The organism is Limnovirga soli, from assembly GCF_013106755.1.
Taxonomy (GTDB): domain Bacteria; phylum Bacteroidota; class Bacteroidia; order Chitinophagales; family Chitinophagaceae; genus Limnovirga; species Limnovirga soli.
The window spans coordinates 1-115343 of the sequence record NZ_WHPF01000002.1 but is presented as its reverse complement, the minus strand read 5'-3'; the positions used below and the strand labels follow the sequence as shown (position 1 = coordinate 115343).

Sequence of the window (115343 nt, the reverse complement as noted above, 5' to 3'; positions counted from 1 at the left end):
GGTCTGCGTTTCATTATCCACTCCCGTATTTTTAATGAGGAAGAACTACCGCAACTAACCGAGGTGATAGATTGTGGAGATTAAGTACTAATAGCCAGAGTAAAGCACTTTATTCAACTTTACTTGCGTCGCACTCTTGTACGTTCTGGGCTGTGGGCAGCTTAAAATAATGGGCATAATGGAAACTGTATTTATTGTAGGCAAACTAAATTCTTGCATACAACCAATTGGCAAAATCTGCTATAGAATAAAACAATTCATCCGGCTCAAGCGCTAATAATTTTTCTGGCTCTGCTGTGCCTGCCCAGGCAGCTGCAACTACTGGTATACCTACTTTTCTACTGGCAATAATATCGCTGGGGGCATCACCCACATAAATAATTTGTTCTTTGGGTATTGGTGACAATAATTGGGTAATTTTCTCAATACCTGCAGGTTTGCAAGGGCCTGCGGCATTTCCTGTTTCAATAAATTCAAAATAATGGGTTAGTGCAAATTGTTGCAAAGAAATGGCAGTGCTATATTTTCCTTTACCAGTAACCATGGCTATGCGTATTGGCCTTGATTGCAGGGTAGATAAAATTGTTGGTATCCCCTCAAAAGCTGTAGGGCACAGGGTATGCATTTCTTCATACAAACGTAAATAATCTGCAATACCTTTTTCATAATGTTGCGGTGCCAATGCCATGATGGTACCTTCTTCTGATGGCCCAAATGTGGCCATAATTTCCTCATCGCTGAGAGTATGTTGTACAAGTGGTTCTACTGCCTGCCTGAAAGCTGCCACACAAAGTGGCAATGTATTGGCAATGGTTCCATCCAAATCAAAAATAACCGCTTTTATTGTTTGCATAAATTTCTGAGTACTTTATTGATTTACTTCTATTGCGTTTTTGTTTATACCCAGCATGTTTTATCTGGTATGAAATTATCATTTTAAATTGCCTTAAAACGTTTGTATAATTTCAAAAATATCCAACTCCTTTTTTTGAATAATTCGATTTATTAATTCTTTTGTTCCTCCAATAAAAGTAAATGGCAAATCGTAATCGGACACAATAATCCATTCCTTACAATCTGGATAAATTACAGAAGGGGTATTTTTAATATCTGTTTTATTTGGAAGGTCACCAAATGTAGTAATAAGGCCGCGATAGATGATATCAGTTTCAATTTTTACTGTTTTTATCAATTCAAAATAACAGTTAATCAACAAGTCTCCATAAAGATTTTTAATCTCACTTAAAATATATTGCAGTGCCTCAGTTTCGCAATCCCCTGAACCTGGGAACCAAAAATAATCTGGCCATGGTTTTAACAAGAGTTCTTTATTAATTTCAATATGGGTTTTATAGGCTGTACTTAACTCAAAATTTTTTTTATTTAAGCTAAAAAACGCTTGCCATGTAAGGCTTTTGAAATCATTGTCATCCATTTCATACTCTGCAATTACAACTCCTGCATCAACTTTTTCTTTGGCATCCCAATTTATCCAAAAAGGATGAAGCACTATCGCATATGCTTCAAAAATTTGAGGAACACAGGTAAATAAAAAATAGCTGAAAGCATTATCATCAGTGGGTTTTATTGCACCATATTGCAATTGATTCTTGAATTGGGATGCAATCCAATCAGGTAATAAATTACTGGTTCTTTTCATTAATCCGCATTGATATTAGTATCATATGTTTTGCTAATATAGGTTTTAAATTGGGAATATATGCTCTTTACACCAAGCAGTAATGCACACAAAAAAACACCGCAAAAGCGGTGTTTTTTTATAAGAAACCCTGAGTTAATAACGGCTTTTTTTGAACATGGCCCCGAACCCTGCAGTGTGCGACGCAAGTGACGATGCCATTTGCTATTGCGCTGGGCTCAAAACTTGTACTATTGCATGCCCTGCATAGCATCCTGTGTACCAGAGCTATTCATGTTTTTACGTTTGAATAAATTCACATCCATTTTGCCAAAACGGTAGGAGAAATTTAAACGAAACATTTGTGGGTCGCGAATACGGTTATAGTTTTGAATAAAGTATTCGCTTTGAGAAAACTGGTTGGTATAACGTGTTTTAAAGATATCATTTACACTAAGTGATACGGAAGCCACATCGTTTTTAAGAAAGGTTTTTTTGATGGCAATATCCATACCCCAATACGCTTTTATATACCCCTGAGAAGCACTTTGTGCCTGACCAAAACCCGGAGGTCCGCCCATACCACCGCCACCTGTATTGGCAGGTAAATTAGATTTTGACTGGTAAATGGCGGTTAACTGCATGGTAAACTTAGCAGGCAGTTTAAAGTTACTGTTGAACTTGCCAAACCAGCTCCACAAAGCATCCTGTGAGGTACCGTTGATATTATCGGTGTTAATTTTTGAGTTGTAAATATTTACGTTGGTAGAAATATCCCACCACTTAGTTAAGTAGTTGGTGGAAGTTAATTCTGCACCCGCTGCATAACTTGAATTGGCGTTTATATAGGTATTCACCAAAATATCGCTTCCGGTTAAAGGATCCGTTTCCTGATTTAAATAACGGGTAATTAAATTTGTTTTATGCCTGTAATAAACTGAAGCTAAAAAGGTGTTATTGCCTTTAAAGGTTTTGAGGTAAGACATTTCGTAAGACTGGGTAAATTCCGGTACCAGATCGGGGTTGCCTTTGGTAATATTCAGCTTATCAGTATAATCAATAAATGGAATGGTTTGGAAAAAGTTAGGTCTGTTAATACGTCTGGTATAACTTACCTGTAACTCCTGTTTATTTTTTAACTTCTGGCTTAAGAATACAGATGGAAATAAACTAATAGGGTAATTATTACTAAACTTTACGCCTGTATTGGTAAGTGTGCCATCGTAATTAGAACTCTCAGCCCGTAAACCTAGTTTATAGCCAAAGTCTTTAATAGAACTGGATACAGTTGCATAGGCCGCATACACATTATCTGTGTTTTTGTAATTGCTGGTGGCAGAAGGTACTAATACATACTCATCTGCAGTTTTGTCAAAAACATAATTGTATTGGTTATTGGTACGGCTGCGTATCGCTACACGTGCACCTGTTTCCAATTTTGCATTTTTGGCAAATGGCTTTGTATAATCTGTTTGAAAAGTAAAGTTTTTATCGCTGCCATCTCCAAGTACTTTTTGTAAATCGGTACCCACAATTGTACCATGTGTAGTGGTTAAATAATTGGTGGTATACAAAGAATTGTTTACGTTTTTACCGCCAAAATAGTTGATATCAGCAGTTAACTCCTCCCCGGTTTTGGTAAACAATTGTTTCATGCCAAACACCAGCCCTTTACCATCAAACTGGCGGTGACCAGTAGTTAACCTTTCGCTGTAAGTAGAAATTTTACCACTGTTAAATAAACTATCAGAGGTAATATCAATAATTTCATTAGGATCAAACTCACCATGTACCCTTATACCTGATAATGATAAGGTGGTTTTATTGGTTATAAAATAATCCAGGCCAAGTTTACCAAACATAAAGCCGCCCTTGGTTTTATTAAAGTTATCCTGTGTAACCGAAGTTTCTGGTGTATCTAATAAATTCACCCTGTCTGTTGTACCATAAGTGCGGCCGCGGTTTTGGTTAAACATCATACTGGCAGACAGGTTTAGTTTTCCCTGACGTACACTAAAATCACCACCACCATTCATGGCGCCCCATTTATCAACCCCCACCCTCACATTACCATTATAACCGGTTTTGCGGTTTTTCTTCAGCACAATATTTAAAATACCTGCGCCACCGCCAGATGCATCGTATTTGGCTGATGGATTGGTAATTACCTCTACACTTTCAATTGCATCGGCGGGAATTTGTTCCAATGTAAGTGTTGTAGGCCTGCCATCAATAAAAATGGTAGGACTGCTATTACGAATTGAAACATTACCATCAATATCTACATTCACCGATGGTACATTGCGCATCACATCCAATGCTGTTCCACCTGCACTTACAATATTCTTTTCTACGTTAAATACTTTTTTATCAATATCCAAACGCATTAAAGGCGTTGTAGATTTAACGGTAACACCTGCAAGTTCTTTAGCATCGCTTTTTAATTTAATTTTTCCAAGGTCTTTTTCTGCTAAGGACATTCCTCCCATCATGGCAGACATATCACCACCTGCAGGAGGCCCACCGGCTGGTTTTGCAGCCGTAGGGTCCATTTTAGGCATAAAGGAAATAGTTTGGTCTAAGGCTAAATAACCGGTAGCGGTAATTTTCATTTTAAGCATACCAAACATGGGTAATTCTTCAAAATTAAATTCCCCATTGGCCTTGGTAATAAATGCTTTAAGCAATACATCTTTTTTCTTTTTAGCAACACTGTCATATTTATTTTGAAGTAACACTACAGATACATCAGCAATAGGCTTGCCTGCAGTATCTACAATTTTACCAAATACATGGCCCATGTTAGGAATAGCTTTGGCATTAGCGCCTCCCGGCATACCGGGAAATTGTGCATTTACGGTAAAAGCGGTTAACACCGTAAAAAGGAAAAAGAATAATTGTTTCATTACTATTTATATAATTTCTGTAAAACTAATACCTGAAAAATTATAATTATAACAAATGAGACAAGCAGAAAAAATTCTGCGACGAAAGAAAGAATATAGTTATAAGTGGTAAATCAAAAAATGAAACAACACTTTAATTGAAAATTCACGATTAATGCAATACAAACAGGTACACTTATATTATTACCAAATTTTATTAACCCTGCTAAAACCCTTATGCAGCTTTGCTTGCGTCGCACTCTTGTACTATAACAATACTATGCAGCAATTAACAATAACCAATAATAAAACAACTATCACAACATCATTCAAATAAGAATACTTAAAGCCAACGCACAAAAAACCCTCTGTAAAAACAGAAGGCCTAAACGGCCTTTTATTGCCGCTTATGAGACTATTTTATAGCTCTTAATTATTGCTGCAAAACTAATTACGAAAATATGTAACCAGGTATAAAAGCGATGAAACTGGAAAATGTTGAGACTTTTTTTACACAATCGAAAATTATAAATCAAATCAGTACCCTAAACTGTGTTACGGCCGGTTAAAAAAGTTAATGCATCACGGTAACTTTCGCCAACGGGCAATTCCAGATCATGAATAAAAACAGTATTTTTCATTACTGCAGTTATGCTTGCAGAGGAAACGATATAGGATTTGTGAATACGAATAAAATCAGTTTTTGGCAATTGGTCTTCCATACTCTTCATACTCATCCTGGTAATTACAGGTTTTGCCGGAGGTACCAGATGTATTTTAATATAGTCCTTTAAACCTTCAATCCAGGTAATATCAGCAAAAACAACTTTTACCAGTTTGTATTCTACATTTACAAAAAAATAATCTGGCTTTACTTCGGCTGTAACGGTTTCTTTACCTTTTTGTTTTAATTGAAAAATATCCCATGCTTTATTGCAACCCTTTATAAAACGTTCCAGAGAAACAGGCTTTACCATATAATCTGTAACATCCAGGTTAAAGCCCTGCAAAGCATATTTTTCGTAAGCTGTAATTAAAATAAACATGGGCTTTACAGCCAGACTTTGTATAAACTGTAAACCAGTTAGCCCTGGCATTTGGATATCAAGAAAAACAAGGTCAATTTCCTGTTCCTGTAATATTTTCATGGCTTCCAATGGATTGCTGCAGGATGCAACTAATTGCAGGTAGGGTACTTTACTTATATTATCCTCAAGTAATTCCAGGGCAAGCGGTTCATCGTCTATGGCCATACATCTAAGCATCAATGTAAATTTAATTGAAGTGAAATGGTAAACCAACCATCATTTTTATTGATAAGCAAAGTATGATTTTTGCCATATAATAAACTTAGCCGTCTTTCCACATTGGTTAATCCAATACCTGAAGTTTTATCTTTCTCCTCCTCAGCAGACGGGTTGAATTTATTGCGAACAGTAAAATACAACATATCGTTTTTGGCCCTTAACTCAATATCTATTTGGGCATTCTCTACTAAACCTGTACCATGTTTAAAGGCGTTTTCTACAAATGGTATAAGCAGCATAGGTTCAATATCGTAGGTGCCATCCAATTCTTTTAAGGAGGCATTAACGCAAACCTTATTACCAAATCGCTGTTGCTGCAAATCAATATAGCTTTGAAGGTACTCGGTTTCTTTTTCCAATGGTACCATGTCTTCATCAGTTTCGTACAACATATAGCGCATTAAAGAAGAAAGCTTGATTAAGGAAGGTTCCAGCTGATCAGATTGCTTCCGGGCTAATGCTACCATATTATTTAATACATTAAACATGAAATGCGGACTTACCTGAGACCGAAGAAATAAAAGCTCTGTTTTTAAATTTTCATTTTCCTTATCCTGCATCAACTTATCGGATTGTATCTTGTCGAGTATCATTCGGTATGCAGTACTACCCGCCAAAATAAACAAATAAGGAAAAGTATTATAAACAAAGAAATTGGGAATGCTGTAGGGGGAATGTCTTACCAGTAAATTAAAAAAAATATTGTTTATAACTGATATAACAAACAATAGCAGCAATTGTAGTATAATATAAACCCAGTATTTATGCTTGGTGAGGAATCGGGGGAAAAGTACCAGGGAATTAAGGTAAAAAAAACCTATCCAGATACAGCTTGTTACCATGTAAAACATAATAAACCCATCGTTTGGCGGAGGCTTATGCGGATCGTTACTGGAAGTGCGCATAAGAAATGGTAGCGTAAATATAACTGCCCAGGTGATTGTATGCAGCAATACAACTACCCACTTTTTATTGTACCATACAGGTTTCATAACACCAAAGTAATGAGATTTTTTATTTTTTAGTCGGCATTTTAAAACATTGCGACCAACACCTGATTATCATATACCAATAGTGGCCAGATATTAATTTTTGTATATAAGTGGTATGCTTTAGCAGCTGCATATTGTACTGAACGTACAAGAGTGCGACGCAAGTAAAGCTGCATACAGGTACCAATGCCGGGTATAAAACAAAAAACCTCCCGCAAAAGCAGGAGGTTTAAATAGATGCTATTGGTAATTTAACCTAAATAGGCTTTTAATGCATTGCTATAACGTGCTTTTTGTAAGCGCTTAATAGCTCTTTCTTTAATTTGACGAATACGTTCTTTGGTAAGATCGTATTTCATACCAATTTGCTCGATGGTAACGCCATTTTCGCCATCTAGTCCAAAATAGGCATTTACAATTTCTGCTTCGCGTGGGCTTAATGATTTTAATACCCTGCGAATTTCTTCACGTAATGAGTCTTTCATCACATCGTCATCGGTATCATCACCACCTTCCAGCAAATCACCCATGGCTACATCTTCTGCTTCGTGCACAGGTGCATCCAGCGAAGTATGACGGGTATTACTTTGGAAAATGTTGTTGATTTCGGTTTCGCTCATTTCCAGAATGTCTGCCAGTTCCTCGGTAGATGGTTCCCGCTCATGCTCCTGTTCAAATGCCATATAGGCTTTATTGGCTTTGTTGTAGGTACCAATTTTGTTTTGAGGTAAGCGAACCAATCTGCCTTGTTCGGCCAATGCCTGTAAAATGGACTGGCGAATCCACCATACAGCGTAAGAAATAAATTTGAAGCCCTTTGTCTCATCAAAGCGTTGTGCCGCCTTAATAAGGCCGAGATTTCCCTCGTTGATAAGATCACTTAGGCTAAGACCCTGATGTTGGTACTGCTTGGCAACAGATACCACAAAACGTAAATTGGCTTGCACCAATTTGTCAAGCGCTCTTTGATCACCCATTTTGATACGCTGTGCCAGTGTTGTTTCCTCTTCGGGAGTGATCATTGGAATTTTTGAAATTTCCTGCAGATACTTTTCTACGGCTTGCGAGTCACGATTAGTGATCTGTGTAGCGATTTTGAGTTGCCTCATATTGGATAATTACTATTTACTTGTTATTAAGACAGATTTTTGGTTGAAACAAATACAAACTAATTGTTATTCTTTATAAAAATAAAAATTAGCTGGCAAAAGTACTAATTTTTCTGCTAAGGATTTAAGAATTGTGTAAAAATGACGCTTTGATGGTAATAAGTGTTATTTATACACTACATTTTATACTCTATTTCTTATTTAAACGGCTGTTTAACAAGTAGTTAATGCCAATTTGATTTTCAAAATTGCCCATAAAAACCACAATTCCTATGCAGCAGGCATTAACAATTCTTAGTCTATTCTGCTTAATTGTATAATTTTACGGCTATGAATGTGATGTATGGACATACCTCAACAAACCCGTTTGAAGAAGAAGATATTGCGGTATTAACAGAAGTACAGCTTCCGTATAACCTTATTGTTTGGAATGATGAGGTAAATACTTTTGATCATGTAATTGAAACGCTGATTGAAGTATGCGACCATACACCAGAACAGGCAGAACAGTGTACCCTTATCATTCATTTTAAAGGTAAATGCGCTGTAAAAAATGGTGATTACCAAACTTTAAAGCCTTTAAGGGAAGCCATTTCTGAAAGAGGTATTGGCGCCACTATAGAACAATCCAAGTAATTTAATTTGCCCTCCGATTAAAGATAAACATGGCAATCCATATTTTAACAGAGCAGTTATGGTTCCCCCCGGTGGAAGATGCTGAAGAGGATGGGTTGTTGGCTGTAGGAGGCAACCTTTCCAAAGAACGCTTATTACTGGCTTATAAAAGTGGTATTTTCCCCTGGTTTGAAGAGAAAGTTCCTTTGTGGTGGTGCCCCGATCCCAGGTTTGTTTTATACCCTAAGCACCTTAAAGTAAGCAAAAGCATGCAGCAATTGTTTAAAAAGCAGGCTTTCGATTTTCGGATTAATACTGCATTTTCAGCAGTAATTCAACATTGTAAATCTACATTGAGACCGGGCCAATATGGCACCTGGATTACCAACGAGGTGGAAAATGCATACAATAACCTACACAAAGCTGGCTATGCGCATAGTGCCGAAGTTTGGCAAAATAACCAGTTGGTGGGTGGCTTATATGGTATAAAAATGGGTAAGGTTTTTTTTGGTGAAAGTATGTTTAGCCTGGTAAGCAATGCCAGCAAATACGCATTTATTAGCTATGTAAATCAATTGGTTACTGAAGGTATAGCATTAATAGATTGCCAGATATATACACCTCACCTGGAAAGTTTGGGGGCTACTATGATTAGCCGGGATTATTTTATGCTCTTATTGGATAAATACATGGTGTAAGCCGGCTGTAGATAATTATGGCATCGCCGCTTGCCACGCTCGGTTCAGGGTTCCGGGTATATGGCAGCATGTAGCACCATTTATGTTATTACCAAAACTGCTGCTTTATCATCCTGACGTACAAGTGTGCGACGCAAGTAAAACCGATGTAGCATCCGTAGCCGGGCTAATACCCTATTTACAACCTTCTTTTCTGCGGGTATCAATCAGATATTGAATTTTCCAGCTGCCATTTATTTTTACCAATTGATAAGAATCTACCCCGCAATGGCTAAACTGGCCTTTATAATAGAACTGATAGGGTGTCCAGGCAATAGCCAGATTACAATCAATTTTTATAAGATCAAAAGTTATACGCTCATCTGCAGCATCTTTGGGTAGCTGACTAATTGTTTTTGCAAAATCTTTAACTGATTCGTTTTCAATAGTTACATTCCCATTTTTCACTGCCACACCTTGCAAAATGGCACTATCCGCAAAGCATTGCATCAAAGTATTACCATCACCAGCTTTCATTGCAGCAAACATAGTATTGATAACTGCTTTTACCGATTCTTCGTCGGATTGTGCTTTTGATATTACTGAGAATACCAGCATAAACGAGCATAAGCAAATAACAATTTTTGGCATACCTTAATTTTTATTGAAATTAATTAGTTTAAATACAGTATCACAACCGCTTATAAAAAAAGCCGCTAAATAAATGTAGCGGCTTTTAAGTACATAAAAATAAATTATCGCATATAGCCCAAAATTTTAAGCATGCTTTGTGCAGTTTGCTCTTTGGCATATACCCAATCTACCAGTTTGCCGGTTTTGTCGTGGCCAACTATAATATGTTGAGGAGATGGTATAAGACAGTGTTTAATACCGCCATACCCACTAATCTGATCCTGGTAAGCACCCGTATGAAAGAAACCTACATAAAGCGTTTCCTTGTCGTTGGCAGTGGAGTAACCATTGGGCTGTTGACCGTTTAACCCTCCGGACTCTGTGGTTAATTTTGGCAAAAACACCTCATTTATATGTTCTTCAGAATCGTAATAATCATGGCTATCACAGGTAATGCCTCCCAGCACCACCCGTTGGTATTCATTCCCCCACTTATTTATGGGCAGCATCAGGAACTTTTCGCCAATTCCCCATGTATCGGGCAGGGTGGTAATAAATGATGAATCAATCATATACCATATTTCCCTGTCGTTCTGTACTTTTTGGCCAATTACACTGTAAATATGGGCCATGCTCTCCCCTACGGTAAAGCTGCCAAATTCAGTATAAATATTGGGCATAGGTACATTGGCTCTTTTACATCCCTTCTTTATATTACCAACAATTTCATTAATCATAAACTGGTAATCGTATTCAAAACCCAGTGAATGTTTAATGGGGAAACCACCGCCAATATTGATAGAATCCAGCTCTGGACAAATCTTTTTTAACTGGCAGTAGAGGTTAATAATTTTATTTAATTCACTCCAGTAATAAATATCATCCTTAATACCCTTATTAAGAAAAATATGCAGCATTTTTAGCTGAAACTTATGTTCAAAACCTTCAATTTGGTCTACATAAAACTCCAGTATATCTTTTGCCCTGATACCTAAGCGGGAGGTATAAAAAGGAAAGTTGGGTTCTTCTTCTGCTGCAATACGGATACCTAATTTAAAAGGGTGTTTAACACTTCTTTTATATGCTTCCAGTTCCTGAATATTATCCAGAATAGGAATAACGTTTTTAAAGCCGGTATTAATCAGTTTTGCAATGCGGGAGGTATAGCTTTTTTGCTTGTAGCCATTACAAATGATAAATGTATCTTTTGTAATCTTACGGCGCTGGTACAGTTTATTAATTATTTCAATATCGTAAGCATAAGAGGTTTCCAGATGAATCTCATGCTTTAATGCCTCTTCTACTATGAAAGAGAAATGTGAGCTTTTAGTACAGTAACAATAAAAATATTTACCCTCATACTTATGTTTCTTAAAAGCATTGGCAAACATGGTCTTGGCCTTATTAATTTGCTTACCAATTTTGGGCAAATAAGTAAGCTTCATGGGAGTACCATATTTCTCAATCAGATCTTTTAAATTCAGGTCGTTGAATTCAAGGTATCCATTGTCTCCCAAATCAAAACCATCCTGGGGGAAGTGAAATGTTTGTTTCACCAGACCGGTATAGGTATTATTCATTCTTTACGAAGGCATTTTTTGAATAAAAAAATTTTTGCAAAAGTAGCTTATTGCAATAATAATAGCAGAAAAAAAAGAAGCTGTGCAGCTTTCTATAGAAAATAATATAATTCCTTAACCTTCAACCATTACTGAGGGCGGAATAATGCTTTCAAACATTGTTGCCACTGGCTTAAACATCTGCTATAAGACATAAAAAAAAAGAGCCGGACACATTGTATCCGGCTCTTTTTGCAATAAAAACTTCAACTATTTAACTGAATTAACCAATGCAGTAAAGCTGGTAGGCTCATTCATAGCCAAATCAGCAAGCATTTTACGGTTAACTTCAATACCTTTTTTGTTTAGTTTATCAATAAACTCGCTATAAGTCATTCCTTCATTTCTTACAGCAGCGTTAATACGTGCAATCCACAACTGGCGGTATTCACGTTTTTTCAACTTACGGCCAACATAGCTGTAAGTCATACCTTTTTCTACAATATTCTTGGCAACGGTATAAACGTTTTTACGTTTACCATAATAACCTTTGGCCTGGTTAAGTATCTTTTTTCTTCTGGCCCTTGATGCTACGGCATTTTTTGAACGAGGCATAGTTAATTTTTTTAAATTCCGGTATGGGTGGCGTTTACTACCTTTTCCGAAATGATTTGTAAATTAATGTTAATCAATTCTTTCAGGAAAGTGGTTTATTTCAAACGTAATAAACGCATTACAAAATCCTTATTTGGCGCTGCAACGCTGCCTTTAATACGCATGGCACGTTTACGCTTTTTAGATTTTTTGGTAAGAATGTGACGTTTAAATGCTTTCTGAAAGGTGATTTCTCCTGTTCCTGTCACCTTAAAACGCTTCTTGGCGCTTGAGTTTGTTTTAACTTTTGGCATTATATAATCTGTTTAAGATTACTCCCTACTGGCGGCACTGCACTGGCAGCACACTTGATTAGGCCTTGTGGGAAAATTGGGCGGCAAAAGTAAGGGTTTAAATAATAACAACCAAACGCATATTTCAAATTATAAAAGGCGGTAGGGTAACCAGCTATATAGCCTTTGGCATCGGCGCTTGCCACGCACGGTTTATCGTTCCTTTTTCATAGCGGCATTTTATTGCCTATTCCTATTGTAAATTCGAATGCCCACTGCCCTGGTGCAGCACACTTAGCTGCATTACTGTTGCAATACTCACCGCCCTTTGTTTGGCCAAATTTGCTTTTTCCCCTTCAAATAATTCATCTACTGTTTGGGTAAATAACATTAGCCATTTGGCAAAATGATCCTGATTTAATGGCGATTTTTTATGTAACTGATTATGGGGTGTCATTGGATTTCCATTATAGCTGCCGGTAAAAAACAGCACGTTCTCCCAAAAATCATACATTACGGGCAGGTGTTTTTCCCAATTTATTTCTACCACTTCTAAAAACAAATAACCAATAACGGCATCCTTTTTTACTTTTTGATAAAAACTGTTTACCAATACAATAATATCTTCCCTGTTCTCAATATCTTTTTTCATAGTAATATTTTATACCTAAACCATAAAGCCCTTTTAAAAATATTGCCCAATAGCATTACTGCAGTACAAGAGTGCGACGCAAGTAAAGCTTAATCCGCGTACCAAGGCCAGGTTCATAAAAAAAGCCGGCATTAATAACCGGCTTAAGATAATTTATGTTTACCAGGTTCTTTCCAAATCCCAGGCTTCAAATTCTTTAGCTACCGCGGTTAAAAACGATGCACCTAAGCTACCATCTACTATACGATGATCATAACTTAGCGACAGGTACATCATATGCCTGATGCCAATGGTATCACCCTGTTCTGTTTCAATAACCACGGGCCTTTTCTTTATAGCACCTACAGCCATAATTGCCACCTGCGGCTGATTGATAATAGGCGTACCCATTAAACTGCCAAAGGTACCTACATTGGTAAGTGTGAAAGTGCCGCCATTGGTATCATCTGGTTTTAGCTTGTTATTACGGGCACTTTCGGCAAGACTGTTTACTGATTTACTTAAACCTACCAGGTTTAAATAATCGGCATTGCGTATTACAGGCACAATAAGATTTCCACTTGGCAAAGCAGTTGCCATGCCAATATTGATATCTTTTTTAATAATAATCCTATCCCCATCCAATGAACTATTAATCAGCGGGAAACGCTTAATAACCCTAGTAAGACAATCAATAAATATGGGGGTAAACGTTATTTTGGTATTCTCTCTTTTTTCAAATTCCTTTTTCACTTTTTCCCTCCACAATACCATATTGGTAACATCTGCTTCGGCAAAACTGGTAACATGCGGACTAGTTTGCTTGCTATCTACCATATGTTTGGCAATCAGCTTACGCATACGATCCATTTCAATAATCTCTACATTGCTGCCTGTATAATCCGTAAGTGGTTTTACCGAAGGAGCAGGTGCTGTAGCCGGAGCAATTACAGGGGCTTCTGTTTTTGGTAATTCTGCGATTGGCGCATCCGCTACAGCCACCACTACTGGTGCAATAATTGGTTGCTTTCCAGCTTTTTTATCTTCAATATATTGTAAAATATCCCTTTTAGTTACACGCCCTTCGTTGCCTGTACCCGGCATATTTTCCAGTTCAGACATACTTATGCCTTCACTATTGGCAATATTTAAAACCAGTGGAGAGTAAAACCGGTTGCCATTTGATGGGCCAGCATTTACCACGGTTTCTACCGGCACATATGGCAAAGCTTCAGCAGCTGCGGCAGCAGCTACTTCAACAACAGTACTTTCAGTTATAACAGCAGCAGAGGCTGTTTCAATACGGGCAATAGCAGCACCAACAGGTACCACATCATTTACATTAAACAAAACTTCCTGTAATGTACCGGCATAGGTGCTGGGCACTTCACTGTCTACTTTATCAGTAGCAATTTCCAAAATAGTTTCGTCCAACTTCACCGCATCACCCGGTTTTTTATGCCATTTTAAAATGGTGGCTTCCATAATACTTTCACCAAGTTTGGGCATTATCAGGTCAACAAGAGCCATGCTGATTTACATTTTATGATTAATAAACCTCTTCAACAATCCGGGATATATGTTTGCCCGGCAAATCCTATAAATTGAACACCGCTTGCGTCGCACTCTTGTGCGCTATAACACTGTGCAGCCAACACAGTAAAGCATTTAAAGTTACTTATAACAAATGGCAGCAATTTTTTAGATGCCAAAGGTAATAAATCAGGCCGTATCATTTTTAAGAATGAATAACCTTAAAAGATTCAGCGCATTTATTGCCGTTAATTCAATATTTCGCTCCCTGCTAAAACGGAAATGCAATTTTTTGGTTTCAACATGCCATTTATTTCCCACTGCCACCCAAACGGTACCAACAGGTTTTTCTTCAGTGCCACCATCGGGACCCATAATACCAGAAACTGCTATACCATAATCGGTTTGCATTAAATTTAGTGCACCCTGCAGCATTTCTATCACTGTTTGTTCGCTTACGGCACCATTTATTTCAAGTGTATTGCTGTTAACTTTTAATACATTTTGTTTTACGGTATTATCATAACTCACCACCGATCCTTTAAAATAGGCCGATGCACCTGGCAACGCCGTTATTAAATGGGCAATATACCCACCCGTGCAGCTTTCAGCAGTGGTAACCGATTTACCCTTTGCCTTTAATAATCGCCCTACAATCTCGTTCATGGCAATATCTTCATCGGCAGCAACAAATTCCTGAACTAACATTTTCAAGGCGGTAAATTGCTGTTCCAATAATGCATCTACCGTTTGCCTCTCTGCTCCATGAGCAGTTAAACGCAGCCTAACCATGCCATAATTGGGTAAATAGGCCAGCTTTACATTTTCGGGTAACACTTCCTCAAACGATTGTATCATATCTGCCAGGTAGGACTCTCCTACCCCAACAGTCAGCAAAGTGCTGTGGCCAATATAAGGCAGCTTAAACCGCTCTTTTAAAAGGGAAAAAATATGATCCGACATCAAGCCCTTCATTTCATGTGGTACGCCGGGTAAACTAAAAAAAAGTTTACCATTTTTCTCAAACTGCATACCGGGTGCTGTGCCTCTTTCATTTTTTAGCACGGTACAAACATCGGGTACTTCGGCCTGTTTTTTATTTCTATCCAGCAAGGGCATGGGGCGCTTAAACACGTGTTCAAATAAATAAGTTACATGTTCCAGCGTAGGCAAATCCATTACCATGGTACCCCCAAAATATGTACACAATAAAGGTTTGGTAATATCGTCGGCAGTTGGGCCAAGTCCACCAGTGATGAAAATAATATCTGAACGTAAAGCTTCCTCATCCAATGCCTGCCAAATATCCTCCCAAACATCTCCTACGGCAATTCTATGCTGCACCCAAACACCAATCTTATTCAATTCCTGCGCCATCCAGGCGCTATTGGTATCAATTACCTGTCCAATCAATAACTCATCTCCAATCGTAATAATGGATGCTGTAATTTTTGTCATATATACAAAGGGCATTTAAACAGTAGGCAAGCTGCTTTAAAACATTGGCTTTTTGCTGTGGTTGCCTTACTTATTTTTGTGCAAGGTAATTGATGAATATGAAAAGAATAAGTACGTTTTTTTTGTTTTGCGGTATAATTACGGCAAAAGCACAAACCATACCGCAGCAGTTGGCCAATGCCATCCAAAAAATGGAGCAACATCCGCAGTTTGCGCATGCTACTATTAGCCTGTACGTGGTGGAAAGCAATACCAATAAAATAATTTACGCCCATAACGAGCAAACCGGTCTGGCACCTGCCAGCACCCAAAAAATATTCACTTCCATAGCGGCCTATGAGCTATTGGGCAAGGGTTATGCCTATAATACCCCGGTAAGTTTTACGGGCAATATCAACAATGGGGTATTGCATGGCAACCTTATGCTAAAAGGCATGGGCGACCCAACCCTGGGTAGCTGGCGTTACCCGCAAACCAACAGGGAAGCTATCGTTGCATTAATAAAAACCTATTTAGCCAGGCAAAATATTCGCCAGATAGATGGTGATATTATCATAAGCAATGGCAGCTTTGCCTACCAGCCCTTACCAGGCGGCTGGATATGGGACGATATTGGTAATTATTATGGTGCCGGTAGCTATGGCTTTAACTGGAACGAAAACCAATACGATCTTTTGTTACAACCCGGCAAAAAGGTGGGCGATGTCGTTGCCATTACAGGTACAAATCCTGCGGTGGCAAATTTTACGATCAACAACCATTTAAGTACAGGTAAAGCCGGCAGCGGCGATCATGGGTATATATATCTTGCGCCCTATACCAATACTGGTTTTGTTACCGGTACTGTACCAGCAGGTGTTGTGCAATTTACCCTATCCGGCGCCTTGCCCAATCCGGCTTTGCAGGCGGGTAATGAATTAAAGGAATACTTTATAGCCCATAATATGCCAATTACCGGCAATGTGCAGGTAGTAAATAGTACCGACTCAACAGGCCCCAATATTGGTTATTTAACCTCCCCCCGGTTGGATAGTATGATGTACTTCTTCCTCCAAAAAAGCATCAATCTCTATGGCGAAGCCTTTATTAAAACCATGGCCGCCCAACAAACGGGTGAAGGCTCAACCGAAAACGGCGTTAAGCTATTACAAAATTTCTGGCAGGCCCGGGGTATAGATGCTTATGCCCTGCATATGCAGGATGGCTGTGGGTTATCGCCGCAAAACAGGGTTACCACTTATGCCATGGTAAGTGCCATGCAATATGCCCGCAACAAGGATTGGTTTAATAGCTTTTATGCCGCACTACCCTTGTATAACGGCACCAAAATGAAGAGTGGTACCATTGGCGGGGCCAAGGCATTTACCGGTTATCAAACGGCAAAGAATGGTACGGTGTATACTTTTGCTTTTATCATTAATAATTATAATGATGCGGCAGGATCTGTTGTGCCCCAAATGTTTAAGGTGCTGGATATACTAAAGTAAACCCCGACTACTCCTTTATTGGTTTGTAAAAAAAGGTACCAGTTTTTCTTTCATGGCAGGTGGAATAACTGTTTTTCTGCGGGTTTGTGCATCCAGATAATATAATACTACACGGCCTGCCGCCAGTAATTTGCCTTCCTCATTATATACATCCTGAAAAAACTCGCAGCGGTGGTCTTCGGGCAATTCGCGGAGGGTGGTTTTTACGGTAAGCAGGTCATCATAAGTTGCCGGGCGAAGGTATTTTATATGCAATTCTACCACGGGCATTATTACACCCGCCGTTTCCATATCCTTATACGAATATCCCAGCTGGCGTATGCTTTCTACCCTGCCCACTTCAAAATATTGAGCGTAATTACCATAATATACCACATTCATCTGGTCGGTTTCGGCGTAGCGTACACGTATTTGCGTTGTAGATTCGTACATATTGTTTTCTGCTTTGTAATGCCAACGAAGATAAAAGTAAATAGCTGTAAAATGTAGCTACCATTTGTTGGCCGGGCAAAGAATATGCATGGGGCTTTTCTTGCGTCGCACTCTTGTGCTTTCTGTAATGCAATTCAGCTTTTATTGATGGGGAGATTAAAGCGAAGGGCGGTTGGTCAGGCGACCAACAGCGTCGCAGCAATACCCATGTTGGGCGTTCGTTTTTAGTCACCAACTTCCTTTAAAGGAAAGAAAGTAAATTCTTGTTTATCAGTAATATAGAGAAATTCATGGTGCTTTTTATTTAACTTAGTTGGTTTAAAGTCGATTAAATACCATGAGTTAGGCTTAAGTATTCTTGGATATACGTCAAATATTTGTTGATATGAATTGTCACTTTTATTCCTTTCTGAAACTGTCCCGATGTATTTATACTCTTTGATGCTAATATCAAATAGCCCCCATATTGAATCGTTTATCCATTCATAGCCTTTATTTGGTTTGTCGAAAAAAAGTAAGTTGCTTAATTTTTCACTCTGAGCAAAGTCTGATTTTCTTCGCAAAACAAAACTCTCTTTTAGAGAAAAAATACGTGGAAGTTTATTTTCAGAAAAACTGTCCACTTTAAGCTCGTCAATTTGAATCCCGTTTTCAATATTGAAAGAGGTTTCCAAGAAGTTGTTTGTCATTATAACCTTATAATTATTTTTCGATTTACAGGAAGGTGTAAAAAGAATAATGATCGAGACTGTTATAATTAAAGTATTTTTCATATAAAATGACGCCCAACTCAAAAATAGGCAAAAGTCTTTCTATTCAAACCCAAATCCCCATTATCCACTTCCTAAAAACTCCACTAACTACTACCGTAAAACGGGTGCAACGGAATATGCATTGGGCTTTGCTTGCGTCACACTATTGTACTGTTGGATTATGAATTGGGCTTTTATTGTTGCTTAGATTAAAGCGTACGATATTGGTCAGGCGACCAATATCGGCGAGCAATGTTGCCAATGCGCATATTAGCCGCACACATTTCTACCAGAGCTTTCCGTCGTACATTTTCTTGTTATCAAAATCCCAGTCCATGAAAAAGCCAGCTTTCAAATTTTTATGTTTTGTTTTGATTTCTTCTCTGGTTACTTTGGGAATATTTATTGATAAGTCGAACCGTTCTAAACTTGTCATTTTTAAAATGCTTTCGTATGAATTGTCAATTACTGAAGCTGATGACAAGTCTAGATGTTTTAATTTATTTAAAGTCTCAAATGGTTTTAAGCTTTTAAGCCTTAAATTTCTTGATGCAAATGTGTCGCCACAAAGCTCAAGTCCAATCAACTGTGTCATATTGCCTAATATTTCATAGTTCTCAATTTTAAAGCAATTGTCAATTGATAAAATCGTCAGCATTTTTAATGACAGTAAAGGGGAAATATCTTTAAGTCGGCTGAACGAGCATATTTTCAAATTTTTAAGCTTTGTTAAGGATTTAATATTGGAAATATCTTCAACATTTGAAGTCCAAAACATAAGCCTTTCCAGGTTTTTCATTTTGCAAATTGCGTCAAAGAAATCTTGCTTCACTCTGTGTCTTACTGAAAGTACTTTGATATTGTCAAGCGTTGGCAAAAGTTGTATCCATTTATCTTCAATCTCTTGCCGTTGTTTTTGTGTCTTGCCAGGCAAATCCATTGCTAAAGTTACAATTTGTAATTCGGTTGTGTTGGAGACAGCATCGGTTATTTCTTGTACGTTTAAATAATTGGGTTCTGTTCCCTTACCTTGATAGAATTGATGAAGTTTGTAACGGTCAGTCATAATGTTGGGGATAACGGGCCTTGGCTTGGCGTTCAGTGTGGGGTAGAAAGTTCTACTGCTCAAATTTAGTACAAAAGTTCATCGAAAGTACAATTGCTGAACCTAGTACCAAAGCCACACTGACGTCAAGCCGCTGTTAGCGGTTCGTTGTTTATTTCTTAAGTCAATTCAATAACGATTTTAATCTTATAATTTTTTTCAACAAGTCAATAGGTAAAGCCTTGTCGTGAGGAAAATGTAAACTGTCCTTAGCTTTTTTTGCTCTATAGACTAAAATTTCATCTTCTATTTCTGTCAGCCCATAAACAGGATAAAAGCCAATATGTTTTTTGTACGCAGCAAAGTATAAATGATATTTACCAACTTTATAAGCTGGCATTTTATAGCGAATACTTTCTTCGGTGTCTGCTAATACTTCAAAAAATAGTTCTCGCATAATTTTAAGTCTTGATTGAATTTCAGGCTCAAACCGTGATATATAATTTTCAACTTCGTTCATTGTTCTTTATTTCTGGTCTTTAATAATATAAGTCCAAGTACCGCCTAACGTCAATTTTGGTTTTTTACTAAATATTTTCCCGTGTCGTTTTAATTCAACTGTGTCCTTGTTGTCAATAATAAAAACTTGTCCATAAGTTGGGGCTGATGCAAGAAAACGACTTTCAATTGTCGCACTATAATTTGCCTTTAAATTGAATGAGTATGTCATAGCTATTGTGTCCCAAGATAATCGTGGAACTACAAAAGGATGCTGATAATTCTCAGCCTTATTCAAATCATAAGTTTTTATTGAATCCCGAATTCCAAAACTATATTGAATATCTCCTGGAAATTTAAAATTGGCTGGATAGATAACTTTTATTCTTTTTTCAGTTTCTGTCTTGTTAGTTATTGCAAGCCCAATACCCGGGTCGCAAGAAGTAAAGCTAATTGCTATAAGAACAAATAATAGGATTGTCTTTTTTGCCATTTTGAAGGATGTTATTTAGGCTTGCCGCTACCCCAAAAATAGCCAAAAGTCTTTCTATTCAAACCAAATCCTCATTATCCACTTCCCTAAAAGCTCCATTAACTACTACCGTACAATTGCTCATGAACCATCGGTACACACAGGCACATGAAGGATAACGGTCAGACGGCTTTGAGCCGTCAGACCGATATTGCCATCTTCGCTTTGCCGATCATTGTTACTTCAGAGGAAGTGTGCGACGCAACACCGATGCCCAAATAACCTCCTGCCCGGCTCATAAAACTCCCGCCACTACCAACAGCAATTTACCATGCCAAGCACAAAAACTTAATAATTTCAACCGCAGCAAGGCCCCAAACAGCCTTTAGCCATAAAGAAGCCCCAAAACCGTCAAACTGGCTCCATTTGGTGCTTCGGGAGCTCCTTTTAGTGCTTTTGAAGCCCCTTTTCTGTCTTCTTGTCATCAATTTTAGTCTTCCGGAGCCCCACTCAGGTGCTTTTAGCGCCTTTTTTTGGCTTCGGGAAACGCTGCCCAAACTGCTAAAGCAGCTTTTTTTGGTTTGGGAGCCCCTTTTTTATCTGTTGCCCTTGCAAGGGCAGCTTTGCCTTAAGATGGCAGAAAAAAAATTTTAGCCCGTTTTTTTACAAATAAAAAAGCATTTGTACATTAGAAATACAATTAATCTTTCAACCAAAAACAAAACTACTATGTCAAAAAATCCCCCAATCCGAAACTACAACTTTACCGATGCAGACCTTAAACAAAGAGTTGACAGCCTTATCCTTAGTATTACACGCGACATTACAGACTTTAACAAACGTGGCGTAATCACCGCAACCCTGGATGCGCTTGCTGCTAAAAACGAAGCATTTGACAATTTACCCACCGACGAGGAATTGCTTGGCCAAAAAACTACCGCCACCGAAAACAAAGATGCCGCCGCCACCGTACTTAAAGCGCAAATACGCTCAATAAGAGGCATGGCAGACGATAAATTTAATGGCAAAGGCATTTACCGCAGTTTTGGCTTTGAAGGCATGGACGAAATGACCGACAACGATTTGCATCGCCTTGGCAAACGTGTATTTAGGGTGGGCACCGCCCAACAGGCAGCCATGCAGGCAAATGGCCTTACGGCAGAGGTACTTAACGCATTAAAAGATGCCACTGCTACATTCGACAACCTGATAGATGTACAGGACGATGCCATAAAAACACGGGATATTGCCGCCGAAACAAGGATTAATGCCGGCAACGAACTGTTTGCCGAATTCAGCCGACTGTGCAATATTGGCAAAAGCCTTTACCAGGATACAGACGAAGCCAAGTACAACGATTATGTAATAGACAGCAGTCCGGCGACGCCACCTACGCCACCACCACCCACTAATTAAAATAAAAAAGCCCTGCGAATAGCGGGGTTTTTTGTAGCCAATCTGTATATCTTTTTTTAGCTTTTCTTGCGTCGCACTCTTGTGCTTTCTGTAATGCTATGCAGCTTTTATGGGTGGGTAGATAAAAGTGAGGGAGGTTGGTTAGGGGGCTAAAGGTGGGGGGAAATAAAACGTTGAGCATATGTTCGTCGCCCCGCCATATTGCCAAACCGCCTGTTCTGTGAAGTTCTATTTCGGAACCTTTTGTCCATTCGAGTTAAATATGGCACAAGGATAGATTAAGCCGTATTCTTTATTGTCATTAAAATCAGAACGTTTAAAATTTAATGCAGTCAAATTGTCCATAATGTACAACAACACTGTATTGTCAGGCAAAAGAAACCAAATGGAACTGCTGTTGGTTGCATCGTTTATTTCAAAAAAGATTGCCTTTTCAATATAACTTTTGTCAAACCTGTAGTTGCATCCGCAGTCATTCTGCTGTGATGTTTTAATTGATTGGTCTATGTCGAACGTCATTTTAATATTATTTTTCTCAGACCACCTTAAACTTTCTACCCACTTGTCGTGCCTTGCCCAAGTTGTTGGGTTTTTGTTTACACTTTCAATATTATAATCGTTAATTCCTTTGTTGTTAAAATAGTAAATGTCAAGCCTAGATGTTGGATTTGCTTTTAAATAATCTGATATAAATTTTACGGATTGAATTCTGTTTACATAGTTGGTGTAATCATTTTTTATGCTGTCTCTGGAATAAATTGTGTTGCCGTATTTTGAAGCTAAAAAGACAAGACTTACATTGTCATACATTAAATTGTTTTTCAACACAATCTTCATTGTCTTAGGTTCATCCCATATATATCTGCCTCTTCCGTAAACTTCTTCAAATGAAACAACGCTAAAATCGCTTTTCAATTCGTTAATTTCATTCTGGTACGAATATGCCGATAACTTATACAAAGAAGCCATATTATTGTCAATAATCTTGTTAACCAAATATTTTTGCAACTTTTCTCCTTTGAGGGGTGCCTTTAATTTTTCTTTGGTTGAAAGAATGTCTTTGAGTTTTGTTTCAATATTAAAATTATAGAGTGTGTCGCCTGATTGATTTAACCAAGGCATTTTATAACCCCAAACATACTTTCTTGATTTTATTTCATTCGAGATTATCCCATTGTTATAGAATTTGATTAGGTATTCATTTTTATATCTGTGGTGCATTGTATAACCTTGACCACTTAATAGTAAGTCGTTTAGTTCTTCATTGTAGAAAGACAAATCTGTAAGTTTCTTAAAAATGAATTCTTTTTGTTGCTCATTCCAATCAATTCTATTTCTGTCCGAATAGAGACTAAGTAAATTTGCAGGATTGCTTTTTATCCAATTAGTGTCAAGCTCATATTTTGCTAGAGAATTATTTGTGTTACCTGGGTTTGTCAACTCGTTGAGCAACTCAAGAATTTTTGATTTAGCTATTCTGTCATCATTTAAGAAATACTTTTTGCCGTCAAGAATAATTGGGAAGTTGTCTGTGTGGTAAATATTGTCGCTGTCAGAGAAGTTATTAACGTAAGTATTGATGGTAATGACAACACTGTCAGGCGGTGTCTGTCCAACTGCTGAAAGAGAGGTCAATAATAGTATGATTGTTAGAATTCGCAAGTTCTCAAAGAATTACACTCAATTCAAATATATGCGAAAATTGCCATTAAAAGTAGCGTATATATACCCCTAAAAGCTGCATATACGCAAGTGCAATAACTACCCAAGGTAATTGCTGCATTACTTGTTATAGCAAAAGATTGCGACGCAAGGGAAGTTGAATAATTGTATGTATTTTGATTAATTACTGCTTGCAATAGATTCGAAAACTGCCTTTCTGAAATCCTCATTATTTTTTATTTGAAGTAAAAATAAATTCATTTCGTGTTGCCAACATGGTTCTTTAAGACCCATAATAACTTTGCCAACGGTAGTTTTTTTGATCAGGCATCCCTGAGTATCTATCACTTCTGAAGAATCATTTTTCAAAAGCTCTTTTATTTGTTCCAATTGATCACTTTTATTCAGATATAAACCCATGTAAGAAAATACGCGTATAGCTCCATGTCCATTTTTTGCTAACCCAACCATTTCGTCATTGGTGATTATTGAAAAAAGGCAAGTGACTCGATAAAATTGAATTGAATAAACTGGAATAATTGATGCAGAATAAATTGAAACAGAGGGGTCGTGAGCTATTTGTTGAATTAGGTAATTAACTGTATCAGACCGGCTATTTAAGTGAATATTGTCCTGCGCTCTTAACAATAGTGTTATGCAACAAAACATTATGGTTATTGTGTATTTCATTTTGGAAATATCTGAGTCTTATAACGCACAACGTTTTGCGGCCTTGCGTCCGTTTTTTTGCTAAGTCCAAGTTATGCATTTGAGCGTTACTGCGCAAAAAAATGGCGCAAGACCGCTGTTACCACGTCGTTTTTTGTCCGCAGTTAGCTTGCCGAGGTCCATTTTTGAAAGTGTCCGCAATTTAGTTGTCGTTTGGTCGATTTACGATTTCATACTTCGTATATCGAAATACTCTTGATTTGTCGGGCCACTCGTAAGATGAAAAATCTTTTGGAAAGCCTTTTGATTTGTAAAACTGTCCTGTGAATTTAACGACAGTCATATTGAATGAAATAGAGTCGGCTAACTTTAAAGAGTCGTTTGCGGGCTCTATAAAAATACTTAAGTCAGCAAGAGTGTCACCAGAGTCATGATATTTTCTAATGTCGTCCAATGTTGCCCAATTTGCACAGTCGCAACCCCAAGCTATATAAGAAAGTTCAATTGTCTGAGTTTTTTCGTCCAAGTGATTTGTCGAACACGAAACCAAACTAATTGTCAAAACTAATGTCAGGATGAGTCTCATGGTGGTCAAAATGGGTGGTAACTCAAATATATGCGAAACTTGCCTATAAAAGTAACGTATATATACCCCAATCAGCTACATATACGCAAGTTCAATAAAAACCCAAGGTAATAGCTGCAAGGCCGTTGGTCAGGCGCTCAACCGCGGGGGTGGATTTTTTAATAGATAAATTAGGTCTATGAAAATGTCATCATTATTGGTTTTCAAAATTATTTTATAATGAAGATTTTTTTCATCAAGATATTTAATTGAAATGGAATATGAAGAATCGAGAATTGAATGGGAATTGAATTTATAGGATATTACTGAATTTGTATTAGTAGAAAAGAAATTCGGTTTGCCCTCCAGGAAATTTTGTTGATATTGAATATTAATTGATCCATTTTCAATCAGGATTTTTTGAATGTAATTATCCGTTTTAAAATAAAAAATGAGAGATAAAATTAAAACCATAATTAATAATAAAGTAAGCATAGGAAAAATCGAATCATCTTTATGGAGTATAAATTGTAAACCACCCCAAAACAAAGTGTATGTAATGGGGTATGAAAATTTGTCTTTTAATATGTATTTGGTCATTTTTTTCAAATTAAGCCTTGTTTATTTGTGTAAATACTGTTGTATCCTTCGCTGATTTTGCACCCTACTAGCAGGGCTTTATGCAGGCTGGGTAATAGAATTCAGTCTGCCGAAAACCGCTACTGATTGAAAATATACAATTGAGTTTAAGAACTAAAGTTGAGATTCATTTTCCTGAACGAACCGCAGCTTGGATTTGCAATTAGCTGATATTGCATTGTCATACACAACATGCACAAAACCAAATGTTAGCTATCGTTTTTTTCTAGATGTCGTTTAAAAATCCATTTCACTCTTGATGAATTGTTTGGCAAGTGGTCTGTACAAAAGTTGCCTTCGCAAAATCCCAGTGTCCAGCCTGATGGCAATTTATAATAATAACCCCAGCCTGGCTCTTTAGTCAAATCTTCTTGAATGTTTTTTGGCAGTTCAGAAAACTTTGTTCCAACTTTATAACCTTCGGATGTCTGAAAGGCTTTGTCATTGGTGGCCAAATAAATTGTGTCGTTGCCACTTGTTACTAAGTCAAATTTGCAATCATTAATTTTTATAGTCGTGTATGGCGACATTTGTCCGCTTGATACCAAAGTCATTTTGCCAAGTGAAATGTTTGGCAGGGTGTCAAGCGCAAATTTAGTCTTGTTGATTTTAGCTGTGTCAGTTTTTCTTTTAGTGTCTAAATATATAGTCCTTGAAATTTCTGCCTTTGAAGTGTCTACCGACAGCGTTTTACCTTGTCCAGCGTCATTGCAAGAGCAAACTAAAAATATCAGAGTAGCAAATAGAACGAATAGTCTCATAAAATGTAAGCTAACGTTTTGCAGCTTGGCGAAGAAGCGGATTTCGAAGCACCAGACTGTCTGCCAGCACTGAACTTGATTCACAGCACAGAGCTTCATTTAAGCACTGAACCCGCTTTTTTGCCAAACGCCTGTTAGCGGTTCGGCTTTTATTTGTCGAATAGTTTTTCAAGTCCATTCACCCTGTTTTTAGTCAGCAAGTCAACAATTTCGTTTTGTAACCTAATTATTTCAAACTTTTCTAAATTATTTTGTTCAATAGAATTGTCTAGTTTTATAAATGTGCTTTTCAGAGTGTCAATTAAGTTGTCATCATTTACGTTTGCAGTTAATAGTTTTGTTTTTGCTTTTTGGAAGATTTCACGTCCTTCTTTAAGTGTCATATGGTTTGGTCCGCTTTCATTATTCTCTTCAAAGTCATCTATTCCATCGTCTTCCCAAAAACATATCGCACAAATGTCAAACGAATCCCTTTCGTCCAAAGTCAAGTAACCACAAACAGGACAAGAGTTCTTTAAAATGTCTTCGCTCTTAAGATCAGTTCTTTGTCTGCCGATTTTTAATGCAAAGTTTTTCTGAAAAAAGTCTCTTCGCTGATTGAAATTGTCGATATACTTTTCTTTGTCTTTCATTTCTGGGTTGTCTCTTAAGCTGACCGCTAACTCAAATATATACGAAACTTGCCAATAAAAGTAGCGTAAATATACCCCCTATTTACTGGATATACGCAAGCGCAATAACTACCCAAAGTAATAGCTGCATTACTTGTTACAGTACATGAGTGCGACGCAAGAGAAGTTGAATAATGAATAAATGCATGGCTAATACCGCCTGTCCAACTTGCATAAAACCCCATGCTACAGGCCGTTTGCAGTATTGCACTTTGCCTATACCTGTTTGAGATGCCAACCTGTAAATGGTTTTACTGTTGCGCAGTTTGGCCCGCCATCTTTGCCAGTTCCGGGAACAATTGCCTGCAGTATTGAATTGCCAGATAATGCATCTATATCTTTCCAGCTAATTCCAGATAAAGGAACTTTAAGTCGCCGGGACCAAATTGTGTCAAATTGGCCAGCAGTTTTTCCAATGTCAATGTATACAAATTTGCTATCTGCAGGGCCCTGAACAAAACTCCCTGCGAATTTTGGAAAGGCATCTATTGATTTATCACCTTTTACCTTGACTGAAAACGTAAAAGACAAATCATTGGATGTAGCCATTTGCTTTTGAATTGTTTCGTAATTGCTGCCAGATCCCTTTTGCAAACCAAAAACTACTTTTGGCGTGGGCTTGATAAGCATTATTTGGAGTGTTATTTCTGAGTCCATCGTTTTGTAAATGAAGTTTATTTAATTGGTATAATGTTTTTGGGCCTGGTGTTCGGGTGGTTTTTGGTGCACAAAACATGCTGCCGCACTGAATTTGAATGAAAGTATACAACCCCAGGTTTGCACTTCACCTCGCCTGACGCAAAAACCGTGATAGCGGGTTGTTGTTTTTCTTCGCTTATGTTTACATGCTATCTATTTGTATGTCTCCCGCTCTAAATGACCATTCCATATGTTTGTCAAGGTCTTGCCTTAACAGCATATTCAATTGTGCTGTATGGTGTTGGGTATGTCTCATATTGTAAAGTAAAATCTCTAAAATAGGATAATTCATATCATTTGGTTCATCTCCTTCTTTAAATCTTTCTTTTAGATTTTCTTCCGTTAAAGATTCAATAAGTAGCCTACATTTTTCACGACTTTGTTTAAGGTAGTCCACAATTTCTTGCTTGCTATAAATTTTATCTGGAATTAAATCATCAATAGCTTCTTTTGGTCTGTCTTTCTGTTCCTTTTGAGTAAAAGGAAGTGAAGGAAAAAAATCTTTTGGCGGTATGGTTAAATAGTAGTCAAGAAATATTGTGCTGTGAAAAGCGATATAATAAAATCTCAGATTTTGTTCAAAATAGTTATCGGGGCAATTTAAAACCACATTGATAAGCATATCAATGCTTGCTCCAAATTGGTTCCACACTATTTTTTTTGTTGATTTGTCCATACTCTGTCATTTTAAATTGCTGATGTTGTTATTTTGCAATACCCGCTAACAATATACAGATTTTCGATGGGAGGGCTTTTCACCCCAACCGTTATTGCAGATCGCAAAACTTTTGGCTATCAATAAATTGATTGAGGAAAGCAAAACCCCGTCTATTGCAAGGGTGCTGTTAGCGTTTCGTGCTTCATTTATGGTTGTCATTTTGTGTCGACCTGAAACCAGGGATAAATAAATTTGTCCGATGGTTGTAAGGTCTTTGCCAAACTGTCCCTATTCCAATTAATGTCTTGGTATTTGTATCTTTCAAAAAGCAGGTTGTATGCTGATTGGTGAAAACCAAGTCGTCTTAAAGTTTCAAAGTTATGTGTGGCTAGTTGTTTGATTAAGCTGTCAGTTTGATAGTCAATTTGCAAAAGTTGTAATAACGTGTCGTTTACTACAGATGCATTTGCGTCCTGCGAAGCAAGTCCTGCACTGATTGCCGAATTTATATCTTTGATAATAATGTAAACAACACTGTCATTTTTTTCCGCTTTTCGTCTTTGCCAAAACTCTCTGTAATACTTTCCTTGAATGTAGGTCTGGTTGTAAGTAAGTTCAAGGCTATCAAGCAATTGTTTACCTGGTCGGTTAATATAGATGTCTTGAATGATAAGTGGGTTATCATGAAGTAAATGGCCAGGAATGAGTTTTGTGTAACCAAACTTTTTAAAAGTTTCGTGAATTGTTAAAAGGTTTTCAGGTTTTCTAATCCACTTATTTGTCAACCAGTCGCCATTGCGTAACTCGAAAAAAGTTGGTTCGCTTTCAATATACTTTTTCCTGTCGTCAGTTGTCGGGTTGCAACTGGACAGCAGTAAAAAAAGACCTGTAAATATGCTTCTTGTTGTTTTCATAGCATGAACGCTAAGGTTGGTAGCTTTGAGCAGATGTGGAATTTTCCAACCTTCCACCCGGAACCGCAGTTGATTTTTTTTATTTGAAGTTAAAAACTAAAGCTGAAGATTAGTGATGCAGTTGGCAGAAATATTTTTATCCAGCCACCATTGCCCAAAACCGTTTGTTGCGGGTAGTTTATGGAGGATTATAATTCGCTATAAATAAGCACACCATCCGTTTTTATTTCAGCGATGTGTTTGGTTTTTGAAGCAGGGTCTAACGGTGTCCAATGTGAAATTGCAAGCAATTCAATTTTTTTACCAACAAGTTTTTCTTTGAGTACTTCAACTGAATAGCCGTAGTCAATTGCTCTGTTGATGTAATAATAATTATTGCTATTCTTTAGCTTAACTACAATATCCCCTTCGCCATCACCTTTTGAAACTTCTGAAACCACGTCTGAATATTTAATGCAATTACTTAGTGACGCTTTTGGTAATGGTTTTAAAGCAAGAAATGCAAACGCTAAAAAGAAGACCGTTAATAATACAAAAGAAATATTTCTGACTTTGAGCGATTTTACTGTCATAATATAGAAAATTTAGCGTGTTACAAAAAATAGGCTATAACGTTTTTCGGCTTGGCGAAGGGCGGGATTTTCAGCACAAAAGTTAGTTCGGAGAACTGAACTTTCGGTTAGCACAAAACTGTCAAGCGGAGACGAAACCCCGCCTATTGCCAATGTGCTGTTATAGCCTATTTTTCTTGTCAGTCTATTGAGTAAAGTTGTCCCCATGTGCCCATTTTCATATCTTTTTTAAACTCTTCACCAATTTCATATTTTCTGTAAACTTCAAAGTCCTTCAGTTTCTTGTCGTACGAACTTATAAATTTTATTCTATGTCTGAGTCTGCCCCACTTAGTAGTACTTTCTGAATAGTCAACAACTGTCCCAACAACTAAAACATCTTTTGATTGTCCACAATATGCGTTTGTTGTCACGATAGTTGAAACTGTCATGCCTACTAAAATAGCTGAAACTATTCCCGTCAAAGTTACTGTAGTGAAAAGGTCTTGAAATACTACTTTTACTTTCGAGTTTGTCTTTGGATTTAGTTGTCTCAAATATTTTACATAAACTATAATAGACCCAATAGCCGATAATAAAACAATTGGAATAAAAAAATTATGGTAAATGAGTTTCAATGATGTCAGTGACTCGAAGTATTTTATCTTAAAAAACGGAAACGAAATATAACATGCTATAAGCACCATAATTCCAATTGTCTTTGTTGTCGAGCTTAATTTCATTTCTATTATGTGTCGTATCCTAAAATTGGCTATAACGTTTTGGCGGTTGGCGAAGAAGCGGTTTTAGAAGCACTAAACTTTCTTTCAGCACTGAACTTGATACGAAGCACAAAACTTCATTTAAGCACTGAACCCGCTTTTTTGCAAAACGCCTGTTACCAGTAGTTGTTTTTCGTTCGTTAGTCATCAAGTCCATATTTTTCTGTGTAATTTTCTCTTTCTTTAAAGTATCCAGTTTGTTTGTCGTAAAGAAACACAAATTCTACAGGAATTTTCTTGAATGGGTTGTCAACCGAATAAGTTATGGTCTTCCCGTTTATTGTTTCGCTGTCAAACCAGTCTCCATTTTTTGATTGTCCTTGAATAAGCACAATTGTTCCGTAAAATGAAATGTCATTGTAACCATCATTGTTGAAGTCTTTTACTTTTAAAGTCAACTCGTTTGGTTCGTAAATTCTATTGTCTTGATGAGCGTCATAAGTTCTAATGGCGTAGTCAAAATAACCTTCATAAACATTTTCTAATGTGTCTGCCGAAAATTTATAAAGTTCGTGTCCACCGTTTCCCTTGGAAGTTCCAGTAACTATAAGTAAAAACGGATTTTCATTTTTAAAAATCTCAACAAATTCAAATCGTTGTCCCGATAAAGTTTTTACAAGTTTACCGTCTTTCGTTATGAGTATTTGATATTTCCACGGAAAGGCTGCACCAGAACCGTCACGGTAGTCATACTCAATAAAAAACAAATCATTGTCAGAACCATAAATTTTCACTTTCTTAAATGTCGTGATTTTCTCGTTTGCCTTTTGAAATGAACTTTCGTCAACTTCAAGCTCGAAAATTTGTCGTAGGTCAGCTATGAATTTGGTCGTGTCTTTAATTGTCGGAAAGCCGGCAACTTGTTTAAATATTGTATCAGTTATTTGAGTTTCTGTCACAGTTGATTTTTCGTCTTTTGGTGTCTGTTTGTTAGAGCAACCAAAAGTCGTCAAAGTCAAGATTATCAACGTGAGTAGTGTTTTCATACAATTACTGGCAACTCAAATATATACGAAACTTGCCAATAATAGTAGCGTATATTTACCTCTAAAAGCTGGATATACGCAAGTGAAATAGCTACCCAAGGTAAAAGTTGCATTACTTGTTACAGCACAAGAGTGCGACGCAAGAGAAGTTGCATAGTGCTGGTTTGCAGGGCTACAAATATGGCTGCTTTATTTGCTTGAAGTTGATTTCTTAATTCTTTATTAAGGCATTCATAATAAGCAAATAGTAATAGTGTAAAAATCTGTAATACCTTTCAACCAAATGCTTATTATGAAAATTTCTGCTGCTGTACTTATTTGTTTAATAATTTGTTGCACCACAAGTAGGGCAAAAGCTCAAACCTTTTCAGCAAGCATAAAAGGTGCTACCCTTTTTTATGATGTTACAATGGCAAAGAATAATGACTATTTTTTTTCTTCTACCGTACAGATTGGTGCTACATTTAAGTATCATATTTTTTGCAGCAGGTTGGATAAATCAGGTATACCCAAATGGCAGAAAATATTTACTACCAACTATTATTATCCACAAGTAAAAATGCTTGGTACAGCAGATAATGGAGTGCTAATTTTTATAAAAGACCGTGTTGATTCTACCAACCTGAATTATGGTCTACTTATTAAATGTAATGGCGATGGCGATGTGCAATGGGCCAAAAGATTTCAGGTAAAAGACAACCAATTTATTTACCCCGTGCATATGCAGGAAACCTCATCAGGTGATTTTGCGTTGCTATATGATACAAAAATTGACGATATTTTTGCCAATAATAAACCTCAAATATCCATTTTTAGCAGGGCGGGTGATTTGATTTTTCAAACCGGACTGGGCAACCTTGGTTTTGTTGGCAGGGGAGACAGTTATTATTCCTCTGTATTTTCCATAACGAAAAAGGGGGACTTTTTAGTAGGGGGAACTCACAATTATGTTGATTTTGAAAATTCTTCAAACACCAATCTTATTAAGATAAACAGGGATGGTGCGGTATCGCTAAGGGAAGTTGCAACGGAGGGTTTATACGATTCGGGCTGGCCGCTGGAGGTAACAGAAAAAAACGGCAAAATAACTATGCTGGGTGGGTACAGCGCATATACCGGCTCTTCAACGGGTTATAAAAATTTATATACTTATGCCACAATTAATGACAGTGCTACCATCGCCGACACCAAAATGATAGATTATGACCCGCTGGTATTACAAAAAATGGTAAACGACGGTGTTATAAAGTTTCCTTCCTATGGTTTTGGCACTTTAATTCAAAAAGGCAAAAGTCTAGCCACAGCTACCAGATTAACTGATGGATATGAGATTAGAAAATACGATTCTATTGGGAGGATTTGCCCTATATACGAATTACCTCAGATTAACCTTGCGGCAACAAATATACAATTTGAGGTTTTAAAGCTGCATGTAAACAAAAGAATTGATACCATTGTTTCCCTGGTTGATTATATTGTACCTGTAAGAGATACAACTTTGTTTGTTGTAAACTGCAATGATGCTGTTGCACAAGCAGCAATAACGCAAAACATTGTTGGAAAAAGCATTGCGCTTACACTTTATCCCAACCCAACAATGGACTTTACAATATTGCAATTACCTATTGAGGTTACTTCAAGTGTTTCAGTTGACCTATTATCATTAGATGGCAGGATTGTTTATGCTTTCAAGGAAACATTAATGGCGGGCAGTTACACAAGGCGCATTAATACGGCAGATTTAACCACTGGCCTTTATTTTGTACGCGTTACTATAAACGGTAAACAGCAAGTGCTTAAGCTTATTAAATAAAAGACTACCACTTGCAGGTACAAGTGATGTAAACTACCATATTCGCTTAGAAATTCGCTATGGTAAAAGCTGAAATGCTTGCAGCAGCACAAGAGTGCGACGCAAGAAAAGCTGAATATTGATGGTTTGCCTGGCTACAAATATGGCTGCTTTATTTGTTTAAGTTTATGGCATTGGGTAAAAACAAGCATGCCTGCATGCGGCAGCGTATTGGTTGCCGGCAATAGCAATTTTAGCTGATTAAGGAAACAGCGATTGCCTATGTATTACCATTGTGGGAGCCTGCAGTACGATCAAATGCATCATTATTTTTCGTTTACCTTTTGGTAATCCTCGTTTAAAACTGGTTGCAACCAGGTTACCTGCACATCTTCCTCGTAATTGGTGATAGCAATATGCACCATTTTATGTGTAGCCGTTGCGCCATGCCAATGCTCGGTGTTTTCGGGAATATTTACCACGTCGCCTTTGGTTATTGGTTGTGCCAGCTTTCCTTTTTCCTGATAAAAGCCATTGCCCTCAATTACAATTAACACCTGCCCTTTTGGATGCGTGTGCCAAACAGTTCTTGCATTGGGTAAGAATGTTACACAGCCTACTGAAAATTGATTGTTTTTGTCTTTTGCCACCAAAGGTGTTAGAAAAGCATTTCCGGTAAACCACTCGTTTGGTAGTTGCTGTCCCTGGGGGAATATTTGGTTTGTTTCCATAAATTTCAATTTAAATAGTAGAGGCATCTATTACATAACGGTACCGGGCTTCTTTATTGACAACTTTTTTCCAGGCATCGTTAATTTCGTTGGCTTTAATGATTTGTATTTGCGGATAGATATTATTTTCGGCACAATAGTCCATTACCTCCTGTGTTTCGGGAATACCACCAATTAATGAACCGTTGAAGTTAACGCGGTTAAAAATCATGTTGAAATTATTGATGGTGAGTTCTCCGTTAATTGGTTGCCCCACCTGTGTGAAATAGCCGTAAGGTTTTACACAGGAAATATAGTTTGACATATCATACGCATAGGGAACTGTGGAAATAATATAATCTAATTTGCCAAACCAGGGCTTCAATTTTTCTGTGGCATCTACCACAATTACCTGTTTTGCGCCAAATGCCATGATATCGTTTACTTTTGAAGGAGAGGTAGTAAAAGCATATACTTCTGCCCCTTTTGAAACTGCTAATTTGATTGCCATATGCCCCAAACCACCTATGCCAACCACGCCGACCTTATCGCCCTTTTTTACTTTTAATTTCATTAATGGAGAATAAGTGGTGATACCTGCACAAAGCAAAGGTGCTGCATATTGCAATTGCATGCTGGCGGGAATTTTAATTGCAAAATACTCTGTTACCACTATGTTATTGGCATAACCGCCTTGCGTAATTCCTGTTGGCGATGTTTTTTCCGGTGAGCCGTAAGTGCCTACCATTCCTGTTGTTTCGCAATGGTGCTCTTCACCGTTTTTGCAGCTTTCGCACTGCATACAACTATTTACCATACAGCCTACACCTGCTTTATCACCCACTTTAAATTTAATTACTTCTTTGCCAACGGCAGTGACTATGCCGGCAATTTCGTGACCCGGTACCTGCGGATATTGTTGTTTCCCCCAATGCCCTTTGATGGTGTGTATGTCTGAATGACAAATGCCTGAATATTTTATTTCAATCAAAATATCATTATCGCCAATTGGCCGGCGTTCAAAATTCCATAATGCCATATTTCCCAGTTCGTCATTCCCGGCATAGCCTTTTGATTTTATATTAGTGCCCATAGAGTTTGCTGTTTTTGAGGTGGAAAATAGCTTTGTAGTTGAAGTAAGCATAAGGCCTGCACCTAATAATGCAGATTTTTGTATGAAATTTTTTCTGGTGGTGTTTTTCGGTGTTTGTTTCATGTTGATTGATTTAAACTGGTTAACTTATAAATGGTATTGCTATTTATTTTGCCATGCTGCTTAATACATCTCTGGCTATTTGTGCCTGCTGCTTGCCAATATGTGTTTCAATTATAGAAAAGATTTGTATTAATTGTGCTTGCGAAAGGCCGATATTGAGCCCTACTGCCAGGTGAAACTGCAGCTGGGGCGCAGTACCACCCATAGCTGAAAGCACTGAAATAGTTGCTAATTCACGCTGTTGATGGGTAAGTACATCCCGACTGAAGATATCTGCAAACAAATGTTCTTTTAAAAATGTATCAATGATTGGCGCAAAGGCATTGGCTCCCGTTTTTGGCCCCTTTTCTTCCTGGCCGGTAAGCGTTTGCAAAGTTTGCTTTCCAGTGTTGTATTTGTTTGCTTCATAAGGTATGGGTGAAGCATCCTCGCCTTCCACATCTATTTTTCCTTTTGCCTTTCTTTCTTCTATGAGAATCATAAAAGTGTTGATACCATTAAGGCTGCGTGGAAAACCGCAATAAGCATATAGCTGTACCAATACTTCTTTTATTTCATTAATAGTTAATCCAGCATCTAGCCCCTGATTTAATTGGGTTTTTAAATGGGGGATATCTCCCACGGCGGTTAATGCGGCAATGCTTACTATACATTGTTGCTGTACATTTAAAGGATGGCTTTCGTTTATATTATTTTGTGCATTCATTGAATTGGTGTTTAGTATTAGAAGAATCAAAAGGGAAAGCTTTAAAAAGTTGGTTTTGGCTTGCATAGTTTTTGTTTTCTTTTTAAAGTTTATTTTTAGTTAGCGTTTTAATCAGCCTCAAAAGTTATTGTAACATTTGCTGCACCCAACGCTTTAGATAAACCTGTGGAATTTTCAATTCGACCTATTCGTGTATAGCTGTAAGAGGTTGAAAAAGATTTGTAGAACAGCACCAAAATGTTTGATCCATATAACATTATATCTCCGGTTTGGATGGTTCCGGGATTTACTCCGTTATTGGGAAGGTTTTCGGGTAATTCAACATACTTTTCATTTCCATTCAACTCTTTCATTTTGAGCGTTATAGGTAATTTTGCTTTGAAGGCTTTTACTGTTGCATTGTTGTTTAATATGGCAGTAAAAACAGCATCGCCAATTATAATTTTCATGCTAGTAGTATCTATGTTTATTGTGTTATCAGGATAATGTATTTTGTTATTTTCATTAGTTGTAGTACAAGCAAACAGTTGAATGCAGCTTATACTCAATAAAAAAGCGAAGGTGATTTTCATTTTACATTTTTTTATTATTTACACAGCTGATGCATTTTGAGGTGCAACAAATAAGATGATAATAGATAGCACCAATTAAAAAGGTGTAATTATAAAAGGTATATTATTGACCCACTTTCCTTTTCTTAAAGCAGGTATTGCATTAAAAGCTATACTTTACAAAATGGCTTTTACAATACCATTTATAAAACGGATTTAATCTGCAAAAATACCGACGACAATACTACTAACTATAATGAATATCAAACCAATCATTAAGGATATCAAACCTCTTGTACCCGTAATGACTTTGGATTAGTACCTGTGTGTTTTTTGAAGAAGTTATTAAAATAGGTAGGATATTCAAAGCCAAGTGCATAAGCAATATCAGCAATGTTCCAATCGGTATGCTGCAACAATGCTTTTGCTTCGGTGATAATTCTCTCTGATATATGGGTAGTAGTAGGTTTACCTGTAATTTCCTTTACAGCGCGATTTAGGTAATTAGCATGCACATTCATGTTTTTTGCAAAATCCTGTGCTGTTTTTAACTGAAGTGGCTTTTGTGTGTCTTCAATAGGAAATTGCCTTTCTAACAATTCGAGGAAAACAGCAGTAATTCTGGATGAAGCGTTTCTGTGCTGGTCAAAATTTTCGGAAGGTTGCAGTTTTAGGGCTTCGTGAATAATTAAATTAATATAATTACGAATGAGGTCGTCTTTATACACATAATCAGTTTGTTGTTCCTCTATCATTTTTATGAAAATTGTACTTAAAAAATCCCTTTGCTGCTCTGTGATATTTAAGATGGGGGTGCCGCCAATTTTAAATAGAGGTGAATTTTGCAGGCTTTCTGAACGTTCTGATTTTAAAAACGCTTCAGAAAACAAGCAAGTATATCCAATATAGCTTGTTGAAACAGTTTCCCAGGAATAAGGGATGTGTGGGTTTCCAAAAAACAAAACAGTGCCCTGGGCATCAAAACTTTTGTCGGCGTAGTGAATAATACTTTTCCCTGTAGTTAGACAAATTTTATAAAAGTCCTTGCGGCTATAAATACGTGTAGCATTAGCATCACTTTCTATTTGGAACACATTAAAACCTTTTAGCTTTAGGTCATTATTGAAGGCTGAAACGGAACGTATATTATTGTTATGCATTACATAAAGTTATGAATTTCAAACCTTAGCTGCAAGTTATGTTCCTGTATACCAAGTGCTGGACATCTATTGATATTTATATAAAAGAGAGGCATATTTGGTTTTGTGCTTTTGGTATTTCGGTAAAAGCTGCATTACTTGTTACAGCACAAGAGTGCGACGCAAGAGAAGTTGAATATTGTTGGTTTGCCGGGCTACAAATAGGGCTGCTTTCTTTGGCTGGGTTTATGGAATTGGGAATGGGTAAAAATACCAATGCCACTTTGCGGTAGCGTTTTGGGCTTTTGCAAAGTGGCATGGGTGAATGCGGAATATTATTAGTCAATTTTTTTGATATTACCGCTGCCGGCAATTTCCTGTTTTACGCTGGCATTGCCTTTATAAAACACATCACCACTACCGGCAATGTGAATGTCGAGCACATTTTCGGCAAATACCCTTGCATTGCCGCTGCCGGCAATATGAATTTCTACATTTTCGCTTTTTAAATTTTCGGCTTTATAACTGCCTACGCCGGCAATTTCTAATTTGGTATCTTTTGTTTCGCCTGAAAGCGTGATATTACCGGTGCCGGCAATATTAGCTTTTACCTCCGGGGTGTTGATATCGAGGGTAATATCGCCGCTGCCAGCAATTTCTACTGAAAGATTGTCCCTGCCGGAGAATTTTCCCTGACCGGTTACATTACCACTTCCGGCCACCGCTACAGATTGTAGCTTTTTGGTGGTAACAATTACTTTGATTTTGTTATCGGAGGAAAGATTGTAGTATTCTTTGGGGCGTATTTCGAGGTGCCCGTCTTTATCTTCTGTAACAATATAAGGCAATAGGTTTTCATCGGCTTCTACGATTACACCGGATACATCACCCTGGATGATCTGGATATCGAAATCGCCATAGGTTTCAATATGGTCGGTATTGCTTACCTCTCTTTTTTCGTTGGCAATATGGCCATTGCCATGCACCGTTTTGTTTAAGATGTTATTACAAGACGCCAGGGTAACGATGGCTACCCCCAGGAACAGATAGATTTTTCTCATGTTGATTGCAGTTTTGGTAGTGGAAAATTATAGAAATGTTGTGAAACGATGGCAGTTAAGTTCTTTAAGCGGACAAAATCCAATTTAACCGCAACATTTTAAAATTCTATTACCTTCGCAGCAATTTTACAGCCTGAACACCAGGCATTTTACTAAACATTTTACACCTAGTTATGACTGAAAAAATACTTATTCTCGACTTTGGCAGCCAATATACCCAATTAATAGCCCGTGCAGTTAGAGAAGCAAATGTATTTTGTGAGATTATTCCCTATCATAAACCCTTTGTTTCAGACAGCAGTTTAAAGGGAATTATACTTAGCGGTTCGCCTTTTAGCGTGAATGAAGAGAAAGCACCGATGGTGGATATTGCGACTCTTATTAGCCAATTACCTGTTTTGGGTGTTTGTTATGGCGCACAACTTACGGCAAAATTGTTTGGGGGAAGGGTTGACAAATCGAACAAAAGAGAATATGGCCGAGCTAAAATGAACAGACAGACCACTGATGCGCTTTTTGAAGGTGTGGCCGAAGATTCTCAGGTTTGGATGAGCCATAGTGATTCTATTACCCAATTGCCTGAAGGATTTGAGTTGCTGGCTACAACGGATAGTATACCGGTGGCTGCTTTTAAAAAATCGGGCAGTGAAACACAGCCTTTATATGGGTTGCAATTTCATCCGGAAGTGTATCATTCGGTGGAAGGCAAGAAAATCATCAGCAATTTTTTGGTAAATATTTGTGGTTGTAAGCAAGACTGGACACCTGCTTCTTTTGTTCACGAAACAGTGGAACAACTAAAAAAGCAAATTGGTGATGCCCATGTGATAATGGCATTAAGTGGTGGTGTAGACAGTACGGTTGCCGCTACCCTGATTAGTAAGGCGATTGGCAATAGATTACATGGCATTTTTGTTGACAACGGCGTATTGCGTAAAAATGAATTTGAGCAGGTTTTAGATACCTATAAACAATTAGACCTGAATGTTAAGGGCATAGATGCCAAGCAATTATTTTATGATAAGTTAAAAGGCCAGTCTGACCCGGAAACCAAACGCAAAATTATTGGTGGATTGTTTATAGATGTATTTCATGAAGAATCGAAAAAAGTGAGTGGTGTGAAATTTTTAGGACAAGGTACTATTTACCCGGATGTGATTGAAAGTGTAAGTGTGCATGGACCATCGCAAACGATAAAATCGCACCACAATGTGGGTGGTTTACCCGATATTATGCACCTGGAACTGGTAGAACCTTTGCGGTTCTTATTTAAAGACGAAGTAAGAAAAGTAGGCAGGGAATTGGGTATTCCGGCAGAAATGATTGACAGGCATCCTTTCCCGGGCCCGGGACTTGCCATTCGTATATTAGGTGATATTACCGAAGAAAAGGTAAAACTATTACAAGACGCTGACCATATTTACATACAGGGATTAAAGGATGCGGGGCTATATAGTAAGGTTTGGCAGGCAGGTACCATTTTATTGCCGGTAAAAAGTGTAGGTGTAATGGGTGATGAAAGAACTTATGAGTTTACGGTGGCATTACGTGCAGTAACATCAGTAGATGGGATGACAGCGGATTGGGCACACCTGCCCTATGAGTTTTTGGCTGATATGAGTAGCAGTATTATAAACAATGTAAGAGGCATTAACCGCGTGGTATATGATATTAGCAGTAAGCCACCGGCAACCATAGAATGGGAATAAAAGCAACAAAACCTATTCTGGCAATATAATTGTATACCTATTATACCATTGCAAAAAATGCGGATGGAATAACTTTTACAATGAAAAGAAGAACTTATATCTACCTGCGCTATTGTTTACTGATAAACCTTGCTATTTTACTATTTGGCAGTAAGGTTTTTGCGCAAGACAATAATAGCGGGGTAAAAAAGGTGGTTATTCTGGCACCATTATATCTGGATTCTGCATTTGACGATAACGGCTACAAATTGGGGAGTACCAATATTCCTAAAATGTATTTACCGGGGCTGGATTTTTACAATGGGGCTATGATGGCTGTTGACTCATTGCAAAAGGAAGGTATTGAGATGGAAGTGTGGGTGTTTGATACCAAGAAAACTGGAACAACTCCTTTACAATTATCACAGGAAGTAGAAGCGGTACATAGCGAGTTGATTATTGCTTCTTTTACCAATTCAGTTGAGCAAAAGGTATTTGCGGAATTTGCTTTTAACCATAATATTCCATTGGTTTCGGCTACTTACCCCAATGACAATTATATAAGTGCCAATCCGTTTTTTTTGATGATAAACAGTTCGCTGAAAACGCATGTTGAAGCGATGTATAAATACCTGCAACGCGCTTACCCGGTAGCAAAATATGTGTATGTGACCAGAAAGGGTATATTGGAAGATAAGATTCAATCCATGTTTACAGAAGCTGGTAAAAAGACCTACCCTATTAATTATAAATCAATTTTAATGCCGGATGATTTTACGGCAGCACAACTATTACCTTTATTGGATAGCACCAAACAGAATGTTATTATCTGTGGCAGTCTGGATGAAAAATTTGGCAACTTATTGCTTAAAAACCTGGAAAGCGCCAACAGCTATCCTTGCACCGTAATGGGGATGCCTACCTGGGATGGTTTAAAGCCTGCTTTTAGGAATGCCAATGATAAAATGGAAATAATTTACTCTACTCCCTATCAATTTAATAAAGCAGATATAGCCATTGTGAATATTACAGATAAATATAAATCTACATTTTTTGCAAGGCCTACTGACATGGTGTTTAAGGGATTTGAGAATATGTACCATTTTAGTAAGTTACTGGTAAAATACAATGGGGATATACTGAATAACCTTTCTGATATTTCTTTTAGAATTTCTAATAATTATCGATTTGAGCCGGTAAAACTGAGCATTACCTCGCAGGTGCCGGATTATATTGAGAATAAAAAGCTCTATTTTATTCACGTGGCAAAGGGCGTGGTAAAATCTGTTAATTGATTTTAGAAAAAGGCTCCTGCCGAATAGCAATTCCGGTGTACAAGAGTGCGACGCAAGTAAAGTTTAATTGATGTAACTACTGCCTGGCCAATAAAAAAAATCTGGCAAAAAGGGTTAACGCATATCACTTTCTACGGGAATGGGAAGATACAGGCCCAGTGGTTTGAAGTATTTTTGCTGAACAGTATTATAAAACCATATTACATCGCTTATATTGGCGTGGCCGTGGATATCAGCCAATTTAAAAATGAGCAGGTACATTAGGCCTGCTCCATCACGGTTGATAATTTTATCGTTTAATTTTTTCCATTTCTCCAGACCAGGTATAATGCCTGCTTCTTTATATTGGCGGTAGAGGCCGTAGGAAATATCGTGTTGTTCTATACACCAGTACATACGTTGCTTTTCGTCTTCAGGCAATCCGGCATACTGGCCAAATATTTCCATAGCGGCATAAACACTTACAATGGAATGCCTTTTAATTACCAGCTTTTGATTAAGGGGATGGATGATGTGCAGCATTTTATCGTGCTGGGTTTTACCAATATCGTGTAAAAGCGCTACGAGCAGCAATTCCTTTTTAACGGTTTCCTTATCCAGCCGGAGGTCTTCCAAGGCGCAAAAAAGTTCAGCAAAAAAGCCATAATTGGTTTGGGCAAAAATTGCTTCAATATTTTCTGCTACAGCCAGTAAATGATCAGTTAGCATAATACCGCTCATATTACTGTAATGGCTATCTATACAGCAGCTTGCTTTATGCCACCAGCCCGATTTTTTTACCATATCAATTAAATCCAACATCATCAAAATTCCCCGTTATGCTATTTATTTATTGTAAACCTGCAATATACTATACTAATATTATAGACTGACTGAAGTATACAATAAAAGCTTGCACTGGTAACAAATATTGCCATCTAAAATTACAGGAAAGGTATGGCCATAATATGACCAATGATAGCAATAAGTATGATGGGCGTCATTTTAAAAGGTTCCAGGTGAGAATACATTTATACTTCAAAAATATAAACGCTATGCAAACATTAGAAATAACCCCAGCCGCAGAAGAATTACTGCTGGAGGATGCGCCTCATCAATTCGTATTTTCATTTCATGAAGGAAACGGTAAAAACAAACAACTTTTAGGTGGTAAAGGTGCCAACCTGTGCGAAATGACACAAATTGGCCTGAATGTACCTCCGGGGTTTGTTATTTCAACTGAAGCCTGCTTAACTTATTTGGCCAGTGCTGACAAATCTTTGCCAGCTGGAGTAATTGATCAGGTGGTAGAAAATATGAAAGCAGTTGAAATTGCTACCGGCAAAAAATTTGGGGATGCTGAAAACCCATTGCTGGTATCTGTACGTTCTGGTTCTGCGCTTTCTATGCCTGGTATGATGGATACTATTTTAAATCTGGGTCTTAATGAAGATACCCTTCAGGGATTATTGAACCATACAAAAAATGAAAGATTTGTTTTTGATGCCTATCGCCGTTTTATTCAATTATTTGGCAAGGTGGCATTAGGTGTACCCGATGCAAAATTTGACGAAGTATTTGAAGCCCAAAAACATAAAGCTGGCGTTAAAGTAGATATTGGCCTGAGCGCTGCTGATTTAAAAGAAATTAGCCGATTATTTTTACAGGTTGTAAAAGATGTAACCGGCAAACCTTTCCCTACAGATGTTTATGAACAACTGGAAATAGCTATTAAAGCGGTGTTTAACTCATGGACAGGCAAACGTGCTGTTGACTATAGAAGAGAGTTTAATATCACCCCTCAAATGGCAAATGGTACTGCAGTAAATGTGGTTGCCATGGTATTTGGTAATATGGGTAATGATAGTGCTACCGGTGTTGCTTTTACCCGTGACCCAGGTACCGGTGAAAATATTTTCTTTGGAGAATATCTGGTAAATGCACAGGGCGAAGACGTGGTGGCCGGTATTCGCACCCCAAAAGCCGTGATTGAATTAAAAACAGAAATGCCTTCCCTTTATCAGCAACTGGAAGAATTAAGAAGCAAACTGGAAACACATTATAAAGAAGTACAGGACTTTGAGTTTACTATTGAAAAAGGCGTTCTGTATTGCCTGCAAACCAGAAATGGTAAAATGAATGCAACAGCCATGGTACGTACATCCGTAGAAATGGCTAAAGATAATATCTTATCTAAAAACGAAGCTTTGTTGCGTATTAAACCGGATATGCTGGAGCAATTATTGCACCCTCGTTTAGATTCCCTGCATAAATCTATACCATTGGCACAGGGCTTACCTGCATCGCCAGGTGCTGCATCTGGTGTTTGCGTTTTTGATGCAGACAGAGCAGAACTTTTAGGCCGTGCCGTAGAAAAAGTAATATTGGTGAGGGAGGAAACAAAACCAGAAGACATTCACGGATTCTTTGCCTCTCAGGGTATTTTAACCAGCCGTGGTGGTAAAACTTCACATGCAGCAGTTGTTGCCAGGGGCATGGGTAAACCATGTGTGGCTGGCGCAGAAGGTATTGAAGTGGATGTAAAACTACGCCAGGCCCGTATTGGCGAAAAAACCTTACACGAAGGAGATTATATTACCATTGATGGCGGTACCGGCTATGTATATCAGGGTGTAATTCCTACCGTTGACCCAACTTTTAGCGATGAACTTAAATTGTTGCTTACCTGGGCAGATGAGGTTGCCAAATTAAAAGTGTTTGCCAATGCAGATGATCCTGATGCAGCTAAAAAAGCCCTTACTTATGGCGCAATGGGTATTGGCCTTTGCCGCACAGAACGCATGTTTAATGCCTCTGAACGTTTACCAATAGTGGTTGAAATGATATTGGCCAATACCGAAGAAGAAAGAAAAGCCGCATTGGATAAATTGTTGCCAATACAAAGACAGGATTTTAAAGATATTTTGCTGGCAATGGCACCAAGACCTGTTACTATTCGTTTATTGGATCCGCCAATACATGAATTTTTACCTGGCGAAGACGAATTGAAAGAAGAATTAATACACTTGCGCCATTTAAAAGATACTGCAGCCGGTGTATCTAATCTTACCAATAGCTTGCGTTTATTACATGCGGAAAACAGTATGGGAGCCCTAACTGCATTTCCATTTAACGATAAAGGCGTGGAACTGATTGACCAGGCCATAGTGAAAAAAGAGCAAATGCTTAAAAAAGTGCATGAGCTGCATGAGGTAAACCCAATGCTGGGTCACAGGGGTGTAAGGCTTGGTTTAACCTTCCCCGAAATTTACAAAATGCAAATAAGGGCAGTACTGGAAGCCACTGCAGAATGCCAGAAAGTACATATTGATGTGCGCCCCGAAATTATGGTGCCACAGGTTTGTACTGCAGAAGAACTGGTGCGTGTAAAAGCCTATGTAGAAGAAATAAAAGCCGAAGTGCAGGCACAACATAATGTTACCCCTGTATTTAAATTTGGCACCATGATAGAAGTAGTTAGGGCTTGCATGGAAGCCGGCGAACTGGCCAAAGAAGCTGCTTTCTTCTCTTTTGGTACAAACGATCTTACACAAGCTACTTTCTCTTTCTCCAGAGAAGATGCTGAAAATAAATTCCTGCCATTGTATGCTGAGAAAAATATCCTGCATGACAATCCTTTTGAAGTACTGGATACCAATGGCGTAGGTAAATTAATGAAAGTGGCCGTTGAATGGGGCCGCAAAGAAAAACCTGATTTAAAAATTGGTATCTGCGGCGAACATGGTGGTCAGCCAGATTCTATCCGCTTCTGCCATCAATTGGGTTTAAATTATGTTTCCTGTTCAGGCCCACGTGTACCTGTTGCCAGGTTAGCAGCTGCACATGCTTCATTGGGCGAAGCCAAAAACGCTTCTCTCTAATAACCTGAGGATAACCATAACAACCGTATTACCAATCAGCAATGATGGTAATACGGTTTTTTGTTGCCAGATATTGAATCAATGGCATCGCTGTTTGTTGCGTATTTGCTGCTTTGCCACGCAAACGCCCCACTTGTACCTTCGGGGCAAAGGGGCGGCAGTTTAAGAATAAATATTAGTTTTATTTATCAATTATTACATTCAAATACCAGGTATTCCATGGCTGTTTGGCGAATAGTATTACTACAGCACAAGTGTGCGACGCAAGTAAAGATGCCCAATGACTTATTGCCTGGCACATAAAAATGTATTTACTATCTGCAATTGCTGTTTTAATGGTGCTATCTGCCTATTTTTGAGGCATGGGCAAATTTCTTGACTTTCATGGAGCATCCATTTATTATCGCATAGAAGGCAGCGGGCCCGACGTGGTATTAATTCATGGCTTTGGTGAGGACGGAGATATTTGGCAACATCAAATTGCTTTTTTAAGCGCCCATTGCAGGCTTATTATACCCGATTTACCGGGAAGCGGCACATCAGTTTTACCTGAGGACAGCACCGCAGCCAACGAAACAGGCTATTTCACAGCTATTATTGCGGCTATTTTACAAGCAGAAAAAATTAACACTTGTGTTGTCTTAGGCCACAGCATGGGTGGTTATATTGCATTGGATTTTGCAAAAAAGCACCGCGATATGCTCACCGGTTTTGGCTTACTGCATTCTACCGCATTTGCCGATAGTGCAGAGAAAAAACTAAACCGCCAAAAAGGTATCGAACTGATTGAAAGCTATGGCAGCTATTCGTTTCTAAAAAATACGATCCCTAATTTATTTGCAGATACTTATAAAAAACAACATGCTGATAGCGTGGCTACATTGATAGAAAAGGGAAATAATTTTAGTAAAAAAGCGTTACAGCATTATTATACAGCTATGATGAACAGGCCCGACAATACCGAAGTTTTGCGAAACAACGAATTGCCGGTTTTATTTGTCATTGGTACCAACGATGTGGCAGCACCTATGCAGGATTTATTACAACAGGTGCATTTACCAAAAATGGCCTATGTAACCATTTTGGAAAATTGTGGTCATATGGGTATGTTGGAATCAACCGAAACTTTTAACAAAGCCCTGCTAGCTTTTATTACCGGCATTAATTAAGGGAATGAAAAAATATTTATTACTGATACTGGTTTATTGTTGTGTTCTTGATGTAAAAGCCACCCATATTTCGGGTGGGGAATTGTATTATGAATATATTGGCCCCGGCGATTTACCCAATACTGATAAGTATAAAATTATCATGTTACTTTATCGGGATTGCAACTCTATTGGTGCAGAATTAAATAGCGAATCGGTAAATATTGGGATTTATCTGGCCTCGAATGGAGTTAGACAGTATTCATTGCATTTAAACAAAGAATGGGTATCTCAGGATCCGCCGGTAATTCAAAACAGCCCAAATGCTGTACCCTGTATAATTGGAGATAAAGCAGTTTGTTTTCAATATGGGCGTTTTAGCAATATCATAGATTTGGCCAGAAATCCTGATGGTTATCTGCTTTCCTGGATAAGATATAGCAGACAGTTTTTATCGAATGTGGACTATACTGCTTACCCCGAAAGATCCATCGGGGCAACATTTACCACCAGTATTCCCGGGGAGGGAGAAATTGGAACTGGTACAAATAACTCGGCTAAGTTTAGTGAAGGAGATACCGCATTGGTTTGCGCCAATAGAAATTTTACTATTGACTATAGTGCTAAAGACAAGGACGGCGATTCGCTGGTGTATTATTTTTGCTCAGCTTATGTTGGGGGCGATAGTACACAACCCAACCCTCCCCCACCAAATTTTATTGACTTAAATGATGTAGTATATAAGGTCCCCTATTCAGGCGGCAGCCCATTGGGGCCTGGTGTTACTATTGACAGAAAAACCGGTCTTATTTCTGGTAAAGCCCCCGCTGATCCGGGAAAATATGTAGTAAATGTTTGTTGCGAAGAATGGAGAAATGGGTTAAGACTAAACATACATCATAAGGACTTTATTTTAAAAGTAGGTAGCTGCGATATACCGGAAGCAATACTTAAACCAAGTTATATTACCTGTGATGGGTTTAACCTGATATTTACCAATACCTCTACTTCGGGGCTTATTAATTCCTATTACTGGGATTTTGGAGATACTACCAGCAATGCCGACACTTCATTATTACCCGAGCCATCTTTTTCTTATAAAGATTCAGGTACCTACTTTGTAAAATTGGTTGTAAATAAGGGAGAAAAATGTTCAGATTCTACTATTGCAAAAGCTTTGGTTTACCCTGGATTTATTCCTGATTTTGAAGTAACCGGCAGCTGTGCCTTAAACCCATTTACATTTAGGGATTTAACTACCTCCCAATATGGCGTGGTTGATTCCTGGTTCTGGGATTTTGGTGATGTTGGTACACTGGCAGATACCAGCAAACTAAAAACACCGGTGTACAAATATTCCTCGCCTCAAACGGCGGATGTGACCCTAATGGTAACCAATAGCAAAGGCTGCCTGGATACATTGGTCAAAACCATCGTTATAGCAGATAAACCCGATGTTATACTGCCTTTCAGGGATACACTTATTTGTATAATTGATACTTTGCAGCTTCATGCATCTTCCACATCCAGTTCAGCAGTATTCTCCTGGACGCCCAATATAAATATTGACAGAACTACAGTGGCAGACCCACTGGTATCTCCTCCATCTACAACCACTTATTTTGTTACGGTAAACGATAAAGGGTGTATTAATACCGATTCAATTATTGTAAATGTAGTTTCAGCTGTACAGCTAACCATAGGCAACGATTCTACTATTTGCCTTACAGATAGTATTCAATTAAAGCCCCAAACCAATGCACTCTATTTTGCCTGGAGCCCCGGCACTAATTTCAGGGATAGTACAGAAGCCCAACCATTTATATTACCAACAGCCGCCACAACCTATCAACTAACGGCATCAATTGGTAAGTGTACCGCATTGGATAGTATCAAAATAAGTGTTGTGCCTTATCCCAAAGCCAGTGCCGGTGTAGATACCAGCATCTGTTTTGGTAAAACAACCCTATTACAGGCCAATATAACAGGTTCGCAATTTAGCTGGTCGCCCACCAATTCTTTACTTAACGAAAACACATTAACGCCAACAGCTGGCCCGCAGGCAACAACAAGCTATATACTTACCGTTACAGATGTTTTGGGTTGCCCCAAACCCAGCTTTGATACGATTGTGGTAAACGTGATTCCTAAAATACTGGCATTTGCAGGTAACGATACGGCAATAGTAGCCAACCAACCTTTACAACTTAACGCTACTGGCGGCACAGTATATAACTGGAGTCCAATAACTGGGTTAAGTAACCCCAATATTAGCAATCCCATTGCCATATTGGGCCCTGAAAGAGATACCATAACTTATTTTGTAAATGTGGGTACTTCAGTTGGTTGTAATGCAACAGATAATATTAAGGTAACCATTTTCAAAACACTACCGCAGTTGTTTATACCCAGCGCATTTACCCCAAATAACGACAGGTTAAACGATATATTAACCCCCAAAGTAGTGGGTATGCAAAAATTCAACTATTTCAAAGTGTTTAACCGTTGGGGGGTGCTTATGTTTAGCACGTCGGAACAGGGCAAAGGTTGGGACGGCATGTATGGCGGTATAAAACAAGCCAGCGGTACCTATGTTTACATGGCTCAGGCCGTTGATTATTCAGGTAAACTCATCAACCAAAAAGGTACGGTAGTATTAATAAGATAAGCTAGTATTAACCCGGCAATAGTACAAATGGCAACGCCACTTGCGTCGCACTCTTGTACGTTCAGGTGTTATGGCAGCAAGTAAAACAGGCTTACTAAAAATGTAATACGGATGATTTTAAAAACTGTAATCTTTCCTAAGATAGAGCCCAATAAATAATCCAACAGTACAAGAGTGCGACGCAAGTACAGCCGACATTTATGATACTGCTTGTATCACACAATTGCATTTTGCTTTAAATTTTTTTAGCCTGAGAACTGGTGTTTTTTTACATAGGCATTCCAGGCTATTTCCCAAAAATATTCCACCCGGTTTTCCCATGCATTAACGGAGGCGGCTTGTAGCCTTTGTTGCTTTATGGCAGCACTATTATTGTGTATGGCCTGTTGTATATTCTGCAAAAACACATCATGATTATCAGACAAATAAATATGTTCTTCAAAAGAGGCAATATCGGCTGAAAAATTGGTGGTAACAACTGACATGCCAGCACCCAGGTATTCATTTATTTTTAGCGGATAAATACCCCTTGTTAAGCCATTACATTTAAAAGGTATTATGGCACAATCAAAATACTGCAAATAAGCCGGCAATTGATCCAGTTTTTTGGGGCCGGTAAATACAATATTTGAGATGGCATCCAGGTTAATATCGGTATTTTCCTTGTCTTGCCTTGGGCCAACCAATACGATGGTTTTATCGGGATTGGCATTGGCAATTTTTACCAGTAATTCATAATCTATACGCTGGCAAACTGCACCGGTGTAGCCAATAATGGGTGTGGTAATTGCCTGCAACTCAGTTGGTTTTGGCAGCACTTTTTCAATGGCTGTTTTAAACAAGGTAATATCCCCTCCATTGGGGAAGTATTTAACCTCTTTACCAGCTAAAGCACTTATATTTTTACATAGCTCAGTAGAGGTTGCCATAGCCATATCGTAATGTTGCACACATTCGGTTTCACGGTAAATACCATGCCGGCGGGTGTATTCATTTATTTCTCCAATGGCATCCCTGCTATGGTAAACGCTTAGCGCCGGTTGCAGGAAGCTATTGATATTTGACAGAAAAGTGGGGTTAAACGAATTAATAAACAAGTAATTGCTGATACCATTCTCGGCAACAATTTTTTTAACCAGGCTGGCAATTTGCCTGCTGTTATAATTACTACCGGCATTGTACAACATACCGGGAGATAAAAAATTAATCGGTATAGTTGGCTTTGGTGTAGAACCCTTTAAATAATCTGGTTGTCCGGGTACCTGTACCAAATAATCTTTGCCCCACAACAAGGCATTCATTCTTCTTTTTACGGTAGGTTGTTTTCTTTCCCGCCAAACATCTGGCCAGGTATAGGGATAGTCTATATAATATACAGGATTGTTTCTGCTAAAAACCTTTGCCAGTGCAAGTGAGGCAGAAGAAATATCGCCATCCCATCTTGACATGGTAGTGATGAATACGGGCAGTTTTTCAAAAGTGGATTTATCTAACATGAAATATGTTTTAGCGTTGAATAAGTAAGCAACTGCTGACCTATAATTTTTTTATGTCTTTTTTGCTTAATTGCTTTTTGGCTTTAATTCGAAAGCCGGCAATTAGGCCCACCACTAAAAAGATTAAACAAGGCAATGCTACTGTTCCCCAGGGCATAAAAATTTGTTTAGTGTTCTACCTCTTCGTGAGGTGTATGAATAAATTGTTTCCGGGCCTGCCCAATATGCAACATTGCTTTAAACATAGAAAACAAAGCAGAAGGAATTTGCAAAAAGGCATTTACCAAATTGCGGTTATACCAGGCAGCAGGTATGCCCATTAATAATGCCCAGGCCAATGCTACAAATAATATTATGGTAAACACCAATAATGATGGCGCTAACAACCAGGTAACCACCAGCCATATCAGCAGCAGTAATACGAGCATTACCCTAGGCAAAACATAGGTTTGAAATACCTTATTAAAAAAGGCAATATTGCCTTTAAATAGTTGTACCCAACCTTCGGCAAAATATTTTTCCAGAAACTCTACCTGCATGGCCAGCCAACGACTTCTTTGTTTACTGAATACTTCTGATTTGGCAACTTTTTCATCGTAAACAAATGATTGATCCAAAAAGGCAATATCAATTTTCTGACGCATTAACCGGAATTCCATTTCCTTATCCTCCCCTGCTGTTTCGCCCATATTTTCCAATAGCTGCAAAAACAAAGGCCACTCAAATGCCATACCACTGCCAATTAATGCAGATGGTAACCCAACAGCTACGTGGCCACGGCGGAAAATATGGTTATTAATTTCTTCGGTGCAGGCATCCAGCAAAGCAAAAGGTGTTTGAAAGTTTTTAGCGGTTCTATGCCCTTGCACCACACGGTAACCAGCTTCAAAAGCATTGTTTACTGCATGTAAAAATCCTTGCGACATGCGGTTATCTGCATCCAGAATTACCACAATATCAACCGGGTTTTCCTGGGTAGCTTCAATGGCTTTTTGAATGGCTTTACCTTTGGTGCTTTTTTCAAAACTTACTTCTACCACTTTTATGGGTAATGCTCTTAATGTTGCCAATGTGGCTGCAGAAAAAGAATCGGCGATGATGACCACTTCAAATTTATCTGTAGGATAGTTTTGTGTAACAGCCTCTCTTGCTGTGGTAATTATTACCGCATCTTCTTTATAACCAGGAACAAAAATGCGAATTGTACGTATTTTTTGTGCTGCCGGAAAAACCCTTTTTTTAGCTAGTTTGCCAGCCAGTGAAAAAAACAGCAGATATATTACCTGAATAGTGATATAAGCCGTTACAATGTAAATAACAATGCTTAAGATGGATGTAAGGATGTTCATAGAGCGATGTTTAACATTAGGATTGAAGATATTGGTTTGGATATATATATAAACTTACATAAAAACGCTGATCTAAACTATGATTTGGTTTGGTTTTTCAATTAATTTTTATTGCATTTATACTTCATTTATTCAAGTTATGATACCAGCTTTATAACAAATGGCATCATCGTTGCGTCGCAATCACTTTATCTGTATAACATATGGCACCAGGCAAAGTCATAAACCAGCAACATACTACCTGATAAAAACGTAATTGGCTGCATAGTATTGCAGGTGTACAAGTGTGCGACGCAAGAAAAGCTGCATTTATGTTTTTTTGTCTGGTTAATAATTGGTTTTAAAATCTATTGCGCCCCATTTTAATTAGGTTAACAATTTTATTTCTTCATCAGCTGAGGTTTTTTTTGGCACCAGAGGTGTATCCCAACGGGTACTTAACCACAATAAAGGCCAGCTGGTATACGTAACAATGGAAGTAGGCATTTGATTAATTACCTCGTTGCCATAACTACATAACAATACCCCGGCAAAACCTGCACATAGGGCCGCCAGTTTGTTTTGTAAAACAGGATCCCGGGTGTTCCATACTATTCCAACCGATTTACCTAAAATATACATCATCATACTAAGCCAGATAACCAGGCCAATGATGCCATACTCTGCCCATACTTTTACAAAATAGCTATCAGGCGGAATACTGTTGATGGGTATTTTTTTATTGTATTTTATACCCCATATGCCAATGGTACCAATTCCATAACCAAAGGGTTTTGTACTCAAATAATTTTTTAAACGCTCCTGGTTAACCAAACGTACTTTCAAAGAAGGATTATCGGGGTTTAAGGCCGATCTAAGCCTTTGAATTTGCCCATTACCACTACCAATTGAAGTGTATTTTAAGCCACCATAAAACATTGCACCAATTACACCTCCAATTATAAGGATATTAATTTTTTTACTTAAAATCAGAAATACAAAACCGCCACCCAGTAAGCCAAACAATGCACCTCTTGTACCAGAGATAAGCATTCCATATAAAATAATAAAACCCGATATTAGGTAAAAGATTTTCATTTTTGTGGGGTGAGGTCCCACAGCCAGAATAATACACATTAATGCCATGATAGCCTGCGCAGCACCAAATTGGCCGGCATCCGTATAAAATGAGAAAACCCTTAGTTTACCAAATAATATATGTGTACGTTTGGCACCGGCGTCCAGCCAGGCCCTTTCTGCATCGCTTACGCCAATGTAAAGTTGTTTTATGCCGTACAAAGCAGAAATAAGAGAAATGATAATGACGAGGTGAAAGAAGAAATCAAGATCGGATTTCTTGTTAAATACCATAAATGCGAGTGGTACAGAAAGTACCCAGTACAATGTTGTAGAACGCATTTCATAAATCCATCCATCAATACTGGGCCGTTCGGGGTTTCCAATTTCCAAAACTGTTAATAAGAACCATGCAACGGAGATAAAAACCAAATCGTTTTTTAAATGCCGGAACCTGAATTTTTCCCCCCTGTGAAATATAAGTGCCAGCCAGGTTAATATCATCAACCCATCCTGACCCAAACCAAATGGCACTCCATCAAACTGCCGGGCCAAACCGGCCTGCATATAACAAAAAATTATGGTGGCAATATAACCCGCTTTGGGATAAGAGAAAACCAATACTACAAACCCAACAATAAAAGGTAACAACATTAAAACTGATGCTATAGTGATACCCTTTACTGCAATAAGCCAGCCCAGGTATACCGCTAAAAGTGAGCCACATACCAGCCAGTAAAAATTTATTTTACGTTCATTTACTGTATAAAATAAATCGTCTTTCATTCCCTTATTCACCAGTAATTACCTGACTTTTTTTAATGCTTTGCGGTTACCAAATTCGAATTTTACTATTTTTTTGAAATAGTTTCTTAAAATATTACGGCTTTTGGGTACTTCACCAATAAATTCCTCAGCGAAATCTACACTAACGCCGTTTAAAATAAGCATTGGCTTGGTTTGCGAAGATTTCGAAAATGAGGTTAATAAATCTTCATCGAGTTTTATCCAGATTCTGTTGGCACGGCAAATTAAAAATGCCTGATGTAATGTGGGACAGCTACCTGGTTGAATAATAGCATCTTCCAGTGCGGGAAATTCATAAAAAACGATATCGGTGCCGGGTTTGGCAGAAGGCATATTATTTTTTTGCCATGGTATAATTTCGACAGCATATTGCAAAGATTCAAGTTGTTGCTTAAATAATTCGACAATATAGCTTTTACCTTCCTTTTTTTGGATGCTTATAATACCGATATTGTATGGTTTATCTTTAAGGTCTATTGTGGTAAGTAATTGTTGTACAAGACGCAGATTAGATTTCTCCAAATAGGTTGATGAAGAACTAAGCAAAGGATAAATACCTAACACCGGTAATTTTATTATTTTGTAGGCACGATAAGCGTCTCTTACGGTTTTATTGGCTAAGGCTTTGGCCAATACAAATGCCAGTACAAAGAAAAATCCTACCATAAATCCGGCAATTACCAAAATCATTCTTTTGGAAGCATCGGGATTTAAAGGTAGAAAAGGCGGGTCTACGATAGTAAGTTTAGAAGTAAGTTCGTTGTTTTGTTGTGCAAGTCTTGCAAGACTTAAACCGTGCAATAATTCAAGGTATTCATTTTCAAATACACTTATTTGTCGTTCAATTTTTTTTAGTTGGGCGCCTAATGGAGCAAATTTTTTGTATTCATCCTCAAACTCCTGTTTGCGCTTATCCATTACGGTTAAGCGGGCTTTGCTTTCTTCATAGGCCATGGTTGTTTTAAGCCATTCATCCAATACATCTTTAGTAGGTATTCCGTTTGGCGTATTTGTTTCTGCATTTAGGTTTGTTATGGAAGTTTTTAAATTTTGCCCAATTCTGGTTGCTACAAGCCTTAGGCTATCTAATAAATTTTTATTGCTACCTGAAGAATCTTTAGACAAAACTTCAACTACAGCAATTTTATTATAAATATCAGATAATTGCTTACGTTGATTAAGGATTTCTGCACCATATATTGATTGATACATTCTGCCTTTGATACTTTCATTCACTGTATTTAAAGCTGTACCCTGGGCTTTAGAATCCATTTCAAGATTATGGTTCAAAGCATATAAGTCCTCTCTTTCGCCTGCTACGGCTTTTGTTTGTTCATAATAGTTAATGATATCATTATTTACATGAAATTTTAGAAATTCCTGCTCTGTAGAGTCAAGCCTTTGGTAAGATTTATGTGTTTCATTTTCAAAGTAGGCTACAACTGATTCGGTTTGCCCTTCACGCAAAAGCCTTTGTTTTTGCATAAATACTTCAATAAGCAAATCGAGGGTATGCTTACAAATAGCTGCATCATTTGTAGAATAAGAAATTTTAATAAGATCGCTATTGCTTACGCGCATTGCTTTAATATTCTGCAACGCGTTAACAGAATAAAATGGATTGGTAGAATTTACCAGTTTGTAAATAATATTATTACCAATATTTTCATTGTTATTATAATATTGATAAACGGCTTCTCTGGTTTCTTTTAAGGTTGGTTTTACTACGATATTACGAACACTATCTGATACAGATTTTTTGAGACTTTGATAACTATCCCATTCAAGGTATTCAGGATCATGCTTTTTAAGCAATAAGTTCTGTGCCAACAGATTAATGGCCACCATTTTCTTAGTTTCCCGGGAATTGATAATTGAAATAAGATTATCAAATGCGGTACTGGTGTTCCAAAAATCTGCCTTACTGCTACCACTCAAATTATAACCTGAAGCAATACCTGTATAGATAACGGTTTCGGATGCATATACCTTAACCTCATGTCTTGTTAAATAATAAATAGTGCCAGCCAATATACCAGGCAACAATATTAACCATTTGAGGTTTTTATAAATAAGTTTTAAAAAGTATATAAGCGTCATTTCCCTTTTGTAATTAGATTGGATAAATTAACACCTGCGTAGGCTTCCAGCTGCATGTAAACCGTTTGAAAACTATTAGTACTTGTTTCAAACTCCACAATTGATTTTGTATAAACTTCAGATACTTTGGCTAATTGTTCTACCGTAATTTGACCTTGCAAAAATTGCTTTTCGGCAATATTGTAATTGATTTCTGAAATTTGCTTATTCTGACTTGCCGCTGCAATTAACCTGTGTGAAAGCTTGAACTGCTGATAAAGCCTGATTACATCCTGTCTAATTAGGAAAATCGTATTATCCTTTTCGGCAGTTGCCATGTTTAATTGAGATTGCGTGGCACTAATAATATTTTTTCTGTTCAAGATATCCGAAACAGGTAACCTAAGGCCAACACCTACATTATAAAAACTTGTTTGCTGGGTTGTTAAATCTCCGGCGTTTAAGGCTGATATATTAGTACCATAACTGTAACTTGATAAAAGTTGCAACCCATTAAAAATTAAATTTTTGCTGGTTTTAAGCGTAGCATTGCTATACTCCACCTTATTTTGATATAATCTTAATTGAGGTGAATACCTAATAGCTGAATCTATTAATTTAGGAAGTATTTCATCTGTTGCAAGTACTTTATCAAGTAATGAATCTAATGAAACCGATTGTGCTTTTACTTTTAAGGTACCAACCATAAAAAACAGGAATACAGCTATTATACAAATACATCTACATTTCATGTTAAACATTTTCACTTTGAAATAGTGCAGGTATGGTTCTTAGAATTAATTTAATATCATATGACAAACTATGATTTTGCGCATAGGTATTATCCAGCATTAATCTTTCTTCTTCGGACATTTCGCCTTTTTTACCCCTTTTTTCTACCTGCCAAAGACCTGTTATACCTGCAGGCGCAATAAATCGCTGCGCATATTTATCAGTGGTAAGCAATTCTGCCTCATAAAGAGGTAATGGCCTGTTTCCAACAATGCTCATATCACCTCTAAGTACATTAACCAATTGCGGCAATTCGTCCATGCTGGTATTTCTAATAATTTTACCAACTTTTGTAATACGTGGATCGTCTTTAATTTTTATGAAGGCAGATCCTGCGGCAGACTTTTTGATTGAATTATAGACTTTTTCGCACCAGGAGTTATTGTCAGAAAATAAAGCCCTTTGACAAGGTGTTCCCATGCGCTTACAATCATCGCATAACAATGGAACGCCGGCACTATTATCTTCCACAGCTTCTGCAGGTGAATTGTTATATTGGTTAAGGTGTTTCAAATCTTTTAACCGCTTATCTGCATTTACATACATTGAACGGAATTTATAAAACTTAAACACCTTATAACCGGTACCTACGCGTAAAGAATAATAGAAAACAGGGCCTCTTGATTCCAGTTTAAGCGCAATAATTACAATGAGTAATATGGGTGAAAGGCACAATAAGGCCAATGTTGCAAAAAAGATATCGAATAACCTTTTATTTAAAGGTAATTTATATGGTGCTCTTTTAAGTTTATTTGAGCTACGGTTTAATGCTACCCAGTTATTTACTACAAATCTTAAACGCGTTTCAAGGGAATCTAATTTAAAAGGATTGCAAAACACATCTGCAACGCCTGCCTTTAAAGCAATACGGAGTAAATTTTCATTTACAAGATCTGTAACCAGAATAAAGGGGACATTTGGAAAATCTTTGCTTAAAAGTGTTTGATATAATGCTGTACCTGAAGCGCCCATCATTTCTCCTTTTGAAATAATAGCGAGAATATTGAGTTTGTATTTATGCCAGTTAGTGCTTAAATCAATTCCATTAACAAAGTTGAGAAATAAGAAACCATCCGCAGCAAAGCGTGGAGAAAGATTTGAAAGCAAATCAGGAGCATTAATAACTGCTATGACCGGTTTTTCACCGGCAGAAGAATATATGCTTTCCATCTTGATTAGTTTAGGGTTATTTTGCCAGATCTTTTCAATATAATCTTAATTCTTGCTTCAAGTTCGCGTGGATTGAATGGCTTTACAATAAAATCGTCTGCTCCTGCTTCAAGGCATTTGATTCTTGTTTCTGTATTATCTACCCCTGATAAAATGACAACAGGTATTGAGTTAAAAAAACCACTGCTTTTGATTTGTTCAAGAAACTGCATCCCTCCAAGATTGGGGGTATTAAGATCAGTAATAATAATATCAGGAATATGCCCTTCCTGTAAATAAGTTAAAGCATCCATTCCATCGCTGAAAACCATGGTTGTAAAATTCTCGCTTAAACATTGGCTAATGATACCTTGCATGTACAAATCATCTTCGATAATTAGTGTTGATGGAAGATTGATAGGGGTTGGACTCATAAAATAGGATTTTTGTGTAAATTAATTAAAAAATTGGTACTTACTATTGATTGTTTAAATATGTTTCCTGATTGTTTATTTTTTGCAGTTTTTTCTGTTGATTTTTTGTATGCAGTACAAGTGTGCGACGCAAGCATGTTTAATTAATATTTAAAAGCCCGGCACATACAAATTGCCTGCTTTGTATTTGTTGATGTTAGAATGAATTATCCTCCAACTGTTTTTCTAAATCGATGATTATTTTTGAAAGAATATCATCCAACTTTTGAATAATGGCATTAAACTGATCTTGTGTGTTAGCGGACAGATCATATTTCTCGAGTAACAAAATATCTTCCTTTACAGATGTTACTGACAGGTTACCCAGTGATGGCTTTATTTTGTGCGCTGTTGATTTTATTTTATCAAAATCGCCATTTTGTTGTCCATTTTTGATTTCCTGTAAGGCCAGTTTGGCCTCTTTGATAAAGATGTTTAGCATTTTTGCTATAAAATCTTTATTTCCGCGGCTGATACTTTTTAGGTTTTCTAAACTATACAGCGGCTCCTGCAAGGGTGTGCTTTCTAAGTTTTCCATGGTAATAGTTGTGTTTTTTATACCAAGCCATTTGGCTATGGTTTGTACGAGAATATCTTCGTCGAAAGGTTTTGAAAGGAAATCGTTCATGCCAACTTCAAGGCATTTTTGCTGTTCGCCTTCGATTGCGTTGGCTGTTAATGCAATAATTGGGATTGTAGCAGAGATTTCTTTGCGGATACGCCTGGTTGCTTCTATACCATCCATTACCGGCATACGCATATCCATTAGCACAATATCATATCTGTCGTTTTTAAATGCATCAAGGGCTTCCTGTCCGTTAATGGCTTCGTCTACAATGGCACCATGTTGTTTTAGTACTATGGTTGCCACTATTCTGTTCATCTCATTATCTTCAACCAGTAATATATGTTTATTGAATAATGACTTGGGATTTATTTTATTTTCTCCTTTTTTAGGTACATCAGTTGATACACCTTTTTGGAATGGAATATTGATACTTATAACCGTTCCTTCATCTTTTTTACTAAATACCTTTATTTGACCATTCATCAGTTCAATTAATTCTTTGGCAATACTCATTCCCAGGCCTGTACCGGAATATTTATTTTGATTATCATCATTTTCCTGCATGAATTTATTGAAAAGCCTTTTTTGAAAATCCTCACTCATCCCAATACCTGTATCGGTTACTACAATTTCAATCAATTGATCTGTGGTGGTATTTTTTAATACAGTACAGCGGATACCGATACTACCATGATCGGTAAATTTTACTGAATTACCCAATAGGTTAATAAGAATTTGATTTATTCTATGAGGATCTCCTAAAAGTATGGGAGCGATATTGGAATCTAATTGAATACTAAGGTCTAGCCCTTTTTCTTCTGCCTTATTTGAAACAATTTGAAAGGCTTTATCTATTACATCAGAAAGGGTAAATCCAATTTTTTCTAAATTAAATTTACCTGCTTCTATTTTTGAGAAGTCCAGGATATCGTTGATGATAACCAATAGATTGGAAGCGGCATTATTGATAGAACTGAGATAAAATCTTTGCTGCCCATCGAGAACTGATTTTTCCATCTGCCTTCCTAAGCCCAGAATGGCATTCATCGGAGTTCTGATTTCATGACTCATATTTGCCAGAAACACCTCTTTTGCCTTACTGGATTGCTCGGCCATTTGTTTGGCATTTCTTAAATCCTGTTCCAGTTCTTTTTGCTGCGTGATGTCTAAACAAATACCGATAGAACCTTTTACTTCTCCGTTACTGGCCAGAATTGGGGCAACACTTACCAACCACCACCGGGGCTCTCCTCTTTTATTTTTTGTTACAAATTCATATAATTCAGAAAGCTCACCGCTTTTTAAATACATTTTTTGCCTGATAAATCTTCTGCTTTGGCCTCCTGCAAAAACATTGTACAATTTTTTCCCCAGAAGTTCATCCATATTAAAGCCACTCATTTTGCACAAATTTTCATTTGCAAAAATGATGGTGGAATCGTTGTCTAATTCAACCATTCCGAGATTCATATTTTCGATGATACTTCTATATTTTTCTTCACCGCTTTTTATTACTTCTTCAACTTTTTTCCTTTCAGTAATATCTTGCGAAAATCCAATAATATAGGGTAAAATATCTGGCTCTTTAACCTTATAATTCTGAAACAAAAGATATAAAGTATGGCCAGATTTATTTAAAACAGAGAAAACACCATTAACGCTATCGGATTTATCAAATGCATCCAGGTAATGTTCTTTGAATTGTACCTTATCTGCATCGGGCATAAAATCACAAATATTTTTGCCTAACATTTCTCCCTCTGAATATCCCAATGATTTGCATATGGCAGGATTAACTGTTAGAAGAATTCCATTAAGATCGTGGGTACAAATGAGGGCCTGGCTAAAATTAAACAAGTCTCTATACCGCTTTTCACTTAGTGATATTTTTTCCTCTATCAATTTGCGATCGGTAATGTTTACACCATAACCAATCATCATTTTAAGCTGTTTAAATTCATCAAAAATGGGATACATTTTCCTAAGATGATACTGTGGCTTACCATCCTTACCTATTAACATCTCTTCCCATTCTTTCTGCACCCCTGCTTCTTTAACACTGTTGAATAAGGCCCGTCTTTCTTCTGCAACCTTCATTGGTTTATTTCTTTCAATACAAAACTCCTCATCTCTTTTACCAACAATCCATTTACGTATTTCAGGACTACTTATTGCAACCGGATTAACAAACAGATATTCATGCTTTTCATTAAATACTGCAATATCTGCAGGAATAGAATTTAAAACATCTTCATAGAATTTTCTTTGTATTTCCAGTTTTCTCTCCCCTATCATCTTTTGAGAAACATCTGAGTACTTCCAAAGATGTCCTCTGTATCTTTTCTCTATAAAAATGGGTACGTAATCTAGTTCATATACCTTTCCACTTTTTAATTCAAAATGAAGATTTGAGGCAATTTGTTTTTCGCTAACCAGTTTATTGATAGTTTGCTCAAAAAAATCAGCATCTTTAAACAGTATTTTGCTGTGCCTTATCGCTGCAACGCAATCCATTCCTACCAAAGATTCGGCAGAAGCAGGGATTTCAAACATTTTACAAAATGTATTATTTGTAAGCACAACTGTGCGCTTTTCGTCTTCTACCAATAATCCATCCTGAAGACTATAGATAAGATTTGAAAGCCTGTTAGCGGTAGTAACCAACTCTTCCTGAATTTTTTTCTGGCTGGTAATATCTGTATGAGTTCCAATAATTTTTAATGGTTCTCCGGAAGAAGACTTTTCAATTACTACCCCTCTGTCTAAAATCCAGGAGATAGAACCGTTCTTATGAATCATCCGATATTCCATTTTATGATGATCCTGCTTACAAGCTTTATATTTTAAATCACTTTCCTCCAACATCCACCGATCATCTTTATGTACACTACTCCACCACAAATCAATATTATTTCTGAATTCAGTGTAAGAATATCCTAATAATTGCTCAATGGTATTAGAAAAATATGTTTCGCCTGTTTTAAAGTCATGTTCCCAAACATTATCTCCGATTTTTTCCAGTGCTATCCTGAAACGATTATTGTATTCAACTGTTTTTTGTATTGCTTCTTTTTCGGCAGATATATCCTCTATAATTGAAAAGAATTCATTATCAATTTCATTATCCTTTACAATAATTTGCGTGTTTACCCTAGCCCAAAAATTTGAGCCATCTTTTTTACGATGAATTAATTCAAGTTCAAAATTGCTGTCACTGGATAATTGGTTTAAAAACAATTCAGCAACAGAAGGCTCCTTATTGGTTGCATCGCAAAAGTTAATAATGTTTTTACCTAGTATTTCATCGCTACTAAATCCCGTTTGCCTTATATAACTTTCATTAGCATAACGAATAGTTCCATGCTTATCAATAAAAATAACTCCATTTTTATTTGCACTTGCCACCAAAGAAATTCGCTTTAGTTCAAATTCAGCTTTTTTCTGCTGAGTGATATCCCTGCCATATATATTAAAGTAGTTTTCTGAGCTAATAAATTTTATTACGAATAAATAAGTTTTACCATTTACTGAGGCCTCCAATCCATTCAAATTGGCCTCTGTTCCTGTTTGCAGAATAATCTTTTTCCAAAAGGCCGCTTTGGTATATTTTACTCCTTCATAAATAAAATAATCAAGGCTATCTGATGCGGGATTTGATTCAATAATTTCCCCATCAGCATTTACTCTTAAAATTGGGTCTGGATCCTGTAAGGGAAATAAGGCGAGTTGCTTTATTTCGTTATTAACCTTCTTTAATTCATTTTTTTGAATATTGACTGTGAATAACAGCTCCTTTAACTCACTTGAGTTTATTTCCTGATTTTTTAAAACATGCAATAAATCTATTAAAGGGTCACTGTAAGAAAAATCGTGGATAGATAAATTATTTTCCAATAATTGTTCCATGGTGCTAAACCAGGGAGAACCTATTATTAATAATTGTTTGGTTTCTTCTATATATTCAATCTGTCCACGTATTGAAATTTTGTTGCCGTTATTTGCCTGCAGAACCAATAATTGAGCAACCAATGATTGTAGAATACCGAAGTTAATTTCTGATATTAATGGTCGTATTATTGTAAAATGATTTATGAATGGTTCATTCCTAATGCCAGGCATTAATTTTTCCAGACTTTTGCCCATACGCTCTAATTCCAGATTCTCATTTAAAAGAATATAGAAAGGATAAAGTCTGTTAAATTGTTCAATATTAAATTTCAGCTCATTTTTCATATAATCAACCTTCCGATAGAATTTACCAGCCTATTTTAAATATTTCATGATCATCACCTAAAGTTCTGTTTTTTAACAACTGAATATCTACCGTTGTTTCATACATTTTGGCCAAACCCTGAAGAATACCTTTTACAAATTCCTGCAGCCCTTCTCTTTTTGAGTAATAATGCAGCCAAACACCATTCTCTTCAATATTTGTAATCTTAAACTCAGGTGGTGTTAATCTTGGATAAATTAGCATAACCCTATTATGAAAATTAGGCAGATTTAAAATAAATTCCTTCAAACTTGCACCGCCTGCCTGCATTAAACCACTATACTTTTCTTTGGCAGTTCTTAAAACCCACCATTCCCCAAAAGATAATAAAACATCTTGTACAGGGATTTTCATTTCATTGGCAATTGTTTTTGCCAATACATAAGTAACACCATCATCATATGGTTCATTGCTTATAAAAAAATCTATATCAATACCTGATTTTTCTAAAATCAAATTCCATTTTTCAATACCATAATTCTCCACTATCATTTCCTGTATTGCCTTATTTACAATTCCATACATAATAGATAGATTTAATTTTAATCAGTTAACCATTATCTTCAAAATCTCAAACTACAATTTCATGATTTTGAATCATTTTATAAATCGTTGACTTACCTATATCTAATTTATCTGCCACCTTTAGCACATTATTATCGTATTTCTTCAAAAAATGCTGAATAATATGGCAAGTATAATCTTTCAAAGTTTTTTCTTCAGACATCAGGTCATCTGTGTTGGTGGAAGTGGTTAAAAGAATATCTTCGGCTTCAATTTCTTTTCCATTACTCATAACTGCAGCCAAATCAATCAAAGCCTTTAATTCCCTGATATTACCTGGAAATTTATAACCCACTAATTTTTCCTTGGCAGAGGGAGAAAGGTTAATAGCCGACAGTTTATTTTCTTTACAAAACTCATCCAGAAAAAATTTAGCCAACAATAAAATATCAGAGCCTCTTTCTCTTAAAGGTGGCAATTCAATTGGCAAGCCGATTATTCTATAATACAAATCTTCTCTAAAATGGCCCTTTTTTACTTCATCAGCAAGGTTTTTGTGCGTAGCTACAATAATTCTTACATCTAATTTTACTTTCTCATTTCCTCCTACCCTGGTAAGCTCTCTTTCCTGTAAAACACGCAATAATTTGCTTTGCAGACTTAGATCTAATTCGGCAACCTCGTCTAAGCATAAAGTGCCTCCGTTGGCCTCTTCAAATTTACCAATTTTGCGTTGCACAGCACCTGTAAATGAGCCCTTTTCATGTCCAAATAATTCGCTTTCTATTAATTCTCTTGGTATAGCAGCCATGTTCACCGCAACAAAGGGCTTTTTCTTACGCTCAGAGTTAAAATGTATGGCTTTAGCTACCAATTCCTTACCAGTTCCGGTTTCCCCAGTAACAGATACATTAATGTTTGTAGGAATAGCTTTCTCTATTAGCGTAAATACCTTTTTTATAGCTACACTATTACCTTTAATATAATTAGCCAGGTTATATTTATGTCCCAGCTCTTCTCTTAAATTCTGGATTTCCTTTCTAAGGCTTTGATTTTCTTTTATTTTAATTACAGCATTCCACAACAATTCTTTTGTAGCTTCATTTTTAACAATGTAGTCGGTAACACCTAATTTTAAAAGATTTACAGCTGTAGAAACATCTTCCTGAGCACTAATAATGATTACCGGAATTTCGGCATGTATTTTTCTGAATTTTTTAAAGAGTTCTGTACCTGTAGTATCAGGCAATGAGTAATCCAGGATTAAAATATCCGGGTTTTTGGCAATATCGGCAATAAAGCTTTTACCGCTATTATATAGGGAGATGGTAAATTGTGGATTTAATGATAAATAATGCTTTAACATCTCTCCATACCATTCATTATCTTCTACAATAAATATGGTCGAGTTTTCCATAAGGTGGATTTACTGCCAAATTATGGAAAAAGTATTAAAAAGTGTAAAATAAACCTTAAAAATACATTAAAACATTAATTTTTATAACATTTCATTAACAAATTATTTTAGAGACAGGAAGGATATCTAAAAAACAAAATATCGAGAAAGGCAGGTATTTTGAAACAAGCTTAAGCAAATTATGCAGCTTTACTTGCCACGCTCGGTTCATCGTTCCTCTTTTATGGCAACAAATAAAAGACGTTTACGATTTGCTTTTTCTAACAGCTACATTAATAACAAACAGATGAAAGGATTGCGACGCAAGGAAGATGCCATATAAAACAATTGCTGGTATCTATATTTTCTTTAGGCAGCATTTTTAGGGCGGAAATGAGGAATAAGTTGTGATATAGGGTATTAATAGAACTAATTATTAACTAAAGTATTTATATGTTGTATCTTATCCAGCACTATTTTAATATTCTTTAATTCATTTTCTCCTTTTGAAATGTATTCAAAAGCGCCAAGTTCATAGGATGAATTTATTATTGTATTATCCTGATGCCCTGAAATGACAACCGCATAGATTCCTGGATTTTTCTTCTTTACTTCTTTTACAACAGATAGCCCATCCATGGGCAACATCATATAATCCGTAAATACAATATCGGGTGATTTATGCAAGCCATTGATGCAATCAACACCATTGGTAAATGTAAACACATCTTTATAACCCATATTATGCAAATGCTTTTCATAGATACCCAAACAAAAAGGATCATCATCCACAACAAAAATGGTAATATTCTCTTTAACCATACACTAATTTTGCTTTATTAAAACAATCATGATGCCAAATATTAAATAGTTGATAATCAACATTTTAATAATTTCATGTCATTTATTTTTTCCATAAAATAGAAAAAATATACAAAATGGAAATGTTTTTTAAAGGAAGATGGGTATAATTTACCAAAATGGCAAACAAGTAATTTACTAAATTAATGCATTTTCTTTTAAAGTAAATGTTGCACTAAACCCAATATGATTTGCAATTTTAACTAAAATTAAGGTTGATCATTACCAACCGGTGTTACAACAAAATACCCCTTGAAAATCAAGGGGTATTTTTGTGCCCGGGACTGGATTCGAACCAGCACATCCTTGCGAACGCTGCGACCTGAACACAGTGCGTCTACCAATTTCGCCACCCGGGCTTCCGGTTATTTAAAACAGGATTGCAAATATAGAGCAGGAATTGAGTTTTCAAAAAACGTTTTTACACTACCAATAAACTGCAGCCCCTCATATCACTATTATCTACCCTGCCAATCACTTCAAAACTTCCATCTTCATATACAATACCTGCATCGTCTGTTGCAATAAAAGAGCAACTATTAATATTGGCTAAGTCAATAATATTCAAGACCCCCCTACCGGCATTTTTAACTACCAAAGGATCCTCTTCATCCCTAACCAATACTTTCATCCAGGGTGGACAATAGAAACGGCCATCAGTTTTTGCATAGGCCTGACTTAATAATTCCGTCATACCATATTCGGAATGAACAGCAGGAACACCCAACCTTTCTATTAAAAAAGCATGCACTTCCTGCCTGGTGAGCTCTTTTCTACGGCCCTTCATTCCTCCTGTATCCATTACAATAGTATTCTGCAGGGCAAGCGAATACTTTTCAGCAAAATCAAGTAACCCAAAGGTTACCCCAATTAATAAAGTTTTTATTTTTTTTTGTTCCAATGTTTGCAAAACCTGGTATAGGGTATCAAACTCATTTAAGTAAAAACCACTTTCTTTTTTTCCTGATGTTTTGATAAAATTATCCACCATTGCCACCAACGATGAATGCTGACGTTCTAAATAAGATGGTAAAAGGCCAATTATACACCACTCATTAATATTACCATAGAAGTTTTCAAAAGCCTGTGTAAAACTTCTAGTGTATACAGCAATATCTTTTACATAATGCCTGCTGGTTGTTAAAGCAGTTGTACCGCTGCTTTCAAAAACAGTTTCAGCATCAAATTGTGTGGTGGTAACCTGATGCGTTTTAAAAAACGAGATTGGCAAAAAACGGATTGATGAAAGAATATCCTTTGCTGCAATATTTGGTTTTAAATAATCGTTCCATTGTTTAAACAGGGCATTGTTGGCATACTGGTAATTAAACACATCAGCTGCTTTAATGTTAAATGCAACGTTATCATCAAAAATATTGTTAACAATTGACTGGTAGTTCATCAAGTGTTGCCTTGTTTTGTATAAATTTGAATCGAAAGTAACAACAAATGAAGACAAAAATATGTATAGTAACGGTATTAACCTTTTGTTTGGCAGCATGTACCAAAACAGAATTCAATACTAAACCAACATTGGAATTTAAAAGTTCCAATTCATTGGTATTTCAAAGAGGTCAACTGGTGGAGTTTGTACTAAAATTCACTGATAAAGAAGGCGATATTCAAAATAATTTATACATAGAAGAAGTTACCAAAGATGAAAGCTGTCCTGATAATAATTTCAATACCAACGAAACTATTCCGGTAAGCGTACCTCAAACTGCTAACTCAGAAGGGGAAATTCTTGTAAAATATTATTATGGCATCAACGATCCTAATGCTATTATTCCAACATTACCCGGCCCCAAATGCCAACGCAACGATACCTGTGTATTTCGCTTTGCACTGGTAGATAAAGCCAGCAACTCCAGCGATACCATTTCTTCGCCCCAGTTAGTTTTTGTATATTAGTTAAAAATGACTGTTGTTTAAAAAGCTTGCTCAATCTGTTTTTTATGGCAATTATTTTTATGGTTGCTGCACAGTTGCTTTAGCATTGGAAGTGGCTATGCAAATGCAATTACCATTTAACTCCTGGCCATTTTATGTTGATCTGTATTGTGTAACAGTTTTGTTTTACACATATGCGTATATGCAGGAAAATAAAGGCCAGCATATAAACAGCCGCAATAGCTGGTATCGCAATCATCAGAAATTAACAAGGGTTTCTCAAATTATTATGCTTGTTGTTAGCACGGCAATAAGTTTTTACCTGTTACTACAAAATTATTCAGCCCTAATATCTATACCTGTAATTGAATACCTGCCTATCATTATAACTGTAATTGTTGCCCTTGCTTATTATGGTATACCACTGGGTGGCCAAAATATCATCAATACCAGGCAATCTGGTTGGTTTAAACCATTTGTAATAGGCTTTGTATGGGCCATTATGGTTACCTATGTACCTATTATCTGGTATCAGGTAGAGTATAATAGCTTTATAGAATTTAACAGGGTAAACTTCTGGCTTTGTTTTAAAAATTTTATGTTCATTAGCGAGCTGGCCATTTTATTTGATATAAAAGATTATGCTGCCGATCATAACCGCAAACTCCAAACATTTGTAGTACGTGTTGGCTTGCGTAAAACCATTTTTTATATCATTATTCCCTTAACTATTATGGGGCTTATATCGCTATTTATTTTTGCGTCTCTGCTCAAATTCCCATTGCTACGTATCGCCATTAACAGCATACCTTTTTTATTGTTAATAATTGTAGCCCTTAGTTTGAAGCGCAGAAAGCCCATAATCTATTATCTTGCAGTTATTGATGGACTGATGCTGATAAAAGCTTTCTGCGGCATTTTGGCCGCTATTTTGGTAAGGCAATAAGTTGGAAACAAGCTATAAAATATATGGCATCGCCGCTTGTGTCACTCACTGCATCGTTCTGGTTTTATGGCAGCTGATTTTATTATAGGCTAAACTGTATAATTTTATCCAGCCTGCAAACACTAAATCTATTGCTGCCTGCTGATAAGGAAGTACAAGAGTGCGACGCAAGTAAAGCATCATTAGTTTATCCATTGTTGGGCAACACATATTTACGATTTTAAAAATACATGCTATGGCAAAAGAGAAAAAGACAAAAACCGCAAAAGAAAAACCATTATTAACGGATGCATCGCTAAATTTTTTAAAAGCCTATATAGATAACCCATCTCCTGTTGGATTTGAAAGTGGGGGACAAAAATTATGGCTCGAGTACCTGAAACCATATATTGATACACATTTTACCGATCCATATGGCACCGCAGTTGGGGTAATTAATCCTACAGAAACTTTTAAGGTTGTAATAGAAGCGCATGCGGATGAAATAAGCTGGTTTGTAAATTATATTACTGATAGCGGACTTATTTATTTGAAGCGTAATGGCGGTGTAGACCATCAGGTTGCCCCAGCAAAAAGGGTAATTATACATGGTAAAAAGGGCCCGGTAAAAGCTGTATTTGGCTGGCCGGCAATACATACCCGCTTTGGTGGTGGCGATAAAGAAAACCAGCCTAAAGTTGAAAATCTTTGGTTGGATTGTGGTGGCAGAACCAAAAAAGAAGTGGAAGCATTGGGCATACATGTAGGTGCAGTGGTAACCTATGAAGATGGTTTTGAAGAACTGGCACACGATTATTATATAGGCCGTGCATTTGACAACCGTATTGGCGGTTTTATGATTGCCGAAGTGGCCCGTCTTTTACACGAGCATAAGAAAAAACTGCCTTTTGCCTTATACATTGTAAATGCCGTGCAGGAAGAAATTGGCTTGCGTGGTGCAGAAATGATTGCACGCAGGATAAAACCCGATGTAGCCATTATTACGGATGTTACACACGATACACAAACCCCAATGATTAATAAGATGATAGAAGGTGATGTTGCCTGTGGCAAAGGCCCATCACTGGCATATGGACCTGCCATTCATAACAAATTATTGCATCTGGTAGAAGATGTGGCAGAAAAACAAAAAATTGCTATTCAAATGCGGGCCCTAAGCCGCAGCACAGGCACCGATACCGATAGTTTTGCTTATGCCAACGATGGTTGCCCATCGGTATTAATCTCTATTCCATTACGCTATATGCATACACCTGTGGAAATGCTGCATAAAAAAGATGTGGAAGACACGATTAAATTAATGTACGAAACCTTGCTGGCATTAAGCCCAAAAACTAATCTGAGTTATTTCCAATAAGAATACCGGTAATTCTGTATATAAGTTTTGTAACATTGTGTTCTGCCTGCAAGGGCAGAACACTTTTTATATGTACCTGCAACAACTATATCGCCATAATAAATGGATGTTTGTTGCCCTCATTGTTTTTATGATGGGGCAGTTACTTAACAATTTAAGGCAGGACATTGCTATATCGCCTTTATATAGCTATGGCATGTATTCAGAAAAAATGTATCCGCAAAGCAATTATACTGTTTGCAAAATAGTAGTGAATGGTAAAACCTTACAGGCAAAAGATTTTACACCGCAACAATGGGATAATATTACCCTGCCTATATTAAGATACTCCCAACAGCAGGTATGGAATAAACAATTATGGCAGCAGGATATTCACAGGCTTATGCCATTTGCTGATAGCAACAGGTTTACCAATAACCTTTACTTGCAGGATTTTGAGGCATGGTATAAAACCTATTTGGCGCATCAATTAAGCCAACCGATAAATAGTTTGCGGGCTACCCTAATTGCTACCCCAATTAAACAAATCACCAATTCACCTTATAATCATCATTCAGATTGAAACCAAATTTTCAATATAAGGTGCTTGGGTGGTATTGCATTATTTTCTATGCCTTAATGGTATATAAATGGACCAATGGATTGTTTATGTATCAATTGCATCCTGTATTTTTCTATACCAGGCAAGATCTAACCACCTGGCTAATTATGCAAACAGGTATACACCAATGGCTTTTACATAATAGTGCTGGTAATATTTTATTTGATAGCTTTTTTTATAGTATGCCAATGCTTGTTTTGCTGGCCAAAAAATACCAACCTGCCAAATCATGGATTTTAGCGCTAGCAATGCTTTTTATAAACTGGATATATATACAGTGTTATACCCTTTACCCATCCAATTCAATTGAAGCCCATATCGCCTGGCTGCTATTTCCTGTTGTGTTTATAACAAATAGTGAAGAACAATTTGAGCTGCTATATCGGGGCATTCGGTATTTTTTTCTATATTTTTTTATGTCGGCAGGTGTTTGGAAACTAGCTCAAGGGGGTGTTTTCAACCCTTTGCAAATGAGCGGCATACTGTTATACCAGCACCACGACATGTTGATAAACTCGCCCCAATATTGGCAAACCAACTTTTATAACTTTTTGCTGCAGTACCAATATTGGGGGTACGCATTATATATAGCTGCCACTGCACTGGAACTTTTCTTTATAGTTGGCTTTTTTACTTCCAAATATGATAAACTGTTGACAGCGTTGTTTATTATTTTTTTGATTAGCGATTACTTGATTATGCGCATTTCATATGTGGAGGTATTGCCATTGCTGCTGCCATTATTATATAAACCAGCTGCAGCCTCTCAATTAACACCTGTTGAAAACCCTTAAATAGCATTTTTTTAAAATGCTTACTTTTGCAGAGCATGAGAGATAATATGACTGTACGTATTGCAATTCTTGATTTATACGAAGGTGTTGAAAACCAGGGGATGCGTTGTTTGCGTGAAATTGTAAACCAATGGGGCGAATACAACCAGTATACAGTACAATTAGATGAATTTGATGTGCGCAGGGCGCAGGCAATTCCCGATCTTTCCTACGATATTTATATTTCCAGCGGCGGACCTGGCTCACCAATAGAAAGTGAGGGAGAAGCATGGGACAATAAATTCATGCAATGGATAGAACAGGTGGAAGCATGGAATCAAAAAACGACTAATTTCCCTAAAAAACATATTTTCTTTATTTGCCATAGCTTTCAACTGGCTTGCAGGCATTATAAAATTGCGAATGTTTGTAAAAGAAAATCTACTTCATTCGGTGTTTTTCCCATTCATCCATTACAATACAATCAGCCGGAAGAAGTCTTCGAAGGTCTGCAAGATCCTTTTTACGCTGTAGATAGCCGTGATTACCAGGTAATTGAACCAAATCATAAACGTATTAGACAATTAGGCGCCAGTTTGTTGGCTATTGAAAAAGACAGGCCACATGTTCCCTATGAAAGAGCCATTATGGCCATACGGTTTAACGATTGGTTTATAGGTACCCAATTTCATCCCGAGGCAGATGCAATTGGTATGAGCATGTACCTGCAACGCGAAGACAAAAAGAAAACCGTTATAGAAAATCATGGTGAAGCCAAATGGAAAAGCATGATTGATCACCTAAACGACCCGGGCAAAATACGCTATACCTATAGCCACGTACTACCCAATTTTTTAAATGTAGCGGCCGGAGAGCTGATAGAAAGTTAAACTACTCAATTTTATTGTCATCAAATTTTGTTAACCAGCAGTGAAAACCTGTGGCTTAGCCGCTTGTTACCTATTTACTGCTTTGCCACACAAATACTTCACTTATACGTTCCTTTTTTATGGCAGCAAAATGATATATGCCATAAGCGCTGATAAGTTACAAAATTGGATGCCATCATTTCCGCTGTACAAGTGTGCGACGCAAGTAAAGCTGATTTGTTGGTTTAGCTGGGCCCAAAAAATTGTATTTGAAATGCTTAACTGGCAAAATAATTTAACTCTTTTGTAAAATCGAGCCAGGGGTTTTGCTCTTGCAGCAGCTGGGTTCGTTGCAATTGGGTTTTCAAAAATTGTTTATGTTGCTGCGATGCCGGGTTGAAGGGCTTATGCTGCATAGCCATGGCTATTTTTCTAATTTCTTCCATTTGTGTAATAGTGGCATTATTAAAACAACACTCTGCAAACTTTTCCAGTACAAACTGTGTAGCAGCATAATTTGGATGAGCAAGATCTATATCGTAAAACCGATAATCACGAAGCACATCTACTACCAACTCGTAAGCAGGAAAATAATACAACCTGCTAAACTTATTTACCAGGTGATGCACGGCTTCTATTAACCTGGCTTTACTGCGGTTATTGTCTATCACGCCATCACGTAAATGCCTAACCGGGCTAATGGTAAAAATTATTTTTATTTTCTTATTAAAATGGAACAACTGGTGTATGGTGGTATCCAAAGCTGTAACTGTTTCCTCAATGCTGTTTAAATGCTTTATAAACTGCGTAGCGGGTACTTTATGGCAATTGGAAACCGGCATTAAATCTTGCGCCAATTTATAACTAAACGATGACCCAAGTGTAATAATTAACCAATCTGCCTTTTGCAAAAATGCATGTGCCTGTTGTTGCGAAGCATTAATCATAGCCAAACAGGTAGCCTGATCCGGATGAGAAAAACGGCTATGGTATTGCCAGCAATGCCAGCTTTCGTTATGGTAAAACAAATCATCCGCCGTGTATTGCCTGTTTTCAATATAGGATAATATGCTACGGCAAACACTGGGCGTATCAAACAAAATACCATTGGGGTTTTGCAATACATTAAACTTTACATCCATCAGGTGATTACCAATATGCTCGGTAAAGCAAGACCCGGTAAGCAACAGATTGTCCTTATACGTTATAGGTTGATCTAACGGTTTTATAGTAATTGGTGCAAAGAATTGCATTAGCTAAATATTTGAGATGATAAAACTTTACTTTTTTCAAAGACGGACTCTTCTATGGCAATGGGTATTTGCTGTTGTTTAAAATAGTCTATCATAAAACTGGTATCCATATTACCTATTAAATCGTTTTGTGCCATTGGGCAACCACCAATACCACCAATAGCGCCATCAAAACGCTGGCATCCGGCATCAAGTGCTGCCTGTAATTTTGCGGCCCGGTTGCTTTGAGCAGAATGCAGGTGTACGCCAAACTCAATTTGCGGGTATTTTGGTATTAATACTTCTAATGCCTGTTTTACCTGATCAGCCGTGGCCAACCCTACCGTATCTGCCAAAGAAATAATACCAATTCCCATTTGCGCCATTACAGCTGCCCAGTCAAGTAAAACGGTTTCATTGTAGGTATCGCCATAAGGATTGCCAAACCCCATGCTTAAATATATAACAAGCTGCTTTTGGTGCGTAGTACAAAGTTGCTGAATGGCTGCTACCCTTTCCATGCTGTCCTGCATGGTACTATTGGTATTGCGCAACTGAAATGTTGGCGAAATAGAAAAGGGGAAACCCAGGTAATTAATACTGTTAAATGCCATAGCAGCCTCTGCACCGCGCAAATTTGCTACAATGGTTAATAATTTGGTGTGGGTATCTGCTGTATTTATTAGCGATAATACTTCGGCCGTATCGGCCATTTGCGGAATGGCTTTTGGTGAAACAAAACTACCCATATCAAGCGTGTCAAAACCTACCCGTAATAAACTGTTTATATACGCAACCTTAACAGCCGTAGGTATTTGCTTTGGCCAACCCTGCATGGCATCACGGGGACATTCGATAATTTTTATTGGCTTCATATACATGCATTGGTATTGTGTTGACCCGGCTGCAGGTTATATTAATAGCTTTACTTGCGTCGCACACTTGTACGTTCCGATTTATTACGCTGCAAACATTTTACTTTACTACAAACAACAATTTCTTACCAAACGCATAAGCTGCGCAGTATTACTGCAGTATAAGAGTGCGACGCAACGGATGATTAATTGAAACACATATGCCCGGCTAACCTATGGCATTATATTTTACGTTGTTTCATGGCTTCGTACAAAATCATACCTGTAGCCACAGAAACATTTAATGAATCGAAACTACCTACCATGGGAATAGAGAACTGATCATCAGCCGCCTTACTCATATAGGATTGAACGCCTTTTTCTTCGTTACCCATTACAATACAGCAGGGTGTTGTGAGTTCAATATCGTAAATACGTTTTGGCGCCTGCATTTCACTGGTGTACACATTAATACCGTTCAGGTGCAATGTATCCAGTGCTTTTAGCAAACTGTTTACGCGGCAAACCTGTATTTGCTCCAAAGCACCTGCACTTGTTTTTACGGCATCTTCGTTTAAAGCACCTACACCTTTATCGGGAATTATGATTGCCTGCACACCACAGCAAACTGCAGTACGTGCAATAGCACCAATATTTCTAACATCGGTAACTCCATCCAGCATAATAAATAATGCAGTTTCGCCTTTATCGTTTACCCAATCAATCACCTGCTGCAAATCCTGGTAAACAACACTTGATTTATAGGCAATAACCCCCTGATGTAATACATTGGTAAGGCTATTGAGTTTTTCGTTTGGCACGTACTGTACTGGTACATTTTTAGCCGCAGCCAGTTGCCTTATTTCGTTAATGGCATCTCCCGACGCATTTTTAAACAACAACACCTTATCAAGGGTTTGATCACTTTTCAAAGCCTCTACTACCGGGTTTCTGCCGGCAATTATATTTTTCTTTGATTGAAACATAAGAATGCGAAAATAAAAAAGTCCTGCCGTATGGCAGGACTTTATATTTTTTAAATAGGTTATTACTCTATAATTATCTTTTTGGTGTATTGTTCCTTGCCGGCTGCGCTGGTTAATTTAAGTACATAAAAGCCTTTGGCAATGTTTGCAGGTAAAGCCACTTGTACATTTCCGGTAGCATTGGTAGCCATATTTTTATTAAAAACCACCGTACCGGCAGCATTTAGTAATTGTATGGTTTTATTACCCGGTTGCATTTTATCAAAACTTAGTGAAATAGTTTTATTTACAACAGGATTGGGATATACGTTGATGCTGGCTTTTGCGGTTGTCTCATTTTTTGAGGTTACCAGATGCTCAAAAGCAAAATGGCCGCTTGCCAGGTCGGAAGCATTGTAAACAGATTCCACCTGATTAGCTAAGGGGGCAGCCTGCAAATTAGATAGGTTAACACTATAATAATGGTCTGATTTTGTGGCAGAACCAATAATCACATTTCCTTCGGCATCAACAGCAGCAGCATTTATCAGGTAATCCTGAGGTATATTTTTAATTTGTCCCATAAAACTTGCTACCATTGCCGATGGGTTAAATTTAAAAATATTTCCCCGCATGCTGATGATATACAAATTACCAAATGCATCGGCAATCATATCACCTCCCCAGCTGGTGCATTTGTTTTGAATGGAAATGGATGTATTTTTCCGGTCATCCAGAATGGAGCCAAGATCAACAATATTTGTACTTTTTCCTGATGAAAAACGAATTAGATGGCTGCCATCATTGGTTAAGGCATAGCCATAACCGTCTGCACCAAAACACATCCTGGTAATAACGGTGGCATCAACATCAGTATTAATAAATGATTTTAATGCATTATTACGCACATAATACACCTGATTGGTGCCTGATTCAAAATCAAAATACCTTAATTCATTGCTGTGCATTGGCGTAAAAAACAGTCGATTGGTTTTTGCATCAAATGCACTGGCGGCTACCATGGTTTCTGTAGGTGCGGTAACCAAATCATTTACAACTGAAGAATTACTGTTTTGGACCTCTGGTACAATCAGGTTTCCATCGTTATTCACCTGTAACCGGTTGCCTGTAGCCGCATCAACAATAGCAATATTGTTTTTGGGCTCATAAATGGTTCGCAACTCTTTACCAGTGGAAAGATCAATTTCCCTGATTACCGTCCACGAAATATTGTCTTTTGAAGTACCGGTAATAGCATACGCGGTATTTTTTTGCGCACACAAGGGTGCACAGGCAGAAAGGAGCATGCCTAACAGCATACTCTTTTGCAGAGTAAGGGGGTTCATAAAGTGTACAATTTTGGTATTACAAATAAAAGGTGATTAAAAGTAAACCTTCTATATTAGAAATGTGGGAAATATGGGGCTATACCCCGCGAACAAAGAGTTAATTTATGGGTATTTTAAGGTTCAGGGTACAATAAAAAGAAATATCAAACCACTTTGGGGATTTTATACATAGCCAAACTAAAATTTTATATAATTATAAGCACTGTCATTGGCTAATTTACCGGTTTCGTGTAGGTTTGCTTTATGACACAACTTACCATAAGCCAACGCGGCCATAATATGCCTGCTTCTCCTATCAGGAAGCTGGTACCCTACGCAGAAGCAGCTAAAAAAAGAGGCATACAGGTATACCATTTAAACATTGGCCAACCTGATATTGAAACACCCAAAATGGTTTTGGATGCGGTAAGAAATTCAGATTTTAAAATACTTGAATACAGCCATAGCGCCGGCAATGAAAGCTACCGCAAAAAACTGGTACAGTATTACCAAAAAGTGGGGATTGATATTACCCCCAATCAAATTATTATAACCACAGGTGGTAGTGAAGCTATTTTATTTGGCTTTATGGCCTGCCTCGATCCCGGTGATGAAGTAATTATTCCCGAGCCATTTTACGCTAACTATAATGGTTTTGCAGTAAGTGCCGGCATTAAAGTAGTGCCCATTACCTCCTATATTGAAAATGGTTTTGCCCTGCCGCCTATTGCCGACTTTGAAAAAGCCATTACACCCCGCACAAAAGCCATTGTAATTTGCAATCCCAATAATCCCACAGGCTATTTGTATAGTCAGGACGAAATGGAAACCCTGCGTCAGATTATCTTAAAACATAATCTGTATTTATTTGCGGATGAAGCCTATCGTGAATTTTGCTATGAAGGCACTCATTTCAGTGCCATGCAATTGGCAGGTGTGGAAGATAATGTGGTGTTAATGGATACCATTAGTAAGCGGTATAGCTGTTGCGGCGGACGCATTGGCGCCTTTATTACCCGTAATAAAGACCTTTACAATGCCGCCATGAAATTTGCACAGGCAAGACTTAGTCCACCCAGTTTTGCCCAAATTGCCGGCGAAGCCGCCATCGATTTGCCGGACGATTATTTTAATATCACAAAAGCAGAGTATAAAAGCCGCAGAGACCTGATTGTAAAAAGGCTAAATGCCATGCCAAATGTATTTTGTCCAAATCCGGGTGGTGCTTTTTATGCTATAGCCAAATTGCCTATTGATGATGCAGATAGCTTTTGCCAATGGCTGCTGGAATCTTTCGAATATAATAAACAAACCGTAATGCTGGCTCCGGCTACCGGTTTTTATGGTACATCGGGCTTAGGTAAGCAGGAAGTTAGGCTGGCCTACGTACTTAATTTAAGCGCTATAAACAGTGCTATGGATTGTTTGGAAAAAGCACTTCAGGTGTATCCGGGACGTAAAGTATAGTTGTAATACCAGCTAAAGCAGTGATGGCATCGCCTGTTGCGTCGCAAGCACTTCATCGTTCTGTTTTTATGGCAGCAGGTAGTTTATTACTTACAACATGGATGGTGTAAATTAGTGCTATACCTTCTTATTCAACTATTTATGGGTGTAAAATAATTGAGTAGTATTTTTGCCCCGCATGGTTACTGCAGCTGCAGTGTGCGACGCAAGAGGCGATGCACAGCAATCCTGCTGCCGGGTACATAAATAATAAAAATGATCTACAGAAGCAGGGCCCCCCTACGTATTGGTTTGGCTGGTGGCGGTACAGATGTTAGTCCGTACAGCAATACTTTTGGCGGTGCCATTTTAAATGCCACCATTGCTCATTATGCCCATGCTACTATCGAACCCATCACAGAAAATGGCATCATCCTAAAGGCTTTTGATCTTAAACAGGAAAAGCGTTACGAGTGGGCCAGCCAATTACCCATTAACGGCAAATTAGATCTTTTAAAAGGGGTGTATAACCGTATCCAAAAAGATTATGGTTTACCCCTCACTAATTTTTGTTTAAGTACCTATGTTGATGCACCGGCCGGCAGTGGATTAGGCACATCGTCTACCCTTGTGGTGGCCATTATTGGTGCTTTTGCCGAAATGCTAAAACTGCCTTTAGGTGAATATGATATTGCCCATTATGCCTACGATATCGAACGCAACGACCTGGGGCTGGAAGGCGGCCGGCAAGACCAATATGCTGCCACATTTGGAGGTGTGAATTTTATGGAGTTTAGTAATGCAGATAATGTTATAGTAAATCCATTACGTATAAAACAGGAATACCTGAACGAACTGGAACACAATCTGGTACTATATTATACGGATAAAACCAGGGAGTCGGCCAATATAATCAGAGAGCAGCAGCAAAATGTGTTAAACAATAACAATGTTTCTATAGCCGCCATGCACCAGCTAAAGGAGCAGGCACACATGATGAAGGAAGCCTTGTTAAAAGGCCGTTTACACGAAATTGGTGAAGTGCTGGATTTTGGCTTTGAACAAAAAAGAAAAATGGCCACTCATATCAGCAATTCTTTTATTGAAGATATTTATGAGGCTGCCAAAAAAGCGGGTGCAACAGGAGGCAAAATAAGTGGAGCCGGTGGCGGCGGATTTATGATATTCTATTGCCCCGGCAATACCCGATATAAGGTAATAGATAGTTTAAATAATTTTGGCGGCGAAGTAAAACCTTATCGTTTTACCAAACACGGATTAATCAGCTGGTCAACCGCCTCTTAAATTAAAAATAAAAACAACAATATCTTTTAAAATACAAATTGTGAGCCCGGCGCCAGTAAGAACATGCAGCCCACTTGCGTCGCACACTTGTACAAACTGAATAGGTGGCAGTAATAAAATCACATGAGGTAAAAACCACCCTCAAAATATTAAAATGAACCAAACAATAAAAAATATTATTCAGGCTTCCGTAACAGTAAAACAAGACATACTGGGAAATGAGGCTATGATAAAAAATATTGAATCAGTAGTAAATACCATTGCCAACGCATTTGCCAATGGCAATAAAGTATTGTTTTGCGGTAATGGTGGCAGTGCTGCAGATGCCCAACATCTGGCTGCCGAATTCTCAGGCCGTTTTTATAAAAACCGTAAGGCCTTACCTGCCGAAGCTTTGCACTGCAATACCTCCTATTTAACCGCAGTAGCCAACGATTATAGCTTTGATGTAATTTACTCCCGCCTCGTAGATGGCATTGGCCAAAGTGGCGATGTATTGATTGGATTAACCACCTCCGGCAACTCCACCAATATCATACAAGCATTTGAAACAGCGCAATCCAAAAACATGGTTACAGTTGGATTTACTGGCGCCACGGGTGGTAAAATAAAAGACATCAGTCATTTTCTGTTCAATGTACCATCTACCGATACACCCCGTATTCAGGAAAGCCATATCATGATTGGCCATATTATTTGTGAACTGGTAGAAGCCCAATTATTTGCATAACCAATAGCTTATGCAGCAAGTTGCAGAAAATAAATCCTCATCTTCCACCACCGGCGTTAGGGAAGCAATTATTCTGGCTGGTGGTGCCGGCACCCGTTTGCTGCCGGTAATGCAGCATCTGCCTAAATGCCTGGCCCCAATAAATCACCAACCATTTTTACACTACCTGCTTGGTTATTTAGAAAAACAGGGCATTCAACATTGTATTTTGGCTTTGGGTTATTTACATCATATGGTTCAGGAATATATTGCCAATTCCAAATACAATATGCATTTTAGTTTTAGTATTGAGGATAGTCCATTGGGCACCGGTGGAGCATTAAAGCAGGCATTAGCAAAAGCAAATACAGAGCAGGTATTGGTGGTAAATGGCGATACTTTATTTTTTGTAAACACATTGTTATTGCTGCAACAACATACTAGCCATAAAGCCCAATGCACGGTGGCACTTAAACCAATGCAACATACCAGCCGTTATGGTGTGGTAGGTATGAATGATAAAAACATCATAACCAATTTTAGTGAAAAGAAATACTATACAAATGCCTTAATCAATGGTGGGCTGTACGTGATAGAAAAATCTTCATGGCAGGATTTGGTATTGCCAACCGCCTTTTCATTTGAAAAAGATTATCTTGAAAAGCATCTATATAACAATACTATTGCTGGGTATATAGAAGACGCCTATTTTATTGATATTGGCATACCTGAAGATTTGGAAAGGGCGCAAAATGATTTTAAGAACATGTAACAATTGATATGATACCATTTTCAACCATTGATAAAAGCTGGACTTTATTTTTAGATCGTGATGGCGTTATTAACCGGGAAATTCAAGGCCTATATGTAACCAATGTCTCTGAATTTTTTTTCTACGAAGGCACTTTGGAAGCACTGCGCATTTGCAATAACCTATTTGGCAAAATAGTGATTGTTACCAATCAAAAAGGAGTTAGCAAGGGGTTAATGACACTGGATGACCTGCACAATATTCATACAGAAATGATGCAGGCTATAACCCAGTCGGGTGGCAGAATAGACCAAATATATTTTTGTACCGATATGGATGACAAAAGCCCGAACCGCAAACCACAGCATGGCATGGCTTTACAGGCACAGGCAGATTTTCCTGAAATAGATTTTTCAAAAAGTATTATAGCTGGTAATAAATTATCCGATATGCAGTTTGGTCGCAATGCAGGTATGGCAACTGTTTTTATAGCGAGCACCAATCCCGAAACAGCCTACCCGCATGCATTAATTGATGACCGTTACAATAGCTTATTAGATTTAGCAAAGGCATTTGAACAATAAAAAAATCATAAATTATTCATTTTAAACAATAAGCGAACCTCATTTCCGTAAAGGCTACTAACTTGTTACCATCAAATATGAAACAACTGATTTTATTTTTATTGGCAATCATTACTCTCAGGACTAATGCGCAGCATATTAATGCAACGCAATTTGAACAAATGCGCAATGCAGAAGACAGCATGAAACCATTTGCCAATCAAATGATTTTTGCACCAGAAACATCTACCCGATTTTTTGCAGATAGTGTTTTTATACGATCATTGGTAAAAGTCTTAAAAAACAGCAATTCCTTCTACTACCCTTTCGATTCTATTAAAACAGTTTCAAAAATATATGCGCCCGATAGCAGTTTTCGCATTTTTACCTGGCAAATAGAAAAAGATGAAAGCTATTACCGTCAATATGGCGCCATTCAAATGCGCACTGCGGATGGCTCGTTAAAACTATTTCCGCTAACGGATCAAAGTGATTTTTCAGCAACGCCAACGGATGGGGTGCGCACCAACAAAAACTGGATTGGCGCCATTTATTATGGCATTGTTCAAAAAGAATTTGCGGGCAAACAATACTACACGTTATTTGGTTTTGATGATAACGACTTGTTTAGTACCCGCAAATGGCTGGAGGTGTTAACTTTTAACGAAAAAAATGAACCCCTGTTTGGTGGCCCCTATTTTGAATACGAAAACGATACCATCAAGCCTGACCAACCCGTTTCCCGTTTTTGCCTTGAGTTTAAAAAAGATGCCCGTTCAAGATTGGTATTTGATAAAGAATTAGACCTTATCATTTTCGATCATCTTATCAGCGAATCAAATGAATTGGATAAAAAATTTACGCTTATCCCCGATGGTGATTATGAAGGTTTTAAATGGGCCAATGGTAAGTGGCAACATGTAAATAAAGTATTTAGCGAGCAGCCCCTGCAAAACGGCCAATTCCCCATGCCTGTGCCATTGTTAGACGATAATGGCAATCCTAAAAATCAATAAACCAAAAGCCATAATAATACCAACAGCAGGTTTTCATAGCATCGCCTCTTGCGTCGCAATCACTTTATCGTTCGGGGTTTTGGGCAGCTAATCCAAAGATTTAACTGCAATACTATAAGTAAATATCGCAAGTAGCTTCTGTTCAACTAATACATATTATTCACTTCAGACAAACAATTTTTGTAAGCAATTACATTTCCGCTGCATAAAGTGCTGAAAGTACAAGTGTGCGACGCAACAGGTGCATCAAGCATATTCTTTTGTTTGCCCCCCCGAATTGATTCAACAACAAAATGTACCCTTAGCTTTTTACATAATCACTTACCGAAGTTAGTTTAATGGGGGAAATTTTTAGTGCCTCTGTCATATCAATTTCACTTCCGTTTGCAACGCCTAACATTAAACCAGCAAAGGATTCACTGAGTGGGTCCTGGGCTGCTGCTTTTTGTACTTTTATTGCTTCTTCAGGTACAAATTGAAGTTCAAATTTTTTGCCAATGCTTGCCTCAAAAATATGCACCGCCTCAAGCGGACTTAAAGCCTGTGGCCCACCTAATTCAATAATTTTATTATTAGCCAGAGGGTTATGTAAAGAGTTTACAGCAAAAGCCGCTACATCTTTAATAGCTATCCAGGACACTTTGTTGTTACCTTCTCCATATATAGTGGCTTTGGCGTTGGGGTAATCGAACCCAAGAGCGGGGCCCAGCCATACTTCCATAAAACAAGTGGGTTGAAATATGGTATAATTTAAACCACTTTTGGCAAGATGCCTTTCTACTTTTCGCTTAGCTGTTTGCAGCGGCCATTCACCCGCCATGGCGCAAAATGAAATAAATATAAATTGATTTATACCCGCATGTATTGCAGCATCAATCAGATTGGTTTGGCCTTCATCATCTACGGTTTGAATAGAATCACCTTCTTGTCTTGATAAGGTGGAAGAAACCGTTGAAATAATTGCCGAAACGCCCTTCAAAGCATTTACTAAAGATTGTTTATTCTTTAGGTCTCCTTCAATTGTTTCAACACCCAATTCTTTTAAGTGCGCAACCTTATTTGCATCTGATGTGGCACGCACAAATCCTTTTACACGCATATTTTCTGCTGTTAACTGACGACAAATTTCCCTGCCTAGAAATCCGGTAGCTCCGGCTACAAGTATTGTTGAAGAATCGTTTGAGTTGCTCATGTTGTTTTGATTTTTAAGTAAGCGATTGCATTAATGCAATCGCTTACTTTATTAAGTATCCGATAATTTACATTTACTCTTTTACCACTTTAATTTGCTGCATTTTGATTCCATCATAATAGCGCAGCAGGTAAATGCCAGATGCATATTTTCCAATTGTAATGGTTTGGGTATTATCAGTAACTTTTTGTTTTAATAAACTTCGGCCACTTAAATCTGTAAGTTCTATGAAGTTTGAATTTCCTGCTGATAGACCTGAAATGATTACCTGATCTTTTGCAGGATTTGGAGAAACCTTTAAAGAAATATTCGTTGCTACAGCAGCATCGGATGTTGTACTGTTTGAAGCAATTGCAGCTACATCATCGTTTTTAATAGTACCAACGCCAAGGTTATCTGCAATGGTTGCATTTACAGGTGCGGTAAGCAATACTTTTATCTTTTCATTTGGCTCAACTTGTTTATCACCATTAATAGTTATACTGATAGTTTTACTTGTTTGCCCTGGATTGAATTTTACTTTGCCGCTCTTAGCAACATAATCCGAGCCTGCGGTGGCGGTGCTGTCAGCTGTAGAATAATTAACGGTTACGGTGCTTGTACTTGCACTGCTTAATGAAACCTTGAATTTTGCCAGCGTTGTGCCACTATTGCCTTCGGTAATTCTTTTGTCTGCAATGGATATAACCGGCTGGCATATGTTTACCAGTTCAAAGGTATCAGACGTTGCCGGGCCGATTAAACCTGAGCAGCCGCTTGCATCAGCAATGCTTATTAATTTATAATTTGTGGTTGCTGTTGGTGAAACAGAAAATGCAGCAGTAACATTTGACCCGGTGACAAAGACCCTGTTAGTGACATAAGTTGAAACTCCATCAAAATAGGATATATCGAAATAGGTATTTGATGGCGAAGCGCCGGTAATATTTACTGCAAGGTTTGTGCTTTCCCCAGGGCATATGGTAGATGGATATCCTGGCTCAATGTCAAGCGATGCAAAATAACTTGGGCAGCTAGGAACACAACTGGTACCACTAGCCACGCCACCCTGCGATATCCAGTTTGAGGATGAACCATTGAGTGAAAAATTATTCACTGCGCCATTTTGACCATTTCCGCTGGCATCATTCAAGGTAGTTTCTCCGGTATTATCTGCTGATGCAATACCCTGATTAAAATGATAGTTTGCCAGCAATCCAGGTGTGCCGGCCGGTAATTCACAATGCATGCTGGCCTGTATTTCTGCCTGGGTTTTCATCACATTCCAGATTCTAACTTCATCAATGTCAGCATTGCCATAACGAACACCCTGACCAGTCCATCCGCCAATACTAAGAGGTACTGCAGTATTATTTCCCATTACTCCTGTTTCTGTTCCAGATCCATCAAGCACTCCGTTAAGATATAGCTGGTGGCCTCCTGAACTATACACAATGGCTATATGATTCCATCCGTTGGCGGGAGAAGTGGAACCTGTTATGGCATTTGAAATTGCATTGTAAGGTTTCCAAACGATTGTTGCAGTCTTAGGATCAGGACCACTTAATGCTATTATTTGATTGGAGAATTCAAAGTCAGACTGCCTTGATAAAACAGGACCAAAATTTGGTAATGAGCCATCAGCTCCATCCTGATTACTTCCATTCCATTTAACCCACATTTCAATAGTTCCTGATTGTAAATCGTTAAGCCCACCGCCTCCTGAAACGCCTACATAATCATCTATTCCGTCAAATCTTAATGCAGCTCCCGGAGACGCGCAGTTTGTATTATAACTTGCTGTAATATCTTTGCCCGCACTCCAATTTGCATTCATATATGCAGCATCATCCACCTGAATGCAGTAAAGAGAAGGATTGTCAATTAAATCAAATCCTACAAGATTGCTGTTGTTGCCATTCTTGATATTCACTGTAGTTAATAAGGGATTATTCTCACAATATACCTGTGTAAGCTGAGGATTGGCAGATAAATCTAAATCAGTTAATTGATTGCCATGGCATATCAAAGTGTTAAGTAAGGAACAGGCTGAAAGGTTTAAACTTGCAATGGCGTTTGCCTGACAGTTTAAATTAGTAAGTAAGGGGCAGGAGGATACATCCAGGCTGGTTAAATGACCTTGTGTACAAGCTACGAAAGTCAAGTTAGCATTAGCATGCAAATCAATGTCTGGAATATTGGTATTACTGAATTCTAAATAACTTAATGCAGGGTTTTGAGTAAGATCAAGGTTGCTTAATGGATTAAATCCACAGGTTAAGCTTGTTAATAAATGGTTTGATGAAACAATTAAAGCCGTAAGTAGATTATCACTGCAGGCTAAACTCACAAGTTGAGCATTTGATGATACCTGTAAAGTACTTATTTGATTTTGACTGCAATCCAAAGTTTGTAGTAATGGGTTGTTTGAAATATCCAGGGTGGTTAGTTGATTTGTATTGCATGTCAAGCCAATTAATAAAGAATTATTAGAAAGATCTATAGTGTTGATTAATTTATTCTGACCACAAAATAGATTTACTAATTGCCCGCAATTTGAAACATTTAAATTGACTATTTGATTATTGCTGCAATTCAATTGTGTAAGAGCGGTATTGGCAGAAACATCTAAATTGATTATTTGATTGTCGGAGCAATCAAGATAATCCAGAACGTTGCTGAGTGGTATGTTTAAATTGGTAAGCTGATTACCCTGGCATTGTAAGTTCTGGAGATTTATACATGCAGACGCATCCAGGCTTGTAATTTGATTATTGTTGCAATACAAAGCAGTAATTCCGGTAAATGCTTCAATGCCCGTTAAGTCGCTTATGCTCTGGTTACTTACATCCAGTGTTCCTGTAAAAGCCATTGCCTCTGAAACCTGTATTGCTCCATCGCCATCAGTATTAATATCAGGGTTGGTAACCAATGCAGCCAAAAAATTTGCATCAGGTATATTTACATTGTACGCATTATTACTGCAAATTGCGTTATAACTGGCTGAGGCATCTTTTTTTGTACCCCAGTTTGCATCCATATAGGCAGGATCATCTACCTGAATGCAGGTCAGTAAAGGATTTCCTAACGCATAAAAATTGGTAAGCTGTGTATTGTGCCCATTTTTAATATTTAAATTGGCAAGCTTCGAATTTAACCCACAGTTAAAAAATGCGAAAGTTATATTATGAGAAACATCAAGACTGGTTATCAAAGTATTCTGGCAAAGAAAAAAAGTAAATATTGTATTAGCCGGCACATTAATAGTAGCTAACGGACAATTATAACAATAGAAATTATCTAAAAGGCTATTTAATGAAAGATCCAGGCTGGTTACCTGGCAATCTGAAATACGAATATTGGTAAGTTTTGTATTATGGGTAAGATCAATTACAGAAACATTATTAAATTCACAGTCAAAACCCGTGGCATTAATAAATGCTTCTACGCCAGTTAAATTATTAATCCCTAAACCGCCACCAATAGTTCCCGTATAGGCTTCGGCTTCTGTGGTCTGTATTTCGCCATCTAAATTGGTATTAATAGCTGTATTGGCAACCAAACTTGCTTTAAAAGTTGCATCAGGGATATTTACATTCTGTGCTTGTACACAATGTACTGATAAGAATGAGGCGATTAAAAGAATGATTAAGTAATAATGCTTTTTCATATTGTACAATTTTGTTTGCCTACTCTGTATTCCGGTTTTCGGCTTCGCCGGTTTTGGTTTATTGGGGGGATAGATTAGTTTTTGTTTTGGTAATTTCTTCTATACAAACCTACATTCAACATCAACGCAAGACAATCGGGGAAAACGGTGGTTTTTAGAAATACCGGAAAACAGTGAGTTTTATATATGCCCACCTTCTTCAGGCTTTTTAAAAACCATCTTTTAGCCGGGCATAAGTATTTCTATTACACTTTTCTTGCGTCGCACACTTGTACAGGCTGATTATAAATTAGGCTTTCAACAGCCGCTGCACATTGCCATTATTTGCTTACACACAGGCACAAGAATTTACCTTAGCCACTTTTGCAGCTTATTTAATTTGCCTGTTTTTATTTGCTGAATAATGTGATAAACGTACAAGAGTGCGACGCAACGGCAGGCAAAATACGATTCCAAGTTTGGCACATATTTTCCCAGAAGATGTAAAAAAAAAAGGTTGTCTTTAAAAAGACAACCTTTCCTGTTACTCAATTAGTTACCCGATCCAGATGCCCTTCTTTGGTAAGCACAAATTCATCACTGTTTGAGTAAACACGCCCCGCCGCAACTATTTGCCCACCGAAAATGCCATTACTTTTCATTTCCATTTTAAAATAACCGGCCGGGTGATCGTATTGAAGCGATTCACCATAGGAAAGATTACCTTCCATAAGGCCTACAAAATACATGGCATCTTCCCTGTTAAATGTGCGCCAGAACACTGTTCCGTTTTCATACTTTGATGTGATTTTCATAAATGACTTTTTTAATAATTAAGTGTTTAAATACAACACAAACCTACTGCTGTAAATAACAAAAGTCAATCGGGGGAAATAGTGGTTTTTAGAAATACCGGAAAAATGGTATTTATTAACGAAGTGATTTTTGTATGCTGCACCATGTTTATTTTTATAACTCTTTAAAAAAATTATTAAACCCAAAACAAAATTTTATGAACAAAGTATTTCCTGTAATTAGTATTTTATTATTGATTGCCGCCGGATATGAACTTTTGAAAATAAATACCCTTACTGAAGAAAATAACAATCTGAAGGAACAAGTTGTAAAAGCAGCAAAAAACGGCTGCGATGTATGTAAAGACTCGACGTCATACCCGGCCTTTAATTACCTGGAGGTAAAAACGATAAAGGATATGGCAAAACTTTACCAGGGGCCATTAAATTTAAGAAGGCTAGTAACCCAAAGTAATGGCAACAATGTAGATGATGCAAATTCTATCTGGTTCCCGCTTGATGCACTGAAACAGTTTATATGGGAAATACAGAAAGATACTTGTGGAAAAGCCTGCGATGGCGTGCCCCTGGAGTTGGGAGTAAGGATTTATTATGCAAGGTATCCAAAGGTAGATTCGGTCGATGTTTCGGGGAAAGAGGTATATCCCGATTTAAACAATATTGTAAGTTCGGAATATGAAAATATGCATACCGCTTTTTTGATACCGACTTATGATTCATCAGGCTACCAGAAAGATTTTGACCCGAGATATTTTGACCCGAAAAATAGATGTTCTTTTACCACGATAAATCCGGATGCATGGCCCGCTGCCAAGAGGATATTAGTGCTGGCACCCTCAAATTACACAGCAAAAAACCACGGAGGCCTTTGCCCGCCGCTTACCAATTGCAAGGGTTCTGCTTTTTAGCAATTAAGAGCAATAAAAGTTTTTCTAAAATATAGACGATGACCGGATCCACTCTTGTATTATTCACCAAATGGCTGGTAGCTGCAGAAGCCCTTGCTGCTATATCCGGAATTCTTACATGGAAAAAGTGGAAAGATTGTTATTTAAAATGGCTGCCTTTTTATCTTGCTGTAATCAGTGTTCTTGAAATAGTTAACCGTACACTGGAGCATTATAGTAAATTCGATACAGCCAATGTAATTACCGGGGTCGAAGTTATATTTGAAGTGTTTTTTATCAACTGGTTTTTTTATAAAACACTCGCCACAAATAAACATAAGATAATAATAGCCGGCTGCACTTTTTATACCATTTCGTGTATTTTTGAGAGAACTTTTTTTATTGATACAGGTTATTATTTCGCATCACTTTCCTATACTGTGGGCAATCTTTTTATTTTGATTTACCTGATACTTTTTTTTATAGAACTGGTAAACTCAGATAAATTATTAAACTTTAAAAAGCTTACTGTATTTTGGATAGCGCTTGGCATGCTGATGTTTTATCTGGGTACTTTTCCTTTCTACGGATTGTATAATGAACTTGCAAAAGATCTTAATCTGTTTGTGCCTTTGGCCTGGATTTCCACTTCTTTAAACTATAGTATGTACCTCCTTTTTACAATTGCATTTATATGGGGCAAACCGCAATAATTATATATATCGTTATAAGTACCATCATTTTTCTGGTGTTTATTACAGGGTTATTCCTGTTTATTTTTCAATACAGAAAGCGGCAAATTATGCATGAGAATGAGAAGCAGTTACTCGCCATGAACTATATCATCCAGGGCCAGGAAGCAGAACGAAGCCGTATGGCCAAAGACTTACACGATGGGCTGGGCGGTATGTTGAGCGGCATAAAATTAAATTTATCATCTATGAAAGGGAACATGATTATTCAGGAAACAGATGCGCAACTGTTTACTAAATCTATAACACAGTTGGATAATGCCATTGCAGAAATGCGCCGTGTGGCACATAATATGATGCCTGAAGCTTTACTGAAATTTGGTTTAGGAGAAGCCATACAAGATTACTGCGACAGCATTAATGAAAGCAACACGGTAAAAATGAAATACACGCAGCTGGGGTTGCAGCAACCTTTAGAAAAATCAACTGAAGTAATTCTTTATCGTATAGTACAAGAACTTTGCAACAATGCCATAAAACATGCAGCATCCAAAAATATTTTTATCCAATTAACCATACATGAGCGCGGCATAACACTTACAGTAGAAGATGATGGTAAAGGTTTTGATTCAACGCAAGTATCAACTTTAAAAGGAGCAGGCTTACAAAATGTACAATCAAGAGTTGATTATTTAAAAGGCGTTTTAAATATTGAATCAGAAGCAGGTAAAGGCACATCAGTTAATATAGAAATACTTGGAAACGTCTAATAATTTAATAAAGTGAATGAAAAGCAGATTTTATTTTTTGATACAAACGACTGTATTTTATGGCAACATAGTTGCGTCGCAATCACTTTATCTGCAGATCATTTGGCAGCAATTGAAGCCTTTTTAAGTTGGTGTTTTAAAAGCTTAATACATGATCCGAACAATGAATGTAATGCGACGCAACGAAGCTTAATCATAATATAAAAAGCTGGTAACAAAAGTTATTTAAACAAAAACAAATAAAAATTTAAAACATGTACAAACAGCATTTAATTAATAACATTGAAAAAGAAATAAATATTTGCCGCAGGCTATATACAAAAATCCCGACTGATGGAATGAACTATGCACCGGGTGAGGGAGTAAGAAGTATCCTTGAATTATTGCAGTACTTAAGTATAGCCGGAACATTTATGCCCGATTATTGGCTGAATAAAAATGAAACCGATTTTGGAGCATTTTACGGATTAAAAATTGCTACTTCCAAAACCATGCCTCATGAACAATTTTCAACTGTTATGGATGAGCAAATAATAATTATAAAAAGTCTTTTTAGCCAAATAAGTGAGGACGATTTGCTTCACAAAGAAGTAACTTATCCATGGAGTGGCGAAAAGGCACCTTTAGGAGAAGCGATCATTGCTACAAGCATTAAATGGCTTGCCGCATATAAGCTGCAGCTTTTTTTATACATAAAACTAAGTGGAAATAAGCAATTAGCTACTGCTGATGCATGGGCACTTACTGATTTGTCGTTATAATACTTAATTAAGGTTGCTATGGATGATTCTATTGATGCTCAGGTGCTGAAAGATAAAATTGACCAGCTTAATAAACAGGCATGGGAGAACAGGGTAAATGATTCTACTGGAGCACATACCCTGAGTAATGAAGCTATTGAGCTTTCAGAAGGCATTGACTATGTAAAAGGAAAAGCAGAAGGCTACCGAACTTTTGCATTTAGCCTTATACGTTTGTCAAAGCATCATGAAGCACTTGAGTATTGTAAAAAGGCGCTGGTATTATTTGAATTTCTCAATGACCTTAACGGGCAAGCGTCGATATATATTTATTTTGGCATCATTCAACGCTATTGGGGGGAATATAGTACTTCGTTAGAGTTGATTTCTAAATCCCTAAAATTAACACAACAAACCGGGAACAAAGAAAACGAAACACTCATTTATTATCATTTAGGCGTAACCTATAAATATTTAGGCGATTATGAAAGTGCCTTGAATTATTTATTACAAAGCTTGTCTGTAAGCCAGTCTCAATCTATTAATTATTGGGCTAACCCTTATTGTTTAAATCAAATTGGCCTCATTTATTTTGAGACAGAAGACTTTGCCAATGCGCTGAAATATTACCAGCAAAGCCTTCCAGTTACACAGAATACTGGTGACAAATGGGGAGAAGCTGGTAGCCTTGATAATATTGGCTTTTGCCATTTCAAAATGAAGCATTTTGAAAATGCGATTGAGTTTTGTTCGCAGGCTTTATCCATTTCCAAAGTCATAGATGATAAAAAAGGGCAAAGTAATGCGCTTTTTCATTTGGGAAATATATACAAGGAGGCCGGGGATTATAATAAAGCTTCAGAATATTCTAACAGTTGTATAATTATCCGCAGGGAAATTGGTGACAAGAAAGGAGAAGCAGAAATATTATTATTTCTGGCAGATCTATGTGTAAAGGAAAATTCTAAGGAGCAAACGCCACAACAGGTATTTGAGTTACTAAACAAAGCCCTGCAAATGGGTGAAGAAATTAAAGCTGTAGATATGCTTGCTAAAATTCATTTAGGATATTATGAAGCCTGTAAACATTTCAACCGTTACCAGGAAGCGATTACACATATAGAAAAATATATGAGCCTTTCTAAAAAAATTGACAGTGATGCAATCAATGAAAAGATTAAAAATCTCGATATTTCATTAAAAGCCGCAGAAACAGATAAAAAATTGGTACAAACATTACTCGAAAACCAAAAGATTGTAGAGGTAGAAAGAACCCGTATCGCAAAAGACCTGCATGATGGTTTGGGTGGTTTGTTATCAGGTATAAAATTAACCTTAAGCAGCATGAAAGGCAACGTGGTAGTATCGGGTGAAAATGCCAATACTTTTAATAGAGCTATCAACCAGCTTGATAATACAATTGTGGAAATGAGAAGAGTCGCACACAGTATGATGCCAGAAGCGCTATTAAAATTTGGCCTCTCCGAAGCTATTGAAGATTATTGCGATGGTATAAATGAAAGCAACAGGGTAAAAATGAAATTCACGCAATTGGGATTACAACAGAATTTGGAAAAATCAACTGAAGTGATTCTTTATCGCATAATCCAGGAACTAAGTAATAATGCCATTAAACATGCACAATCGGAAAATATTTTTATACAACTTGCAAGTCATGAACTCGGCATAACACTTACTGTTGAAGATGATGGTCAGGGTTTTGATGCCCTTCACCTTTCTACCTTTAAAGGTGATGGCTTAAAAAACGTACAATCAAGGGTGGATTATTTAAAGGGAAATTTTGAAATACAATCATCGCCCGGCAAAGGCAGTTCGTTTACCATTGAAATACCTGTTTAATATGAATAAAACATCAGTTAATATATTGGTGGTTGACGACCACAGTATGGTAATAGAAGGAATGAAAGCCATTCTTTCTCATATTGCTAAAGTAACATTGGTGGCCACCGCCTGCAATGCTTTTGAAGCTATTGCAGCTTTAAGAAATCATCCCGTTGATGTTGCCTTTCTTGATATTAATATGCCTGATATAAGCGGTATAGAATTGTGTATAAAAATAAAAAAAGATTTTCCCGCTGTGCATGTGTTGGCGCTGAGCACATTTAAACAACGCAGTTATGTATCGCAAATGATTGCCAATGGTGCATCGGGATATTTATTAAAAAGTGCCGGTAAAGAAGAAATAGAAGAAGCAATACAAGCTGTCGTTGCCGGTAAAATGTTTTTTAGTATAGACATCAATAACACCTCCCCCGAACCACCGGCGGATGATGAGCCACCCACACTTACCCGCCGCGAAAAAGAAATATTGGAACTTATTGCAGAAGGCATGACCAATAACGAAATAGCAGAGAAAATATTTGTAAGTCCATATACTGTAGACACGCACCGCAAAAACCTCTTATCAAAATTTGAGGTAAATAATACCGCCATGCTCATTAAAAAAGCTGCGGGCTATCGCATGTTGTAAATAGTATTAAAACATTTTTTGTACCGGTCTATAAAATTACAATTAAGCTTTTCTTGCGTCGCACTCTTGTGCTGCAGCATTACTATGGAGCAAAACACCAAACAGCCAAGAAAAGAACCTTACGTTTAATGGCTGCGGGATTGAAGTGGAAAGCCCGCAACGAACGCAGTGAGTGAGGACTTGCAACGTAAAGCCCGTATTAAAGCTGCCATTTGTTTAATGCTGAAAGCCCCAAAAATACTTGTATTTATTTATGCGCTTTATGCAATAAAGAGGCTGCTTCTGCATCCAGATAAATAGTAAACCCGGGATGATTACGTAATAGGCTGGCAGGTACAGCAGTAGAAATTTCGCCTTCTAATACCTGCTTTACAATAGCCGCTTTTTTACTACCGCTAACCACCAGCGATACATATTTAGCTTCCATTAAATTGGCAATGCCCAGCGTTAGTCCTTGCGTTAATGTACGAGCCTCTTTAAAATATTTTTGCCCGGTTTGAGCTGTAAGTGGGTCAATATCTGCAATATGAGTACGTATATGGGCGGGTGTATGTGGCTCATTCATACCAATATGGCCATTTAATCCCAGGCCAATTATGGCCACCTGTATTTGCTGGTGTAACAACATAAAGGTTTCTATTCTATCACATTCCAAATCAGCATTGGGTTGCCGGCCATCAAAGAAACATAAACGGCCACCACTTACATGTAAGGGTTGAAAAAGCTGTTGCTCCAGGTGGTACCTGCAACTGCCTTCATCATTTTCATTCATGCCCATCCATTCGTCTAGACCAACAAAGTACCAATCGCTGGTATCTAAGCGGTTTTCTTTATACAAGCGAACAAATTCTTTGTAAATACCTGTGGGGGAATCGCCGGAGGCGGTGCATATTAATGGGTTTTCAATAAGGTTCATTTTACCAATAATATCGTTGGCGGCCAATACGGACAATTGATCGTAGGTATCTGCAATTACAATTTTCATGATAGCAAATTACAATAAAAAGAAAAATCTATTTGGATTGATTTTTTAAAAGAATATCACAAAAACCTGATTACTCATGCACCAATTGCCTGGCCAGCAATTCTTCCACCATTTTTTCCCTTTGTTTTAGTGTGCCGGTAAGTTTATCCCAGGCCAGGTTAAAGTCTTTTTGCACTTCTATGTCCTGAGACAGGTACACCTGTTTTTGGGAGAGTGAGTCCTTAATTATTTCCAAATCATGCCATAGACCAATGGTTTCCTGTAGTTTATGGAAATAAGAAAAATTGGAGTCTTCTTTTTCCTCATGGTGCTGTACCCAGTTGTAGGCGTATATTCTTTGCTTAATCAGCTTTCGCAGTTCGTGCCATTCCGTTTGGGGCAGGTTTTTACGGCAAAGCTTTTCTACACTGGCATTCAGACTTACAAAATATTGCTCTGCTAAAATTTCGTTGGTACTGTGCACGTAATTTGATACCGATTCTATCACTTCCTTACAATCACCCTTTAGCTGCTCGGTTTTTTTTCTAAACTCATCAATCATGTGCACCAGCTTTTCTCTGGGATAATAGATTTGTGTGATGGTATTATATTGATATTTCTGCAGCCAGGCATCCAAAATTTGTGCTTCACGCACATAACCTGCATCCTGAAAAATATTGCGTAAAAGGTTTGAAGGCTTTTTTAGTTTTTGTTTGGGGTAAATATTGTGCAGGAATTTGATAATGGCCCTTAGTTTCTTCATCTCCACCCTTAAGTCGTGCAGCGATACTTCATCGCCATTCAGCTCAAAATCGTGCAGGTGATTAAAAAGATTTTTAACTCTTAAAGCAAAATATTTTTCTAAAGGCGTTTGCATATTATGCTTGATTAAAGGTTAATTGTACACCTTCTTCAAAACTAACGGGATTGTAACCAAGAATATCCCTTGCTTTATCAATAAAAACCCCCGATTGCTTTGCCCGAATAACTGTTTCTTTAAATGTATCAGAGGTAACTTTTTCAATAAGTGCTGCATCCAGCCCTAAAACTTTTGCCACAGCCATGGCCATGTCATATGGAGAAACAATATCTTTTCCGGCCAAATGAAATACACCAGATGCCTTTTTGCGTATGATAGTTTCTATTCCCCTGCAAATATCTACTACAAAACCTGGGGTTCTTTGCTGATCGCTAACCACTTTTATGGGCTTTTGCTGCGCTAAATTGTTTTTTACCCAATGCAAAAAACTTGGTCGCATACCTTCCAATACCGGCCCATAGATAAACACGGGCCGAACAATGGTATACAATAAACCGCTTTCCTTTATTTTTTGTTCGGCCATTAGCTTGCTTTGGCCATAAAAATTTAGCGGGTTGGGCGTATCATCCTCTTTATGCGGGCCATTTTCGCCAAAAATAAAATCGGTGGAAGTAAAAATGAAATGGGTTTGAGTACCCGCACAGGCAGCCAACAGGTTTTCGGTAGCCGATACGTTTTGTAGTATACAGGCGGCTTTATCCTGTTCACATTCATCAGGCTTACTGTTAGCGGCGGTATGTATTATTACATCCGGTTGAATTTCATCTATTAGCTGGTTTACAGCCGATGCATCAGTAAGGTCAATAGTATAATAAGGAAAATCCTGAGTGGCAGGAATACGGTTTATGCCACGGCTACAGGCTATAACAGAAAAACCCTGCTGAGATAAATACAGCAGTAAGTGTACACCCAAAAAACCATTGGCACCTGTAACCAGTATTTTCATACCGCCAATTTAATAAGCAAATGGCAATATTGCAGAATTAATACAAAATTCACACATTGTTAATATTCACCGCCATCCTCAGATGATCCAAATTCATCTCCGCCATCTGTAGATTCCCCATCATCGCCTTCATCTGTATCTGACTCACCTTCTTCTTTAAAACCATCGGCACCTGCAACCAAATCGTATTTCTCCTCAATATCAGCAAATTTGCTACCCAATAAACTACGGGTACCATATTGCTGCGGGCCAATACCTTCGGTACGGGTGATGGCAGGATATGTAAGGCGACTGCTTTCTTCTTTACTTACATTTATCAGTTCTACCAGAAACACCCAATTTTTTACAAAATCGTATTGGTATATAAATTTTTGATTGGTATCGCGTATTTCGCTGCCAATGGTCACTTCCTGCATCAGTAAAGGCTCGGCTTTATAGGGTTTATCATATTTTTCAAGTGATATTTCCCTGCCACGCAGCCAATTATCGTTGCTACGGTAAAAAGTAGCCTGGTGCTTACTGTCAAATTCATAAGCTTTTAGTATGGCGCCATGCAAATCAGCAAAAGATTGGGTATGCTTAATTACCACATCCCTGTACACTGCATCATCCTCTTCCAGATATATTCTAAACTTTAAAACTGCCATTCATGTTTAATTTCAATGTATAAAACTGCAACAACTAATAAACAGTTGCTTTTGAACCGCTGCAATTTAACCAATGTTCAAATATTACTATTAAAAAATAATACAGTTAACCCTTGCCCTATACAAATATCACATTGCAGGCCAATGAAACCAGACCGCATTAATGTATAGTTATTGTAAGCAGCCATTTTGTAACCAGCTATTTTTTAATAATTGGGCTTTACTTGCCACGCTCGGTTCAGGGTTCCTCCTTTGTGGCGGCAGATTAATTTGGGTTTAAAACAACATTAGCTCCACAATGGCAGGAACGTACAAGAGTGCGACGCAAGCGGCGATGCCATAGGTATCAACAGCCGGGTAAATAAAACAAACACAGTCCTTTTAGGTGATTACCAAAAAACTATTGGCTGGATTTGGCGTTGTTAGCAGTTTATATATTAACTTTTGCCCTATTAAAATTCTGTCTTATGAAAACAGGTATTGTTAGCTGCAGTTTGTTGTTGTTTGGTTTTTTAGTGTTTCAATCTTGTAATTCGGGCAAGCAAATATTGCAAACTGCCGGTACAACATTTATCAACGGAGATGCATTACCCGATGCGCCGGAACTGGCAGCCAGAGGCGAGTACACCGTTGGTGTGCGCAATTTTGAATTGGTAAACAAAAATCAGGTAGACATTTTACACTCCAAAAACGGCGTAGACCCGCTATACGACCGCCATTTACAAGTAGAAGTTTGGTATCCGGCAAATGCAGCCGGCAAAAAAGAATTGGTTACCTATAATAGCACCTTAGGATTATGGAATGATACGGCACGCCCCTTAATACCATTTAGTTTTTTGGGAAGGGCTGTGCGTGATGCCGCACCTGTAGAAACCGCTGGCAAATTTCCTTTGGTAATTGTATCGCATGGGTATCCGGGTTCCAGGTTGCTTTTAACTTATTTAACGGAGAATTTGGCATCAAAAGGCTATATAGTGGTGGCCATTGACCATACTGAATCTACTTATACAGACAGGGCTGGTTTTCAAAGCACTTTACTAAACAGGGCAAAAGATATTTTATTTGTGCTGAATGAAATGGACAGCCTTAGCCAAGCCGGCACCAACCATTTTTTAGCTGGCATTACCGATGCCAAAAATACGGCATTGATTGGGTATTCAATGGGGGGTTATGGTGTTTTAAATGCAGCAGGCGCAGGCTATAGCGCCAAACTGGATTCCAGTTTTGGGGTAATGACGGGTGGCAGCAAAGCTATTGAAGTACGCACTACCAATAATGTAGCCTTTAACGCTTCTTATGATACTAGAATAAAAGCTGTAGTAGCATTTGCACCATGGGGTATGCAACGCGGTGTTTGGGATGCAGCAGGTTTACAAGGTTTGCATGTACCAATATTATTTATTGCGGGTAGTCAGGATGATGTATCTGGTTACGAAGAAGGCATTAAAGCTATTTATACAGGTGCCTTAAATGCAAACAGGTATTTGTTAACCTATATTAATGCAAGACATAATGTGGCACCCAATCCACCACCTGCAGCAGCTTTACAACCGGGCGTAAATTTTAATGAATACTATCATTATGCCGAGCCATCGTGGAACGAGCACAGGATTAACAATATTAACCAGCATTTTGTAACTGCATTTATTGGAGGCATTTTACAAAAAAAGGATTATGGCAAGTATTTGGATGTGCAGCCAAATTCAAACGAAAAAACCTGGACAGGGTTTAAGAACCGAAGCTCTACCGGATTGGAATTATTACATGCTTTGCCCAAATTATTTATATCAGAATAAATAATACGGTCATATTCAAAGCAGGATTTGAATATTGTATTAGGTAATTATTTGTTGATAACACACAGACAATTGAACCATGGCAAAACAATGAGCACTAAACTGTGTTAATTAAAAAAATGATTACAAAAGTGCTTAAAATCAGGGGTTAACTAGTTTATGCTGGAGTGGGATATACGTTCTGTGGTTTTATCAATAGCTGCTTTACAGGCAATAATCATTAGTACATTACTATTGATAAGAAACTATAAAGAAAAGCGGATTTCAGACAAATTTCTGGTGCTCTTTTTACTGGCAATTTCGGCTACAATGAGTGAGCATATTGCCGGATGGCTTGGTTTATATGAAGGCCAGCGACTTACATTTTTTCCGTTTGGTGATACATTTTTATTTGCGCCGCTTGCTTACTTGTATGTAAAAAGTATAACTAATAATGCTTTTAAATGGACAACAGCGGAATGGATTCATTTCATACCTGGCATTATTTATTTTGGTGTTCATTTTATTGTGTGGGCCTATCCGGTAGAAGAAAAATTAAGGATTATCAATCAACTAGGTGAGTATAAATGGTTTACTATTGAAGGATATTGCAATGCCGCCTTTTTTACATATTACCTCTATAAAATAATTAACCATTACACTGCCTACCTAAAATGGTTACCTAACGAATTTTCCAATATTGACAAATTACATTTAAACTGGATCAGGAACTTTATTGTACTACTGGGTTTATACTATGTTGTTTTTATTGGGTTTAGTATTCTTAGTTTAATTGTGTGGTATAATTATGATATTGGTTTTTGGCAATATTTCGTTTTAGCCATTATTATTTATTATACCAGTATAACCGGCTATTCTTACACCAGGCAATACAATATTGCTTTTCAATTGCACAAGGAGAATGAAGTTTTCTTAACACAGGAAAAAAATAATCCAGATACTTTGTATTTACCCGAAGAAAAAACAATAAATAATAGTGCAACGGATCAAAATAAACCTCAAGTTATTTCCACATCAGATGAAGCATTACTGGAGCCTGTTAAAGTTTTATTATTAGAACATCTCTTAACCCAAAAGCCCTATCTGGATGCGGAACTTAGTTTAAGTGAGCTGGCAAATCAGTTAAATAAACCTGCTTACATTATTACACAGGTAATTAATTTAAAGTTGGGTAAGAACTTCAATGACCTGATTAATGGCTATAGGGTAAATGCAGTAATAGAAAAGCTGAAAAACAACGAACAGAAAGCCCAGACATTATTGGCAATTGCTTATGATTGTGGCTTTAACAGCAAAGCAACTTTTAACAGGGCATTTAAAAAGGCTACGAATATTAGTCCCAAAGAATTCATTAAAACAATTTGAAAGGTTATTATAAACTGAATTTTGTTTTTTGAGCCGGTTACTATTTAATTGAGTCCAACTTAGATTGTCTCAAATTTCAATTGAGGCTTTTATAAACCAAGCCAGACCGAAATTCGCTTCATCAATTCACCAAAAACAGGAACAAATTGTTTCTTAAAATGAAAAAAATTATGAAAAAGATGATTGCGGTTATTACAACTATTTTTGCACTTAGCGGATGTAGCCTTTTTTCCAGTTTAACTTCTAACACCATAATTAGCCCTAATAACAGTTTTGTATTAGGTAATAATGAACATGGTTCGTTTAAAGTGAAACTCAAAAACGTATCTGCAAATGACCTGGAAGTGTATGAAGCGCCTATTGATGGGGGTAAACATTCCGGTCAAACAGTAAAACCTGGCGAAACGGTTACCGTAAGTGTTGACAGAAATACTGCATTGGTAATTAATAATTCGAATAAGGATACCGCATCGGTAGACCTGAAAGTAACCGGAGATGTTGGTTTAAGTATGGGCTATAAAAACCAATAGTATGGTTTACAATTGGGATTATTAATACCACAAAATGTTTTTTATGCTGCCACTTAGTCGAACGCACAAGTGAGTGACACAAGAAAAGCCTGATAGCATTTCTACAGCTGGCAAACACATAATTACTATAAAACAAAAACAGCCTGCAATTTGCAAGCTGTTTTTTATTGTTGGTGTTGTATTAATTTCTGCCGGCTTTGATACGGTTTTGCTCGTCTTCAGCACTACTTTGGCGGCGTTGTTGTTGTATGGCTTTACCCTTGCTAAAGCGATAACTAAAGCTAAGATTTACCACCCGGTTGTCCCACTCGTTGTGAATAGTTACATCTATATTCTGGTATTTGCTGTAGCCATTGAACTGCTGAATATCCAGAAAGTCTCTCACATTTAATTTGATGGTGCCCTTGCTTTTTAAAACAGATTTTGATATCCCCATATTTACCACACCCATTGGCTTGGATATTACGGTACCTTCTACCATTTTACTGCGGTAAAACCCACTTAACTCCATGCCCCATCCTTTGTTAAATTTAAACTGGTTAGAGATGTTGGTAGTAAAACCATAACCATCTACTTTAATATTACCATTGTTTACATACCCTTCAAAAGCATTGTGGTTAGCTTGTGCGTAGATATTGGTTGTCCACCATTTGGTAACCGGGAAACCAGCATTTACACTAAGGGTAAAACTTTCTTGTTTTGCGATATTACTTTGTCTTACAAATGTGGTAAAAGTGCTGTCGTTTTGTTCTAATACCTGTTGAATAATATCGTTTATATTGTTATAGGCCAATGTAGTTGTTAAGAAACCTTTATATGTATGCGATATTTCAATATTATGGCTAAACTGCGGACTTAAATAGGGATTACCTACCTGGTAAGTGTATTTATCCAGAAAATAATAGAAAGGGTTTAAATCGCCGTAATCTGGTCTTTCTATTCTTCTGCCATAACTTAATGCAAACTGATTTTTATCGCTTAAAGTATAGCCCAGATAAGCGGTAGGGAAAAGCTGTGTGTATTCTCTTTTAAATGTTTCGCCAGTGGTTAACTGGTTACCGGTAGCATTTGTATTTTCTACGCGCAAGCCAGCCTGGGCACTCCATTTTTTATTAAGCTGCTTACTAAAATTGGTATACCCGGCATTGATATTTTCTTTATACACAAAATGATTGGAGCGACCTTCATCTACCACCCATTGGCCATTTACCAGATTATCATATTGGGCATTGTTATCGGTTTTTACAAAACTGGTTTTAACGCCTGCTTCAAATTTTATTTGCCCTTTTAAGGTTTTTAAGAAGTCAAATTTGCCGCTATAAATATTTATTGCACCTGGTAAATTACCACGCAAGGTTTCATCTGGCTGTACTTTGCCACCAGCTTCGTTAAAGAAATAGTTGTTGAATAACTGGTTGCTGCTGGAATTATAATGAATATAATCAAGATCGCCGGTTAACTCTGTGCCCAAGGTATCAAACACATGACGCATATTAAAGTTGGTGCCATAATTTTTCCACTCATCGTTAGAAGCACTTTTACTAAGTGTTACAGATTGTAATTGATTGGCAGCATTGGTAATATTAGTGATGTTGGTGCTATTAAAATCGCTTGGACTTAGCGCTCCATTCACTACTACACCCAATGTGGTGTTTTTGCTTACAAAATAATCTGCACCCATTTTATAATTGTGCGACTGGCTTTCGGGGCTCATATCGGTACGCTGGGTAAATACAGATGATAATGCACCTGTTTGCTGATCTCTGAAATTGCGGGTTAACTCCAACTGCTGTGCACCCTTATTGTACGAATAGCTATAGTTACCAAATAGATTTACTTTACCCGAACGGTAATTAAGGTTAACACTTTCATTTGCTTTTGGATGAATACCCATGCCGCCACCAATATTAACACTGCCGTTAAAGCCCTTGGTTTTGGTTTTCTTTGTTTTGATATTAATGATACCTGAATTACCGGCTGCATCATATTTTGCAGGCGGATTGGTCATTATTTCTATTTGATCTAAATTGGCACTTGGTGTGTTTTTAAGAAAATTTGCCAGATCAGCTGCACTTAAATAGGTGGGTTTACCATCCATTAAAATCAATACACCTTGTTTGCCTTTGAGACTAACATTACCATCTTTATCTACAGTTACGCCGGGGGCTTTTTCCAACACTTCCAATGCCGTTAAACCAACATTGGTAACAGATGCTTCTACATTAAGTATGGTACGGTCTAACTTTTGTTCTATAAATGGTTTTTTACTTACTACAATTACACCGCTAAGTTGCTGCGCAGCCATTTCCAGTGAAATAGGTTTAACCTGATAGCCAGGATTGGCTTGGGATAACTCAAATATTTCACTATAATATTTTTTAAAGCCTACTAATTCAACGGCAATCAGAAAACTACCATTCTCTGGTTGATCAAGTAAAAAACTACCTTCTTTGGAAGTAATACCAGATTTAATGAAAGAGGAATCTTTTGCCTTAAGCAACATAACGGTTGCCGACTCCACAGCTTTTTGTGAGGCAAATACGCTTCCGCTGATATTTGACCCAACCACATTTTGGGCAAATGAATTTAATGATATAGCTGCCAGGCCCATGGCAGTAAAAAGGGATAAAACTTGTTTCATAATCAGTTATTTATAATTTTAGTACTGTTGTTTTAATATTACAGAACAAAAATAGGTACTATGCTATGCAAAGTATACTAGTATAACATAGATGGAGGCTATAACTGATAAGTGGTAAATCTTTATGATGAAAAACAATAATACTTGTTTACAAAGAATTGTTGAGGAAGTAGTAGGATTAAAAACAAACAAGAATTCGCTAGGATAAAATACTTAGTGTATTGATTATCAATGAATAATAGATAATTATTACTAATCTTTTTTTTCGAGGTGATAAATGCCAGTAAAAAATGGCAGGCAGTAACTGATACCCCCTAATGGTATAGAAGGCAAAAAAGCAACACATTAATGCTGCTGTATTGCTATTGCTTAATAGAATTAGTACCGCACAAGAGTGCGACGCAAGTAAATTTGCTGCTTATTGTATAGCCGGGCTCATAAATTATACTTAGCCAGCAGCAGGTTTTTGCTTTGATGCATAGATTTTTGGAGCGTAGATATACAAAACAACCCCTGCAATTACCAGTAGACTGGAAATTAACTCAGCCTGTGTGGGATGGAAACCAAAAATATCATACTCCGTATTTACCCTGATTTTCTCTATAAAAAAGCGTTCAATGCCATTTAAAATAAGGTAAACGGCAAACAACCTGCCGGTTGTAGTAAAACGCTTTCTTACCGACCAAAGTAATAGAAAGAGTATAAAACAGATGATGATTTCATACAAAGGTGTTGGATACACCGGTGCGGGAAGATGATTACAATAATCGCCCCAATCGCAATTCATCATAGGAACACCTTCGCTGTTAACGTTATGCGGATAATCGTACGACCATAAAATATCCGGCAACCAGCTGTATGGGTTTACATGCGGATTATAAATACCCCAGTCGCCGTCACCGGCTACCTGGCAACCAATACGGCCCATGGAATAAGACAATAATAACACGGGAGCAGTTGTATCAGCCACACGAATAAAGCTGATATTATTCTTATGGAAATAATACCATAGTGCAAGTATTGCTACAATTAAACCACCATAAAATGTTAACCCGCTTGGCGATAAAAGATTACCTATGGGATCTTTTATAAACCTGTCCCAGTTTTCCAGGTTATCAAATATTTTAGCGCCCACAAAACCACCGGCAGCAGATATTATGGTTATATCTCCTACCCTGTCGCTTGGCCAGATGCGCAGTGTTCTTGTTTCTGGTTTAGCCAGCTTTTCTTTATTTTTTTCCCACCATTTTAACCCCGCAAAAAAAAGAGCCAGCAAAATACCGGCACCCCAATTGCCCTCTTTAGAAAATATAAATGCCTGTGGGTTTTCTAATGCACCCTCTGTAATAAATACACCAATAATTTTAAAACCAAGTGTAAAACCTAAAAAAGCATTTACCAACAAATCGGCCATACTTGCCGGTTTACCAATGGTAATAGTTGTTTCGTTAAAAGTAAATACACCTAGTTTTTCCCGTCTTTTTAATTCTTTACCCAGCAGCCATGCAGAAACCAGAAAAGCAATTGCTACAAAAAAGCCAAAAGAATTTACCACTTTTAAAAAAGGTAAATCAACATTAAACAGGTCTTTAAATATGTAGTATAAATTTGGATACATGGGCTGTATAAATTTGAAGTTTGCAATGATAAACAAAAGAAACCGATGTTACAATTTGCGAATCATAAATTTGAATCAATATTGAAATTGAGAATACAGGCTATGTACCCGGCTGTAGTTGAAGCAGCAACCTTACTTGCGTCGCACACTTGTACGGCAGGATGATGACTCTGCATTTAACTAATCCATAATTACCTGTCAGGTTGTAGAGGTACCAGTATTTTCCAATTCGCGTAAATGCTGCCACAAGGCAGGAACCCTGAACCGAGCGTGGCAAGTAAAGCCTCATAAAAAAACAATAGCCGGTAACATAAAAAAAACAAATTTGGGAAAGCATATAAAAAAACAAACCCCCTTAAGACTAAGGAGGTTTTTATTTACTAACCCATCCATGAACAACTGCTTGCGCATGGTTTCGTTTAACTGCTAACAATAGGTTTCGAAAGCAGTAATAAGATTTCTTGCAATAACCTGTGCCGGCCTACCTTCAATTTGATGACGCTCTACCATATGCACCAATGCACCATCCTTAAATAAAGCAATAGCAGGTGATGAAGGAGGATAAGGCAACAAATGTTCTCTTATCATTTTTATTGCATCAACATCAAAGCCTGCAAAACTGGTGGTTAACCTGTCGGGCCTTTTTGTTGTATTGTTTACAGCCATAACTACACCAGGTCTTGCACTACCTGCGGCACATCCACATACTGAATTTACCATTACCAATGTGGTTCCTTCACTTTTCAAAGTACTAATAACCTCATCAGGCGTTAACAACTCTTCAAAACCGTTGTCAGTAAGTTCCGCCTTCATGGGTATCACAATCTCTTCTGGATACATCTTTTTCCTCCGTTTTTGAAATGAACTACAAATTTATAGGAAAAGTTGTAATGGAGAAAAAAAGGATACAAATCAGCCATCTTGTCACTAATGCACAAGCAAATAAGCCATAATGACCGCATTCATGACTGTAGATTGCCAAAAAAGTACCTAAAAACCCATTTATGGGCAATGGTATAGCATTTGAAAAGGTTGTATAAGTAAAATTTAAAACACAAAAATTTAATAGTATGACACTTACAAAACACAATTACCGCCATTTCAACAACCTGTTCGACGAATTATTAACCAGAACAGCATTTAGCAACGAAACCGGATTAACCAATCCGCCGGTAAATATTCATGAAACAAATGAAGCCTATCATTTAGAAGTGGTGGCACCCGGATTAAACAAAGAAGACATTAAAGTAAACTTTGTAAAAGGAATCCTCACCATTAGTTACGAGAAAAAACAAACAGAAGAACAAAAGGATTACAAAACACATCGCAGAGAATTTGCATTCAAAAGTTTTGCCCGCAGCTTTACTGTTGATGACAAAGTAAATGCGGAGAACATTCAGGCAAAATACAACAATGGCATTTTACATTTATTGCTTCCTAAAAAAGAAGAAGTAAAAACTGCGCCTAAAGAAATTACCATTTTATAAGTAGTACCGTTGATCGTTGGTTTTTGGTTGTAAAAGGCTGTTCTGCAAAGAGCAGCCTTTTTGCATTACTATATTTCTGTATAAACTTTACTTACAGATTGGTTTATTTTGCATACCAATTATGCTGCAGGCTACCATACAACAATACAAAAATGCTTATAGTGGATTAACACCAAAAACATGGTATTTATCACTGGTAATGCTTATTAACCGAAGCGGCACCATGGTAGTGCCTTTTATGACCATTTATTGTACACAATCCTTAGGATTTAGCATAACTCAGGCTGGGATTATTATGGGTTTGTTTGGCTTGGGTGCCATTGTTGGCGCCTATGCCGGTGGAATTATTACTGATAAATTTGGCTTCTACCCTTTGCAGGTAGGTGCATTACTAAGTGGCGGCGCCATGTTTATTATAACAGGTTATTTACAAAGCTTTTATTCCCTGGCCATTGGTACATTTATATTAAGCCTTTGCAATGAATCTTTCAGACCCGCTAATGCAACAGCGATTGCCTATTATTGCAACCTCAGCAACAGAACAAGATCTTACTCTTTAAACCGGTTGGCCATCAACCTGGGTTGGGCAGTAGGTGGTGCCATTGGCGGATTTCTTGCCTCCATCAATTACCATTTATTATTTTGGGTTGATGGCTGCACTAATATTGCAGCAGCATTGTTACTGGTACGTTTATTACCTTATGTAAAATCTGGTTCAAAACATAGTACTCAAAAGCACAACATGGTGAAGCAATCTGCCTATAAAGACAAAATATACCTTGCCTTTATTGCACTAACCGTTTTATTTGCCGCCTGCTTTTTCCAGTTATTCACCATTTTACCGGTAATGTACAAAACACAATGGCATTTAAGTGAGCAATTCATTGGGTTATTAATGGCTTTAAACGGGTTAATCATTGTAGCCATAGAAATGGTGCTGGTATTTACATTGGAAGGCAAAAAACCCTTAACCACTTATATAAGAACAGGTGTCTTATTAATTGGCGCCGGCTATGCCTTACTAAATATTTTTCCTATAAGCGGTTGGGCCGCCATTGCCTGCATCAGCATCATGACCATTGGAGAAATATTATCTATGCCCTTTATGAATTCATTCTGGATAAAACGCACTACCGAATCCAATCGTGGCCAATATGCTGCTATGTATACCATCGCCTGGAGCATTGCACAAATAACCGGTCCCACAGGTGGCAGCTTTATTGCAGACAAATACAGTTTCACTACATTATGCTGGGTATTAGCTGTAATTTGTTTAATAACAAGTGCAGGCTTTTTCTTGCTGGGCACACAAATAAACCGCAACGAAAATAAAATTGCAGCGTAATTTTACATAAAGATTTTACTTGAAAAATACTTTTAAACTTATACGCTGGCTTGCTGTAATCTGTCTTATCATATGTTGTGGTACGGCCGGGTTTATGTTAATAGAGCATTATAATTTTCTTAATGCTTTATACATGACCATTATTACCGTAACTACCATCGGCTATACCGAGGTACATCCTCTAAGCGATGATGGCAAAATCTTCAATATCATCCTTATCATTTTATCGTTTTCTACTTTTACCTATGCCCTGGCAAAGCTTACCCAATTATTTGCCAGTGGTGAATTACAAAAATATTTTAAAACCCGTCAACTCATGCAGGCCATCAACAAACTCAACAACCATGTAATTATATGTGGATTTGGCAGAAACGGACAACAAGCTGCGCATACTTTAAAAGCCCATAAACAAAACTTTGTAGTAATAGAAAACAGCCTTCACAATATCAATACCTGGCTGGCCGAAGATGCAAACCTTAATTATGTACATGCCGATGCTACTGAAGATGAAGCACTCATAAAAGCAGGTATCGAAAGGGCAAAAGCGCTTATCATTACATTACCGGCCGATGCAGATAATGTGTTTATTGTTTTGTCTGCCCGCTCTTTAAACGAACACCTTCAAATCATCAGCAGGGCTTCCAGCCCCGGCTCTATGATTAAACTAAAAAAAGCTGGCGCCAACAGTATTATTATGCCCGATAAAATTGGCGGCAAACATATGGCTACCCTTGTTTCCAAACCAGATGTAGTAGAGTTTATCGACTTTCTCTCAGGCGAAGAAGGCGAAAGTATTAATATAGAAGCCATAGCTTACGAAATGATGCCTGAAGACCTGCGTAATAAAACACTTAAAGAAATAATGGACTGGAAAAAAACCGGCGTAAACTGTATTGGCGTTAAAAATACCGATGGCAAATTCCTCATCAATCCACCAAAAGATACCCTTATTACCCAGGGTATGAAAGTAATAGTGCTAGGTACCCAGCAACAAATTATCAATATGAAATTAAATGTAGATCAGGCATAAATTTCAGTAATTTTTTAACCAGCTGCCAATTAAGGCAGCATCGTTCCTTGTGTCACTCACTTGTACGCCATATCTTTATGCAGCAAACAAAACAACTCATTTGTAAATGGCATTATTAAAACGCATCAATCCATTTTTAAAAAGCAATAACGATACAGGTTTTAGTACCAGCACCTCAATAGTGGGAGGCCGTTTTATAAATAAAGATGGCAGTTTCAATGTTAGAAAAGATGGCATACCTTTTTGGAAACGCATTAGTATTTATCATACCATGCTAAACATGCCACGCTGGAAATTCATTACTGTTGTTGTAGTATTCTTTCATTTAATCAATCTTTTATATACCAGTATATATTTATTAATTGGCCCACAGCAATTTACAGGCATGATTTCCGGAACAGAACTACAGGTATTTAAAGAGTTGTATTTTTTTAGTACAGAAACATTTACCACCGTAGGTTATGGCCGTGTTAATCCGGTTGGTGATGCAGCCAATCTGGTAGCATCTATTGAAGCTATGACAGGCTTTTTATCTTTTGCCATAGCAACCGGTTTAATTTATGGAAGATTTTCAAAACCCAAAGCCTATCTTCTATTTAGCGAACATGCACTTATCAGCCCTTATCAGGAAAAAACCGCACTTATGCTAAGGCTGGCACCTTATAAAGATGACCATACTCTTACCTCTGTAGAAGTTACTGTAAACATTGGTATGCAGGTACAGGAAAATGAAAAACCGGTATATAAATTTTACACCTTACCATTGGAAAGAAAACATGTAGATAGTTTGCCCATGAGCTGGACAGTGGTACATCCCATTGATGAACATAGCCCATTATATGAATTAAGTGTAGATGATATTAAATTGGCCGACCTGGAAATATATGTTTCCATAAGGGGTTTCGACGATGTGTACTCCAATATCGTTTTACAAAGAACCTCTTACACCTATGAGGAAATTATTTATAATGCCAAATTCACCATCATGTCAAAAGAAAGCGAGGATGGCAATACCACCATACTGGAATTGGATAAATTAAATGAGTATAGAAAATTATAAGAAATAAACCAGCATTAGAATTTTACACATTTCACCTGGTCTAAAGTAGAATTACGCACTTTAAGAAACCCTTTATAGGAAGCGGTAATTTCTACGCCGCCCCTGGAGTTGGACACGGCTTTTAATTTAGAATAGTTTACATCATAGCTAACCCCAACACTCATGTGTTGAAAATCCAATTTTACCACAGGTATTATGGCATCATTCCAACGTACAAAACTACCAATATAAAAAGTTACAGGCTCTTCATCTGTATAATATTCAGTTACATCAAAGCCATACATTAAACCACCCAGAATTTGCCTGTTGCCATTCTGTGTAAAATAATCGGCAAAAGCTATAATTCTGTTGGTATAGGAAACGGGGGCATTAATACCTACATTAAAAGAATATTTGGGTTGTATAAAACTGGCATCATCACTAATTACAGATTTTATTTTTGGCTTTGCAAAATGCGACATGGAAGCAGCCACATAAAAATGGCCTTCCTGCCCAACAGCAGCACTATAACATAAACCCGCCGTCATATCCCAATAAGAATATCCGGCAGATTTTATTATTTGTGCGGTAGCATTGGTGGCATTGTATTCCCCACCCTGAAACTGATCTCCAAAAGAAAGGGCAGCCGCATTAAATGCAGATTTTACAGGCCCACCCATAAAAGCTGCTGATAAATAAGAATTGTTATAACCACCTAATGATTTATGAAAATTAATCGCTGGCAAAATTTGTGTGCGTTTTAAACTAATATCGCCGGCATCGTCTACCATCATCTGCGATCCAAATGTTACATCATCATAATCATTCACAGGAATTTTATATTCAATGCTAAGCGCAGTAGTTCTAAAGGGCGTGGTAACACTGGCCCATTGGTTTCTGTAGGCAGATGAAACCCTAACATCGCCTGTAAACACACCTGCCAATGCGGGGTTGCGTTGCAGTGGCTGTTCGTAAAACTGAGAAAAAGTAAGGTCTTGTGTATTGCCCCATAAAAAAGACACTACACCTGCCAAAAGCAGCAGTAACCGTGTAAATATCTTTTTCATAAAAAAAGTTTTAAAACATTCAAAACACATACACCTTACACCAATAAGGTATAAGGCACATCTCCGTGTATTTGAAGTTTGGGTTAGGGGGTTATAAAAAAGATTTCAACCAAATGCATAAAACCAACGCATCAGATGTAAACAGCGGCAATACTTACTTCAGTATTTAAAGGTTTAGGTCTTAGGTTGATTTTACCGGATTTTTCTATGCTCTCCAACACGCATCCCATTTAAGCGGGATATCAAACACACCAGTTCACAATGTAAAATTGCTTAAACCAATTAACAAGCTATGTAGAATGCAATTACTAATGCATGTAGTTGATTTACTACAATACATACAAAAGAAAAATAATTGGCAGTGAAATAGATTTTTTGGGCCAGGCAGAGGTACAAAAATGAAGCTTTACTTGCGTCGCACACTTGTGCAACAGAATAGCCATCGGCTGTTGGCTAATAGCTAATGGTTAACAGCTAAAAGCCCATTCCTGTTCAGAAAGTGCAAGAGTGCGACGCAAGTAAAGACAAATAGATAATCTGTTGTTTGGTCAACAAAATACCCTGCCTACACAAAAGGAGTAATTATTTAATAACTGCTGAATTGCCTTTAAATACGGAGAGTGAGCCATTGTAACAGTACACTTCGCAAACCCAAACAAATACTTCTGGTGGTGCCGGTTTACCGCGTACGGTGCCATCCCAACCATAGGCAGGATCGCCGGGTGAGAAATTGGTTTTCTCAAATACCAGTTCGCCCCAACGGTTAAATACCCTAAAGCTTTTTACAGATTGAATGCCCTTGCCCTGCACCATTAGTTTATCGTTTATTCCATCGCCATCGGGCGTAAATGCGTTGGGCAAAAATACAGATGCATTGGGGCAGAAAGTTTTTATACAAAGTGTATCGGCAACTACGCATCCATACACATCTGTTACGCTACATTTTATACAAACTTCTTTACCTGGCTTATAAGTTGGTGATGGGCAATTATAGCAACTCAAACCATCGGCACCACTCCAGCTCCAGCTAACTATTGGATTGGTAGTCACCGGTTTAAAAGTAAATATATTGCCGGCCTGCATAATAGTATCGCTACCAATTTGTAGTATACCAGGTTTACCTACTACCACTGTCATGGAAGCAGTATCGGCAAAGCAATTAAAATTATCGCGGCCAATTACAGTGTACGTAGTGGTAGCATCTGGTTTGGCAATTACCTGCGCAGCTGTACTGCTATTAAGTGAATTGGAGGGGAACCAGGAATAATTGGTTGCACCATTGGCAGATAATTTTATTTGAGTGCCAATACAAATAGAATCGCCTTTGGTAGCAGACATAACAAATGGCTGCACCACTTTTAAATTGGTGGTTTGTACCTGACTACAACCAAATTCATTATATCCAATTAGAGAGTAAGTAGTATTGCTTGTTGGACTAACTTTTATAAAGCTATCTTCTTTATTAATGATATTATTATCCTGGTCTTTCCAAATGTATTTCATGGCACCTTCGGCTTGAATAATAGCGCTGCTACCCAAACAAATATTGGCAGGGTTGGTAATTGCAATAACCGGTGCAGGATGTATGGCAATAAATTTATAGGCAGAATCTAAACATTTATTAACCGTAGATACCGTAAGCTGAATGGGATAAATACCTGCAGTAAAGGATTGGAATGCAGCAATAGAATCGGTAGAAATAGTACTATCATTCAGGTTCCACATCCTGGCAACAATTGAATCCATTGATTCTTCGTGAGATTCCAAATTAATAAGTGTTTGCTGGCAAGCTTCGGCCATTCCCTGGATATTAACTTTAGGATATTGGAATATTTTAACAGGTACTGCTACAGTATGCGTATCCACACAACCGGCAATACTTTGCGCCATAATAGTTACAGGATAAGTGCCCTCTTTTGTAAACGAAGTGGTTAGTTGTTGTTTATCCTGGTAAGCAATATCATTAATTTTCCAGTTAACATTTGTAAGGCCCAAATAAGACTTGCTTTTATCAGTAAATGTTAAATAAGTTATACCGCAATTAAAAAGCGCATCGTACTTAAAGTCTGCATGAACGGTATCAATTTTAATAGTATCGGAAGCAATTAATTTCACCACACAACCAAAGTTGCCATACAATTCAACCTTTGGAAGATAATAGCCTTCGGTATTATAGGTATGATACACGGTAGTGCCATTAGAAAGCAGTGTCTCACCATCGCCAAATGTCCATTTAACCGAATCTGTATTTGCAAATTGAATATTGAATTGAACAGCCGAACCTTTACAATACATACCGCCTTTATAATTGATATTACCGGTTGGTGCAATTGCAGTAACAATTGCGGTATCTACCAGTTTACATCCGCCGGCAGTTGTTGCAAGCATGCTTATCTGGTAAACACCATTTTGGGTAAATGTATAATTGGTTGAATCGCCGGTTGCCATGTATCCGTTACTAAAACGCCATAATGTTTGCACCACCGGCACGCTCCTGTTTACAAACGTAATTGTCTCTGGTAAGCAATGAATAATGGTATCAGGCAAATTCATTTTCCCTGGAATGGTGGAAATTATAGTTACTGGTTTTGTAATACTATCCATACAAAAGCCAATATCATTTTTAAGTATTGCCAAGAGCTGAACAGCATAATTGCCAGCATTATGATAGCTGTAAACCGGGTTTATTTGGGTAGAAGTTAATCCATCCCCAAAATTCCAGGTATAAGCAGTAGCCGTGTCGGTTAGATTTTGGAATTGCAAGGAATCTCCAATACAACCATTTAGCATATTGTATTTAAAGTTAGCTTTAGGTTTATCGTTGATATATACATTTCTATAAATAATTGTATCACTGCAAATGCCTGAGATGATTGCGGTAATAAGATACTTACCAGGATTGCTATAATTGTGTTGTATGGAATCAGCAGAAGATATCAATTGTTTTCCATCACCAAAGTCCCATTTAATTTGATTGGCCCCGGTAGTTTGATTAATAATTGTTGCTGTATAAGGTTTACCACATACAGCACTATCTTTTAATGCAATATTCACTTTAACACTATTAGGAAAAGTTTTAACCGGATTGATGAGAGAATCGATACCACACACATTTTCACCTGTTAGTTTTGAATTATAGACTCTTTCAAATCCCTGAGTATAGATATGATTAATTTCGTTAAAACTGGTAAAGGAGGTATCGGTTTCGTCACCAAAATTCAATGCATATTTGTTTACTAACCCTATTGATTTGTTTTGAAATACAACCATCATAGGAGAACAATTATTAAGCGGCACTACCGTATAGTTAATAAGTGCTTTACTCTTAACTGTAACTATTTTTTGGATACGAATTGTATCACATTCGTTAAAGGCTGTAAGTTGAATAGTATATGTGGTATCTAATCTGTTTACGCTACCGTTAAAAGAAACAGGATCGGGCTGAATCCTTGTTGATGTAGTACCATTTCCAAAATCCCAACTAAAGGAATAGTTATTAGCATCTGGAGTTAGGTTGCCTAAACTGATTTTTAATGGCGCACATCCAATTGTATCGCTTATTGAAAACGCTGGCATTGGTTTGTGATTCACATTCATCGTTTTCACAATACTGCTACTTACACATCCCCCATTACCAATAGCAATCAGTGTAACAATCAAGGAATCTACATTAGGCTGTATTTGATATTTAGGAAAATAGTATCCTTCATCAATCAATACACCATTCACTAGCCACAGATATGTCATTCCATTTTGTACAGGAGTTGCAAGCTTAACAAAAGAACTATCAATATAGGAGGATGCAGAATAACACACTACATTGTTTAATATGCTAAAGTCAACATTCGGGATTGCGTTTATAACAATTAATTTACTTACACTATCACTACAGCCTGATGCATTGATCACCGTATAACTGATGCGCACCGTGCCGGAACTGATGCCGGTTACCATACCTCCGCTGGTAATGGTGGCGATGCCGCTATTATTACTTAACCAGCTGCCGC

99 protein-coding genes and 1 tRNA gene (1 of these 100 running past the window's edge) are annotated in these 115343 nt (G+C 37.5%); 36 read left to right on the top strand and 64 right to left on the bottom strand.

Annotated features, from left to right (window positions below):
• Positions 1-84, top strand: partial view of a DUF779 domain-containing protein gene (locus GD597_RS02360; protein WP_171606207.1) — the 3' end only. It extends 291 nt beyond the left edge of the window; the window shows 84 of its 375 coding nt (coding positions 292-375); its start codon lies beyond the left edge, outside the window; the stop codon is at positions 82-84.
• Positions 85-205: 121 nt separating this feature from the next.
• Here the strand turns inward: GD597_RS02360 and GD597_RS02355 are convergent, their stop codons facing one another.
• The 6 genes from GD597_RS02355 to GD597_RS02330 form a co-directional block, all read right to left on the bottom strand.
• Positions 206-853: an HAD family hydrolase gene (locus tag GD597_RS02355; RefSeq protein WP_171606206.1), complete on the bottom strand. Its 648-nt coding sequence runs from the start codon at positions 851-853 to the stop codon at positions 206-208.
• Positions 854-946: 93 nt separating this feature from the next.
• Positions 947-1660: a hypothetical protein gene (locus tag GD597_RS02350; protein WP_171606205.1), complete on the bottom strand. Its 714-nt coding sequence runs from the start codon at positions 1658-1660 to the stop codon at positions 947-949.
• Between the two features lie 230 nt (positions 1661-1890).
• A complete protein-coding gene (locus GD597_RS02345; RefSeq protein ID WP_171606204.1) occupies positions 1891-4545 on the bottom strand; it encodes a TonB-dependent receptor in 2655 nt (884 codons plus the stop codon).
• Positions 4546-5069: 524 nt separating this feature from the next.
• Positions 5070-5789, bottom strand: a complete 720-nt coding sequence (locus tag GD597_RS02340; RefSeq protein WP_171606203.1) for a LytR/AlgR family response regulator transcription factor — start codon at positions 5787-5789, stop codon at positions 5070-5072.
• Entirely contained in the window at positions 5789-6823 is a 1035-nt protein-coding gene (locus tag GD597_RS02335) for a sensor histidine kinase (RefSeq protein ID WP_171606202.1), read from the bottom strand. The genes GD597_RS02340 and GD597_RS02335 overlap by 1 nt, the downstream gene beginning before the upstream one ends.
• A 251-nt stretch (positions 6824-7074) precedes the next feature.
• Positions 7075-7932: a sigma-70 family RNA polymerase sigma factor gene (locus GD597_RS02330; RefSeq protein WP_171606201.1), complete on the bottom strand. Its 858-nt coding sequence runs from the start codon at positions 7930-7932 to the stop codon at positions 7075-7077.
• Positions 7933-8262: 330 nt separating this feature from the next.
• Here GD597_RS02330 and GD597_RS02325 point away from each other — a divergent pair, with 330 nt between their 5' ends.
• Positions 8263-8568 (top strand): ATP-dependent Clp protease adaptor ClpS, encoded by a 306-nt coding sequence (locus GD597_RS02325; protein WP_235954162.1) that lies wholly within the window; start codon positions 8263-8265, stop codon positions 8566-8568.
• A 29-nt stretch (positions 8569-8597) separates the two neighbouring features.
• The gene (gene aat / locus GD597_RS02320; RefSeq protein WP_171606200.1) at positions 8598-9245 is read left to right on the top strand and encodes a leucyl/phenylalanyl-tRNA--protein transferase; all 648 of its coding nucleotides are present in this window, start codon (positions 8598-8600) and stop codon (positions 9243-9245) included.
• 174 nt (positions 9246-9419) lie between these two features.
• On the opposite strand, the gene GD597_RS02315 is transcribed toward aat, so the two are convergent.
• The 7 genes from GD597_RS02315 to GD597_RS02285 form a co-directional block, all read right to left on the bottom strand.
• Positions 9420-9875, bottom strand: a complete 456-nt coding sequence (locus GD597_RS02315) for a nuclear transport factor 2 family protein (RefSeq protein WP_216368498.1) — start codon at positions 9873-9875, stop codon at positions 9420-9422.
• A gap of 104 nt (positions 9876-9979) precedes the next feature.
• Positions 9980-11437 (bottom strand): type III PLP-dependent enzyme domain-containing protein, encoded by a 1458-nt coding sequence (locus tag GD597_RS02310; RefSeq protein WP_171606199.1) that lies wholly within the window; start codon positions 11435-11437, stop codon positions 9980-9982.
• A gap of 249 nt (positions 11438-11686) precedes the next feature.
• On the bottom strand, positions 11687-12031 hold the full coding sequence (rplT, locus tag GD597_RS02305; RefSeq protein WP_171606198.1) for a 50S ribosomal protein L20: 345 nt from the start codon (positions 12029-12031) through the stop codon (positions 11687-11689).
• Between the two features lie 95 nt (positions 12032-12126).
• Complete coding sequence (gene rpmI, locus GD597_RS02300; protein WP_171606197.1) at positions 12127-12324, bottom strand: 50S ribosomal protein L35; 198 nt, start codon at positions 12322-12324, stop codon at positions 12127-12129.
• Between the two features lie 232 nt (positions 12325-12556).
• Entirely contained in the window at positions 12557-12955 is a 399-nt protein-coding gene (locus GD597_RS02295) for a group III truncated hemoglobin (RefSeq protein ID WP_171606196.1), read from the bottom strand.
• A 159-nt stretch (positions 12956-13114) separates the two neighbouring features.
• Positions 13115-14464, bottom strand: a complete 1350-nt coding sequence (locus GD597_RS02290) for a dihydrolipoamide acetyltransferase family protein (RefSeq protein ID WP_171606195.1) — start codon at positions 14462-14464, stop codon at positions 13115-13117.
• Between the two features lie 192 nt (positions 14465-14656).
• Positions 14657-15925 carry a CinA family nicotinamide mononucleotide deamidase-related protein gene (locus GD597_RS02285; protein WP_171606194.1) on the bottom strand — a complete coding sequence of 423 codons (1269 nt, stop codon included), beginning with the start codon at positions 15923-15925 and terminating at the stop codon, positions 14657-14659.
• 98 nt (positions 15926-16023) lie between these two features.
• Between GD597_RS02285 and dacB the strand changes: the two genes are divergently transcribed.
• Positions 16024-17412, top strand: coding sequence for a D-alanyl-D-alanine carboxypeptidase/D-alanyl-D-alanine endopeptidase (gene dacB / locus GD597_RS02280; RefSeq protein ID WP_171606193.1), 1389 nt, complete (start codon positions 16024-16026; stop codon positions 17410-17412).
• Positions 17413-17427: 15 nt separating this feature from the next.
• On the opposite strand, the gene GD597_RS02275 is transcribed toward dacB, so the two are convergent.
• The 5 genes from GD597_RS02275 to GD597_RS02255 all read right to left on the bottom strand — a co-directional run bounded on the left by GD597_RS02275 (position 17428) and on the right by GD597_RS02255 (position 20632).
• Positions 17428-17844 carry an acyl-CoA thioesterase gene (locus GD597_RS02275; protein WP_171606192.1) on the bottom strand — a complete coding sequence of 139 codons (417 nt, stop codon included), beginning with the start codon at positions 17842-17844 and terminating at the stop codon, positions 17428-17430.
• A gap of 224 nt (positions 17845-18068) precedes the next feature.
• Positions 18069-18533 (bottom strand): hypothetical protein, encoded by a 465-nt coding sequence (locus GD597_RS02270; RefSeq protein WP_171606191.1) that lies wholly within the window; start codon positions 18531-18533, stop codon positions 18069-18071.
• A 349-nt stretch (positions 18534-18882) separates the two neighbouring features.
• Positions 18883-19662: a leucine-rich repeat domain-containing protein gene (locus GD597_RS02265; RefSeq protein ID WP_171606190.1), complete on the bottom strand. Its 780-nt coding sequence runs from the start codon at positions 19660-19662 to the stop codon at positions 18883-18885.
• Positions 19663-19825: 163 nt separating this feature from the next.
• The gene (locus GD597_RS02260; protein ID WP_171606189.1) at positions 19826-20161 is read right to left on the bottom strand and encodes an iron chaperone; all 336 of its coding nucleotides are present in this window, start codon (positions 20159-20161) and stop codon (positions 19826-19828) included.
• A gap of 6 nt (positions 20162-20167) precedes the next feature.
• Positions 20168-20632: a hypothetical protein gene (locus GD597_RS02255; protein WP_171606188.1), complete on the bottom strand. Its 465-nt coding sequence runs from the start codon at positions 20630-20632 to the stop codon at positions 20168-20170.
• Positions 20633-21340: 708 nt separating this feature from the next.
• Between GD597_RS02255 and GD597_RS02250 the strand changes: the two genes are divergently transcribed.
• Positions 21341-22027, top strand: coding sequence for a hypothetical protein (locus GD597_RS02250; protein ID WP_171606187.1), 687 nt, complete (start codon positions 21341-21343; stop codon positions 22025-22027).
• 228 nt (positions 22028-22255) lie between these two features.
• Here GD597_RS02250 and GD597_RS02245 read toward each other — a convergent pair whose 3' ends face one another.
• The 10 genes from GD597_RS02245 to GD597_RS02200 all read right to left on the bottom strand — a co-directional run bounded on the left by GD597_RS02245 (position 22256) and on the right by GD597_RS02200 (position 31584).
• Positions 22256-23662 carry a hypothetical protein gene (locus GD597_RS02245; protein WP_171606186.1) on the bottom strand — a complete coding sequence of 469 codons (1407 nt, stop codon included), beginning with the start codon at positions 23660-23662 and terminating at the stop codon, positions 22256-22258.
• Positions 23663-23869: 207 nt separating this feature from the next.
• Complete coding sequence (locus GD597_RS02240) at positions 23870-24379, bottom strand: hypothetical protein (protein ID WP_171606185.1); 510 nt, start codon at positions 24377-24379, stop codon at positions 23870-23872.
• A 1392-nt stretch (positions 24380-25771) separates the two neighbouring features.
• Positions 25772-26323: a hypothetical protein gene (locus GD597_RS02235; protein ID WP_171606184.1), complete on the bottom strand. Its 552-nt coding sequence runs from the start codon at positions 26321-26323 to the stop codon at positions 25772-25774.
• A 149-nt stretch (positions 26324-26472) separates the two neighbouring features.
• Positions 26473-26955, bottom strand: a complete 483-nt coding sequence (locus GD597_RS02230) for a CPCC family cysteine-rich protein (RefSeq protein ID WP_171606183.1) — start codon at positions 26953-26955, stop codon at positions 26473-26475.
• A 255-nt stretch (positions 26956-27210) separates the two neighbouring features.
• Positions 27211-27651, bottom strand: coding sequence for a DUF5990 family protein (locus GD597_RS02225; protein ID WP_171606182.1), 441 nt, complete (start codon positions 27649-27651; stop codon positions 27211-27213).
• Positions 27652-27835: 184 nt separating this feature from the next.
• Positions 27836-28369 carry a DinB family protein gene (locus tag GD597_RS02220; RefSeq protein ID WP_171606181.1) on the bottom strand — a complete coding sequence of 178 codons (534 nt, stop codon included), beginning with the start codon at positions 28367-28369 and terminating at the stop codon, positions 27836-27838.
• Between the two features lie 197 nt (positions 28370-28566).
• Positions 28567-29265, bottom strand: coding sequence for a hypothetical protein (locus tag GD597_RS02215; RefSeq protein WP_171606180.1), 699 nt, complete (start codon positions 29263-29265; stop codon positions 28567-28569).
• Positions 29266-29453: 188 nt separating this feature from the next.
• Entirely contained in the window at positions 29454-29837 is a 384-nt protein-coding gene (locus tag GD597_RS02210; RefSeq protein WP_171606179.1) for a hypothetical protein, read from the bottom strand.
• A gap of 179 nt (positions 29838-30016) precedes the next feature.
• Positions 30017-30373 (bottom strand): hypothetical protein, encoded by a 357-nt coding sequence (locus tag GD597_RS02205; protein ID WP_171606178.1) that lies wholly within the window; start codon positions 30371-30373, stop codon positions 30017-30019.
• 365 nt (positions 30374-30738) lie between these two features.
• Positions 30739-31584 carry a hypothetical protein gene (locus GD597_RS02200; protein ID WP_171606177.1) on the bottom strand — a complete coding sequence of 282 codons (846 nt, stop codon included), beginning with the start codon at positions 31582-31584 and terminating at the stop codon, positions 30739-30741.
• A gap of 409 nt (positions 31585-31993) precedes the next feature.
• Between GD597_RS02200 and GD597_RS02195 the strand changes: the two genes are divergently transcribed.
• Entirely contained in the window at positions 31994-33397 is a 1404-nt protein-coding gene (locus GD597_RS02195) for a T9SS type A sorting domain-containing protein (RefSeq protein ID WP_171606176.1), read from the top strand.
• Between the two features lie 305 nt (positions 33398-33702).
• Here the strand turns inward: GD597_RS02195 and GD597_RS02190 are convergent, their stop codons facing one another.
• From GD597_RS02190 to GD597_RS02165, 6 genes are all read right to left on the bottom strand, one after another.
• A complete protein-coding gene (locus GD597_RS02190) occupies positions 33703-34107 on the bottom strand; it encodes a (R)-mandelonitrile lyase (protein WP_171606175.1) in 405 nt (134 codons plus the stop codon).
• Positions 34108-34117: 10 nt separating this feature from the next.
• Complete coding sequence (locus GD597_RS02185) at positions 34118-35302, bottom strand: NAD(P)-dependent alcohol dehydrogenase (protein ID WP_171606174.1); 1185 nt, start codon at positions 35300-35302, stop codon at positions 34118-34120.
• 43 nt (positions 35303-35345) lie between these two features.
• Positions 35346-36008, bottom strand: a complete 663-nt coding sequence (locus GD597_RS02180; protein WP_235954161.1) for a carboxymuconolactone decarboxylase family protein — start codon at positions 36006-36008, stop codon at positions 35346-35348.
• Positions 36009-36115: 107 nt separating this feature from the next.
• The gene (locus tag GD597_RS02175; protein WP_216368496.1) at positions 36116-36457 is read right to left on the bottom strand and encodes a cyclophilin-like fold protein; all 342 of its coding nucleotides are present in this window, start codon (positions 36455-36457) and stop codon (positions 36116-36118) included.
• Between the two features lie 386 nt (positions 36458-36843).
• Positions 36844-37719 (bottom strand): helix-turn-helix domain-containing protein, encoded by an 876-nt coding sequence (locus GD597_RS02170; RefSeq protein WP_171606171.1) that lies wholly within the window; start codon positions 37717-37719, stop codon positions 36844-36846.
• 317 nt (positions 37720-38036) lie between these two features.
• Positions 38037-38759 (bottom strand): head GIN domain-containing protein, encoded by a 723-nt coding sequence (locus GD597_RS02165; RefSeq protein WP_171606170.1) that lies wholly within the window; start codon positions 38757-38759, stop codon positions 38037-38039.
• A gap of 173 nt (positions 38760-38932) precedes the next feature.
• On the opposite strand from GD597_RS02165, the gene guaA reads away from it, so the two are divergent.
• Together guaA and GD597_RS02155 are read left to right on the top strand one after the other, a co-directional pair.
• Positions 38933-40468 (top strand): glutamine-hydrolyzing GMP synthase, encoded by a 1536-nt coding sequence (guaA, locus tag GD597_RS02160; RefSeq protein WP_171606169.1) that lies wholly within the window; start codon positions 38933-38935, stop codon positions 40466-40468.
• A gap of 80 nt (positions 40469-40548) precedes the next feature.
• A complete protein-coding gene (locus GD597_RS02155; RefSeq protein WP_171606168.1) occupies positions 40549-41742 on the top strand; it encodes a hypothetical protein in 1194 nt (397 codons plus the stop codon).
• Positions 41743-41856: 114 nt separating this feature from the next.
• On the opposite strand, the gene GD597_RS02150 is transcribed toward GD597_RS02155, so the two are convergent.
• Positions 41857-42546, bottom strand: coding sequence for an HD domain-containing protein (locus GD597_RS02150; RefSeq protein WP_171606167.1), 690 nt, complete (start codon positions 42544-42546; stop codon positions 41857-41859).
• Between the two features lie 230 nt (positions 42547-42776).
• Between GD597_RS02150 and ppdK the strand changes: the two genes are divergently transcribed.
• The 3 genes from ppdK to GD597_RS02135 all read left to right on the top strand — a co-directional run bounded on the left by ppdK (position 42777) and on the right by GD597_RS02135 (position 49418).
• Positions 42777-45602 (top strand): pyruvate, phosphate dikinase, encoded by a 2826-nt coding sequence (gene ppdK, locus GD597_RS02145; protein WP_171606166.1) that lies wholly within the window; start codon positions 42777-42779, stop codon positions 45600-45602.
• A 362-nt stretch (positions 45603-45964) separates the two neighbouring features.
• On the top strand, positions 45965-46771 hold the full coding sequence (locus tag GD597_RS02140; protein ID WP_171606165.1) for an alpha/beta fold hydrolase: 807 nt from the start codon (positions 45965-45967) through the stop codon (positions 46769-46771).
• Positions 46772-46775: 4 nt separating this feature from the next.
• Positions 46776-49418, top strand: a complete 2643-nt coding sequence (locus GD597_RS02135) for a PKD domain-containing protein (RefSeq protein WP_171606164.1) — start codon at positions 46776-46778, stop codon at positions 49416-49418.
• 245 nt (positions 49419-49663) lie between these two features.
• Here GD597_RS02135 and GD597_RS02130 read toward each other — a convergent pair whose 3' ends face one another.
• From GD597_RS02130 to GD597_RS02070, 13 genes are all read right to left on the bottom strand, one after another.
• The gene (locus GD597_RS02130; protein WP_171606163.1) at positions 49664-50914 is read right to left on the bottom strand and encodes a glycosyltransferase; all 1251 of its coding nucleotides are present in this window, start codon (positions 50912-50914) and stop codon (positions 49664-49666) included.
• A gap of 167 nt (positions 50915-51081) precedes the next feature.
• Positions 51082-52263 carry a glycosyltransferase gene (locus GD597_RS02125; protein WP_171606162.1) on the bottom strand — a complete coding sequence of 394 codons (1182 nt, stop codon included), beginning with the start codon at positions 52261-52263 and terminating at the stop codon, positions 51082-51084.
• Between the two features lie 366 nt (positions 52264-52629).
• Complete coding sequence (locus tag GD597_RS02120; protein WP_171606161.1) at positions 52630-54105, bottom strand: O-antigen ligase family protein; 1476 nt, start codon at positions 54103-54105, stop codon at positions 52630-52632.
• An 18-nt stretch (positions 54106-54123) separates the two neighbouring features.
• Entirely contained in the window at positions 54124-56226 is a 2103-nt protein-coding gene (locus GD597_RS02115; RefSeq protein ID WP_171606160.1) for a GumC family protein, read from the bottom strand.
• A complete protein-coding gene (locus GD597_RS02110) occupies positions 56223-56957 on the bottom strand; it encodes a TolC family protein (protein WP_171606159.1) in 735 nt (244 codons plus the stop codon). Before GD597_RS02110 ends, GD597_RS02115 begins: the two co-directional genes overlap by 4 nt.
• A gap of 1 nt (position 56958) precedes the next feature.
• Positions 56959-58167, bottom strand: a complete 1209-nt coding sequence (locus tag GD597_RS02105; protein ID WP_171606158.1) for a sugar transferase — start codon at positions 58165-58167, stop codon at positions 56959-56961.
• Positions 58168-58172: 5 nt separating this feature from the next.
• The gene (locus tag GD597_RS02100) at positions 58173-58580 is read right to left on the bottom strand and encodes a response regulator transcription factor (RefSeq protein ID WP_171606157.1); all 408 of its coding nucleotides are present in this window, start codon (positions 58578-58580) and stop codon (positions 58173-58175) included.
• A 196-nt stretch (positions 58581-58776) separates the two neighbouring features.
• Positions 58777-63420 carry a PAS domain S-box protein gene (locus GD597_RS02095; RefSeq protein ID WP_171606156.1) on the bottom strand — a complete coding sequence of 1548 codons (4644 nt, stop codon included), beginning with the start codon at positions 63418-63420 and terminating at the stop codon, positions 58777-58779.
• 22 nt (positions 63421-63442) lie between these two features.
• Positions 63443-63985: a heme NO-binding domain-containing protein gene (locus GD597_RS02090; RefSeq protein ID WP_171606155.1), complete on the bottom strand. Its 543-nt coding sequence runs from the start codon at positions 63983-63985 to the stop codon at positions 63443-63445.
• Positions 63986-64031: 46 nt separating this feature from the next.
• Entirely contained in the window at positions 64032-65381 is a 1350-nt protein-coding gene (locus tag GD597_RS02085; protein WP_171606154.1) for a sigma-54-dependent transcriptional regulator, read from the bottom strand.
• 408 nt (positions 65382-65789) lie between these two features.
• A complete protein-coding gene (locus GD597_RS02080; protein WP_171606153.1) occupies positions 65790-66182 on the bottom strand; it encodes a response regulator in 393 nt (130 codons plus the stop codon).
• A 314-nt stretch (positions 66183-66496) separates the two neighbouring features.
• Positions 66497-66580, bottom strand: a tRNA-Leu gene (locus GD597_RS02075).
• 62 nt (positions 66581-66642) lie between these two features.
• Positions 66643-67623, bottom strand: a complete 981-nt coding sequence (locus tag GD597_RS02070; protein ID WP_171606152.1) for a LuxE/PaaK family acyltransferase — start codon at positions 67621-67623, stop codon at positions 66643-66645.
• Between the two features lie 47 nt (positions 67624-67670).
• Here GD597_RS02070 and GD597_RS02065 point away from each other — a divergent pair, with 47 nt between their 5' ends.
• The 6 genes from GD597_RS02065 (at position 67671) to GD597_RS02040 (ending at position 72678) form a co-directional block, all read left to right on the top strand.
• Positions 67671-68132 carry a hypothetical protein gene (locus GD597_RS02065; RefSeq protein WP_171606151.1) on the top strand — a complete coding sequence of 154 codons (462 nt, stop codon included), beginning with the start codon at positions 67671-67673 and terminating at the stop codon, positions 68130-68132.
• Positions 68133-68313: 181 nt separating this feature from the next.
• On the top strand, positions 68314-69057 hold the full coding sequence (locus tag GD597_RS02060) for a UbiA prenyltransferase family protein (protein WP_171606150.1): 744 nt from the start codon (positions 68314-68316) through the stop codon (positions 69055-69057).
• Positions 69058-69292: 235 nt separating this feature from the next.
• Positions 69293-70414, top strand: coding sequence for a M42 family metallopeptidase (locus tag GD597_RS02055; protein ID WP_171606149.1), 1122 nt, complete (start codon positions 69293-69295; stop codon positions 70412-70414).
• 70 nt (positions 70415-70484) lie between these two features.
• On the top strand, positions 70485-70976 hold the full coding sequence (locus GD597_RS02050) for a hypothetical protein (protein WP_171606148.1): 492 nt from the start codon (positions 70485-70487) through the stop codon (positions 70974-70976).
• Entirely contained in the window at positions 70973-71809 is an 837-nt protein-coding gene (locus GD597_RS02045; RefSeq protein WP_171606147.1) for a hypothetical protein, read from the top strand. Before GD597_RS02050 ends, GD597_RS02045 begins: the two co-directional genes overlap by 4 nt.
• Positions 71810-71844: 35 nt before the next feature.
• Positions 71845-72678: a type 1 glutamine amidotransferase gene (locus GD597_RS02040; protein ID WP_171606146.1), complete on the top strand. Its 834-nt coding sequence runs from the start codon at positions 71845-71847 to the stop codon at positions 72676-72678.
• A 257-nt stretch (positions 72679-72935) separates the two neighbouring features.
• Here the strand turns inward: GD597_RS02040 and GD597_RS02035 are convergent, their stop codons facing one another.
• The 4 genes from GD597_RS02035 to GD597_RS02020 form a co-directional block, all read right to left on the bottom strand.
• Complete coding sequence (locus tag GD597_RS02035; RefSeq protein WP_171606145.1) at positions 72936-73910, bottom strand: GSCFA domain-containing protein; 975 nt, start codon at positions 73908-73910, stop codon at positions 72936-72938.
• On the bottom strand, positions 73910-74764 hold the full coding sequence (locus GD597_RS02030) for a beta/alpha barrel domain-containing protein (RefSeq protein ID WP_235954160.1): 855 nt from the start codon (positions 74762-74764) through the stop codon (positions 73910-73912). The genes GD597_RS02035 and GD597_RS02030 overlap by 1 nt, the downstream gene beginning before the upstream one ends.
• Before the next feature lie 221 nt (positions 74765-74985).
• The gene (rlmB, locus tag GD597_RS02025) at positions 74986-75729 is read right to left on the bottom strand and encodes a 23S rRNA (guanosine(2251)-2'-O)-methyltransferase RlmB (RefSeq protein WP_171606143.1); all 744 of its coding nucleotides are present in this window, start codon (positions 75727-75729) and stop codon (positions 74986-74988) included.
• A gap of 62 nt (positions 75730-75791) precedes the next feature.
• Positions 75792-77054, bottom strand: a complete 1263-nt coding sequence (locus GD597_RS02020; RefSeq protein WP_171606142.1) for a T9SS type A sorting domain-containing protein — start codon at positions 77052-77054, stop codon at positions 75792-75794.
• A 246-nt stretch (positions 77055-77300) separates the two neighbouring features.
• On the opposite strand from GD597_RS02020, the gene GD597_RS02015 reads away from it, so the two are divergent.
• The 6 genes from GD597_RS02015 (at position 77301) to GD597_RS01990 (ending at position 82826) form a co-directional block, all read left to right on the top strand.
• On the top strand, positions 77301-78503 hold the full coding sequence (locus GD597_RS02015; RefSeq protein WP_171606141.1) for a pyridoxal phosphate-dependent aminotransferase: 1203 nt from the start codon (positions 77301-77303) through the stop codon (positions 78501-78503).
• Between the two features lie 255 nt (positions 78504-78758).
• Complete coding sequence (locus GD597_RS02010; protein ID WP_171606140.1) at positions 78759-79787, top strand: GHMP family kinase ATP-binding protein; 1029 nt, start codon at positions 78759-78761, stop codon at positions 79785-79787.
• A gap of 154 nt (positions 79788-79941) precedes the next feature.
• A complete protein-coding gene (locus GD597_RS02005) occupies positions 79942-80517 on the top strand; it encodes a D-sedoheptulose-7-phosphate isomerase (protein ID WP_171606139.1) in 576 nt (191 codons plus the stop codon).
• 10 nt (positions 80518-80527) lie between these two features.
• The gene (locus tag GD597_RS02000; protein WP_171606138.1) at positions 80528-81268 is read left to right on the top strand and encodes a nucleotidyltransferase family protein; all 741 of its coding nucleotides are present in this window, start codon (positions 80528-80530) and stop codon (positions 81266-81268) included.
• A gap of 8 nt (positions 81269-81276) precedes the next feature.
• Positions 81277-81831, top strand: coding sequence for a D-glycero-alpha-D-manno-heptose-1,7-bisphosphate 7-phosphatase (locus GD597_RS01995; RefSeq protein WP_171606137.1), 555 nt, complete (start codon positions 81277-81279; stop codon positions 81829-81831).
• A 77-nt stretch (positions 81832-81908) separates the two neighbouring features.
• On the top strand, positions 81909-82826 hold the full coding sequence (locus GD597_RS01990; RefSeq protein ID WP_171606136.1) for a hypothetical protein: 918 nt from the start codon (positions 81909-81911) through the stop codon (positions 82824-82826).
• A gap of 301 nt (positions 82827-83127) precedes the next feature.
• Here the strand turns inward: GD597_RS01990 and GD597_RS01985 are convergent, their stop codons facing one another.
• From GD597_RS01985 to GD597_RS01975, 3 genes are all read right to left on the bottom strand, one after another.
• Positions 83128-84018, bottom strand: a complete 891-nt coding sequence (locus tag GD597_RS01985) for an SDR family oxidoreductase (protein WP_171606135.1) — start codon at positions 84016-84018, stop codon at positions 83128-83130.
• Positions 84019-84091: 73 nt separating this feature from the next.
• Entirely contained in the window at positions 84092-87667 is a 3576-nt protein-coding gene (locus tag GD597_RS01980) for a LamG-like jellyroll fold domain-containing protein (protein ID WP_171606134.1), read from the bottom strand.
• Positions 87668-88194: 527 nt separating this feature from the next.
• Positions 88195-88461, bottom strand: a complete 267-nt coding sequence (locus GD597_RS01975) for a hypothetical protein (protein ID WP_171606133.1) — start codon at positions 88459-88461, stop codon at positions 88195-88197.
• A gap of 197 nt (positions 88462-88658) precedes the next feature.
• Between GD597_RS01975 and GD597_RS01970 the strand changes: the two genes are divergently transcribed.
• The 6 genes from GD597_RS01970 (at position 88659) to GD597_RS01945 (ending at position 94041) form a co-directional block, all read left to right on the top strand.
• The gene (locus tag GD597_RS01970) at positions 88659-89369 is read left to right on the top strand and encodes a hypothetical protein (protein WP_171606132.1); all 711 of its coding nucleotides are present in this window, start codon (positions 88659-88661) and stop codon (positions 89367-89369) included.
• Positions 89370-89407: 38 nt separating this feature from the next.
• Positions 89408-90061 (top strand): hypothetical protein, encoded by a 654-nt coding sequence (locus tag GD597_RS01965; protein ID WP_171606131.1) that lies wholly within the window; start codon positions 89408-89410, stop codon positions 90059-90061.
• Positions 90043-90810 (top strand): sensor histidine kinase, encoded by a 768-nt coding sequence (locus tag GD597_RS01960; protein ID WP_171606130.1) that lies wholly within the window; start codon positions 90043-90045, stop codon positions 90808-90810. The genes GD597_RS01965 and GD597_RS01960 overlap by 19 nt, the downstream gene beginning before the upstream one ends.
• 254 nt (positions 90811-91064) lie before the next feature.
• Complete coding sequence (locus GD597_RS01955) at positions 91065-91571, top strand: hypothetical protein (protein ID WP_171606129.1); 507 nt, start codon at positions 91065-91067, stop codon at positions 91569-91571.
• Positions 91572-91589: 18 nt separating this feature from the next.
• On the top strand, positions 91590-93410 hold the full coding sequence (locus GD597_RS01950) for an ATP-binding protein (RefSeq protein ID WP_171606128.1): 1821 nt from the start codon (positions 91590-91592) through the stop codon (positions 93408-93410).
• A 1-nt stretch (position 93411) separates the two neighbouring features.
• Positions 93412-94041, top strand: a complete 630-nt coding sequence (locus GD597_RS01945; protein WP_171606127.1) for a response regulator — start codon at positions 93412-93414, stop codon at positions 94039-94041.
• Between the two features lie 247 nt (positions 94042-94288).
• On the opposite strand, the gene GD597_RS01940 is transcribed toward GD597_RS01945, so the two are convergent.
• The 4 genes from GD597_RS01940 to GD597_RS01925 form a co-directional block, all read right to left on the bottom strand.
• On the bottom strand, positions 94289-95026 hold the full coding sequence (locus GD597_RS01940) for a glucosamine-6-phosphate deaminase (RefSeq protein WP_171606126.1): 738 nt from the start codon (positions 95024-95026) through the stop codon (positions 94289-94291).
• 70 nt (positions 95027-95096) lie between these two features.
• Positions 95097-95882, bottom strand: coding sequence for a CHAD domain-containing protein (locus GD597_RS01935; protein WP_171606125.1), 786 nt, complete (start codon positions 95880-95882; stop codon positions 95097-95099).
• A 1-nt stretch (position 95883) separates the two neighbouring features.
• Positions 95884-96771: an SDR family oxidoreductase gene (locus tag GD597_RS01930; protein ID WP_171606124.1), complete on the bottom strand. Its 888-nt coding sequence runs from the start codon at positions 96769-96771 to the stop codon at positions 95884-95886.
• A 59-nt stretch (positions 96772-96830) separates the two neighbouring features.
• Complete coding sequence (locus GD597_RS01925) at positions 96831-97418, bottom strand: IS1096 element passenger TnpR family protein (protein WP_171606123.1); 588 nt, start codon at positions 97416-97418, stop codon at positions 96831-96833.
• Positions 97419-97885: 467 nt separating this feature from the next.
• On the opposite strand from GD597_RS01925, the gene GD597_RS01920 reads away from it, so the two are divergent.
• The 3 genes from GD597_RS01920 (at position 97886) to GD597_RS01910 (ending at position 101109) form a co-directional block, all read left to right on the top strand.
• Entirely contained in the window at positions 97886-99214 is a 1329-nt protein-coding gene (locus GD597_RS01920) for an alpha/beta hydrolase family protein (RefSeq protein ID WP_171606122.1), read from the top strand.
• Positions 99215-99373: 159 nt separating this feature from the next.
• A complete protein-coding gene (locus GD597_RS01915) occupies positions 99374-100579 on the top strand; it encodes a helix-turn-helix domain-containing protein (protein WP_171606121.1) in 1206 nt (401 codons plus the stop codon).
• A 170-nt stretch (positions 100580-100749) separates the two neighbouring features.
• Positions 100750-101109: a membrane lipoprotein lipid attachment site-containing protein gene (locus tag GD597_RS01910; protein ID WP_171606120.1), complete on the top strand. Its 360-nt coding sequence runs from the start codon at positions 100750-100752 to the stop codon at positions 101107-101109.
• A gap of 181 nt (positions 101110-101290) precedes the next feature.
• Here the strand turns inward: GD597_RS01910 and GD597_RS01905 are convergent, their stop codons facing one another.
• The 3 genes from GD597_RS01905 to GD597_RS01895 all read right to left on the bottom strand — a co-directional run bounded on the left by GD597_RS01905 (position 101291) and on the right by GD597_RS01895 (position 106208).
• Entirely contained in the window at positions 101291-103750 is a 2460-nt protein-coding gene (locus GD597_RS01905) for a TonB-dependent receptor (RefSeq protein ID WP_171606119.1), read from the bottom strand.
• Positions 103751-104198: 448 nt separating this feature from the next.
• Positions 104199-105368, bottom strand: coding sequence for a prolipoprotein diacylglyceryl transferase (locus GD597_RS01900; RefSeq protein WP_171606118.1), 1170 nt, complete (start codon positions 105366-105368; stop codon positions 104199-104201).
• Positions 105369-105794: 426 nt separating this feature from the next.
• Positions 105795-106208, bottom strand: a complete 414-nt coding sequence (locus GD597_RS01895; protein WP_171606117.1) for a BrxA/BrxB family bacilliredoxin — start codon at positions 106206-106208, stop codon at positions 105795-105797.
• A 230-nt stretch (positions 106209-106438) separates the two neighbouring features.
• Here GD597_RS01895 and GD597_RS01890 point away from each other — a divergent pair, with 230 nt between their 5' ends.
• The 4 genes from GD597_RS01890 (at position 106439) to GD597_RS01875 (ending at position 110290) form a co-directional block, all read left to right on the top strand.
• Positions 106439-106855 (top strand): Hsp20/alpha crystallin family protein, encoded by a 417-nt coding sequence (locus GD597_RS01890; RefSeq protein WP_171606116.1) that lies wholly within the window; start codon positions 106439-106441, stop codon positions 106853-106855.
• Between the two features lie 121 nt (positions 106856-106976).
• A complete protein-coding gene (locus tag GD597_RS01885; protein WP_171606115.1) occupies positions 106977-108200 on the top strand; it encodes an MDR family MFS transporter in 1224 nt (407 codons plus the stop codon).
• A 19-nt stretch (positions 108201-108219) separates the two neighbouring features.
• Complete coding sequence (locus tag GD597_RS01880) at positions 108220-109230, top strand: potassium channel family protein (RefSeq protein ID WP_171606114.1); 1011 nt, start codon at positions 108220-108222, stop codon at positions 109228-109230.
• 106 nt (positions 109231-109336) lie between these two features.
• Positions 109337-110290 (top strand): ion channel, encoded by a 954-nt coding sequence (locus GD597_RS01875; protein WP_171606113.1) that lies wholly within the window; start codon positions 109337-109339, stop codon positions 110288-110290.
• Positions 110291-110304: 14 nt separating this feature from the next.
• Here GD597_RS01875 and GD597_RS01870 read toward each other — a convergent pair whose 3' ends face one another.
• Both GD597_RS01870 and GD597_RS01865 read right to left on the bottom strand, forming a co-directional pair.
• Positions 110305-111336 (bottom strand): PorP/SprF family type IX secretion system membrane protein, encoded by a 1032-nt coding sequence (locus GD597_RS01870; RefSeq protein ID WP_171606112.1) that lies wholly within the window; start codon positions 111334-111336, stop codon positions 110305-110307.
• 582 nt (positions 111337-111918) lie between these two features.
• A partial coding sequence (locus GD597_RS01865; protein ID WP_171606111.1) for a PKD domain-containing protein occupies positions 111919-115343 on the bottom strand: 3425 nt, incomplete at its 5' end.

Excerpts from the sequence above, each read along its gene's own strand:
- GD597_RS02230 (WP_171606183.1), bottom strand. The coding sequence starts at position 26,955 with ATGAAAGACAAAGAAAAGTATATCGACAATTTCAATCAGCGAAGAGAC.
- GD597_RS02150 (WP_171606167.1), bottom strand. The coding sequence starts at position 42,546 with ATGATGTTGGATTTAATTGATATGGTAAAAAAATCGGGCTGGTGGCAT.
- GD597_RS01960 (WP_171606130.1), top strand. The coding sequence starts at position 90,043 with ATGGGGCAAACCGCAATAATTATATATATCGTTATAAGTACCATCATT.
- GD597_RS02335 (WP_171606202.1), bottom strand. The coding sequence starts at position 6,823 with ATGAAACCTGTATGGTACAATAAAAAGTGGGTAGTTGTATTGCTGCAT.
- GD597_RS02085 (WP_171606154.1), bottom strand. The coding sequence starts at position 65,381 with ATGGAAAACTCGACCATATTTATTGTAGAAGATAATGAATGGTATGGA.
- GD597_RS02295 (WP_171606196.1), bottom strand. The coding sequence starts at position 12,955 with ATGAAAAAAGATATTGAGAACAGGGAAGATATTATTGTATTGGTAAAC.
- GD597_RS01945 (WP_171606127.1), top strand. The coding sequence starts at position 93,412 with ATGAATAAAACATCAGTTAATATATTGGTGGTTGACGACCACAGTATG.
- GD597_RS02110 (WP_171606159.1), bottom strand. The coding sequence starts at position 56,957 with ATGAAATGTAGATGTATTTGTATAATAGCTGTATTCCTGTTTTTTATG.
- GD597_RS01935 (WP_171606125.1), bottom strand. The coding sequence starts at position 95,882 with ATGCAAACGCCTTTAGAAAAATATTTTGCTTTAAGAGTTAAAAATCTT.
- GD597_RS02115 (WP_171606160.1), bottom strand. The coding sequence starts at position 56,226 with ATGACGCTTATATACTTTTTAAAACTTATTTATAAAAACCTCAAATGG.
- GD597_RS01875 (WP_171606113.1), top strand. The coding sequence starts at position 109,337 with ATGGCATTATTAAAACGCATCAATCCATTTTTAAAAAGCAATAACGAT.
- GD597_RS02050 (WP_171606148.1), top strand. The coding sequence starts at position 70,485 with ATGTACCTGCAACAACTATATCGCCATAATAAATGGATGTTTGTTGCC.
- GD597_RS02195 (WP_171606176.1), top strand. The coding sequence starts at position 31,994 with ATGGCAAAGAATAATGACTATTTTTTTTCTTCTACCGTACAGATTGGT.
- GD597_RS01925 (WP_171606123.1), bottom strand. The coding sequence starts at position 97,418 with ATGGCAGTTTTAAAGTTTAGAATATATCTGGAAGAGGATGATGCAGTG.
- GD597_RS02070 (WP_171606152.1), bottom strand. The coding sequence starts at position 67,623 with ATGAACTACCAGTCAATTGTTAACAATATTTTTGATGATAACGTTGCA.
- GD597_RS02000 (WP_171606138.1), top strand. The coding sequence starts at position 80,528 with ATGCAGCAAGTTGCAGAAAATAAATCCTCATCTTCCACCACCGGCGTT.
- GD597_RS02130 (WP_171606163.1), bottom strand. The coding sequence starts at position 50,914 with ATGTTAGATAAATCCACTTTTGAAAAACTGCCCGTATTCATCACTACC.
- GD597_RS02040 (WP_171606146.1), top strand. The coding sequence starts at position 71,845 with ATGAGAGATAATATGACTGTACGTATTGCAATTCTTGATTTATACGAA.
- GD597_RS02220 (WP_171606181.1), bottom strand. The coding sequence starts at position 28,369 with ATGGACAAATCAACAAAAAAAATAGTGTGGAACCAATTTGGAGCAAGC.
- GD597_RS02215 (WP_171606180.1), bottom strand. The coding sequence starts at position 29,265 with ATGAAAACAACAAGAAGCATATTTACAGGTCTTTTTTTACTGCTGTCC.
- dacB (WP_171606193.1), top strand. The coding sequence starts at position 16,024 with ATGAAAAGAATAAGTACGTTTTTTTTGTTTTGCGGTATAATTACGGCA.
- GD597_RS02120 (WP_171606161.1), bottom strand. The coding sequence starts at position 54,105 with ATGAAAGACGATTTATTTTATACAGTAAATGAACGTAAAATAAATTTT.
- GD597_RS01955 (WP_171606129.1), top strand. The coding sequence starts at position 91,065 with ATGTACAAACAGCATTTAATTAATAACATTGAAAAAGAAATAAATATT.
- GD597_RS02035 (WP_171606145.1), bottom strand. The coding sequence starts at position 73,910 with ATGCAATTCTTTGCACCAATTACTATAAAACCGTTAGATCAACCTATA.
- GD597_RS02015 (WP_171606141.1), top strand. The coding sequence starts at position 77,301 with ATGACACAACTTACCATAAGCCAACGCGGCCATAATATGCCTGCTTCT.
- GD597_RS01970 (WP_171606132.1), top strand. The coding sequence starts at position 88,659 with ATGAACAAAGTATTTCCTGTAATTAGTATTTTATTATTGATTGCCGCC.
- GD597_RS01870 (WP_171606112.1), bottom strand. The coding sequence starts at position 111,336 with ATGAAAAAGATATTTACACGGTTACTGCTGCTTTTGGCAGGTGTAGTG.
- GD597_RS02315 (WP_216368498.1), bottom strand. The coding sequence starts at position 9,875 with ATGCCAAAAATTGTTATTTGCTTATGCTCGTTTATGCTGGTATTCTCA.
- GD597_RS02200 (WP_171606177.1), bottom strand. The coding sequence starts at position 31,584 with ATGAAAACACTACTCACGTTGATAATCTTGACTTTGACGACTTTTGGT.
- GD597_RS01975 (WP_171606133.1), bottom strand. The coding sequence starts at position 88,461 with ATGAAAATCACATCAAAGTATGAAAACGGAACAGTGTTCTGGCGCACA.
- GD597_RS02105 (WP_171606158.1), bottom strand. The coding sequence starts at position 58,167 with ATGGAAAGCATATATTCTTCTGCCGGTGAAAAACCGGTCATAGCAGTT.
- GD597_RS02140 (WP_171606165.1), top strand. The coding sequence starts at position 45,965 with ATGGGCAAATTTCTTGACTTTCATGGAGCATCCATTTATTATCGCATA.
- GD597_RS02260 (WP_171606189.1), bottom strand. The coding sequence starts at position 20,161 with ATGAACGAAGTTGAAAATTATATATCACGGTTTGAGCCTGAAATTCAA.
- GD597_RS02325 (WP_235954162.1), top strand. The coding sequence starts at position 8,263 with ATGAATGTGATGTATGGACATACCTCAACAAACCCGTTTGAAGAAGAA.
- guaA (WP_171606169.1), top strand. The coding sequence starts at position 38,933 with ATGACTGAAAAAATACTTATTCTCGACTTTGGCAGCCAATATACCCAA.
- GD597_RS01990 (WP_171606136.1), top strand. The coding sequence starts at position 81,909 with ATGAAACAACTGATTTTATTTTTATTGGCAATCATTACTCTCAGGACT.
- GD597_RS02175 (WP_216368496.1), bottom strand. The coding sequence starts at position 36,457 with ATGAAAATTATAATTGGCGATGCTGTTTTTACTGCCATATTAAACAAC.
- aat (WP_171606200.1), top strand. The coding sequence starts at position 8,598 with ATGGCAATCCATATTTTAACAGAGCAGTTATGGTTCCCCCCGGTGGAA.
- GD597_RS02290 (WP_171606195.1), bottom strand. The coding sequence starts at position 14,464 with ATGGCTCTTGTTGACCTGATAATGCCCAAACTTGGTGAAAGTATTATG.
- GD597_RS02310 (WP_171606199.1), bottom strand. The coding sequence starts at position 11,437 with ATGAATAATACCTATACCGGTCTGGTGAAACAAACATTTCACTTCCCC.
- GD597_RS02250 (WP_171606187.1), top strand. The coding sequence starts at position 21,341 with ATGTCAAAAAATCCCCCAATCCGAAACTACAACTTTACCGATGCAGAC.
- GD597_RS02265 (WP_171606190.1), bottom strand. The coding sequence starts at position 19,662 with ATGACTGACCGTTACAAACTTCATCAATTCTATCAAGGTAAGGGAACA.
- GD597_RS02345 (WP_171606204.1), bottom strand. The coding sequence starts at position 4,545 with ATGAAACAATTATTCTTTTTCCTTTTTACGGTGTTAACCGCTTTTACC.
- GD597_RS01940 (WP_171606126.1), bottom strand. The coding sequence starts at position 95,026 with ATGAAAATTGTAATTGCAGATACCTACGATCAATTGTCCGTATTGGCC.
- GD597_RS02190 (WP_171606175.1), bottom strand. The coding sequence starts at position 34,107 with ATGGAAACAAACCAAATATTCCCCCAGGGACAGCAACTACCAAACGAG.
- GD597_RS02240 (WP_171606185.1), bottom strand. The coding sequence starts at position 24,379 with ATGAAATACACAATAACCATAATGTTTTGTTGCATAACACTATTGTTA.
- GD597_RS01885 (WP_171606115.1), top strand. The coding sequence starts at position 106,977 with ATGCTGCAGGCTACCATACAACAATACAAAAATGCTTATAGTGGATTA.
- GD597_RS02285 (WP_171606194.1), bottom strand. The coding sequence starts at position 15,925 with ATGACAAAAATTACAGCATCCATTATTACGATTGGAGATGAGTTATTG.
- GD597_RS02350 (WP_171606205.1), bottom strand. The coding sequence starts at position 1,660 with ATGAAAAGAACCAGTAATTTATTACCTGATTGGATTGCATCCCAATTC.
- GD597_RS01965 (WP_171606131.1), top strand. The coding sequence starts at position 89,408 with ATGACCGGATCCACTCTTGTATTATTCACCAAATGGCTGGTAGCTGCA.
- GD597_RS02180 (WP_235954161.1), bottom strand. The coding sequence starts at position 36,008 with ATGAATGCACAAAATAATATAAACGAAAGCCATCCTTTAAATGTACAG.
- GD597_RS01910 (WP_171606120.1), top strand. The coding sequence starts at position 100,750 with ATGAAAAAGATGATTGCGGTTATTACAACTATTTTTGCACTTAGCGGA.
- GD597_RS02270 (WP_171606191.1), bottom strand. The coding sequence starts at position 18,533 with ATGACAAACAACTTCTTGGAAACCTCTTTCAATATTGAAAACGGGATT.
- ppdK (WP_171606166.1), top strand. The coding sequence starts at position 42,777 with ATGCAAACATTAGAAATAACCCCAGCCGCAGAAGAATTACTGCTGGAG.
- GD597_RS01900 (WP_171606118.1), bottom strand. The coding sequence starts at position 105,368 with ATGTATCCAAATTTATACTACATATTTAAAGACCTGTTTAATGTTGAT.
- GD597_RS01905 (WP_171606119.1), bottom strand. The coding sequence starts at position 103,750 with ATGAAACAAGTTTTATCCCTTTTTACTGCCATGGGCCTGGCAGCTATA.
- GD597_RS01920 (WP_171606122.1), top strand. The coding sequence starts at position 97,886 with ATGAAAACAGGTATTGTTAGCTGCAGTTTGTTGTTGTTTGGTTTTTTA.
- GD597_RS02165 (WP_171606170.1), bottom strand. The coding sequence starts at position 38,759 with ATGAGAAAAATCTATCTGTTCCTGGGGGTAGCCATCGTTACCCTGGCG.
- GD597_RS01950 (WP_171606128.1), top strand. The coding sequence starts at position 91,590 with ATGGATGATTCTATTGATGCTCAGGTGCTGAAAGATAAAATTGACCAG.
- GD597_RS02225 (WP_171606182.1), bottom strand. The coding sequence starts at position 27,651 with ATGGACTCAGAAATAACACTCCAAATAATGCTTATCAAGCCCACGCCA.
- GD597_RS02155 (WP_171606168.1), top strand. The coding sequence starts at position 40,549 with ATGAAAAGAAGAACTTATATCTACCTGCGCTATTGTTTACTGATAAAC.
- GD597_RS02275 (WP_171606192.1), bottom strand. The coding sequence starts at position 17,844 with ATGTACGAATCTACAACGCAAATACGTGTACGCTACGCCGAAACCGAC.
- GD597_RS02095 (WP_171606156.1), bottom strand. The coding sequence starts at position 63,420 with ATGAAAAATGAGCTGAAATTTAATATTGAACAATTTAACAGACTTTAT.
- GD597_RS02135 (WP_171606164.1), top strand. The coding sequence starts at position 46,776 with ATGAAAAAATATTTATTACTGATACTGGTTTATTGTTGTGTTCTTGAT.
- GD597_RS02010 (WP_171606140.1), top strand. The coding sequence starts at position 78,759 with ATGATCTACAGAAGCAGGGCCCCCCTACGTATTGGTTTGGCTGGTGGC.
- GD597_RS02255 (WP_171606188.1), bottom strand. The coding sequence starts at position 20,632 with ATGGCAAAAAAGACAATCCTATTATTTGTTCTTATAGCAATTAGCTTT.
- GD597_RS02065 (WP_171606151.1), top strand. The coding sequence starts at position 67,671 with ATGAAGACAAAAATATGTATAGTAACGGTATTAACCTTTTGTTTGGCA.
- GD597_RS02055 (WP_171606149.1), top strand. The coding sequence starts at position 69,293 with ATGGCAAAAGAGAAAAAGACAAAAACCGCAAAAGAAAAACCATTATTA.
- GD597_RS02020 (WP_171606142.1), bottom strand. The coding sequence starts at position 77,054 with ATGAACCCCCTTACTCTGCAAAAGAGTATGCTGTTAGGCATGCTCCTT.
- GD597_RS02030 (WP_235954160.1), bottom strand. The coding sequence starts at position 74,764 with ATGAAGCCAATAAAAATTATCGAATGTCCCCGTGATGCCATGCAGGGT.
- rlmB (WP_171606143.1), bottom strand. The coding sequence starts at position 75,729 with ATGTTTCAATCAAAGAAAAATATAATTGCCGGCAGAAACCCGGTAGTA.
- GD597_RS02340 (WP_171606203.1), bottom strand. The coding sequence starts at position 5,789 with ATGCTTAGATGTATGGCCATAGACGATGAACCGCTTGCCCTGGAATTA.
- GD597_RS01980 (WP_171606134.1), bottom strand. The coding sequence starts at position 87,667 with ATGAAAAAGCATTATTACTTAATCATTCTTTTAATCGCCTCATTCTTA.
- GD597_RS02235 (WP_171606184.1), bottom strand. The coding sequence starts at position 26,323 with ATGAGACTATTCGTTCTATTTGCTACTCTGATATTTTTAGTTTGCTCT.
- GD597_RS01995 (WP_171606137.1), top strand. The coding sequence starts at position 81,277 with ATGATACCATTTTCAACCATTGATAAAAGCTGGACTTTATTTTTAGAT.
- GD597_RS01930 (WP_171606124.1), bottom strand. The coding sequence starts at position 96,771 with ATGAAAATACTGGTTACAGGTGCCAATGGTTTTTTGGGTGTACACTTA.
- GD597_RS02080 (WP_171606153.1), bottom strand. The coding sequence starts at position 66,182 with ATGGTTAAAGAGAATATTACCATTTTTGTTGTGGATGATGATCCTTTT.
- GD597_RS02005 (WP_171606139.1), top strand. The coding sequence starts at position 79,942 with ATGAACCAAACAATAAAAAATATTATTCAGGCTTCCGTAACAGTAAAA.
- GD597_RS02210 (WP_171606179.1), bottom strand. The coding sequence starts at position 29,837 with ATGACAGTAAAATCGCTCAAAGTCAGAAATATTTCTTTTGTATTATTA.
- GD597_RS02185 (WP_171606174.1), bottom strand. The coding sequence starts at position 35,302 with ATGAAACAAACACCGAAAAACACCACCAGAAAAAATTTCATACAAAAA.
- GD597_RS01895 (WP_171606117.1), bottom strand. The coding sequence starts at position 106,208 with ATGTATCCAGAAGAGATTGTGATACCCATGAAGGCGGAACTTACTGAC.
- GD597_RS01915 (WP_171606121.1), top strand. The coding sequence starts at position 99,374 with ATGCTGGAGTGGGATATACGTTCTGTGGTTTTATCAATAGCTGCTTTA.
- GD597_RS02355 (WP_171606206.1), bottom strand. The coding sequence starts at position 853 with ATGCAAACAATAAAAGCGGTTATTTTTGATTTGGATGGAACCATTGCC.
- GD597_RS02060 (WP_171606150.1), top strand. The coding sequence starts at position 68,314 with ATGCAGGAAAATAAAGGCCAGCATATAAACAGCCGCAATAGCTGGTAT.
- GD597_RS01985 (WP_171606135.1), bottom strand. The coding sequence starts at position 84,018 with ATGAGCAACTCAAACGATTCTTCAACAATACTTGTAGCCGGAGCTACC.
- rpmI (WP_171606197.1), bottom strand. The coding sequence starts at position 12,324 with ATGCCAAAAGTTAAAACAAACTCAAGCGCCAAGAAGCGTTTTAAGGTG.
- rplT (WP_171606198.1), bottom strand. The coding sequence starts at position 12,031 with ATGCCTCGTTCAAAAAATGCCGTAGCATCAAGGGCCAGAAGAAAAAAG.
- GD597_RS02330 (WP_171606201.1), bottom strand. The coding sequence starts at position 7,932 with ATGAGGCAACTCAAAATCGCTACACAGATCACTAATCGTGACTCGCAA.
- GD597_RS01890 (WP_171606116.1), top strand. The coding sequence starts at position 106,439 with ATGACACTTACAAAACACAATTACCGCCATTTCAACAACCTGTTCGAC.
- GD597_RS02090 (WP_171606155.1), bottom strand. The coding sequence starts at position 63,985 with ATGTATGGAATTGTAAATAAGGCAATACAGGAAATGATAGTGGAGAAT.
- GD597_RS02170 (WP_171606171.1), bottom strand. The coding sequence starts at position 37,719 with ATGCATAACAATAATATACGTTCCGTTTCAGCCTTCAATAATGACCTA.
- GD597_RS02125 (WP_171606162.1), bottom strand. The coding sequence starts at position 52,263 with ATGAACATCCTTACATCCATCTTAAGCATTGTTATTTACATTGTAACG.
- GD597_RS02100 (WP_171606157.1), bottom strand. The coding sequence starts at position 58,580 with ATGAGTCCAACCCCTATCAATCTTCCATCAACACTAATTATCGAAGAT.